We start from the raw sequence: 115,343 nt of genomic DNA on the forward strand, positions 1-115,343 counted from the left end.
TACCGCTAATTTGGGTCAGGGCTTCAACCAGACCTTTACGGCCAGAGATGGAGTACCCGCTTACAGTTTTAGTCTGGCCAGCGGTAGTTTACCAAGTGGGCTGAGCCTGACCCAGGATGGGGTATTGAGCGGCACGCCAACAGAGTCGGGCAGTTTCGCCATTACGGTTCGGGCGACGGATGCTAACGGTTGTTCAGGAGTGAGCGCTACCTATACGCTGTTGATCAACGATCCAATCCCGACTCTAGCAGGGTTTGGGGCCAGCCCAAACCCTGTCTGCGTGGGTAACCCCGTCAGCTTCACCGCTAGTGTGGGTAACGTAACGGGTAGCTACAACTACACCCTCGCCAATGGGCAGGGAATCTCCCTGACCGGCAGCGCCAGCGGGGCTGTCTTCAGCCTGCAGGTAAGGGCTGCGGGCACGGGCAGTCAGAGCTTCACCCTGACGGTGGAGCAGAGCGGTCAACGGGCTGTGGCTCAAACCAGCCTCAACCTGAGCACCGCACAAGCGTTAAGCCTGAGCAACAGTGGGCCGGTGTCGTTCACCAACGCCAGCGTAACGCTGACGGCCAGCCCTGGCTTTACCAGCTACGTCTTCAGCCCTGGGGCCAGTCAGCCCGGTGGTCCTGCCAGCAACAAGGCTCAAGTGAGTGGGGTGGGTGTTTACTCAGTGACGGCTACTACCAGCGAAGGCTGTTCAGCCACGGCCAGCACGACGGTGACGGGAGGCAACAACCCAACCGTATGCCGGGGAGGCACCGCGGTGATCAGTGTAGCGGTGAGTGGCAACCCAGTTAGGTATGAGTGGTACAAGAACAGTCTGACTACGCCCAAGATCATGGAGACCCCGCAGTTGTTTAGAGGTACGGCTACGTCGAGTCTGACTATTATCAACGCCCAGACTAACACCCAGGGTGACTTCTACCTCAAGACGACGGATGGGGCAGGGACCGTTACTATCTACGGTCCGTACCGGCTAACGGTGGACGCCAGTTGCCGGGCCCGGGAAGCGGCACCATCCGAGTTGACTCTACAGGTGGATCTGGCCCCCAACCCTCTCCAGCAGGAGCGCTTGCGGGCGGTGATACGGGGAGCCGAAGGTAGTTCGTTGCAGGTGGAGTTGGTTGACCTGCGAGGGCGTTTGGTCCGCCAGCAACGGTGGTCAGCGGCTGCTGCTGAACAGGTGATTGATTGGGATCTACAGGGTGAGGTTGGTGGCGTGTATGTGCTGGGAGTGATCAGCCGATCGAGTGTAGATGGGGGTGTCGAGCACCGGAGCGTGAAGGTGATCAAGCCCTAAGACGGTAAGGTCTTCTGAGGGCTCTTTGTTGTACAGACTAGCCCATAAGTAAAAACGTCCGGCTTTTCAGTCGGGCGTTTTTGTTAATGTACTCTCTAAGTAGTCCAAGGCAGGCACCACTTTGTCGAGGTTGTAGAAGCGGATAAATTCTCTGCTGTTTTTATCCGGTCGGCGCTTCATTCATCATCATACCAACGATGGCGTCTTTATACATCCGTTCGGATGAACTTGTACCTACCAATCAACGCCATGCCTACAAGTAATAAACAATAGCTCTTCAAAAGGGTCGCTTACCTTTGAAACCCGCTTCGTGCATCTGTGGAGGTGACGTATCGAGGGGATTACCGGGGCATCTGTCGGGTGATGCAGTGAATGCCGCCCCCGCCGACGTTGATCGCTCTAACGTCTACCCCAATCACCTGCTTGCCGGGAAAGGCCTGATGAAGCCGATGAATCGCTTCGTGATCGTTTGCCATCATATCGGCCGACAAACCAGCGTATTGAGCAACCAGCACCACATCGTTGATGACCAGAAAATTCAGGTAACTGGCAGCTAGGACACCCTTAAAGCCATCGGGACTAATGTTGGACTTCCCCACCGAGGTAAAGTCGAGCGTCGCCATAAGGTTGAACATCTCATCCTGATCGTTCAGGTCGACGTAAAGCGGTTTGACCTCCGGGAAGTCGATGATCTGGAAGGGGTGCCCATCCTGATCAGTTGACTGGGAAAGGACCTCCCGCACGTTCAGCAGCAACTCCCGGCTTTTGGCCACAATCGGATTGGTGGCTGCTTCCTGCTCGCTGGGCGTTTCGGCCAGTAACACCGTATTGGCGTTGATAAACCGCACAAATTCATCGGTATGGCCATTGGTCGTCAGGAGTGTGTAAACGGGTTGAGGGCTGCTGCCAAACGGAACGTTAAAAGGTGCATGGATAACGGGGTGTGCATCGTTTCCCAGAGTGCCTTTCACCCAGATCACCTTTGGGGTATTGAAGAGCCGGGAAAATTCGGTCTCTACCTGCGATTTGCTCCAGGTTGGATTGCGCTGAAAGACCACATCCTCCGATACGATGACGGTACCTTTGCCGTTAAATTCCAGGGCCCCGCCTTCCAAAATGAGTGGAGAGCTGATGTGTGGTACGTTTACCAGCGCAGAAATCTGGCGGTCAACGGTTTCGTCGGTGGCTTGATAGCCAGCAAACTCGGGTAAGGTGATAAATGGTCCCCAGCCCCAGGAGTTGAACTGAAAATCGACCGACTTACGGGTGTTACCGTCTTTGATGAAAATTGGACCCGTATCGCGGAGCCAGATATCAACGTAGTCAATGACGTGAAACGCCAATTTACTGTCGATCAGTGTTTGAGAGACTCCTCTGCTGAGCAGAAACGCTTTGACCACTTCCTGCATGGAGGCATCGGTTACGCACAAATCGACCCGAACCGTGGGCAGCAGGCTCTTCAAAAGTTCGGCATAGGCTTCGGGGGCCGACCAGTCGTGTTTGTTGCTGTAGGAGGGCCAGGCCATCCAGACCGATTCCTGTTCTTCCCATTCGGCCGGTACCCGAACCTGGCTTTCGGGGTTGGTAGGCCGATGGTCGTCCAGAACAGAACAAGACGTGAAAGCGGAGCCGACTAGCAACGATAAGCCGACCAGCCAGGGGCGAAAGGAATTGGTAAACATGAGTGGTAATTGAGGTTTTGATCTGTAAAGGACGATCGAACTTGTCAACCGGTGGGTTACCAGCGGCACTGGATCCTGTAACCTGATATAAACCAGGTTTATGATCCAGTGCTACTACGTTGTAGTCCGGTAGCGGGCGACCAGTAACTACTAATATGAATTAGTAGTTAACGAATGGAATAAAGCGCCGTAGTAAGCTGGCAGAGTTGATTTTAGCAACAGATTACAGTCTCACCTGGTTAATGATCAGACTGTTTCCGTTACCTGACTGCTCGACCAGTGCGTTGTTATAATTGCCGGCCTGGTTCACCGCTGCACTGTTACCGAATCCAGTTTGTAGAATATCGGCCTGGTTAAATTCGCCCCTTGCCTGCACAACGCTGGCCGTGTTATTGAGCCCCCGTTGATCCGTCTTTGCGTAGCCGTTATTACCGTTCTGAACAATTGTCGATGAGCTACCATCAGCGGCCGGGCTTTGCTCTACAGCGGCTACATTTACGTTGCCGTTCTGTTTGATGGCCGCGGTAGCGTTTGTAGCGTAGTATTGACCAATAGACGCTTTATTCTGATTACCACCTTGTTCGATGGTTGCTTTCATCTGGTAACCACTTTGTGAAATTGATGCTTCGTTGTTGTTGCCGTTTTGACCAATCGTTGCCCGGCTATTCTCACTATATTCCAGCGTTACCTGCGCCGTATTGTTGTTTCCGTTTTGCGTAATCACGGATTCGTTTCGTTTGTCGCCCGACAGGTGCTGAATCGTAGCCAGATTGTTATCGCCACCCTGCTTTATAGCGTCCTTATTGTACGATCCAATCTGCCGAATAACCGCTTCGTTGTCGTCACCGGTTTGGGTGATTACGGCCTCGTTGTACTTATCCGCAGCTTGAAGCACATACGCCTGGTTACCGTATGCCGGTTTATTGTCAAACCCCTGGGTAATGGATAAGGAGTTATTCGCCGAAATCTGCTGCGTGTTCGCCTTGTTGTTATTGCCTTTCTGGTCAATGATTCCCTTGTTGTCGGGTCCGGTCTGTTTGGATTCTACGGTGTTTTGGGCAAACGAAAGAGTTGTGTTTAAAAAGCCGAGTGTAAGCAGAATTGAGAACTGAATTTTCATGGTTCGATTAGTGAAAAGTTGTTGATAATGGATGGAGAAGTTCGTCGACTCATCCGCTACGTAACCAGGCATCGTTAGCCCGGCTACGTAGTATTCGTAGTGAAAGGAAAAAAGAGGAACGTAACGGCACCTGCGTACCGATAGCAGGGACCCGCGTATTGGAGAGACAGCAATGCCTGCGGGGGCAACCTTATTCAGTCAGCTTTTTTCGAACGCACTGACCTTCCGTAAAGGTGATTGTCCAGTCGTCCCAAATGCCAACTTCTTTGTTGTTGTAAATCTGCCTCACCACAATGTCACGGGCGCCAGTCTGCACAGGAACGGTGAAAACGGAGGCCGATGCGGCCGTTCCGCAATCAGGAATGGTTGGGCTGGTGGCCGTAATGGCACCCACCAGTTTTTTGTCGATGTAGACATCCAGCCGGTCGAACTTGGAAGCAATCTGGGTATAGACCGTAAAGCGGGCCTGGGGCGTTGGCTCAGCTTCTTTTTTACAGCTTGTTCCAACCAGGATTAGCGCGAAGAAAAGGAGTACTGTCCGGTAAATAGAAAGACGGTTCATTGTCGTAGGTGTTGTTTTTGGAAAAGAGGAATTGATTAAAGCGTTATTTTGATGGGGGCTGAAATTAGATGCTGACACTGGCTGGCCGCGACTGTAACCTGTTGAGGGGCGTAATACATAATCCGGCGCGTACCCTGCATCACTTCACCTTTGAGCGTATACGTACCCGCTTCGGCTTCCACACGCAGCACCGATGCCGACGTTTTGGCGTCGCAGTCCGGCGCCGTTTTGTTACCAAACCCGACGAATCCCCGGGTCAGCGTTCCCACTTTTTTGTCGTCCAGGTAAACGTCCAGTTTGGTGCCCTCATCCACGGAGAGAAACTGTGGGTTGGCCGTAATAAGCAGCGTACCGCTACTCGGAACGGGCTCGACAGCGGCTGTTTCTTTTTGGCAGGCTGCGTGGAGAAAACCGATGCTGGCAACCAAACTCAGCGCCATAAATTTTCGGACGGCGAAGGGTTGTTTCATAAAAAGGGTGTTCATTAGTAAGCTGTTTTTAGAAAGTATGATTGTTGATTTGTCGATGAGCTTAGTTGCCTGATCGACGGGTCAAAAGTAGCGGGCTGGGGAGGGGGCGGTAAAATTTTGGTCGTTCAGATGGGGCAAAATCTAACGGAAACGGGGTGTTTTCTGACTCGAAACGTTTCGGGCAGGTGATCTAGAAGACTATCGGCGAAAGGGTTGGTTATGAGTCTGTTATTCTTTACAGGGTAAGCTTTGGACAGCGCAATTGCACGTTGCTGCTCATCTGAAAAACCCTACAGATAGGAATTCTCTACGCTTTACCGACCGTTTACTACGGCTCGGTTAAAAAAAATTGGCGCTTCCATCTGGTTGCCCAACTTTTGTTGGTAAATCGATTTAGTAGTCTCTTACCTATGAAACTTACCCCCGAACAAATTCAAGTGGTTAAATCCACTTGGGGGATTTTCCGGAACATGAACCCCGCCTTGATTGGGGATGTGTTTTACAGTAAATTGTTTATGGATTATCCCAGCTTACGCCGTTCGTACCCGAAAGACATGACCAGCCAGTACGTGCAGTTGCTGAACATGTTATCGATCATTGTGAGTCGGCTCGAACGGCCGCAAACGCTGAAACAGGCACTGATCGATATGGGTGACAACCGCACCTGGGCTACCGCCGATCATTACCAGAAGATTGGGAAAACGCTGCTCTGGACCCTACAGCAAGGGCTCGGCACCGATTGGAGTCCGGCGGTAGAAGACGCCTGGACGCAGTGTATCAATACGGTTATTGCCTACATGTTTTATGAAGAAAACGCTGCCGACCCTAATCTGGCTGTCAATAACCCTGTGGCTGATGGTCGCCCTGTCCGCCCAGGCTCAGGAAACTGAATTCAATGTTGTTCGATACGACGAAAGCCGGGGGCTGAGCAGCCGGTACGTGCGCTGCATGTTGCAGGATCGGCAGGGATTTATGTGGTTTGGCACACCAGACGGTTTAAACCGCTTCGATGGGCATACGTTTGTTACGTTCCGCAAAAATCCGCTGGACAGTAATTCGGTGGCGGGAAACTACATAAACCGGCTGGCCGAGGATCAGGAAGGGAATATCTGGATTGGGCTGTATACCGGGGGCGTCAGTTGTTACAACCCGCGTCGGGGCCGTTTTACGCATTATCCGTTACGGAACGTAGCAGGTCATAACTTCCAGGGAATCGAAGTGACGGCGCTGTATGCCGATCAGCAGAATCAGATATGGCTGGGCATAAAGGGTGAAGGTATGGTGCATTTGGACCCTAAAACCGGCCAGACCCGCCATTACAACATTGTCACTCTCACCGGCGATGGGGCAACGCAGGCGTTTCAGAAGTTATACAATATCCTGTACCGGATTTATGAAACGCCAACCGGACTGTTTTACCTGATTACGCACGATGGCCTGTATACGTTCGACCGACGAAGTTGTCGAATGCAGGCCCTGCACAATCCGGCGGCCCGCTTGCGTCCGAATATGCACGACGATGTGTTTGGCCCCTATGCCGTGGATGGGGACCTGCTCTGGCTAGGGTCGTGGGCGGGTGGTTTATCGTCTTATAACACCAAAACCGGCGAATGGAAAAACTTCAAATTTGACAAGCGAATTTTGCCGACAACCAATATTATTACCGGAATCGGCTTGCGTGGAAAGGATACACTATGGCTAACGTCGCCGAATCGGGGGTTTGGCTATTTTCACAAGCCTACGGCTACGTTCACGTTCATTGCCGACAAAACAAAGTTTCCTTTCCCGGCCTATTACGAGCTGCTGATTGATAAAGCCGGTACGTTCTGGATGAATGCCGAAGAAGGACTCTTATCGGCCTGGCAACGGGTTAAGCCGTTCGCCTATGTACCCGTGCCGGTTAAGTATTCGGATCACTTTATTGGTCATATCGTTAATAACGTTTTTGAGAACGACCAATACCGGCTGATTGGTACGTGGTGGGCCGATGGATTGCAGGTCTACAACAAACGGACGGGTAAACAGAAGAACCTACCCGTGGATATATCCCTGGGTGAACAACTGCAGCTCATCATGGACATTCAGGCCGACAGCCAGGGGAATATCTGGATTGTATCCCGGGATTATCTGTATCGGTTCGATCCCGTAACCGAAACGCTGGTGAGGATCAAACAACCACCTATCTGGTCGGCGCAGCAACCGACCAATTCGTTCCGACGCATACAGGAAGACCGTCAGCATACGTACTGGCTGGCGACAAACCATAACGGTGTATTTCGGTATGACCCGAAGCGGGAGCAGTACACCCACTACGCACCCACAACGAACCGGCCACTGGGTACGCGCTACATTCGGGGTATTGACATCGACAGGCAGGGGCGCATTTGGGTAGGGGGGAGGGAAGGGTATCTGGCTTTTTTTGACTCGGCGCAGGGTCGGTTCAGGGCCGTGCCACTGGCCTATAACGGAACTAATCCCACGCGGGTAACGTCTTTGCTGGTTGATAGAAAAGGGTTTCTGTACGTGGGCACAGACATCGGGCTGCTGGTCTACGACGCCCGCCAGGCAAACCCCACAGCGCTTCGGTTGTACACGGCGCAGGATGGGTTGAAAGGAGATATTGTTCACCACATGAGCCTGGATGAGTTTGGCAAAATCTGGTGCATTACGGAAACGACGCTTTGTGCACTGAATCCCCAAAACCATCGTATCGATAGCTACGGGCTTCAGGATGGGATTACGTATTCAAATATTGGCAATACGCTTAGCCCATTGCCCGGTGGTTACATGGCGCTGGCTACGAACGCTGGCTATTACCGGTTCAGACCCGCCAGCCTGCGACCGCTCAAGCAAGAGAAAATACCAGTCATTACGTCGTTTCGGGTCTACGACCGTGATTATTATTACCAGAAAGAGTTAAATCGTAACGGGTTTATTCGGCTGGAGCCCGACGAAAATAGCTGCTCGTTCGAGTTTACTATTCTCGACTACAAAGACCCGGATGCGTATCAATACGTTTACAAACTCGATGGCATGGATACCGACTGGGTGCGGGCCGAACGCCGTCGGTACGCCAGTTATACCAACCTGCCGGGCGGGAACTACGTGTTTCGGGTGAAAGCCCTGAACCGGACCGGCGACATGAACGTACCGGAACTGGCCATACCAATCTACGTCGAAACCATTTTCTATGCGACCTGGTGGTTTCGGATTGGACTGGTATTGTTGTTCGTTGGTTCAGTGTATGCCTATTATCGAAATCAGATCCGGAACAACTCCCGAATTTACCAACTGCAAACCAAGGCCAACGCATTAGAAAAAGAAAAAGCATTGGTGATGTACGAAAGTTTAAAACAGCAGCTGAATCCGCATTTTCTGTTCAACAGCCTGACCTCGTTAAGCAGCCTGATTCGTATTGATCAGAAACTGGCTATTCAGTTTCTGGACAGCCTGAGCAAGATGTATCGCTATATTCTTAAAAATCGTGATACGGAATTGGTACCGCTGGAGGATGAACTGCGCTACGTGCAAATGTATATCAACCTGCAAAAGACTCGCTTTGAGGAAGGATTGCAAATCCATATCAGCGTCGACGAAGACATGTACAGCCACAGAATTGTGCCCGTTACCTTGCAGAACCTGCTCGAGAACGCGATCAAACACAACGTTATCACGACGGATACGCCGTTACGTATTTCAATCTATACGGAAGGCGAATGCCTGATTGTTCTGAACAATCTGCAAAAGAAGAAGTTCGTACAGACTAGTAACCGCCAGGGGCTAGCTAATCTGACGTCTTTTTACCAGTATTTATCGGATAAGTCCGTCGATATCCAGGAAAGTGCCGATTCATTTACCGTAAAAATTCCTCTTTTATGAAAGCTGTCATTATTGAAGACGAAACCCTGGTAGCGCGCGAACTTCAGGTCAAAATTGCCAACGTGGCCGATGATGTAGACGTCATTACAATATTACCTAGCCTGAAAACGGCCCGGCATTGGTTTATGCAGAACGCCCAGCCAGACGTCTTATTTATGGATGTGCAGTTGGGCGACGGGATGAGTTTTGAGCTGTTCGACGATTATGCGTTAACGTGCCCGGTTATTTTCACTACCGCCTACGACGAATATGCCATTCGCGCTTTTAAGGTCAACGGAATTGATTACTTATTAAAACCTATTGATGAGGATAGCCTGAAACAGGCCATTGGTAAATGCCGAACACTCCTGAACCAACCCGCGGCTGTCTCGTTCGATGTGTCGGCGCTGCTACGTTCGCTAACGACTGGACAGCTCGTAAATCCGAGCTATAAAGAAACATTTGTTGTTAGTGCCCGTCATCAGTGGATACCCATCAAAACCAAGGACGTAGCGTATTTTTCAAAAGACAGTGTATTATTTCTGAATACGTTCAGTGGAGAACGGCACATTGTGGATTTTACTACGTTAGAAGAAATTGAGGACGTATTGAACCCCAATCAATTCTACCGGGCGAACCGCCAGCATATTGTGAATATCGAAGCCATTAATCGGGTTCGACTGCACGAAAACCAGAAACTAACCTTACTGCTCAAAGCGCCCCTAAAACTGGAAATTGACATTAGCCGGGAAAAGGCCCCGATTTTCAAAAAATGGTTTGATCGATAAGTCCTTCTGCTGTTCGGTTCTCAACACCTATGTTGTGCAGCATTAAAACAAACAGACTATACCACCTTTAGCTGGCATTAACTCGGCAAAATAGCCCATACTAGAATTTGAATCAAATATCTTTCTCCCATTCGTTACGTATCTCCTCAGGTTGACGATGTGAAGCAGTAGCTAATTCGGGTGAAATCCTACCTTGGAATTGCTCAGATAATTTTGGCTCAAGTAACTGAGATGGTGCTGATTCCTGAGGAATCAACTGGATTGCATCTAATTTTTCAAGGTCACGCAACACGGCACGGCCTTCTCACCTAGCACTTCTACAATAGACGTTTGCATAACCGTCAACTTTGGACAGTGTAAGCATAAGTCAATACATTAACAAAAACGCCCGGCTTTTCAGTCGGGCGTTTTTGTTAATGTGTTCTCCAATTAATCAAGTGCAGGAACGACCTTATCGAGGTTGTAGAAGATGATGTCTTCTTTGCCGGTTTCGTCTTCGTTCATCATCATACCAACGATGGCGTCTTTCTGAATCCGTCCCGAAAGTATCTCTTTCGAGAGGGCGTTGAGGATGCGCCGTTGCATGACACGTTTCAGCGGACGAGCGCCAAACGTTGGGTCGAAACCTTCGCGGGCGATGAAGTCGAGAACCTCGTTGTCGGCTTCGAGTGTAATGCCTTGCTCGGCCAACCGCGCCTGGATCTGCTTGAACTGGATGTCCATAATCTTGCGGACTTCGCGCTTGGTCAGCGGCTGGAACATCACTAACTCGTCGATCCGGTTCAGGAACTCAGGACGTACCGTTTGCTTCAGCAACTCGAACACTTCTTCTTTCGTATCGTCAACCACCTGCTCGGCGTTGCGACCGTTGATCTCGGCGAAGCGCTCACGAATGATGTGCGAGCCGATGTTCGAGGTCATGATGATAATCGTGTTCTTGAAGTTCGCCACACGACCCTTGTTATCGGTTAGTCGACCATCGTCCAGTACCTGCAATAGGATATTAAATACGTCGGGGTGCGCTTTTTCAATCTCGTCGAGGAGGATAACGCTATACGGCTTCCGGCGAACGGCTTCGGTCAGCTGCCCACCTTCATCGTAACCCACGTATCCCGGAGGGGCACCAATCAGTCGGCTCACAGCATGGCGCTCCTGATACTCCGACATATCGATACGTACCAGGGCGTTCTCGTCGTTAAACAGGAACTCCGCCAGGGCCTTTGCCAACTCAGTCTTACCAACACCGGTCGTACCGAGGAAGATAAAGGAGCCGATCGGCCGTTTGGGGTCCTGCATGCCCGCGCGGCTCCGACGTACCGCATCGGATACGACCTGGATGGCCTCTTCCTGACCGGCCACACGCTTGCCTAACTCGTCTTCGAGGTGCAGCAGTTTCTCGCGTTCGCTCTGTAACATCCGGCTTATCGGAATGCCCGTCCACTTTGCCACTACTTCCGCAATGTCGTCGGCTGTGACTTCCTCCTGCAAAAGGTTATCGGCGCTGCCATCTTTCTGGGTCAGATCATCTAATCGTTTCTGCGATTCAGGGATGCGGCCGTACCGAATCTCAGCTACTTTGCCGTAATCACCCGCGCGTTCGGCGTTGTCAGCCTCGATACGTAGTTGATCCAGTTGTTCTTTCAACGTCCTGATTTCGTTTACCGATTGTTTCTCGATTTCCCAACGAGCTTTTAATTCGCCACGCTGTTCGTTAAGATCGGCAAGCTGCTTGTTCAACACGGATTCTTTATCCTTATCGTTTTCGCGACGAATGGCTTCGCGTTCAATCTCCAGCTGCATGATACGTCGGTTCAACTCGTCCAACTCTTCGGGAACAGAATCGATTTCCAGTCGCATTTTGGCAGCCGCTTCGTCCATCAAGTCAATGGCCTTGTCGGGCAGGAAACGGTCGGAGATGTACCGGTTCGACAACTCAACCGCAGCGATTACCGCGTCGTCTTTAATGCGAACCCCGTGGTGCAGTTCATACCGCTCTTTGATACCACGCAGGATCGAGATCGCATCTGTTACGTCGGGTTCACCGACCATTACGGCCTGGAACCGGCGTTCGAGCGCCTTATCCTTTTCGATGTATTTCTGATACTCCTTCAACGTAGTAGCACCGATGGCGTGCAGTTCGCCACGGGCCAGGGCTGGTTTCAGGAGGTTGGCTGCGTCCATGGCACCCTCGCCACCGCCCGCACCGGCACCGATCAGCGTATGTATCTCGTCAATGAAGAGAATGATTTCGCCTTCTGAATCAGTTACTTCTTTGATAACTGCTTTCAGGCGCTCCTCAAACTCACCTTTATATTTCGCACCCGCGACGAGCAGACCCAGGTCGAGTGACACAATCGTCTTCGATTTCAGGTTCTCAGGAACGTCGCCCTGCACAATTCGTTGCGCCAGGCCTTCCACGATGGCGGTCTTACCAACGCCGGGCTCACCCAGCAGAATTGGGTTGTTCTTCGTACGGCGGCTCAGGATCTGAAGCACCCGCCGAATTTCTTCATCACGGCCGATGACAGGGTCAATCTTGCCTGTTTGGGCTCGCTCGTTCAGATTGATGCTATACCGCTCCAGCGAACGGTATTTCGCTTCCGCGTTTTGATCTTTCACAGGATTATTTTTACCTCTAAGTTCTTTTATCGCTTCCTTCAACGTCTTCTCGGTAAACCCAACGTCGCGCAATAGGTTTGCAACGGAGTCTTTACCACTAACCAGTCCCAGCAGCATCAGTTCAACGCTCACAAATTCGTCGCCAAACTCTTTCAGTTGACTCGTTGCCCGCTGGAAAGCTGAATTCAGATCACTACCTAAATAAATACCTTGCTGGTGATCCGTCGCACCGGTTCCTCCCGAGATCGTTACTTTCGGATAGCCGTTTATGATTGCATCAAGCGCTAGAGTTAGGCGACTGGAGTCAATGCCTGCTTTCCTGGCCAGGAACCCGACGGTATTCGGATCTTCGTCAAGAATCGCCTTCAGCACATGTCCCGTCTCGACGGTTTGCTGGTTATTTCCCTGCGCCATCTGAGCCGCCTGCTGAATGACCTCCTGCGCCTTAATGGTATAATTGTTAAAGTTCATGGCTTGGTTGGAATAGTGTTCCTGTTCGTTGCTTACATATACAGGTTAACAAATCCCGGACCACGTGGTTTTTTAGGACAATTTGGCGGATTTTGTGATAATTTTAACTCAAATTGTGTCAAAATGGCGATAAGTATGCGTGAGCCTTATCTGGACATACAAGGATATTTTTCTTCAGACACAATAAAGGTTATCAAAGAATGCAGGCAGCTAGCTGATCGCTTACAGAGCGATTGTTTATCACTCTATTTTTTTCTATGGTTGTACCCAAAGTATTCACCTGTAGAAACAAAAGAATTTGCATTCCCTTATAGCCAAAAGAAACAAGTGATAAGGATGCTAAAGGGAAAAGAAGGGCAAGCTACCCCACAAATACTTCAGCTAACGAGTGATTTTGAAGTGGCCATAATGGAAAGTGACCTTCAACAAAGGTTATTAAAGAGCAAAGAAATTAAACCCGAGCATATATTTCTCTCTGCCTTATCAAGTAGACATGAGGAGAAACAGACCTATATTTATTTCTTGTCGCGTTTTCCTATAAACAAATATAAACTACTGTTTCTGAGAGCCTCTGTTTTAAGTATCAGTCACAAGCTCAAGTTGTTAAAAATTATAGGAGTTATATAATAAGCCCCGTAGGGGCAGTATGTTAATAGAGAAGATGTAGTGTTATAATTCAAGCGCCGTAGGTGCGGCCTGTTAGTTATCGTGAAATTAACAGGCCGCACCTACGGCGCTTTAGATTGTGGATGTTGTTTGTTATCTATTGACAGGGCGCACCTACGGCGCTTGAATTATAACACTACATCTTCTCTATTAACATACTGCCCTTACAGGGCTATTAGCACTGTTGGATTGCTTAGCGGTATCTTGCCTGCTTAAACACCGTAACAATGCCAAACACGTATACCCAACTTTACGCCCAGATCGTCTTTGCCGTGAAAGGCCGCCAGAATTTAATTCGTAAAGAGTACCGTGACGAATTACATCAGTATCTAACCGGAATTGTTCAAAACAAAGGTGTCAAGCTTATGGCTGTATTCGCTATGCCCGACCATGTTCACTTATTTGTGAGTTTCGGCCCGACAGTAGCTATTGCCGACTTAGTGCGTGATGTAAAAGCCAGTTCATCAAGCTTTATCAAAGAGAAAGGCTGGTGCAAGCGTTTCGCCTGGCAGGAAGGTTACGGCGCATTCACCTACGGTCAATCTCAGGTAAAAGCGGTTGTAGACTATGTGCTTACTCAGGAAGAACACCACCGTAAACGCCCCTTTCGTGAAGAATACTTAGCGTTTTTGCAAAAATTTGATGTTCCCTACGAACCAAAGTACCTATTCGAATTCTACGATGAGCCAAGTGAAGGTGTAGTTAACGACTAGTGCAAGCCGGATATATTAATAGTTTACGTCGGCGAATATACCTATTCAGCCCTGTAAGGGCGACATGTTAATAGAATCACAAGCATCCACAATTCGAAAGCGCCGTAGGTTCGGCATGTTGATTTTCTATATAATTAAGATGTCGCACCTACGGCGCTCTGGTTGTCATATAACGTTTTTGCTATTAACATACCGCCCCTAACGGGGCTTAAAGACCATTAAAGCATCTTACTCAACACAAATAAAACGGGCCAGGTGAATCACCTGGCCCGTTTTATTTGCTTTACCTGGCAAACTACTTCGTCGAAAATTTATAGACCGTAGTTGTCTGATATGTTTCGCCCGGCTTCAACGTCGTCGTTGGGAATTTGGGTTGGTTAGGTGAATCAGGGTAGTGCTCGGTTTCCAGACATAGACCTGTCCGCTTTTTGTAAACCACATTCCCTTTGCCGGTTAACGTACCATCCAGGAAGTTTCCGGTATAGAACTGAACGGCGGGCTCGGTCGTCAGCACTTCCATCATGCGGCCGCTGGTTGGCTCATACACGGTGGCCCCTTGCTTTAGTTTGTTGCTGTTGTCGGTGAATACCCAGCAGTGGTCGTAGCCTAAACCGTATTTGATTTGCGTATCGGTCGAATCGTTGATACGTGCCCCGACGACGGCCGATTTTGTAAAGTCGAACGGTGTTCCGGCTACCGGCTTCAATTCACCCGTTGGAATCAGCGTTTCGTTGACGGGGACAAAGCGGTCGGCGTTAATCGTTAGTTCGTGGCCTAAGATATCGCTTTTGCCCGCTGTCAGGTTGAAATAAGAGTGGTTAGTCAAGTTTACCACAGTTGGTTTATCTGTCGTCGCTTTGTAATCGATTTTCAGGGCGTTGTCTTTTTGAAGCGTGTAGGTCACTTCAACGGATAAATTACCGGGATAACCTTCTTCGCCATCCTTAGCCGTGTAAGCGAGTTTCAGCGCGGGTTCGTTGCCTTCTACGGGCGTGGCTGTCCACAAAACTTTGTCAAAGCCCTTGAGGCCACCGTGCAGGTGATTACCCATGTTGTTGGTAGCCAGCGTATACTCTTTACCGTCGAGGGTAAATTTGCCTTTTGCGATCCGGTTGCCATAGCGGCCAACCAGAGCACCAAAGAAAGGACTGCCTTTCTCGTAAGTAGCCAGCGAATCGAAACCTAACGTAACGTCTTCAAACGTACCGTTCTTGTCGGGAGCAGTGAGTGATACAAGAATGCCTCCATAGTTCGTGATTTTAGCTTCCATGCCAGCTTCATTACGGAGAGTATAGATGTCCGCTTCCTGACCGTCGGCAAGTTGACCGAACGAAGTTTTTTCTATTCCGGCTTTCTGATCACTTTCTTTGTTCGAGTTGCAGGAAGAGAGCATAGTTAGGGCAAGTAAGGATGAGAAAAGAGTTAATCGCTTGAAATAATGCATGCAAGTATCGGAGGTTTAGGGTAAAAGGTAAGGGTGAGTATCCAAAAAATTAGCAATGGTACCTGAGTTTACAGAAAAAAAGCGCCTGCCGACAAATTAGCAACCTTGACCGTAATAGGCGTTTTTACCATGTTTCCGCTCGTAGTGCTTCATCCGGAGCGTATCTTTGATTCGAGGGGTATCAGGATTGATCTGTAACGTGAGATAGGCCATACGCGCTACTTCTTCCAGCACGGCCGCGTTGTAGACTGACTTCTCGGCGCTTTTTCCCCATGTAAACGGCCCGTGATTTTGCAGCAGTACCATCTCCACTTCCTTATGCGAAAGGCCTTTCTCGCGGAAGATGTCAAAAATCTGGTTGCCTGTTTCGTGTTCGTAATCACCCTCAATCATGGCATCGGTCAGAACGGGAGCGCAGGGAATATCCTGGTGGGTATGGTCAGCGTGGGTGGTACCGAAAATGGGAATATCCATACCCGCCTGCGCCCAGGCTACTGCATACGTACTGTGCGTATGGGTGATGCCGCCGATGTCGTCCCAGGTCTTGTACAATAAGGCATGAGTCTTGGTGTCCGACGAAGGGCGCATGTTGCCATCGACTACCTTGGCATCGTAGTCCATAATGACAATGTCTTCTGGCTTAAGAAGCTCGTAGGGAACCCCGCTCGGCTTGATGGCAAACACAGCTTTGTCGCGGTCAACGGCGCTGACGTTTCCGAAGGTAAACAGCACCAGACCCAGCTTCGGGAGCTGCATATTAGCCTCGTAGCATTCGTCGCGTAATGAGGTATACATAGGTGAATGAGTGAAAGAGCGAAAGAGATAAAGGGCGAAAGAGCTACTAAGTAAAATGCTGACGCAAAATCACGCTTTCACTCGTTATCTCTTTCGCTCATTTACATTTCCAGTACCACCACCGATACGGGGGGCAGGGTTACGGTTAGGGTGTTTCCGTTAAGTTTAGCCCCGTTGAACGCGACAGGCTTTACTTTGGTCGGGTTGTCAAACGTATTGTGGTCCTGCACCTTAGCCGAGGTAAGGATACGTCCGCTCACGGCTGATGCGTTGAGGCCTTTCAGGTTCAGCGTAATCTCCTGCGGTTTCCCGGCGTCGATGTTGACCAGCGAGATGTGCGTTTTGCCCGCTTTGTCGCGTGAAGCCGACACCGATACGGCCGGGAGCTTGTAATTTCCCACTTTATAATCTTCCGTCTTCACGTCGACAGGCAGCATCGTCGCGTCCTGGTGTACGTTGTACATTTCCAGCACGTGGTACGTTGGCGTTAGCAGCAGCTTATTACCCTGGGTCAGAATCACGGCCTGAAGTACGTTGACGGCCTGGGCCAGATTCGCCATGCGTACTCGCTCGGCGTATTTATGGAAGATGTTCAGCGTAGCACCGGCCAGAATAGCATCGCGCATGGTGTTCTGCTGGTACAGGAAGCCGGGGTTCGTTTTTGGTTCGACTTCGTACCACGCGCCCCATTCATCGACCACCAGGGCGATCTTTTTCTGCGGATCGTACTTATCCATGATTTCCGAATGCTTCTGCACCAGCATGTCCATTTTCAGGGCTTCGTTCATGGTGTGCGCGTAGTCAGTTTCGGTGAACTCGGTGGCAGATCCTTTCTCGTTCGGGCCCCAGCCGAAGGCAGAATAATGGTGCAGCGCTACGCCTTCGACCATCTTACCCGGAATGTTTTTCATCAGCGTTTCGGTCCAGTTGAAATCATCGGAACTGGCCCCCGACGCGATCCGGAAGATGCCTTCCTTACCTACCTTAGCTTCCATGAACGTAGCGTACTGCCGGTAGATGTTAGCGTAGTAATCGGCCGTCATGTTGCCCCCGCAGCCCCAGGCTTCGTTACCAACGCCCCAGTAGCGCACGTTCCAGGGAGTCTTGCGTCCGTTTTGCTGCCGAAGCGTTGACATGGGGCTATTGCTGGGGAAGTTGACGTACTGTACCCAATCGCTCAGGTCCTGTACCGTTCCACTGCCGACATTTCCGGCCAGGTAAGGTTCCGTGCCGAGCAGTTCGCACATATTTAGAAAATCGTGCGTGCCGAAGCTGTTATCTTCGGTAACGCCACCCCACCAGGTATTCACGATTTTCGGCCGCTTGGCTTTGGGACCAATCCCGTCTTTCCAGTGGTACGTATCGGCGAAGCACCCGCCCGGCCAGCGCAGGTTCGGAATCTTCATCTTTTTCAGGGCCTCCACTACGTCCAGCCGAACGCCGTTTTTGTTCGGAATCTTGGTATTGTTTTCACCAACGTAGAATCCATCGTAGATACACCGGCCGAGGTGTTCGGCAAAGTGACCGTATATGTGCCGGTTGATAATCGTCTTGCCCTCGTCGGCGTTGATCGTCACCCGGTTTTGTGCCAGAACGCCCAGGCTCAGCGGGGTTAGGAGAAGGGTTAGGATGTGTTTTTTCATAATTATGAAAGAGTGAAATCGGACCACCGAAGTGGAACGAAAGAGCGAATTGCTGAATCGCTCTTTCGTTCATTATCTGTAGGCTGCTTCGCTCCAGCGCAATTCGTTTTTGAGCTGCCGGAGCGTCGTGTTTTTGTCAATTACTACCAGTTCCACGCCGAAGATATCGGCGAAGTCGTCGATGTGTTCCGTCGTCAGATTCTGGCTGAATACCGTATGATGGGCGCCACCGGCCAGAATCCAGGCCGCGCAACCGGTAGCCATATCGGGCATCGGTTTCCATAAGGCACGAGCTACCGGCAGTTTAGGCAGTGCTTCCGTTACGTCAACGGCTTCAACTTCGTTGACCAGCAAGCGGAACCGATTGCCCATATCAATCAGCGATACGTTAATAGCCGGACCTGCCGGAGCGTTAAAGACCAGCCGTACCGGATCGGCCTTTCCACCTATACCCAGCGGGTGGATTTCGCAGGAAGGTTTATCGGCAGCAATCGAAGGGCAAATTTCAAGCATGTGTGAACCCAGTACGAGTGGATTTGCCGGATCGAAATGATACGTATAATCTTCCATGAATGAGTTACCGCCTTTCAGGCCAGCGGCCATCACCTTCATCGTGCGAACCATAGCCGCCGTTTTCCAGTCGCCTTCGCCACCAAAGCCGTAGCCCTCGGCCATCAACCGCTGCGACGCTATACCCGGCAGTTGCGCCATACCATGCAGGTCCTCGAACGTATCAGTATAAGCGCCAAAACCGCCGTCCTGTAGAAAAGCCCGTAGACCAAGTTCAATCTTAGCGGCTTCACGTAGCGAGTTGTGTTGATTACCTCCTTTTTGCAGCGAAGCCATCAGCGTGTACGTATCGGCATATTCGGTCACGAGTCGATCTACGTCGGCGTCGGCAACTTGATTGATAACCGCTACGAGGTCGCCGATGCCGTATGTGTTGACCGACATACCAAAGGTGATTTCGGCGGCTACTTTATCGCCTTCCGTTACAGCTACCTGGCGCATGTTGTCGCCAAAGCGGGCCACTTTCAGCGTTTTTAGCTCATGAGCGGCTACCGCCACCCGCGACCACGAACCAATCTGTTCCAGCACATCGGCCTGCTGCCAGTGGCCAACGACCACTTTACGGTTCAGGCCTGGCCTGGACTGGTGCATCCGCGACATGATGAAGCCAAACTCACGGTCGCCATGCGCCGACTGGTTCAGGTTCATGAAATCCATGTCGATTTCGCCCCAGGGAATATCCCGGTTGAACTGCGTATGCAGGTGCAGCAAGGGCTTTTTCAGGATGCTCAGCCCCCGGATCCACATCTTGGCGGGTGAGAAGGTGTGCATCCAGGTTACGATACCCACGCAGGTCGGCGTTACGTTGGCATCCTGGCAGAGATTATAAATTTCGTCTGGCGTTTTTACGACGGGTTTAAACACCACCCGCACCGGAATTTGAGAAGCGTTGTTCAGAAACTCGGCGATGAGGGTTGAGTGTTCGGCTACCTGCCGGAGTGTTTCCTCGCCATAGAGGTGCTGGCTGCCGGTGACAAACCAGATTTCAACTTGTTTAAGATCGAGCATTTCGCTGGTAAAAGACTGACGTGCAGTGGTTGTATTTAAAGAGAAATCGAGTCGTGATGCTGAGGTGTAAATGCAGACACCTCAGCATCACGGCAAAGAATTATAGTGTCGAAGCCGCACTTGCGGCCAGGACCGGCTTTTGCGTGCTTTGCTCAATGAATTCGCCCAGCTTCTGGTACTTCTGATACAGCTTTTGGTAGACCGCTGATACGTCGGGGCGGGGTTCGTAGCTGGCGTCAAAGCCTGATCCCATCGCTTCCTGAGCGGCCGCCATCGTTGGGTGCACACCCGCTGCTACAGCTGCACACATGGCCGCGCCAAGCGCACAGGCCTGATCGGAACTGGCAATGTTGATGGGCATATTGAGTACGTCGGCCAGCGTTTGCATCACGAAGGGCGATTTCTTCGCCACACCACCAATGGCAATTACCTGACGAATAGGAACGCCTTCGTTCAGAAACCGGTCGACGATGGCTTTCGAGCCATAAGCTGTAGCCTCCACCAACGCTTTAAAAATTCGAGCGGTATCGCTCCCCAGGTTTAGTCCTGAGATAGCTCCTTTGAGCGTGTGATTGGCATCGGGCGTGCGACGGCCGTTGAACCAGTCGAGCGCTACGGGATCGTTTTCGGTAATCGGCAATTCAGCCGCTCTGTTCGACAGATGCGGAATCAGGTTCCTGGAAAGCTCATCAGCGGCTTCATCGCCCAGCAGGTCGCGAACGGGGGCGACAATCACGCGCTGGAACCAGGCATATACATCGCCAAATGCCGACTGACCCGCTTCCATACCCAGCATACCCGGAATAATGGAGCCGTCCACTTGTCCACAGATACCCCGGATTAGCAGGTGACCGATTTCTTCGTTGGGGGCCACGAGCATATCGCAGGTTGAGGTGCCCATCACCCGAACAAAGGTGTAAGGCGTCACTTCAGCGCCAATGGCTCCCATGTGTGCATCAAACGCGCCAACGCCGATGGTTACGTTGGTCGATAAGCCAAGCTTTTCAGCCCATTCCGGCGAAAGCGTGCCCATCGACTCATCAGACGTAGACGTATCACGGAATAGCTGGTCACGAAGGCCAGCCAGCAGCGGGTCGAGCGTAATGAGGAACGTTTCAGAAGGGAGACCTTCAAATTCTTCGTGCCACATGGCTTTGTGACCAGCCGCGCACCGTGAACGCTTGAGCGTAAGCGGGTTTGTGTTGCCCGTGAGAATAGCCGAAATCCAGTCGCAGTGCTCTATCCAGGAGAACGCGTTTTCGCGAACGGCTGAGTCTACACGTAGCGTGTGGAGAATTTTAGCCCAGAACCATTCCGACGAATAGATACCGCCGACGTACTTGGTATAGTCTACGTCCCAACGGTGCGCCAGGGTGTTGATCTCTTCCGCTTCGGCGTTGGCGGTATGGTCTTTCCACAGAATGAACATGCCGTTCGGATTTTCGGCAAACTCGGGCAGTAAGGCCAGGGGAGTTCCCGTTTCGTCAACAGCGACGGGCGTCGATCCAGTTGTGTCGACAGAAATGCCAACGACCTGCTGGCGAATGTCATCGGATGCATTCGCTAGCGCCCCTTTGATTGATTGTTCTAAACCTTCGAGGTAATCAAGCGGGTGCTGGCGAAACTGCGAACTAGTTGGATCGCAGTAAAGTCCTTGTTTCCAGCGTAGGTACTCATGGACATGGGTGCCAAGCGTTTCACCCGTCTGGGCGTTTACCAGCAGGGCTCTGACAGAATCAGTGCCGTAATCAACGCCAATAACGTATTGACTTTTCATAGTAATGAGCTCTCCGAATGGTTAAGGAAAGAGATGCCTCCTGAAGCTACGTAGCTTTAATTGTTCTTATAAGGTTGAAAAGCAAGCCGTCTACCATAACTCCGCCCAAGACTAGCCCTTGCTGTTCTTAACGCAGCGCAAATAGGCTTCGGGTACAAGGAATCTTGATAAGTGTCTTTCTGACACAATATTACTTAGTTTGGTATTTATTCGATAAATAATAGCTATAAATTTTTAGCAGCTGAATTGAGACGCATCGCAACGGAGTCGTAGACTTGTTCACGATTCGGGGAACGATGCAAAGGCGAATCAGGTCGACAAAACAGATATATAATCTAACGTAACATAAAAAATCCGGCCTCTTCATCTGTTGAAGAGGCCGGATTTTACAGCATGAGTGGACGTGCTGTTAATCGATTTCGACCATCCGCTCGCGAGCGATTTCTGCCTGATGTGGATCCTCCGTTTCGATAGGAGAGGCCATGACTTCAGCTTCGGTATCGACAACAGAACGTTCATAATCGCGGAATTTACCTTTGGGGAGCCAGTAGGCCAGTAGACCCGCGTAGGTTGCGGCCAGGCCGGCGGCTGTCCAGCCAACCAGCGGCATCCGGTTCCATTGGCGAGTGGCGATACCGCCGAACCCCGCAACGAACGGCAGCATATACCACGGATCGTTTAACCGACGGGCGACCAGATAACCAACTCCGGCGGTTGCCTTAAGAATGGCGACGGATAAAAGGGTATCCCGTTGCTCATCGCGCTTCCACCAGCCTAATGTCAGCAACGCATCGGGTGTGCCAACGACCGTAGCGGCTGTTAACCAACCGGCGTACAAACTTACCGGAATCCGCAGGTATTTTTCGGGCGCAGGAACATCCGTCTTGCCAATCTCCAGGCTTTGGTGCAAACCAATGGCAACCGGCAAATTGAGTTTCGTTGTAATGTCGGAAATAACCACACTTTGCGGATCATTCTGCGAGAAAAACCGGCCGAAGATGGCGTTTAGTGTCCAACTGGCCCACCACCAGGGCAGAGCGCGCTGATAACGCGGATTATCTTTTTGCGAGGACAAGGTCTGGTGCACTACCAGTGCGCCTAATCCTGAATACACTGTTGACCATACCGCGCCGAACGCCCATCCTGCTGGAATGATCATATTCTTGTCGAACACTTTTTGGTATTCAACCGGTACATCGTATTCGGGCTCCGACTCGGCGTGTTTCTGCTGCTGCCCCTGCCGACGCGATTGTCGGCTCGACAGGCTTGTGTAGATAATACTGCCAACGGCGAATGCTGCGGTAGCAATACGCCAGAATGATGAGTTTTTCATGCCTAACTAGTGAATTATCCCACAGATCGGCTACCGCAAGCAACCGATCTGCGGGGTAAAGACGATTGAAACTGGATTAAGCTAACGCTTCTTCTACCTTCGATTTCGCGTCATGATACGTACCATTCAGCGAATCGGTCACGGCGGCTATCGCGTTTTTGGCAGAGCGACCCGCTGACTTCGCTTTGTAGCGATACCGAGCCCGGTCGTAGGCATTGGTGTTGTTGTAGGCAATAATCAGGGCAGCTACGCCAGCCGCTATGCCAGCCGCCACGCCGATACCCCAGGCCAGGTTCGACGACTGTTCCACCTCACTTTTGCGCGTATTTTTATGCCGCATCATGGCACCCGTCATTTCTGGCGGAGCTACGTAGCCCATCACTTCGTACATCTTGTTTTTGATGCCGCCTGGTATCACTTTGGATTCGCCTTTCATCAGGGCTTTATAGCCGTCCCGAGCCACCATTACTGGGTCCTGCAACTCATCCGTCACCACAGTATCCGCTGCGCCGGCTTTGTTGAAGAAATCGGTGTCGGTTGCGTTGGGCATCAGCGCGGTCATTGTTACGTTCGTGCCTTTTAGTTCGTTGTTCATCGACAGCGTGAACGAATACACATACGCCTTAGTCGCAGCATACACAGCTTGTAGCGGGAACGGCACAACGGCCACCAGCGAAGACAGGTTCAATACACGGCCTTCATTACGTTGCACCATGTCTTTCAGGAACAGCTTCGTTAAGTGGGTCAGCGAGATAACGTTAAGGTGAATAAGTTCACTCTCTTTCTCCCAGTCGGTCTCCGTGGCGAACTTACCATACGTACTGAGACCCGCGTCGTTGACCAGGTAATTGACCGTAATGCCCTGGCGTTTTACTTCGTCGTAAACCTCCTGCGCTGAGTTTTCCTGCGAGAGGTCTTTGCCGATTACCGTGATTTGCTGTGTACCATAATTGCCTTTAAATACATCCGCTAACCGATTCAGGGTATCGTCGCTGCGGGCAACCAATACCAGATTGTAGCCATCTTGGGCAAAAAGTTTAGCGAGTTCCTGGCCGATACCACTTGAGGCACCGGTAATCAGGGCGGTTTTTCCGGTTTCTGTGTTCATAACAATTGAGTTTTTTGAATTCAATACCGTTTAGTCAACTCGCATAATCGGAAGTTGTTTTCAATAAACGTAGTTGCTTGGGCTGTTACTTAACTAACTCATGTTGCTCATTTTGAGACAAAACGACGTTTTACTAGTTGAATAACCACTAGCTAAAACGTTATGAAAACACTCGCAATAAGTCTGTCTATATATATGGCAGTAGCATTTGGCTGCTCGCCTTACCGGATTGTTCAGAACCAGTCTGACAATACCGCTACCTGGTCTGCCTACCGCACATTTGCCTTTGTGGATACGAACCGGATCAGTTCAACACCCCGCGATACGTATCAGGCGGCTATGGAACAGGTAAAGCAGGCGGTGGCGGCTGAAATGACCAAACGTGGCTATCAGCAGACGAAGGACAATCCCGATTTACTGGTGAATCTGGGGGCAGTCGTCAAACAAAAAACCCAGACCCGTCCGACGACGATCTATGAGGCTCCGCTGTATACCGGCCAACGGCGATATTCGTGGCGCAGCCAGGAAGTGCCCGTGGGTACGTATCAGGAAGGGACGCTGAGCTTACACGTTGTCGATGCGCAACGTAACGCACTGGTGTGGGATGCGGCCGTTTCGAGCGTGCTGAATAAGAAAGGGGTTACCCCGCAGCAGATTGGCGATGCCGTTGGAAAGGTGTTCGAAAAATTCCCGGCTACACAGGCTTAGCTGGGGATTCCTTAACGCAAATAGCCCCACTTCTAACGGGGCTATTTGCGTTAAAGGAGTTATTTGATTAGCGCCAGCAATTTTGTACGCCCTATACCAACGTTTCTTCAACTTTTGCTTTGCCATTGTGATAGGCGCCCGCTACAGCGTCGACCACTGAACTTAAGGCACTCTTCGCGGAGTGAGTGGCTTTACCAGCTTTGTAGCGATAGCGAAGCTTATCGTACGTACTGATTGGGCTACTGATTCCACGATTGCGGTACTGTGCTGCAATAACAATACCCGCGATGGTAAGGGCGGCAATGCCAATGCCCAGGGCCAGCGCTGACGGCTTCTCCTGCTCAGCTTCGGTTCGATCTTTCATCTGCGCCCGAGCCGCCTGACTTACCATAGAGTCCGGTAACACGCGGAAGGCAGCCGCCTGCATTTTAGTCGACAAACCCGCGACGACCTTGTCTTTTCCTTTCATCAAGGCATCGTATCCAGCCTTCGCTACGTCGGCCGCAGGCATCGAACGAGCCTGTTCCTGAGCTACCGTATTGCTGGCACCGGCTTTGTTGAAGAAATCGGTGTCGGTTGCGGGCGGCATCAGCACCGTGATGTTAACATTGGTGTCTTTGACCTCGTTACGTAGTGCTTCCGAGAAGGAATAGATAAACGACTTGGTGGCACCGTAGACCGCCATGAGTGGGTTCGGCATGATTGACGCAATCGAGCCCAGCATCAGGATCTTACCTTCGTTTCGTTGCACCATGTCCTTCAAAAAGAGCTTGGTCAAATGAACCAGGGCTGTCAGGTTCACCTGAATTACGTTCAACTCTTTTTGCAGGTCGGTTTCCGTGGCAAACAAACCATACTCGCCAAAACCGGCGTTATTGACCAGAACGTTGACCGTAATATTCTGGCGGGTTACCTCGTCGTATATCTCCTGAGGAGCTTGTGGATTCGATAAGTCTTTTTCGACGACCGTGATGGAAGAGGTGCCAAACTGTTGCTTAAACTGCTCGGCAATACCTTGTAACTTGTCCTCGCTGCGGGCCACCAGGACCAGATTATAGCCATCTTTTGCAAACAGCGTCGCCAACTCGCGACCAATTCCGCTCGATGCCCCGGTAATCAGGGCAGTTTTGCCTGCTTCTGTTGTCATACTAGTTGAGTGAATTAATTAGGTTGTTCCTCTACTCAACTTGTAGACCTGAAAGTTGTTTCAGGCGGCTTATTTTGCTACCACCTTCACATCAATTTTTCGAAGCGTCGGTTTCAGAATGCCTGATGTATCTCGTTTGCTGACTCCGGTTCCCCGGCCAATAGCATCGACCCGCAAATAATCAATGCCCGATGACACCAGCTGCTGCTTGATTTGATTGACGCGTTTGAACGATAAGCTTTTATTAGTCAGGCCGCCCTGCGCGTCGTTAGCATACCCGATGAGCTGTACCTGGAGTTGCGGATACGTTTTCAACAACGTCGCCAACTCGCCAACCGCCGTCATGGAGCCGGGGGACATGGATAGTGAGCCCGGCTGGAACGTAACACCCGTCAGCGGGAAGACTCTGCCTTTCGGTAGGGCTGCGTTGCCTACGTAAGGGGCGATCAACTGCGTTAGTCCGCCCGTTACCGCGGTTGTCGCCGACAGTCCTGGAGTCGCAACGGGCGCGGTTGCTGCAACAACGGACGTTGACTTCGGGGCTGTTTTTGATGCCGAGTCCTTAGGCACCGCCAGCGATCTGGTCACCGTATCGGCTTGCGCGGTGTCGGCCGTAACCGGAGATACATCGCTTACCTCTTCGCTGCCATCGGCGTACTTCTGGGTGTTCTGATAAATGTAATATCCGCCGACCGCTACTGCTAACGCCAGTAAGGCTCCAACGCCCCATTTGGCGAGTGAGCTGTTGTTGTCGTCGGCATCATCGTTCAAATCATACTGAACCGGCGGGCGGGTTGGAGCGGTAGCCGACCGGGCACTGCCGGTTGCTGCGACGGACTCAACGACCGTACGTCGGGCCGGAGCCGCCATGCCCGCTACGATCTGCTGCAAGCCAACTTTTTCGACCAACCGAGGCATCAGTTCATCCGGCACAACGGTCACGAAGGCTTCCCGTTCGGAGAACAGCGACGACGCAAGGCCATCGGCATCAATCTTTTGTTCTCTGGCCCGTTTCCCTAATACGTGTAAAACAACGGTTGTAATTAAGCCCAGCAGCGAAATAGCTGACGAATTCCGGATGCCTGCGTAGCCCGAGATCATACTGCCGATTGAGCTTTTCATGGCAGGCAGCAAATGGCTGATCACTTCGTTACCCTGAGTAATGAGCGTATTCGTGTGGGCCGGGTCCCGAAGAATGGCCGATAAATTGTCCAGCAAGGCTCCGTCGTAACGGCCCTTCTGAATGTGATTGTATAATTGATTTACCCCAATTTCAGTGGTTGTGCGTTTCATTAAACCGCCAACAATCGTATACACAAGGCCATTGACGGCTTTATTGGTTTTTTCGGCGGGCTCATCGATATAAGCGGCTATGCGCGTTAGGGCATCCGAGTTAAGTACTTCGTTTAACGTGGCAAACAAATTCATAGAGAGTAGGCTCAATCAGGCAGAAAGTAGGTGCTATTTCTCACATCACAACCGATCAGCGTTCCGGCAAAAGCGGCACTAAGACACCTGGCGATAAAATTAGGTAAGGTTTAGCAAAGGTTGCATAACGCCACAAGATAAAATTATGGAATTTTATCGCTTAGGTAAACGCTCAATCACTTCCTGATATTCAGTTTCAACGGCACGCAGCCGCTCCTGACAGAAGGTGATCAGGGTTGTTGCCAGCCGAATTTTGTCGGGAAGCTCATCGAGCGAAACCTCCTCATTTTCAATTTCGTAAACTAACGTACTTAGCTGATCGTAGGCTTCCTGATAAGTCATTCTCTTTAGGTTGTAGAGTTGTCCAGTTATAGAGTTATAAAGTTGTAGCTGGCCCAACAGTAAAACTTACTATTAAAGCAACTCCACAACTGTAGAACCTTACAACTGTGTAACTCTCGTGTTAATGGTGCCGTCGTGCATCTGTACCTGCAACTCCTGACCAGCCTCAATGTCGGTGGTTTGGGTCAGAATCCGCCCGTTACGCAGCAGGAGCGCATATCCCCGACGTAATACATTAGCGGGGTCGAGGTGACGTAACGTCACGGCTTTTTCGGTTAAATCGGTGTGGCGCTCACGGAAGTAGTTGTACGTCACAAATCGTAAGCGCTCGGTCTCTGAATCCAACTCCTCACGAGCCGTTTGCAGGGCTTCGCGGGCGGCAAAGGTCAGGCGGTCACGCAATTGAAAAAATCCTTCTTCAAACGACCGGTTATGTTCAATCAGAAAAGCGGCTGCCTTCGTGGGTGTTTTTACGCTTTCGTGGCAGAGTAGGTCCGTAATGCTTACGTTCCGTTCGTGACCAATACCCGCCAGAATAGGGATGCCAAACCCAGCTACGGTTTGCCCCATCAGATACGTATCAAACGAGCCGAAATCGAGTTGCGAACCGCCCCCCCGTACAATCACAACGGCATCGTAGGGTTTGGTACTCGCTTGAATACGCGCTAACTGGCTGCAAATGGCCTGATCGGCTCCCTGCCCCTGAATCTGCGTAAAAAACTCGTCAATGACGTAGTCATAGCCAAACGAATTGGTCGTCAGTTCATGCCGGAAGTCCCGCCAACCGTCGGAATTCGGCGCGGTTATGAGCGCAATGCGCTGTAAAATAGCGGGGCGGGGCAGGAGTTGATTCGCGGTAATATATTGACCGGCTTCCTGCCAGATCAGATCGGGATGGTCGTTGAGCAGCGCATCCAGCACGGCTTGGCGTTCGCGTTCGATATTGCCGAGCGTATAGGAGGAGTCGATCCGAAGAATCTCCAGCCGCAGCCCATATACGGGACTGAAACCGACGGCTACTTTCAGCAGCAACTGAATATTGCGGGCGAATGCTGTACCTGTGGCCTTCTCGAACTCGCGGATGATGTGATAGTTCCGTCGCCAGATACAGGCCTCCAGCTTCGCCAATGTTTCATTACGTCCCGTTGGCCCATCTCCGCGCTCAACCAGCGTCAGAAAACAGTATCCTCGATCGGGGTAGTTTTTTATATCACTCGTTTCGGCAACGACCCAAACCGCTTTGTGCCCAAACGCTTCATCAACAACGGCTTCGAGCGTAAACGCTAAATCAGACAGGCGGATGGGAGACATTTGTAAAGAGTGAATGGGTGAAAGTGCGAACGAGTGAAAAAGCGAAAAAAGTTATCAGTATCAAGTATTCGCACTTTCACTCGTTCGTTCTTTCACTCTTTGATTAAAGTCCTTCAAACTGCCGGAGGAACCGGACATCGTTTTCGGTGTATAGACGAAGGTCGTTTACTACGTATTTAAGTTGCGTGATGCGCTCAACGCCCATCCCGAAGGCAAACCCAGTGTATTCTTCAGGGTCGATTCCGCAGTTGGCGATAACCTGCGGGTCAACCATGCCCGAGCCGGCGATTTCGACCCAGCCCGAATGTTTACAGATGTTGCAACCTTTGCCACCGCATATCTGACACGAAATATCAATCTCGGCGCTTGGCTCCGTGAACGGGAAATAGGAGGGGCGGAAACGAATCTGCGTTCCGGGCTCAAACATCTCTTTTACGAAGTGGTACAGCGTATCTTTCAGGTCTTTAAAACCCACATTCCGATCAATGTAAATACCCTCGACCTGGTGAAACATACAGTGGGCGCGGGCCGAAATCGTTTCGTTACGATATACCCGACCCGGCATAATCGACCGGATTGGCCGGAAGCGCGTCGGCGCACCGTCCGCACCAGGCTTTTGCTGCTCCATAAGCCGGATTTGCACGTTTGAGGTGTGCGTCCGTAACAACACATCGTCCGGATAGCCATCGCTTTTCTTTTCCACGAAAAACGTATCCTGCATGTCACGCGCGGGGTGATTGTCGGGGAAGTTCAGCGCGCCGAAATTGTACCAGTCCGATTCAATCTCAGGTCCGTCGGCGACGTTAAAACCAATACGTTCGAAAATCTGGATAATCCGTTGGCGGACTAGGGTCAGGGGGTGTTGCGTACCCGTCAGGTTAGGAATAGCGGGTAGCGTCAGATCAACAGGCGGAGTGTTGCTGACCGACGTCTGTTGCTCCTCAATCTGCTGGATAAGTGATTCGAACCGCTCCTGAACCAGATTTTTCAGGCCGTTCAACTCCTGGCCTACTGCCCGCCGGTCGGCCTGAGGCACGCTTTTCAGCCCCTCAAATAATTCAGTAATAACGCCTTTGCGGCTGATGAAGCGTAAGCGAAATTGCTCTAGCTGCTCCGGTGACTTGACGTCATACTGTTCAACTTCCTGATATATAGTTTTAACCTTCTCCAGCATACATTCCGGCTTTTTTAATGCCCTTGTTTACAAAGGTACGTAAAAGCCGGGATTGCATAGGACCGCTAGCGGGGAATCCCGTATGTTGGGGTCTTTATTACACACTATGAGGGGAAGCGTCGACATGCAGTCCAAAAGTGACGAGTACATACAAGTTGAGTAAGCGGCAAATGTGCTTTGACGGTTAGAGAGTTAAGTATTTTCTGCAAACAATATGACTGAACAGGAGTATGTAGGTCTGATTCTTGCGAATAGGTTTGGGCAGTGGGTGTCAACAAACAACGGATTCTGTCAGTAACTAACGGACCTAAGTTTCTGAATGTCAGCCTCGAACTACTAGTATTTAATCATCACTCAAAACGACTATGAAAGCATTTGCTAACGACTCAATTTTTGATCCTATGTCTATGCCGTTCCACAAAAGTGTGGAAAAAATTGCCGACTCTTCCTGTTTGCAAAAGCTCCTCATCCCGTTTTACGACCGTAAGCGTACTGTATCCGTTGATGAAATCGTACGCTTGGAAGGATCAGGTAATTACACGAACTTCTTTTTGAAAGACGGTACGAAGATGCTCGTGTCACGCACGCTGAAGGAATACGAAACGCTGCTTGATGGACAGGCGTTTGTTCGTGTTCACAAGTCATGCATTGTTAACCTCGGCTTTGTGCGTAAATTCTTTGTGAAGAAAGAAGGAGAGCTGGAATTGATTGACGGACAGCAGGTGAAAATTTCACGTCGTCGGGCGCAAATGTTTATGGAGCGCATTCGAGAGTTCCAACCGGTTGCTTTGAGCTAGTAAAGCCTTAGGAGTAATCCGCAAATAGGCTCTGAAGGTACGTATTCTACCCCAGTACGTAGTTTTACGTAATAAACTGGGTACATTCACTCAAAAGATCTACTTCAAATTGAATCAATAGCCTGATTAACAGTAGGTTAACTTTAAAAGTTAGCGGCTGTTAATCAGGCTTTCTTTTTTAAGGCGGCCCGAGTAGAATAGTTTTGTTTTGTCATAAGAGACGCACACTAAACCAATTCTATCTCGAAAATGGAAGCTAATCTTTTCGTACCGGCTCAGCCAACGCCCATCGCTCCTCAGTTTCCCGCTTCGTATCAACGAGGTTCGCAACGGATCGCGCTCCCTTATCTGAACCGAACCATCTTTATATCTGTAGATGATGTGTTGTTTTTACAGGGCGAAGGAAATTATACATTTTTGTATACCCGTGACCGTAAGCGGTATCTGGTATCGAAAACACTCAAAGAATTTGAAAAATCGCTGGACGGATCGATGTTCCTGCGTATCCATAAATCGTACATCGTCAACTTAGGCTACGTTCAGTACAGCGTATTCAACAAAGAACGGCAGGTTCGCCTAGCCGATGGTCGTGAGGTCGCCATATCACGCCGTCGGATGAAAGACATTTCGCAACAGCTAGCGCTATATTGGCAGCGGTTAGTAAACTAGCGTACACGTGATAGGTAAAACTACGGGTAGGGCAAATCCCTGGTAGCTACGTTAGCGTAAATACGATTTTAAGTTGGTTTTGCTTTTAGTCGGTTGGCTTGGTGCCCGATGCGGATGGCTGCGGCTATAGCCAATCTTTTTAGACGCATATTTAGTGGGTTAATTGAACGGACAACCGTTGCCGCAAACTCCTTCAGGGGCGGATGGCAACGGTTTGTTTTATTCTAGCTACTCCTCAACCTTGGATACAAAAAAGCAGCCCACGTTTTCGTAGGCTGCTTTCGCGTGTCTAGTTTGGTTCTGCTAGAACAGACGGTAGGCCAGCGTAACCTGCCAGGATTTGAAGCGTTGGTTGAACTGTCCGTTTGGATCGTTGATCTGGGCTACGTCGGAGAGGTTGCCCTCATAGCGGACATCGAGCCCGAACGAACCTAAATCAAGTCCGCCCCCGACCTGATACCCGTAATACGCCTGCGACCAGGCGTCGTTCAGCGTACCGCTGGTATACTGGCGTATGGCTTCTCCTAGTTTCTGATTATCACCAACCCGGAGCGATATGACCGGACCGGCCACCACCCGCAGTGGGCCTCCCTTAAGGCCAAGCAAAATCGGGATGTCAAAACTGGTTGTCTTCACCGTAACCGTTTCGCTTTGTCCGTTACGTATCACCTCAAATGAGCCGGCTCGGGTTGAGTATAACACTTCGGGTTGCAGAAACAGGTTTTTGCCAAAACGGGTGTAGATGCCGAAGGACGTACCGGTTCGACTGTCAAAGCTGTCGCTGATGCTGTTGCGGAATGTCTGTCCATCAACATTTACGTTCGGCGAGCCGTTGGGGTTGGCACTGGTGGTAATAAAGGGGCCCAAGCTAAGCCGGGACAGGTTGACCCCTCCCTTGATACCAATTTGAAAGCCGCCCTGGGCGAATGTGAATGCGGGTAATAACGTAAGTAGCGTGAAAAGCAGGTTTTTTTTCATGGTTGCATGTACTGTGTGATTGGTTAAACGCTTAGTCGTCAGATCCGGTATTGGAGGTCAACTTATTTCGAGGAAACGGCGTTATTTATACGGAGCGATTACCTTCAAAAAATAGCTCGCAGCAATAGGTTTAATCTGTCCCTTCTGGCTTAATTTACCCTTTGAGTGCTTAAACCCTGCCGGGTTTAATGACCGGACTGCATTTACCAGAAAACAACGAATTCCCCAACCAGACACTAGTCAATGGCCAAGTTAAAAACTACCTTTTTTTGTCAGAATTGCGGCCAGCAAACGGCCAAATGGATGGGTCGTTGCCCAACCTGTGGAGAGTGGAATACAATTGTTGAAGAGGTTGTTCAGAAAGACGAACCCGAAAAAGGCGGTTGGCGCAGCCCCTCATCCGGACCGGGTAGTCTAAAGGTTGCGGCCAAGCCTAAGGCCCTTCACGCCATCAATTATGAAGAACAGCCGCGTATCCATACGACCGATGGCGAGTTGAACCGGGTACTGGGCGGAGGGATTGTCGCCGGTTCGCTGGTGCTGATTGGTGGAGAGCCCGGCATCGGTAAATCGACACTCTTGTTGCAGATCGCGCTGAGTTTGGCGGGGATGCGGGTGCTGTACGTATCGGGCGAGGAGAGTGAGCAGCAGATAAAAATGCGCGCAGAACGACTCGACGCACCCACCAGCGATTGCCACATCATGACCGAAACGTCAACACAGAACATCTTTCGGGTGGTGGAGCATTTCGAGCCGGAAATTCTGATCATCGACTCGGTGCAGACCATGCAATCGTCGCTGGTCGAGTCGGGAGCGGGGAGCGTATCGCAGGTGCGGGAGTGTACCGCCGAATTTATGAAATACGCCAAAGAGAGCGGTGTTCCGGTGTTTATGATCGGCCACATCACCAAAGAAGGTTCTTTAGCCGGTCCTAAAGTACTCGAACACATGGTGGATACCGTGCTGACGTTTGAAGGTGACCGCCATACTACGTATCGGATTCTGCGCACCACCAAGAACCGGTTCGGCAGCACTGACGAACTGGGTATTTACGAAATGCTCGGAACGGGTTTGCGTCAGGTAACCAATCCGTCCGAAATCCTGATCTCTCAACGCGACGAAGCCTTAAGTGGCGTAACGATCGGCTCGATGCTGGAAGGTAACCGCCCGTTAATGATTGAAGCGCAGGCGCTGGTTAGCGTGGCCACCTACGGCACGCCACAACGTAGCAGCACGGGTTTTGACGCCAAACGGCTGAACATGCTGCTGGCTGTTCTCGAAAAGCGGGGCGGTTTCCGGCTGGGGCAGCAGGACGTATTCCTGAACATTGCCGGTGGCCTACGTGTCGAAGACCCGGCCATCGACCTGGCGGTTTGCGCGGCTGTGGTATCGAGTTACGAAGATATTGCCATTCCGCCGTCGGTTGCATTCGCGGCCGAAGTTGGCTTGGGTGGCGAAGTACGGGCCGTGAGCCGGATTGAGTCTCGCATTGCCGAAGCCGAAAAGCTAGGGTTTAAGCAAATGTTTATCTCCAAATACAATATGAAAGGGCTGGACACCAAAGGCTTCAAAATCAATATCAAACCTGTATCGCGGCTAGATGAAGTGTTTCAGGGCGTATTGATGTAAGTTGTCTCAATGCCAACGTTTGGGCTACTCCCATTCACTACTCTTCAGGACGCCGGGAGCATATACCAGCCCATAGGTTGCTCGCTGCTGCGGAGTGCACCGCCTAGTTTCAGAATCGTGAACAGATGGTGCGCTTCGTGAAGCAGGAAAAATTCAGTCCAGCCTTCAATTGTCATCGGCCCATAAACCGGATGCAAGCCAACACGGGTGATCAGTTCTTCGGGCAAAACGCTGAGGAAGGCGTTTAACGTAGCCCGTTCACCCCGCATTCGCTCGATCAACTCATCAAACGAGAGCCGCGCCCAATCGGCAAAACCGGGGTCATCGTCGGCTACATAGCGCGAGAAAGCAGGCGTTTCGCCCGTGGTGATGTGCTGCATTCGATCCAGAAAAATCTCCTGATACCGGCCCAGATGGGCTATGTGTTCAAGGATTGACCATTTGTCGGGTTGGGGGCGTTGGCGTATCTGCTCATCGGTAAGTCCGTATAATAAGTGATCAAGCGCATCGGGCTGGCTGGAAAGCCGGACTAACAAAGATGGTTTCATGGTAGAGTATTGTGAATTACTGAGTAAAAGCCCAAAACGGCCAATTTGTTACGAACCATTCTGCGTAACTCTAGTTGACATATTGGTTATTCAACAAGTATCTAAACTTTACTTACGTTATGAGTTACATTAAAGCTGGCGTGGATGCCCAGGGCAACGACGTTAATTTATTCTACCAAGACTGGGGATCGGGTAGCGGAGACGCCCGCTCAACCGTTGTGCTGATTCACGGCTGGCCACTAAGCCACGAAATGTGGGACTATCAGATGACTGAATTGCCGAATCATGGTATACGCGTGATTGCCTACGACCGGCGGGGTTTTGGTAAATCGTCGAAACCCTGGGACGGCTATGAATATGATACGTTAGCGGATGATCTGAAAGCGGTGCTCGACGAGCTTGATCTGCAAAACGTTACGTTAGTTGGCTTCTCGATGGGTGGGGGCGAAGTTGCCCGGTATATGAGCCGTCATGGCGGAGCGCGGGTAGCACGTGTTGCGCTCGTGAGTGCCGTCACGCCCTATCTGTTGAAGACCGACGACAACCCGGATGGCGTTGACCAGAGCGTGTTCGACGAGATTCTGACCAACCTTAAGAAAGACCGCGCCGATTTCCTGCAGACGTTCGGCAAGCAGTTTTACGGGGTAAGCCTGGTCAGTCATCCGGTGAGCCAAGCGCATCTGGAAGGTGATTTCATGCGGGCATACCTCGCATCGCCCCGTGCCACGATCGAGTGTGCCAAAGCATTTGCCATGACCGATTTTCGCCAGGATCTGACGCAAATCAACGTACCAACGCTGATTATTCACGGGGATGACGATAAAACGGTTCCGCTTGAAGCATCGGGCGAACGAACCGCAGATGCCCTGCCGAATGCGCACTATATTGTGTACAGCGGGGCACCCCACGGGCTGTTTTACACCGAACGGGATCGGTTGAATCAGGACCTGCTGGCGTTTGTGCAGGAAGGTGTAACCACCTATCAATCAACGACCACATCCACTGGATACTAATCCAGTGTCAGTCATAAAACAGCCCACCTTCTGCGCAGAAGGTGGGCTGTTTTTGTTATAACTCTCGATACGTTCTAACGTAAGTCGAGGGCGTTTGCCCCGTAATTTCCTTGAATTGCCGATTGAAATTTGATAGCGTGCGAAAGCCACTCTCAAAGCTGATCTGCGTGATGTTCTGCTTGCCATCAATGAGCAGTTTACAGGCGTGCCCGATGCGGACCTCCGACACAAACTCCGAAAATGTTTTGTTGGCACGGGCTTTGAAGTACCGGCAGAACGCGGGGGGCGTCATACCCGCCAGATCGGCAACCGTATCCAGACTAAGGTCGCCGGGAAAGTGACTCAGTACGTAGTCATGTACTTGCTGCATGCGATCCGTTTCGGCGGGTTTAACTGTATTAATGTACCCTGGGCTGGTTAAGAACCGGTAATCGGTAGCATGCGAAAGCTCATCCAGCAGGTTGAGCAAACAAAGCACGCGCCCGAATCCAACCGGCAACCGGCCTAATTCCTGCAGGTATTCTTCGGCCCGGCCACGCGTTGGCCCCGTCCATTCCAACCCTTTTCGGGCATGGTTAAGTAACTGCCGGAGCGGTACCATTTCGTGCTTATCGAAAAAGCTGCCGCCCAAAAAATCTTCGGAAAAATAAACAACGATTCCCCGGGTCGTTAACCCCGACGGTTTATTGAAATATGATTTATCACTTCGCCACAAATGAGGTAAATTGGGACCTAAAAACACTAAGTCACCCGGTCCGAAGGGCTTGATCGAATCGCCGATGAACCGCGTGCCGGTTCCTTCTTCCACCAGAAACAGCTGGTAGTGGGGATGGAAGTGCCAGTTAGGGTCGAAATGCGGCTCTTTTAGCCCGCGTACGGTAAATGAAGCACCAACAGGTTCAAGATCTTTACGTAGCGCCTGCTTCATCTGGAATTCTTTATTTTAACACATAAAGCCAACTTAGTGCTCTAAGTAAGATAATATAAAGTCAATACTAGCCAAAAAAGGCTGAGAATACCAACATTTTGTTGAATACTTTTGTGTAATTATTTTCTGAACCGATATGAATAAGCTGGGAATGAACCTGTTCGTCTGGACAACGACAATGGATGAAGACCTGTCCAGAACGTTTTTATTTTTGAAGGAGCAGGGGTTTGACTTTGTTGAAATGCCCATCAATGAGTCGGGTGAGAATCCCGATTTTTTGGTGAAGTGGCAGCGCGTCGGTCAGCAACTCAGCGAGCTGGGGTTAGGCGTTCAGACCTGTACGATTTGCGGACCGGAATACTGCCTGATTAACCCCGATGAAACAATTCGTCAGGCGGGTATTACGTATCTCAAGCGTGTTGTCGACTGTACGGCCGCTGCGGGAGGAACCATTCTGATGGGACCTCTGTACGCCGGGTTTAAAACCTTTACGGGTCAGCCTGCCACTGAAGAGGAGTGGGGGCGGTCGGTGGCCGCTATGCGCGAAGTCGCCGAGCATGCGCAGGAACGTAACGTTACCCTGGCAATCGAATATTTAAACCGATTTGAAACGTACCTGCTGACCTGTACCGACGATCTAGTACGTTACGTAGAAGCGGTCGATCACCCCAACTGCCGGGCGGCTTTCGATACGTTCCATGCCAACATCGAAGAAAAATCAATGGCCAGTGCCTTGCGAAAACTAGCTCCCTATCTGGTCCATATCCAGATTTCGGAAAACGACCGCTCTACGCCAGGGCAGGGGCAGATAAACTTCGATCGGGTCTTTGACGCCTTGCAGGAAATTGGGTATGAAGGGCCTATTGCCATCGAAGCGTTCGGCATGAATCCGCCCGAGATTGCACAGGCCGCGCACATCTTCCGCCCCATGTTCGACTCCGCTGAGCAATTAGCCGCCGACGGGTTAACCTTTTTAAAGAGCGAATTAGCGAATCGGACCGTCGCCGAAGCGGAGCGAACGAGTGCAGCAGCAGTCGATGTTTAAACCCTTATTTGATCGCCTAACTTCATTCTTCGCCTTATCATTATTACTCTCACTTGCCCTTTATGAAACTGAATATTGCAATTGTCGGCCTGGGTTTTGGGGCCGAATTCATTCCCATCTACCAGCGGCATCCGCACACCAACATGTACGCGATTTGCCAACGTAACGTCGAAAAGCTAAACCAGATTGGCGATGCTTTTGGTATTGAGAAACGGTACAGCAACTACGACGAGCTCCTGGCCGATCCGGCGGTCGATGCCGTTCACATCAATTCTCCCATTCCAAACCACGCTGAGCAAAGCCTGAAAGCGTTACGTGCCGGTAAGCACGTCGCCTGCACGGTGCCGATGGCCACGACGGTCGAGGAGTGTATGGAGATCGTGAAAGCGTGCAAGGAGTCGGGTAAGAAATACATGATGATGGAGACGGTGGTGTATAGCCGCGAGTTTCTGTTCGTTAAAGAAATGTACGAAAAAGGCGAACTGGGTAAGGTGCAGTTCCTGAAAGCCAGCCACCAGCAGGACATGGACGGCTGGCCGGATTACTGGCCTGGTTTGCCCCCGATGCACTACGCAACGCACTGCGTTGGGCCCGTGGCCGGTTTGCTGAAGCTCGAAGCCGATTATGTCTCCTGCTTTGGGTCCGGAACAATCCGCGAAGAGTTAGCGAAGATCCATAACTCGCCCTTCGCGGTTGAGTCGGCGCACATTAAGTTCAAAGACAGTGACTTGTCGGCTTATGTGTATCGGTCGTTGTTCGACGTAGCGCGGCAATATCGGGAGAGCTTCGAGGTGTATGGTGACAAGAAGTCGTTTGAGTGGCAGTTGATCGAAGAAGAGCAGCCTGTTATTCACACGGCGAAGAAACCCGAGCCGGAAATTCCGGAAAAAGTAACTGTGCCCGACTACGCGCGTCTGCTTCCCGAACCCATCCAGCGATTTACGACCAAAGGCGTTTATGATGCCGACGAGCAACAACATTTGTCGTTTACGCAGGGAGGAGGGCATGGGGGTTCGCACCCGCACATGGTGCATGAGTTCGTTACGGCCATTGTCGAAGATCGCGAACCGTTTCCCAATGCAGCCCAGTCGGCCAACTGGACGAGCGTGGGGATTCTGGCGCATGAATCGGCTCTGCAAGGTGGTCAGATCATGAAGCTGCCCAATTTTTCGGAAGCGTAACCAAGAAAAATAGGCGGGTAATGCAGTAAGGTTCAGGTTATGAAAGATATACGAACATCGGTTAGTCTGGGCCTTACGCTGTTATGCGTAACATTTGCCGCATACGGTCAGTCGATTTTACCTGCGTCTTATTTTAACCAGTTTCAGCATTGTATTAATACCAAGAATATAGATTCTGCTTTTTACAATGCGCAAATGCTTGCTTCTCAGCGGGCCGATATGATTAATTTTCTGATGCATGACAGTTTTGCCCAAAGTTTCATGCCTGGTGCTTCATCGCGCGTTGATACGGTTTTCTACGAGCAGTTGTTGACCAAACTAACCGCGGGTAATCTGCCCTTACAACGATCAGTTTATTCGCTTCAAAGGTGGGTCGAAGCAAGGAAGGCCTTGGGCGATTCGGCGAAAATTCGTCGGCTCGTCTCTGGTTTTTTAGTAGCTCAGGCCAGGTCGGAAGAAGAACAGGGAAATCGAATCGATCGGTATGCTTTATTGATTTATCAGTTGATTAAGTCGAAATCGATGTACGCGGCCTTAGCCGACACGCTGTTTGAACACACTCGGCAACGCCTGGAGCATGCGGTTAATGGCCAGTATTATCAATTTTCTGATGACCGGGAACGGCGTCTTGCGCGAGCTTACTTTCGGTACCTGATGGCTAGTGCCAACTTCATGAAAGCCCAGGAAGCGTTGGCGGCCAATGATACGGCACTTGCCGAGCGCTTATTGAAAGCCGCTTCGGAGTTTAGTCCGGACGAAAACGATCGGCTAGCCAAACCCGCCTACTTCTACGAATCATTCTTTCTGTTTGGGAGTCCGGATAAAGAAGAGTTTCACAAGCCTTATGTCGATTTTCTGCTGAACAAAGGAAATACAGTGGCGGCTGTTCAAGTCTTGACCGAACTGACGTTAGCTGATCCAGGATATATCAATCTGCTTAAGACGTATTACGCTAAAGCACCAGTATCCGATCAGCCGTTCCATGTGTATTGGACGAAGATGCTCAATGCAAAACTGAAAGCGGCTGAACCATTCAAACTCGTTGACCTGGACGGCAAAACGTTTGATTACGGACAGCACAAGGGCAAATGGGTGCTGATTGACTTCTGGGGAACCTGGTGTAAACCCTGCGTTGAGGAGTTTCCCCGCTTTCAAAAATTCTATAATGAACTCGTCAAAGCGAATCGCCAAGATCTTGTCGTGTTGACTGCTGCCTGTCACGATACGGAAACACGAGTACGGGAATTTATGCAAAAGCAGGCATATACCTTCCCGGTCGCGATGGTCAATGAGGCTTTTATCAAGCAGTTTCGCGTGAGCGAGTACCCGACCAAAGTGCTCATCACACCCCAAGGAAATCGAATGAAGATTGCCTTTGGAGCCAATTGGGCCGAACGGATTCAGATTTACACCGAAAATTAGAAGTTGCAAATACATTATTTAGTAACGAATGCTTTAACAATCAAGAGACATGCGATACGGTTATCTCTTTTTCATAAGTGGGTTATTGTTGCTCACGCAATGCGCCCGCCAATCGGCTACCCAGACGAACACTCGTCAGGAGGCCTCCCGGCCCCGGCGGGTCGAAATTCTGTTTTTAGGGGATCATGGGCATCACAAACCCATCGAGCGGGTACCTCAGTTGATGGCGGCCTTAGGTAACAAGGGCATTAATATTACGTACACCGATAAGCTGGAGGATATCAACCCTGAAAACTTGGCGCAGTACGATGGGCTGCTTATTTACGCCAACTGGGATAGTATTCCTAAACCGCAGGAAAAGGCCCTGTTGGATTATGTTGCCTCTGGTAAAGGAGTAATTCCGGTGCATTGTGCCTCGTATTGCTTCCGGAACTCATCCGAATACGTCGACAAGGTTGTTGGTGGGCAGTTCTGGCGGCACAAGATGGATACCATCCAGACTCGCTTTACGCAACCCGACAACGCGATCGTAGCCGGTTTGCCGTCGTTTAAGGCGTATGACGAAACGTATCTGCATAGCCATTTGCAGGCCGATAACAACGTATTGGCCGTTCGGGATATTAAAGCCGATCAGGCAACCGATAAGCCAGGGGTAAAGGAAGAGCCCTATACCTGGACACGCCAGTATGGCAAAGGACGGGTGTTCTATACTGCGTATGGCCACGACGAACGGACCTGGAGTCAGCCCGGTTTTCAGCAATTATTGGAGCGCGGCATTTTGTGGGCTGTGGGCGACGACGTCAAGAAACTGCACGATGCGCTAAATCCGCAGCCATTTGCGTACAATGAGGCTAAACTGCCTAACTACGAAAAACGGCCTGGACCACAACTGCAGCAGAAACCACTCTCGGCCGAAGAGTCGATGAAGCACATTCAGGTTCCGCCCGGTTTTACCCTCAATTTGTTTGCGCAGGAGCCGAACGTCATGCACCCGATTGCCATGTCGTGGGATGAGCGCGGCCGGTTATTTGTCCTGATCACGAAAGATTACCCGAACGAACGGAAACCCGAAGGCGGCTCTGACTACATCGTTATTTGCGAGGATACCGATAAAGACGGTAAGGCCGATAAGTTTACCAACTTCGCCGAAGGGCTCAGTATTCCAACCGGTATGGCCTTCGGCAACGGGGGCTTGTATGTATCGCAGGCTCCGCACATGCTGTTCCTGCAGGATACCAACGGCGATGATAAGGCGGATGTGAAGAAGATTGTCTTCACTGGATTCGGTACCTTCGATACCCACGCGGGGCCGAGTAACCTCCATTACGGATTCGACAATTGGATTTGGGGAAGTGTGGGGTACTCTGGTTTTAAAGGAAAGATTGGAGCCGATAGCGTGAAGTTTGGGCAGGGACTGTTCCGGTTTAAGCCGGATGGCTCAAAACTCGAATACGTAACGTCTACGTCGAACAACACCTGGGGCATGGCCTTTAACGAAACGGGCGATGTGTTCGGCAGCACCGCCAACAATTCGCACGGCTGGTACATGGCGATTCCGCATCGCTACTTTAGCGGAGGCCCGCACATTCGGGAAAACGGCAGTCGCAGCACCGATACTCACAAAGACATGAAGCCCATTACGCCCCGCGTTCGGCAGGTGGATGTATTCGGAGGATTTACGGCCGCAGCAGGTCATAACTTTTATACGGCCCGCGCTTTCCCCAAAAAATACTGGAACAAGATCGCGTTTGTCTCCGAGCCAACCGGGCATATTGTGCACCAGAACGTTATGCAAAAACAGGGCACTGACTACGAAGATGTCGATGGCTTTAACCTGATGGCTGGGGCAGACGAGTGGTTCGCGCCGGTGTTTGCCGAAGTTGGGCCGGACGGCGCGGTTTGGGTTGTCGACTGGTATAGCTTCATCATCCAGCATAACCCAACGCCATCTGGGGCAACCAACGGATCGGGCAATGCCTACGAAACTCCGTTACGTGATTTTACGCACGGTCGTATCTACCGAGTTGGTTACAAAAACGCACCAGCCTATACACCCATAACGCTGAGCAAAGACCGCCCGGCTGAGTTGGTCGCTGCCTTGAAAAATACCAATATGTTCTGGCGGACAACGGCCCAGCGCTTGTTGGTCGATCGGGCAAACAAAGACGTAGTACCACAACTGGTTGCCCTGGTTAATGACCAGTCCGTCGATGAGATCGGCATTAACCCAGGCGCTATTCATGCCTTATGGACGCTGAGCGGGTTAGGCGCGTTAGAAAATCCCGACGTAGCGAAAGCGCTGACGAGTGCCCTGAAGCACCCATGCCCAGGGGTTCGCAAAACGGCTGTTCAGCTCTTGCCACGAAATGCCCAGACTCCCGCTTTGGTGTTGCAGCAAGACCTTTTGCACGACAAGGAGCCTATCGTTGTTTTAAACAGCCTGTTAACGCTGTCGGAGATTCCGCTGACTCCCCAGGTTCAGAGTACAATCTTGGCCCGTTTGAACGAAGCTGACAAGCAGAACGACCGGTGGTTGCCCGAAGCCTTTGCCGTTGCCTTAAACAGCAATAAGGGGCAACTTTTGAAAAGCTATCTAAAACAGTTAGCCGTTACGCCCGCTTCGCCCTCGACAATGCCATCAACGAGCGAACCGATGAAGCACCAGCACGGAACCAGTACGAGTCGGCAGAGTGGACCAAATGCGCCCGAACAGTCTCGTCGGCAACCGCTCGACACAAACGCGCCTGACCTGATGATCGCTGCTATCCGTACGACGCCTGAGTCGCCGGGCCTGCGGGAACGTACCCAGATTTTTGTGGATGTAACCAATCAGGGGGGCGTAGCCATACCAGCTGGTACGCCAATTCCGCTCTCGATTCACGTTGAGGGGCCAGCGAATGTGACGGACAAGGCAAAGATTGATTACGTCAGTGTAGCCCATAATACTGGTATCAAACCCGGTGAGACGGTAACAATCAGCAAAGGGAATAACGGTCCCTGGAGTACTGACTTCATCACTCAGTTCGAGCGGGCTGGCCAGTATACGATCACGGTTATGATGGACCGGGAGAATAAGATCGCTGAGAGTAACGAGCAAAATAACAACGCTACCCACAAGTTCATGTACCAGGCTCCGCAAAGCATGAGCGCCTACGTGCTCGAACGGGCTATCCGGAGTTATGCCTCGGCGGCCCCGGCTGATTCGGTGGTGGCCCTGCTTCGTCAATCGCAGAAACTCGATGTTGCCCAACGTGCCGCCATTGTTAAAGGCGTTGTAGAAGGCTGGAATCTGAAAGAAAAAGCGACTATCCGCGACGAAGACAAAACGTTTCTGGCCAGTTTGACGAACACCGTTTCGGCCGATAACCGTGAGCGCCTGACCCGCCTGTACGAAGCCTGGGGTATTGCTAAAGCCGAACCTGTTGATCCGAACGTAGAGGTTATACGCATGAAGACGGTACGCGAAGAAATGCGCTTTGACAAGAAGACGTTCAACGTAACGGCTGGCAAACAGATCGAGATCGTGCTGGAGAACCCCGACGCCATGCAGCATAACCTGGTTATTGGTAAACCCAAAAGCATGGAAATCATTGGAGCCGCGGCTGACAAAATGATCACCGCCAAAGATGGGGCTGATAAGAATTATGTCCCCAGCATTTCGCAGGTAATTGCTGCTACGCCCCTTGTGAATCCGGATCAGACGTATCGCCTGAAGTTCACAGCACCGGCTCAACCCGGCGATTATCCGTTTGTTTGTACGTTCCCCGGCCACTGGCGCATGATGAACGGCGTTATGAAAGTGACGCCGGTACAGCAGGCAAACGTAAGCAAGTAAAGTAGCGTCTGCTGTTAACAGCGTTTCATAAAACAGGCCCATGAGCAAGTTCGCTCATGGGCCTGTTTTATGAAATATACTTAATATTTACTTGTAAGGAAAACTAGTAAACTTTAATTTCGACAATTTAAACTGTTTGCTGAATTGGTAGAGCCTCTATACGCGACGATAAAACGGCCGTTGAGGGAATAGAAATCAGAAATTCACTGCCTTGTCCCAGCTCGCTTTTAACGCTGATTTGCCAGTCGTGGGCGTGAATAATACGTTGCACATAACTTAACCCTAGTCCAAATCCTTTCACGCAGGGTTGGTTGTTGTCGTGAACGCGAAAGAACGGTTTAAAGACCTGATTGATGAATTGCGGAGCTATGCCAACGCCCCGGTCGCACACAGCGATCAGCAACCCATTGTCGGTTGGCTCACTGTATAATGTAATGTCCGGCTCGTCTGTACTATACTTTACGGCATTGTCAAGCAGATTGTGCAGTACGTTGGTTAAGTGCAGTCTGTCCGCCAGCAGCGACGTATCAGAACCGAGCAGACACAGGCGCAGATAATCGCCATGCCGTTCAGCAATAGAGTGTAGCAGTTGATGTAATTGAATTGGTTCCCGGTTCAGAATCAGCGTATTGCGATCGGCGCGGGCCAGCGTCAACATGGTTTCGACCTGGTGTTGGAGCCGTTCGGTTTCTTCCCGAATAATGCGAATGTACTTGTCGGTGCGCTCAGGCTGATTCCGGGCAATGGGCGAATCCAGAATATCGGCCGCCATGCGAATCGCGGTGATTGGGGTTTGGAATTCGTGCACCAGTGAGTGAAGCACTTCGGTTTGTACGTCGGATCGTTGTCGACGACGTAATAGCCGCCACAAGGCATACCCCAAAATTACCTGCGAGGCTACGGCCATGATAAACAGGGCCAGCCAACGTAACGAAGGCGAAAAAAGCGGTACCGTTTCGGGTAGCGAAGACCAGTTAACGTAGATTAACCCACCCGTTAGAGCTAAGAGAAATAGCGCTACCGCGAGAAAAGGAAAGGTAGAGCGTTGAGTCATAGAATACGGTTTTCTAACAAACAGCAAATAGTATACCTGGTATGTTTACTATCTACTGCCTTAGTCGACTAGATATTAATGTAAATGTCAGAAAAAAATATTTACAAATGCAAGCAATATCCACAAAAAAGCCCACCAGGGGGCGGGCTATTCTACGACAAATTAAGCGAAATCTTACTAAGAGTTGTCAGCTTGAGAGTCAGAGCTTGCTGGAGCCGGGGCGGCTGGAGTAGCCGAACGGGGGGCTGCGGGCTTCCGGCCTGATGTAGTCCTGCCCGTCGTCGCCTTAACCGGTGTTGGGGTAGGGGGCGGAACAACCAACGTTTTGGCAGTGGGCGTGCTAATCGACGACTCCGTTACGTTCGGACTGGCGGTAGGTTTAGCCTTTTTTTCGGCTTTAGCTGCGCTCTTCTTGGCTTTAGCGGCTTGTTTCTTTGCTTTCTTCTCCGTGTTCTTGTTGGTAGGTTTAGCCGCCTTCTTTTCGTGTTTGTCCATCAATTTGGTGAGCTTCTTGGCCAGCTTTTCGGCCGACTTCTCGATGGACTTCTTTATTTTCTTGGAAGCGGTACCAACCTCGCCTAATCGGGCTTCGATCGAGCTGACAATGTCAAAGGTCAGTGATTTCTGCTTTGTTTTTTTTGCGCTTTTTGCCATTGGTTCAACTGGAAAAATTTACAAATGAATACGCTTTTTTTATGACGATCAAAAATTCCATGTTAAGTTTTCAGTGCGTCTTTTGAAGATAATCCCAGCAGACAATCCCAGCCGTGACCGCAATATTGAGTGAGTGTTTTGTGCCAAATTGAGGAATTTCAAGCACTAAATCGGCGCTGCTGACTACTTCATCGGCTACGCCCGTGACTTCATTACCCAACACAAAAGCGTATTGTTTGTTCGGGTCGGGCTTAAAATCGGCCAGTGATACGCTCCCTTCGGCCTGCTCAACAGCGGCCACAACCCAGCCTTCGGCGCGTAGCTGCTCGGTAAGAAGGACCACGTCGCTGGCGTACTCCCAATCAACGGATTCAGTGGCACCTAAGGCGGTTTTGGTAATGTCGCGGTGGGGAGGTGTTCCGGTAATACCGCATAAGTACAGCTTCTGCGCCCGGAATGCATCGGCCGTACGAAATACTGAACCTACGTTGTTCAGGCTACGTATGTTGTCCAAAACCAGACAGAATGAGAATTTAGGCGCATCCCTGAATGCGTCGACCGATAGCCGGTTCAGCTCGTCCAGGGCCAGTTTCCGAATTGCCATGTTACTCTGTTTAAACTGATAGAGAGCGCAAAACTAATCGGGTTTGTCATAGAACTACACCTGCGTCGTTATTGGAATGCCTGATTCCTGTTACTTTGCGCTGGAACCGACCCGGCCGAACACCGATACGTAGCGCGGCCGGATGAGGACATAATAAGCGCAATAAATTAGTCTACAGGCAGTCCGCAGTAATAGCTGACACCAACAAGTAGCCAACAGCATATATGGACATTTGGCAGACGATTCGCCAGGCAATTACTCCGCAGTCCCGGCTGCATTCGAGTCCGGGAGCCGATGCGTGTTTCTGGCGGGTTGATATGCATTCGCATCTGGTGCCTGGCATCGATGATGGCGTGGGTAGCCCCGAGGAGGCTATCGAGTGCCTGAAGCAATTAGCTGCCTGGGGTATACAAAAGGTCATTTCCACTCCGCACGTCAGTTACGACTGGTACCCTAACGATTCTGCTACGTTGCGGGCGGGTCAGGTTCAACTGCAAACGCTGGCTGACGAGCATCATCTTGATCTTAAAATCGAAGTGGCCGCTGAGTACTTACTCGATGAGCTGTTGCACGAGCGTATCCAGCAGAATGATGTCCTGACATTTGGCACGGCTCGGTACGTATTATTCGAATTAGGCTGGGCCGCGGCCCCTATGCACCTGCTCCATTCGGTAGCCCAGCTAAAGGCAAAGGGATACACACCCGTATTGGCCCATCCGGAGCGCTACCCGTATTACTGGGAGGACCTGTCGGCGCTTTCAAACCTGCGCGAGCAGGGGTGTTTGTTTCAGTTGAACTGGGGATCGCTGACCGGACTATATAGCGGCCGGGTGCAGACGCAGGCCCGTTCGCTACTGACGCATGGCTGGGTCGACTTTATTAGCAGTGATCTGCACCGCCCCCGCGATCTGAAAGCGTTGTCGGCCTTGTTTACCATGCCTGAATACGAACAGCTCCGCAACCTGCCCCTCCGGAATGAATCGTTGTGTGAGCCGCTCACCCCAGCCTAACCCCTTTAATAACAGCAGGCCAACGTTTAATCTGCATACGTTAGGCAGTAGACCGTGGTCTGAATTGAGTTTACCCTTAAATGTTACGTACCATGCCTTCCCTAATTCGTTGTTTGCTCGCGGTGTTCTGTTTCATGAAACTGGCCGCTCCAGCTTTGGCTCAATCGGCTCCAGCGCCCAAAGCCTATACATATCTGATCTACCACAAGCTGTCCCCCGGCTTAACCATTCAGGACGCGCTGCCGGTGGAAAAAGAGTGGCGGGCCGTCAATCAGGCGGCCGTTGACGAAGGCAATATGATTGGCTGGTATATGCTGGCCAAGCAGATGAGTTCTAACACGAACCCTTCCGAATACGACTACGTAACGGTGATCGTTACGCCTAGTATGGGCATCAAAGGGGCCTCGCCCGCGGGTATGTCGAAGATTTACGGCGATAGCGTAAAAACCAGAATGGCTGATCTACAGAAACGCGACCGGGCAACGGCCCCGGTTGTGAAGATGGAAATTTGGGAAACCGTCGACGCCGTATTCAGTCCTGGTTTTACGCCCGCCAAAACGCCACTGGTCGCTATCGACTTTATGCGGCTGCGCGATCCTGCTGCCGACTGGACTAGCCTGGTGGCACCCATGAAGCGGCAGGCCGGTGAGCGGGTACAGAACAACACGATTGCTGGCTGGGATCTGTCTCAATTAGTCGTGCCGAATGGCAGCGAAAAGGGCTATAGCCTGATTGCGGCCCAGAGTATGGCGACGATGGAAGCCCTGGCGAACCGGGGTGCAGCGGCAGCAAATCCTGAACAGACTAAGCTTCGCACCCAGCAGAGCCGCACTTTTGAGGTGGTACGGCAGGAAGTGTTCCGGATTATGGAGTTCACCGCGAAACCATCTGCGGCTCAGGCCACGAAGTAGTTACTAGAACGCCTTAGTCTGATTGTAGTCTGTTCGCAGTGCGGCCGAACAGACCGGATTGAGGTATGATTTAGGTGTTAAGTTTTTAACCGCTTTTGGGCTTAAACCAGATTTCGACCTAGTTTTATGGCCGAACGGGTATTTATTAATCATTCCCTACGTATCATGAAAACGATTCTGCTTGCTACGGATCTTTCCGCTTCGTCAACACGGTCACTCGATTGGGCGCGTTTACTCGCCAGGCAGTACGGCGCTTCGCTGGCGCTGGTGCACATTCACTTACTTCCAACTCCCCCGATCAATGGTGCTCCGCTGGGCGTAGTCGATACGGCATCTACCGTAGAGTTGGCTGCTGATCTGGAGACAATCAGTCGGGAGGGCTTGGATACCTTAGTGGGTCAACTTCGTTCAGAAGGCTTTTCGGTAGAGTCCGACTGGCGAGTGGGACCCATTGGCGATGAGATTGTAGCCGCGGCCGCGCAGTTCAATGCCGACCTGATCATAACCGGACGTAGCGCCATGAACTCCTTTTTCGATCGGTTGATGGGTACTTCTGCAACGAGTGTAGTTTCGGGCGCTTCGTGCCCCGTACTGGTTGTTCCGACCAGCGCGGATAGCGTACCTGTGCAGCTGAAAACGATTGCCTTTGCCAGTCAGCTCGAAGCGAATGATACCGATTCGTTCCGGTCAGCGCTGGAACTGGCGCAGGAGTTTGGCGCGTCACTACACCTGTTAACCGTAGATGCCGACAATCAGCCGAACTTGTACAACGACCGCGACGCGCTGGCTGAGCTGAATACAGTGGCAAACGGCGCTCCCTATTTCAGCCATAAAATCAAGGCCGGTACCGTAACAGATGGCTTGAATGAATACCTCGATCAGCACCCCGCCGATCTGCTGGTTATGACCAGTCGCGAACGGGGCTTTTTAGATGGTTTACTCAATCCAAGCCAGACCGGAAAAATGATCACAAAATCAACCGTACCGGTGTTGGTTTATCACGTTTAAGTCCAAAATAGGCCGCCTTTAGAAAAGAGAGCGTGATCGGAAACTTGCCTTAGCCGGAGCCCGTTAACTACCATTTTTCGGCTGAATTTGCTAAATTTGTTTGAACTAATGAACGCAATTTAGTGAAGACAGCCACCGCAGCAAAACCTCAGAAAAAGACTAACGAAACGCCCCTTAATCGTCAATACAACCAGATTAAAGCCAAGTATCCGGGTGCGTTGCTGCTTTTTCGCGTTGGTGATTTCTACGAAACATTTGGCGAAGATGCCGTGAAGGCCAGCAAGATTCTGGGCATCACGTTAACCAAGCGGAATAACGGTGGGTCCAACGAAGAACTGGCTGGGTTTCCGCATCATTCGCTGGATACGCATCTGCCTAAACTAGTCCGGGCAGGCGAGCGCGTAGCCATCTGCGATCAGCTCGAAGACCCGGCGCTTGCCAAAGGCATTGTTCGGCGGGGCGTTACTGAACTGGTAACGCCGGGGGTGTCGTTCAACGATAATGTACTCGATACCCGACGTAACAACTACCTGGCCGCCGTGCATTTTGGTAAGAGTGGGGGCAGTCAGCCGGACGATCAGTTTGGCGTATCATTTCTGGATATATCGACCGGTGAGTTTTTAGCTTCGCAGGGCAATGCCGCCTATGTCGATAAGCTCCTGCAAAGCTTCAATCCGTCGGAGGTCCTGTATTGCAAGCGCAACCGGCAGGAATTTGGTCTGTTATTCGGCGACAAGTTTCATACCTATACCCTGGAAGACTGGGCCTTTACGTATGATTTTGGCTACAACTTCCTGAAACAGCACTTTCAGACGACGTCGCTGAAGGGGTTTGGTATCGAAGGCCTGCCCGATGGCATTATTGCCGCCGGGGTGATTCTGCACTACCTGAACGAAACCGAGCATAAGGACCTTCAGCACATCACGCGCGTAACGCGGCTCGAAGAAGACCGTTACGTATGGCTCGACCGGTTTACGATTCGCAATCTTGAATTAACGGCTGCTCAGCAGGAGGGGGGCGTTCCGCTTATTCAGATTCTCGACCAGACCGTTACGCCGATGGGTGCCCGGTTGCTGCGCAAATGGCTGAGTCTGCCGCTCAAGGAAAAGGCGCTGATCGACGAGCGACTGAACCTGGTTGAATTGCTCGTGGAGGACATCGACATCGCTGATACGTTGGTGAACCACTTGCGGCAGATTGGTGATCTGGAGCGGCTGGTATCCAAAGTAGCTGTCCGGCGCATTAACCCGCGCGAGTTGCTGCAACTGAAGCGATCGTTGCAGCACGTACTGCCGATCAAGGAATTGCTGATCACGGCACTCGCCCAAAATCAGTCCTCGTCGCTGAAGAAATACGCCGACCAGCTTAATCCGGTGGCATTTCTGCTCGACCGCATTGAAGCCGAATTACGCGAAGATCCACCGACGCTGTCGAACCAGGGCGGTATGATCAAACCCGGTATCAATCCTGAACTGGACGAGTTGACGGCCATTGCGTATACGGGTAAAGATTATCTGCTTCAGCTTCAGGAACGGGAAGTGCAGCGGACGGGCATCGGGTCGCTCAAAGTGGCGTATAACAAGGTGTTTGGTTACTATCTGGAGGTGACCAACGCGCATAAAGACCGCGTTCCGGATGACTGGATTCGGAAGCAGACCCTCGTAAATGCCGAGCGGTACATTACACCCGAACTTAAAGAATACGAAGAGAAAATCCTGAACGCCGAAGAGCAGATCTTTCAGATCGAAGCCCGGATGTTCAACGAGATGATCATGGCGGCTGGCGAATACGTAGGTGCTATCCAGCAGAACGCTCGTGTGTTATCGGTGCTCGACGTATTAGCGTCGTTCGCGCGGGTGGCCGTCAAGAACAAGTACGTTCGGCCGCAAATTACCGAAACCAAAGTGCTGGACATCAAAGATGGCCGTCACCCGGTAATTGAACAGCAGTTGCCCCCCGGTGAACCGTACATTCCGAACGACATCTACCTGGACGACGAAACGCAGCAGATCATCATCATCACCGGTCCGAACATGGCTGGTAAATCGGCTCTGCTGCGACAAACGGCTCTAATCGTGCTCATGGCACAGTCGGGTAGCTTTGTGCCTGCATCGGCGGCTGAGATCGGCCTTGTCGACAAGATTTTCACGCGTGTGGGCGCGTCTGATAACCTCTCGCGGGGTGAAAGTACGTTCATGGTCGAAATGACGGAAACGGCCAGTATCCTGAATAACCTGAGCGAACGTAGTCTGGTCCTGATGGACGAAATCGGTCGGGGCACAAGTACGTACGATGGCGTGTCGATTGCCTGGTCAATTACCGAGTACCTGCATAACAAAACCGATTGCCGTCCCAAAACGCTGTTTGCTACGCACTACCACGAGTTAAACGACCTGGCTGCCGACAACCCGCGGATCAAGAATTACAACGTCTCAGTGAAAGAGATGGGAAATAAGGTGATCTTTCTGCGGAAGCTGAAAGAAGGCGGCTCGGAGCACAGTTTCGGCATTCACGTAGCGCAAATGGCCGGTATGCCCGCCCAGATTGTGAGCCGGGCGAATGAAATCCTGAAACAGTTAGAATCATCGCACGGTCGGGAGGCTAACCGGGAAAAGATTCGCGAGGCAACGCCAGCCCAGCCTGAACTGGCCCTGAAGATTTTTGAAGCGGGTGACCCTAAGGCGGAAATTATTAAAGAAAAGCTGCGCGGTATCGACGTTAACCGTTTAACACCAATCGAAGCCTTATTAAAATTGAACGAGCTACTAAAGCTGGCTGAATAAAATTACAACTAACTACTAATGGAATTAACAGTGTTAACTGCCCCTCTGACGGCGCAGGAAATTGAATGGCGGGTGCAAAGCCAGACCAAAGACGGTCAGAAAATTATCGTTGTGCCGTATATCACAAACCGGTGCGTGATGCAGCGCTTCGATGAACAGTTCGGCTGGGCAGGTTGGCAAAACGAAATCAAAGAAATTGAAGGCGGCTTCCTGTGCACAATTACGGCGGTACTGGAGGGTGGCGAAGTTGTTCGAAAAACCGACGGAGCCAGCCGGACGGGTATCGAGCCTGTGAAAGGTGGTATCAGCGACGCAATGAAGCGGTGCGCTGTACAATTCGGTTTGGGCCGGTCGCTTTACGATTTTCCCAAAGTGTTCATCGAAACAACCGACAAGTATATTCCGAACTGGGCCACCCCGCTGCTGGATAAGATGATTGATAAAATTAATGGTGGGGGGACCGTGCGTGATGTTGTCGTGTTGAAACCCGAACACGCAAAAGCTCATTAACTTCACGTTATTCAGGCTCTTACGAACGCGCCACGGATTATAGTCCGTGGCGCGTTTCTGTTTACCAATAGAACGTATGTACCGTTTGCGAGCCGACCAGTCAAGTCAATTGACACGCGATTGTGAAACAGCCAGCGGTTGTAATCATAATGGATTTACTATTATCTTTGTATCTAAGATATTTAGCAAATAAGATATATGGTAGATGATGACGTAATCCGGCGCGTCCGAAAGCTGAATCAGTTGTATGCATACACCTCTATTCAGATGCACGAAGCCGTTGCCCGGAAAGCGGGTCTTTCGGGGACTGATCATAAATACCTGGGCTTTTTGATTGAAAAGGGGCAAATGACTGCGGGCGAACTAGCGACGCTGACCGGATTGACAACCGGGGCAGTTACAGGGCTCATTGACAGGTTTGAAAAGAAAAACCTGGTGAACAGACGATTTGCCGCAGACGACAGGCGCAAGGTTATCATTGAACCCAACACCGCAGTCATACTGGCGCTCCTGGTACCGCTTTATAAAGCGTACCGAGCCGAGTCAGAGAAGCTCATCGCTTCCTTTTCAGACGAGGAGATCAACGTCATAGAGACGTATCTCTCGAGATCCATTGAGATTATGAACGAAACGGCGAATGGACTCAACATCAAATAATCATCTCAACGAACAGATGGGCGCTTACGTGTTTAGTATTCAGCACGTTGATAAAACAAAGCTGGCACTGGTTGGGGGGAAAGGGGCAAACCTGGGAGAAATTTCCCGGATCGAAGGAATTCAAGTACCCGATGGCTTTTGTGTGTCTACCGAAGCCTTTGCCAGAATCGTTGCAGAAACACCCTTGATCAGCGATCTGATAGATCGACTATCGTTGCTTGCGGTAAAAGACCGGGCTAAAATCGGTGAACTAAGCAAGGCGCTTCGCACGGCCATCGAGGACGTAACGTTCCCTCGGGATATAGCCGAAGAGATTGCGGGTTATCTCGCCACGTTTGGTGAAAACAAGGCGTATGCGGTGCGGTCCAGCGCAACCGCCGAGGATTCACCCACAGCCTCCTTTGCGGGCCAGTACGATACGTATCTACATGTTATCGGCCTTGATTCTATTCTAATCCATATCCGCAAGTGCTGGGCGTCGCTCTTTACCGAACGAGCCATTATGTATCGTCTTCAAACGGCCGCATCGGCGGATCGATTTGACCATCGCAACGTCCGGCTGGCTGTGGTGGTTCAACAAATGGTTTTCGCGCGGGTAGCTGGCATCTTGTTTACGGCTGACCCCGTTACGTCGAACAGGAAGATAGTATCCATTGATGCCAGTTTCGGGCTGGGTGAAGCGCTGGTTTCGGGCCTGGTGAATGCCGATACGTATAAAGTGCGTGAGGGAAAAATCATTGACAAGCAGATCGCTGCCAAGAAGCTGGCCATTTATGCCGCAGAAGAGGGCGGTACCAGCCAGCAGGAGATTGCGCCTGAGCAGCAGAACCAGCAAGCGCTGACCGATGAGCAGATTTTACGACTGGAGCGTATCGGCCGAACAATCGAAACCCATTTCGGCTACCCGCAGGACATTGAATGGTGCCTGGCCGACGACACCGTTTACGTTGTTCAGAGCCGACCGATCACTACGTTATATCCAATTCCTGAAGCGGACGGCGGAGAAAATGCCGGAGACAGCCCGCACGTGTATGTATCGGTTGGGCATCAGCAGATGATGACCGACGCCATGAAACCACTGGGCTTGTCGTTGTGGCAGTTGACAGCCGCCCGGCCCATGTATAAAGCGGGCGGGCGATTGTTTGTCGATGTTACCGATGACCTGGCTTCTCCCGCCCGAAGAGGAGTAATTATCAACGTCTTAGGGAAATCTGATCCACTCACAAGAGATGCCCTGACCACAGTTCTGGGGCGGGATGAGTTCATCAACGTAGTCTCGGATACTCAGCAGGAGCAAAACTCCGGTAAACCCGCTCAGGGTCCAACGTTTGCGGATTATCAGACGCTGAAGGACTATGATCCTTCTATTGTCGCCGATTTGATCCGACGTAGTGAACTAGCGATAAAGGAGTTAAAGCAGGCTATACAGCTAAAATCGGGTGTAGCGCTGATCGATTTTATGCTGGACGATATGCAGCAGTCGAGGAGAAGTCTTGCTCATCCAGAAAGCTTTGGAGTACTGATGACGGCTATGAACGCGGCTTCGTGGATCAACGAAAATATAGAGATGTGGTTGGGGGAAAAGAACGTAGCAGACCTGCTTTCTCAGTCGGTGCCTAACAACGTTACGTCGGAAATGGGTCTGGCGCTGCTGGATGTCGCCGATGTGATTCGCCCTTATCCTGAGGTAGTTGCATATTTACAGCAGGTTGCCCTTTCGCCAGTAACGAATGCGCATTTTTGGAGCGGGCTGGTCCAATGTAAAGGCGGACAGGAAGCCCGAAACGCGCTCGAGGATTTCCTCAATAAATACGGAATGCGCTGTGCGGGAGAAATCGACATGACAAGAACCCGGTGGCGTGAGAAGCCAACAATACTTGTTCCCACGATACTGACCCATATCAAACACTTTGAACCTGGCGAAAGCAAGCGCAAATTTGAGCAGGGACGTCAGCAGGCGTTGAAAAAAGAACAGGAACTGTTAGGTCGGCTGAAGGACTTACCGGATGGCGAACAAAAAGTCGAAGCGGCAAGCCGAATGATCAGCCTGGTCCGGAATCTGGCTGGGTACCGAGAATACCCCAAATACGAGATCGTTAGTCGCTACTTCGTGTACAAGCAGGCTTTGCTCAACGAAGCCGAACGGCTCGTTCAGGCGGCCGTGATTCAGGATAGAGAAGATCTATACTATCTCACCTTCCAGGAGTTACGCGACGTGGTACGTACTCATACACTAGACCACAAGCTTATTGCCCGCCGGAAAGAGGAGTACAAGAGTTATGAAAAGCTAACGCCCCCTCGTGTTATTACGTCGAATGGTGAAATCATAACGGGGGCCTACAACCGGGAAAATCTACCGACGGATGCTATGGCGGGTATTGCTGTTTCTTCCGGCGTTGTGGAGGGACGGGCGCGGGTCATCGTAAACATGGAAGAGGCCGATCTGGAAGAGGGAGATATATTAGTCACCTCCTTCACTGACCCGAGTTGGACGCCCTTGTTTGTGTCCATAAAAGGCCTGGTCACGGAAGTAGGCGGACGGATGACCCACGGAGCCGTGATTGCCCGCGAATACGGTCTACCGGCCGTTGTTGGTGTAGAGAACGCGACCAAACTCATAAAAGACAGGCAACGAATTCGCGTCCATGGCACCGAAGGGTTCGTCGAAATCTTGTAAACCGCAAACGGTGAGGTTGATTGCCGGAGTTTTATATATAAAAAAAGAGGCCTCACTAATGAAGCCTCTTTTTTTATGCTTTACGAGCCAATTACTTAGGCATGGCAAAAATGCTCGGGTCTACTTTGCTGTTCAGCGTAAGCTTGGTCACTTTCGCCGTCATCGTGCCGGGCATACCCGCGCCACTGATTTCAAGCGTGTGTGGTAAGTTTACGCCGTCTACCTGTTTGTAGTCGTTATACGTTGCCGTACCTTCAACCGACTGTCCCTGGACATTCATGACAGTTTTTGATGCAACTAACTGATACGTAGCAGCATCGAGGTAATAGTTATACACGCCCTCAGGTTTGGCAACTTTAATGTTGTACACATCCTTACCATCCCGCTTTTCTTTACCGACTAGTTCGTACGGCACTTTGTTCATCTGAACGTACGCTAACTGCAAACCCGTTGGCTCGGTATTGTTTTTCTGGAGCTTCACCTGGTCGGCGGGGAGCTCCTGTGGGGTGTTGCCACCCTGCATTGGGTTAATTGCCCAACCTTTATCGCCATCAACGACGCTGGTAATCTGCTGGCCCATAACCGAAATTTCACTACGTGACGATTTACCGACAACGAGCGTTGTTTTCGCCTGCATATCCATGCCCATTACAGACATCTTTTGCTCATATTCAGCCGTTTTAATGGCCGCGATTTTATCAGCTCCGCCTAATGCCGTGATGTGTTTGTCGAGGACTTCGCTGGCGGTCTGCGCGAACGTAAACGCCGGAATTGCCACGAGGGCAACAAGGGTAATGAGTTGTTTTTTCATGAAGAGATTAATCAGAAACTAGATCAAAGATAACGAATTAGGCTGATCTTATCGTCTGAGTTTATCCCGAAACCTGACCGCTTATGGAAAAGAATTGGTCTTAATTGGCTGCTTTCTCCAGCGTATGCGTATAGTAGCTGTAACTATGGGCCTTCACGAACCGTTACGGTGGTGTACATTGCAAACCCATGCGGAAACTATCCACTTTTCTCAAACTGGCTGCCAACGCGTTCGCTAACTTAAAAGCGAATGATCCAATCCGCATGGCGGCTGCCACCGCATTCTTTGCCTTTTTTGCCTTGCCTGCTATCGTTATTATTCTGAGCCGGTTGTATGGTGAACTCTTAACCGGCGATAAGCAGCGGGTGAGCGGACAACTGTTTGGGAAGCTGGCCGAACTCTTCGGACACTCCAGCGCCCGGCAACTCCAGGATATTTCGCAGCATCTTCAGCAGCCCCGCTCTTCCGACGGACTCGAAGTGTTAAGTGCATTCGTGTTGCTGCTGGCTTCGACTACGTTATTCGCGATTATCAAAAACTCACTCAACCAACTCTGGAATGTTCGCCCAGTCGCTCACCGCGGTTTGCGGTATATTTTCCTCGATAAACTGGTAGCCTTAGGTATCATTATCTTCTCCGGCTTTCTGTTTACCGTTTCGCTGGCGCTGCACCGGGCGCTGTGGGTGCTGGCCAATTCCGACCTGGCCGCTGGATTTCAGTATGTATGGTTAGAGCAGCTAGGCCAGCATAGCTTCTCGGTGCTGGTACTGACCATCTGGTTCGGTATTGTGTTTAAATACCTGCCCGATCTGCGAATTCGGTGGCGGGCCGTTTGGGTGGGGGCGCTGGTGACGGCTTTACTGGTAGAAGTAGGCGAACAGGTGCTGGATCGGTTGCTGATCAATAGCCCGGTGCGAACGTTATATGGCTCGGCAGGCTCTGTCATCCTTGTGCTGCTGTTCGTTTTCTATTGCTCGCTGATTTTCTATTACGGTGCCAGCTTCACCCGGCAATACGCGCAGTGGAACCACCTCAGGGCGGAGCCAAACGCGCAGTCGGTGGCCTATCAGATCAAAGAAGTAGAACCGGATAAGCCTTCATAAACGAGTGAACGTAACGTTTAGGAAGGCTTATCCGGTGAACCTATAGACCGCCAATGGGCAGGTTTTAAGGAAAATCCTAACCGACGGATCAACGCCCCGAAACGACCAGATTCTGGGGCGGCTGCCAGGCACCATCCTTCCAGGTGAATTCAAACGATTCTTCGCCAATCGCCCACATCACCCATTTACCCGCATTGGGCGAATCGCTTACGTTCAGGCGATACTGCTTGGCAATAACTTTCATTGATTCGACTTTCTGGTTATCCGTACCCTGTGGCGGTAAACTTTGGTAGGCCTTATCAAATAATTCCTGCGTTACTATGTATTCGGTTTGTGCGTCCTGTCGAGCCATTATCTAAACTTTATTAGCTTCTAACTCCCGAAACCATAAAGCTGTTATGTGAGAAAGGAGTGAATCGGTAAAATTTCGGAGTGTTACTTCCCGACCGCTACCGTTGCTATAGGCTCACTGGTTTTTAAACGCGCTACGCGAATACCCGACAGTCGTTTGTTCCACAGTACGTAGTCGCTTAGTGGATAGGCGGTTATGACAACTTCGCCCTGGTCCGACGACGCGTGGAGTAAATGAATCCGACCGTTGGGTTGTCGTACGGCAATGCCGACATGCTTCATGTCCAGACCGGGCCGGGCGGCTGTCAGCATAATGATGTCACCCTCGCGAAGCTGAGCCTCCGCCTGCCGGATATTTTTCTTGGGAATAAAGGCGAACGGCTGCTGGCTTAAAGCAGCCTCGGTGAGGGCTACCTGTTTAAAAATGGCCGGATCGCGCAGATGCGGATATCGGTACGTAGCGGTTGTCATGTACGATACCGGTTTGGCCACGGAGATGTTGCCGGGCAGGTCGCGGGTAACGTCTGTCAGCAGTCCCTTGCGCTCATTGTCGTAGAGCCATTCCGAAAAGTAGTGCAGGCGACTGGCATAGCCATCAATACGGCCATCCCGGTAGCGGAGCTGCGTTAAGTACTTACGAAAAGGCTGTTCGAACTGAACCGGACTAGCTGAACGCGGACGGAATGGCAACGTAGCCGGCTTGTCGGTTCCGTCGTGATACGCAAGCGTCAGGGCCAGAACGGTTTCCAGAAACGTCGTGCAGTCGAACTCCCGAACGTTGACCACCAACTGTTCCGTCGGGTTTACATCAAGCGTATGGGGTACATAGGGTTTACCCAAAAACTGTTTTCCGATGCTGACGGCTGTTTCGGCTGGTTTTTTACCACCCTGTAAGGTTATGGATTGTAAATTGTCGGGAGCCGTTGGCTGGGCCAGCGCAAGCGACGACGCGAACAGCAGAAAAAGAAGTGCAGTAGATGGTTTTCCCATACGCCTGACAGAAGTAAAAAAGCGCCCCAATAAGTGGTAATGCGTTTGAATCGCTAAGAAACCGCAAAGTAACGAAACAATGATCATTTAATTTCCAGCACCTGAACGCTCCACGGCGGTAACACCAGCGAAACGCCAGCCGAACCGGTTGCTTCAAGTTGCAGCGAAGTCAGAAAAATATCAGTGAACTGATACGTTCGGCTGGCCTCGATCCCCATCGTTGCGAACGCATGATCCGGAATGCGAACGGTTGTTTCGTACGTTGTCTGGCTGGAAAAATTAGCGACGATCAGCAGCTTCTGGCGGTCGGTGTAGCGCAGGTAACTATAGATCTGATTAGCGTCGTAGCCTTCGCTTTGGCCGTTGTCGTTAGCGTACTGAAGGTCATAAAAATAGCCGTTCTGAATGGCGTCTGAGCCGTTGACGAGGTGATTCAGCCGCTGATAGAACGCCCGTAACTCCCGCTGCTCATTCAGTAAGCCTCCTCCGTCATAGTGTCCCTGATTGATCCAGCCCTGCCAGTCAGGCAGTCCCCAATAATCGAAAATCGTCGTCCGGCCATCATCCCCGCTAAACCCTTCTGCGCCCTCGGCCCGCACGCCAACCTCCTGACCGAAATATAGCAGCACGGGACCGGTATGCATAGTGGCAGCTACCGTCATACCGGGTACGGCCGCCCACGGATTGTTGGCGAAAAAACGGGACGCGATCCGTTGCTCGTCGTGCGTTTCGAGAAAACGAAGCATGTGCTGCGGAAAATCGCCCGATTCCTGCTGCCATACGCGGGTCAGATCGTAGCACGAACCCTGCCCTTCCATCAGTCGGCGAACGGCATCGTACAGACCTACTTTGTCGTACAGGTAATCGAAACCACCCTGGAAGATAAACGACCGGTATAAACCGGGTTCGTAGATTTCAGCGATGAAAATCAGCCGTGGATAACGTTGCTTCACCTGGCTGATGGCCCACTGCCAGAACTCGACGGGCACTAGCTGAGCCATGTCGCAGCGAAAGCCGTCTACCCCTTTCTCCGCCCAGAACAGTAAAATGTCCAGCATCTGCTGCCAGGTGGCGGGCACAGGGCTGAAGTGACGGCTGCCTCCGTCGAAGAGGTTAATACCGTAGTTTAATTTGATGGTTTCGTACCAGTCATTCGCATCGGGTGCGGCCGTAATGGAGCCGCTGCCGGTAACCTTAGCCGGATATTCCTGGTGCGTGGCCTCACCCGCAGCGCCTGTGTTCGGCGCGACGAATGTCTCTCCGGGTAGATAATAAAAATTGTTGTCGGGCGAGAAGTTTACGGTCGTATCATCCTGTTCACCCAGATCGGCGACGTCCGCCGGTTTCGCATCGGATTTGTATTGCCGGGCCACGTGATTGGGCACGAAGTCGATAATCACTTTCAGGCCATGCGCGTGCGTACGTTGCACGAGCGCTTCGAACTCGGCCATGCGGTCCGCAACGTTAACGGCCAGGTCTGGTGCTACGTCGTAGTAATCTTTAACGGCATAGGGCGAACCGGCCCGGCCTTTTACAATGGCTGGATCGTCGGATGGAATGCCGAAGGGCGTGTAATCGGTTTGGGTAGCATGTTCGAGGATGCCCGTGTACCAAATGTGTGATGCACCAAACTGCCTGATCGCCCGCAGCGCAGCGTCGTTAATATTGTTGAATTTACCGACTCCGTTCTCCGCCAGACTGCCGGCTGGCCGGTTGGTTATGGATTGGTTACTGAATAAACGCGTGAAAATTTGATAAATAATCAATTTGTCCATGATAGGGACAACGGAAGTGGTATTCATACTGTTCAGGGTGAGTGTTACGGTGGCTTGCAAAGCTAACCACAAAGCTATGGCCTTTTTCGGCGAAAAACTTGGGTTATTTTTGCATTATTGTGCCGCTACGGTCAGCAGATGGCCGTATGTCCTGTCGTCAATTAAGCCTTGTATGAAAAGAATTTACATTGGTTTCCTCGCCTGTATACTATTGACTGGTCTGGGGGCCTTCGCCCAAAACGCCCAGATTACGCGCGTTAATCCAACGAACTGGTGGGTAGGTATGAAAAATCCGAATCTGCAATTGTTGGTATACGGTCCCAACGCTGGAGCGCTGACGTACTCGGTTACGTATCCCGGCGTAAAACTGGTGAAAACTCATACGGTCGAGAATCCGAACTATGCCTTTCTCGATCTGACCATTGCAGGCAGCGCCAAACCGGGCACCATTCAACTGGTGGGCAAGCGAGGGGGGCAGACGCTCTCCCAGCCGTTTGTGCTCAAAGCGCGCGATCGGTCGCCGAAAGGTCAGGGCGTTACCGCTGCCGACTTCATCTACCTGGCCATGCCCGATCGGTTTGCAAATGGTGATTCGGGCAATGATAAATTCGCCGATATGGCCGACCCAAATGCCGATCGAGAGAATCCATTTTACCGACATGGGGGTGACTTAGCCGGTGCGGGCTCACGAATAAACTACCTCAAAGATCTGGGCGTTACGGCCATCTGGTTTACGCCCGTACTGGAGAACGACCAGCCCTTAACGAACGAAGGGGGCGCAATGCGGTCGGCTTATCACGGCTACGGATTCACCGATCATTACGTTGTCGATCGGCGGATGGGCGGTAACGATGCGTATAAAGCGTTCGTTAAGAAAGCGCACGAAGCCGGTATGAAAGTGGTGCAGGATGCGGTCTATAACCACGTAGGTATCAACCATTGGTTTCTGAAAGATTTGCCCATGAAGAGCTGGCTGCATCAGTGGCCTGCGTATACCAATACGTCGTATAAATACCAGCCCATTACGGACCCGCACGGTGCCGAGAGCGACCGACGGGTTACGCTCGATGGCTGGTTTGTTCCCCACCTGCCCGACTTAAACCAGAACAATCCGTTTCTGGCAAATTTCCTGATTCAGCACGCCATCTGGTCGGTTGAAGAGTTCGGGGTGGATGCCTGGCGCGTCGATACGTATATGTACAACGACCAGCCGTTTATGAACCGCTGCAACAAAGCGCTGATGGATGAGTATCCCAGGATTCATATTTTTGGAGAGTCGTGGGTGAACAACGTAGTCGATCAGGCGTATTACACCCGCAACAAGATCGATTTTCCGTTTAAATCCAACCAACCCGGTGGCCTTGACTTTGTGGTGTATTCGGCCATGCTCGATGCGCTGAAACAGAAGTTTAGCTGGGACGATGGGGTGAACCGGTTCTACCAGGCGCTGGCTCAGGACGCGGTGTATGTCGACCCCAATAAACTGGTTACGTTCCTGGATAACCACGATACGGATCGGTACCTGTCTGTGATTGGGGAAGATTTCGATAAGTATAAGATGGGGTTGACCTGGCTACTGACAACCCGTGGTATTCCCTCGATGTATTACGGCACTGAGATCCTGATGAAGAACTTCAAAGACCCGTCGGATGCGGAGGTACGCCGGGATTTTCCCGGAGGTTTTCCCGGCGATAAGCAAAACAAGTTCGAAGCTGCTGGACGTACTGATCGCGAAAATGAAGCGTTTCTGTTCATTCGCCGACTCGCTACGTATCGGCGGGATAATCCGGTGATGCATACCGGAAAGCTCATGCAGTTTCTGCCCCAGGATGGTACGTATGTGTATTTTCGGTACGATGCCAGCAAGACGGTGATGGTGGCCACAAACACGAACGATAAAGAGATTTCACTGGACACAAACCGCTTCGCTGAACGCATGAACGGCTTCACATCGGCCCGTAACGTACTGACGGATCAAACGCTGAACGACCTGAAGCTAATCAAACTCCCCGCCAAAACGGCGCTCGTGCTGGAGTTGAGTAAGTAAGATTTACCTATATACAGTGCTTCCTGATGCATCTCTTGATGGCACCAGGAAGCATTCTTGTTTGATAAATAGCCTAGAATCGATCCACGCATGAATTAAGCATGTTTCCGGATTCCTGAACTTGCAGTTGTATCCTGAACTATTACGTCGATTCGTTACGCATTTCGGCGGATAAGCCGCCAACGCTACGTAATTTTGCTAGAATACAACTTGAATCAGTATGCCCATTAAGGCTTTTCTTTTTGATCTCGACGGTGTCATTGTCGACACTGCTATATATCATTATCAGGCCTGGCGTCGGCTGGCAAATGAACTCGGCTTCGATATTTCGGAGGAGTTTAATGAGCGACTGAAAGGCGTCAGCCGCACCGATTCACTAGACATCATCCTGGAGCATGGCGGCCTGACGTTCCCCGATGAGAAAAAAGCGGAACTGGCTGCGGAGAAGAATCAATGGTATCTCGAACTGGTTAGCCGCATGACCTCGGACGACATTCTGCCAGGCGTGGCTAACTTTTTCTCGCAGGTACGTAAAGCCGGTCTGCAAACCGCGCTCGGTTCGGTCAGTAAGAACGCGCCGTTGATTCTCGAACGCATTGGCATGACACAGACGTTCGATGCCGTTATCGACGGAACCAAAATCAGCAAGGGTAAGCCCGACCCGGAAGTATTCATCAAAGGGGCTCAGGAGCTTGAGGTTCGTCCGGTTGAATGTGTCGTGTTTGAGGATGCAGTGGCAGGAGTTGAAGCCGGTAAACGGGCCGGTATGTTTGTCGTCGGCTTAGGCTCTCCGGAACTACTGATACAAGCCGATCTGGTAGCCCCTTCGCTGGAACAACTAACCGTAGAGCAAGTGCTGGCGAGCGCTAACCAAGCATGATTGTCTTCCTGATAGCCGTCTGTTTACGATCGGGTTTTGGCCAGCTTGCCCAACAGCCACAGGGGCTGATGACGACCCCAGGGAGACATTTCCACCCATGGTGGCGTTGGGCTGTCGAGCTTTGATTTAGGAACGTGCTTCCTGTTGCCAGGGCCGCTGACTATAAAGGTGGCTACTACTCCTGTACTTGTTTCACAAATTCTATCGACACATTAGCGAGTTTAGCAGCCTGCTCAAAACTTAACCCCATTTCTAAGGCACTCTTCACGGTTTCAATTCTCACAGCGGTTTCTGCTTCCTGAATTTTCCGCTTCTCTGCTTTTACCGCTTCGGCGTTGGCCGCTGTCACACGAGCAAAATACGCTCGCTCTTCAGGTGTCATCTTCCGCGTGTCCAGTTCATCAATGGCTCGCTTGAGCCATTCCTCATTCCAGAAAGCAGGATACTCAGTAGACTCAGTTGTGTGTAGCGTCTTCATCGTATAAACCAGTTTTTCTAAGTCCGTCTCTATCTGGGCTACTTGCTTGTTGAACTTAGCCAATTCTACTGTAATAAACGTCATCTGGGTATCAATGATTTCACCAGCTTCGCTCCGTAGATTGGCAATCGTATGAAAATGAGCGGTTGGTAAAATGCTCTTAGCCAAAATGGCAATGGCATAGATCTTGGGCAGATTGGCTAATCGAACTCTCCCCGCTCAACCACTGTGTTAAACTTACGGAGAGCATAAAATTTCATACGCTGCACAAAATGCAAAGCTAAGCCCAACTGCATTTCGACAATGAACTGACTACCATTTTCATCGGTGCAGGCTAAATCAAAAATGCCACTCCTGCTGTCGATGGTTAGCGCTTCAAACGCATTCTTATCAAAATGCACTTCTCGGATAGGCGTGTCCGACTTGATCAGGGCCTGTAACGCTGTGCGAAGGAATAACGTATCAGCTTCGTTGCCAAAGGTAGCTTTGAAGCCGTAATCAGAAATAATAGGAATGTAAATTCCGGTTTCCATATCGCAAAGCTACTTGAAACCTTATGAATACTCTCATTACCATCTATCCGACACCGCTTCATTCCGAATCTGCATTGGGATTAGGCAGTTCTCCAATTATTTGGAAAGCAATTTCAGGCAAACCAACGGCTTCGACAACAAAACAAATACTTGTATTTTTTCATTTTTAAAATCAATTGCGCAGTGCGTGAATAAAAGCGGAATGTAACAACAGAAACAACCCAGGAGCTTCCTATGTCGTGTGAAATTACGTAACAGAGCTCAAACCTAACCAAACAGGTCGGTTGACTTGTCAGTTCTAACTTGGGAATGAAGATTATAAAACTTTTCTATCGGAACGCGCAGCCTGTCGCACGGAGCTAGAAATAGAAGCCTAAAACTGCCCAACCGGAACTACTGGTACAAGCCGATCTGGTAGCCCCTTCGCTGGAACAACTAACCGTAGAGCAAGTGCTGGCGAACGCTAATAGTTGGCAAGTTTAGAACGCCAGCCAGCCAGATACTTTGATGGCGAATGGGGTTACGGGGATGCCGGTCCGGCTGATGTTATCGCGATACGTAAGCCGGTGAATGGCATCGACACGTAACACCTTAAAGATGTTGTCAATACCGTAGCCGACTTCAATATACGGGGTGCGTGTCAACGAACTGAATCCTTCAACCGCCTGGCCGTTGCCATCAGTGGCCGGGATCATGGCGAGGTTAGCCGACGATACACTACCCGCCAGTACTTTCGCCGTGACGAGTTCGCGCCATTTAAGCTGGCGGAATACGGGCAGTCGATTGAACAACAATCCGCCGAAGTTATGCTCAAACTGTACAGTCGCCCAGCGGTCGCAGACAAACTCGAAGTAGTTCATCAGGTTGTAGGCGTTACCCACGTAAAATAGCGACTCGTTGCCCAGTGGGGTATATAGTAATGGATAGGGAACCGTAGCGGGTATGATGCCAGCGCCCAGCGAATAGTACGTTCGGCCCAGTACGCCCACGCGGAACGAGTGTTTCATGGTTAGAGCTACGCGCTGGTAAGCAAAATCGCCACCGAGCACATCCCGCAGCCCAACCGTGTACCGGAGCGTATAAATTGGCTTGCGAGTCGCGCCCGCACTTACCCGTACGTTATCATTCTGAAGAATGACTTCATCCGGGGCAAACCGAGTTTCCCAGATTAGCTCCGACGTGCGGTACGTGCTGCGCATGGACTGATCATTGTCGCGAAGCTGTGGCCGAAAGGCAAAGGGGAAAAGCGGCTCGAAACTGCGGTTACGCAGGGCTATGGTCTGGGTGAACCCCCGACCCATCTCCCGCCGGAAATACAGCAGATTCTCTTCCTGGAAATAGGGTCGCCGGATGGTGCCAAATCGGGAATAAGCTGCAAACAGCGAGTTGTTGCCGATATTGTCGGCCGATACCCCAACCCGCTCCAAGTCATACGTCCGGCGAGCGCCCAGAACCGTCCAGGGTTTGCGGTTTACGATATACTCGACATTGGCGCTGTACTTGAACGTTTCGTCTTTAGTGCCATACGCCAGATAACCGCTCAGCAGCCATTTTCGGCTAAAGCCGGTGTTTGTCCGCAACCCAAACCGAAACCGCGTCCCCTCTACGCTGTTGCTGGCATACGAATAGAGAAGGGGACCAATGTCAATGTTCCATTTTTCAATGGGTTTGTAGCCCAGCACACCCAGCTTGATAATTTCACCAGCAACCTTTATCAGGGGCACATTCCGAACCGAGTCGACCACGCGCATGGCTCGCCATTCATCGGGTGAGAGCGAGTCAGGACGTACGCGTTGCCAGAAAGCCGTATCAGCTTCGCGGTAGTCGTCGGCCAGTTCGATGGATGGATCGTAGAAAGTAGGGTCTTTCGGCTGGTTTTCGGTGATATTCCGGGCCGTGGCAAAAAAGCGGACCAGAGCCCCCGGAGCGCGAGGAGTTGGTTGATCCGTATCAATCGTTACCTGCGTTTGGGTCGGAAACCGTAGCCCCGACGTAATGGTCGTCCATTCCTGCTCAATGTGCAGTTCATCGACGAAGTTGATGTTCGCCCGTTTATCAACCCGGGCATCTACCTGAGCGAGGGCGAGCTGCAACGTATCGATCCAGACGGTTCCAATAAACGCCAGATCAGCGGCCCGTTTGGGCGTAAATTCGATTTCGTAACAGGTGGCGTTGCCGAGCGAGACGGTATCTTTCAGTCGAAAGGTATAGATTGTTTCCCACTGTGCGCCAACCGGTGACGGAATGTCTTTGCGCAGAATGTATAAGGAATTTCGGTAGAAATTGTATTGCTGAAACGACGCTCCCGTTAGTTGGGCAATCAGGCCGCCGTCGCTAACGCCCACCCCCGTTACGTGTGATTTAAGCACGCGCTCTTTTACTTTCTCGGGGTTGCTGCGGGCGTAGAAATTGGAGAACGTCTCCGAGATAAAGACCGGCACGGCGGGTCTACCGTTTTCGTCGGTTATAGCTGGCAGCTTACCCAATAATCGCCCGATTGGCCCCGGCCGTTTACTTTTTTTGCGCGTTTCTGTAAAGTCGTTGATATAGCCTTCAATCTTTGTATAGCTGTCGTACTGATACGCGGTCAACTGCGCAGGATCAAACTGGCCACGCCGACGTACCGTTTCGCGAATGACCCGGTAGGCGGGGTCTCCTCCTTTTGCGTATACTTTTACTTCCTGTAAGCTGGTAGCGGCTGACTTGAGCTGAGCGTCAACGGTTTGGGTGGCCTGGGGCAGCAGCGGATACGAATGCGTCTGATAGCCCAGACTCATCACCAGCAGCGAGTCGGCTAACTGTTTGATACGTAATGAATAGCGGCCATTTTCGTCGGAGGTCGTGCCCGTCGTTTGCCCTTTTACGGCAATGCTGGCAAACGGAATACCGTCGCCTGTAGCCGCATCTGTTACGCGCCCCGAAACCGTATACACAGTTGCTTGGGCTACGCATACGAAAGACCACAGAATCAATAAAAAGCTCAGCGCAACCGTGTTAGGTACTAGTTGCTTCATGCAATCGTCAGGTAGAGTATTCGATGTAAGTTAACCCCTTTATAGTCAACAAAGTTTACTAGTGCATAGGCAATACTGGTAAAGTCCAGTATTTTGGTAAAAAGTCTATATAGATAAACAGCAGATGGTTTTGCTGATGAATGGAATGGCAATTCGGATGCAGTATCTAGTTAAGTACGTTGTACAACAGAAATTCGTTGCAGCTATATCGTCGTCGCGTATGAGGTGGGTAATCGTTTGTCAGGGGCTTGAATGGAATAAGTAGCCGTAAACCTAACTGGAAATTATCTGCATTTTACGCCTGTACAACTGAGGATTGTTGGCCGGAATAAGAAACATTAGGTAGACACAAAAAAGAATCCCCCCTGCAACACAGGAGGGATTACCCATAACCTATTCTAATCTACTATACAACGATCTCACAAAATGTACCACTAATTATCGCCTGGTCAGCTTTGCTTATCTTGGACGACCACCGCGTCCACCGCCCCGGTTACCACCGCCTGCGGGGGCTGATTGCTGGGGCTGGTTTCCGGCATCGCCACCGCCGTTATCGCCTTCTTTAATGTCGTCGTTGTTGATGGAACGACGACGTTGCTGAGGCTGATCGAAGCTCATCTTACCAATCTTATAGCTGAATGTCAACCGAATACCAGCGTTGTAGAAGCTTGTCAGCGAGTTCTGCGTCAGGATCGGCGAGGCCAGTTCCGAACGCATCGTGAAGGGATGGTTGAAGAAGTTCTCTGCTGCCAGGCCAATGCTACCGCGTTTTTCGTTGATGTCTTTACGAACGCCCACGTTATAGAAGTACATTGAACTCTGGTAACCCTGCAATTGCACTTGTTTGCCGCGCATACCGCCGAAGGCCTGAACCCCCCATCCATTTTTAAGGGTCAGGTTGGTCATTAACCGACCGGCGATTACCCAACCTGAATTTGATGCCGAATAAATAGGATTCGCATTGTTGTTGGTCAGGCTGACGTGGTAGAGGTCGATACCGCCACCCAGCTGCCATTTCGAGAACAACGTACCGTTACCGAACAGGTTGATGCCGTACGCATCCTGATGACCAACGTTTTGGTAGCTGGTGCGGATAACCTGCTGGTACACCGGGTTAACCGGATCGCCGAAGGACTGGCGGGCCGTATCGCGAACCGCGGTGATCTCGTTGTTGGTGCGCCGGGCAAACAGCGAAGCATTCAGATACAGCCCTTTGATGTTGGCACTGGTGCTGAACTCCACATTGTCGGTCAGTTCGGGCGACAGATATGGGTTACCAACGGTGATGTTGGTTGGGTTGGATGAGTTCACGTTCGGGTTCAGGAACTGAATACCCGGCCGCTGAATCCGACGGTTGTACGCCAGTTTGATGATCTTACCGCCACCCAGGCTCTTCGAAATGTTGATGCTGGGTACCAGGTTTCCGTAATCAGGAATCGAAGCCGCTGGTGCCGTCGACTCGTTGCTGAACCGGGCATTCACGAACGTGTATTCGTAGCGAGCACCTGCTTTGATGGTGTACTTACTCTTTGTCGTTAAGGTATAGGACAGGTAAGAGGCCGCAATATTCTGATCGTAGTACAGCGTATTGGCGGGTCGTGAATTGTCAACCACGTAAGGCGCATCCGAGCCATTAGCGATCAGGTATTCGTAATCGCTGTTTACCTGCCGGAAAATGCCTTTACCCCCAAATTCTATCAGTTGATTTTTGCCCATTGGGGTCTGGTAATCAATCTGTAAGGTCGATTCCTGGTTATAGCTGATGTTGTCGTTTCGCTGGCGGGACGTAATGGTCTGAAAATCGGTTCCGCCTAGGATGTCCGCTACGAAATTGTTTGTGCGGTTGTTGCGGCTATACAAGGCCAGCACGCTGAACTCCTGCTGGGGCTTGTACGTCTTGGTGTATGTAACGTTCGCATCTACCGTGCCTGACCGATCTTTCGTGCGAACGTCCCGATTGTTAATTAGCGGGAAGAAGCCGTTTGGCTGAAACGTCTGGGTCAGCAGGTTAAATTGATTGTTGTTGCCATTTCGGGCTCCGTAGCGAAGGCTGGCTGTCAGCGAGGTGCTTTTGTTGATGTCATAATCCCAGCCGAGTTGGTAGTTACCGAATAAACGCTGGCTTGAGGTGTTAGCCGATTGCAGGGTCCGCACATCACCGGCAGCTGAACGCGTGGTCTGGTCGTTGGAGAACGAGCCTTTTACGTTGTACTCAGCCCGACCGAAGCCACTGAGCGAAAAGCCCATCTTGCCAGTCCGGTAGTTTCCGTTCAGGCCCAGGTTACTGCCCCGGTTACCAGCGCCCCCGTTTATGTCGAGGGTGGCTCCTTGCAAGGTCGTTTTCTTGGTTACGATGTTGATGATACCCGCTGAACCTTCGGCGTCGTATTTGGCCGAGGGCGAGGTAATCACTTCCACCGTTTTGATCATGTCGGCCGGAATCTGCTTCAGGGCATCGGCCACGCTGCTGGCCACAATGGTCGAGGGTTTGTTGTTGATCAATACCCGAACGTTGCTGCTGCCCCGCAAACTGACGTTACCGTCGAGGTCAACCGACAGCATCGGTACTTTCCGGAGAATGTCGCCAGCATCCCCGCCCTTAGCCGTAATGTCTTTATCGGCATTATACACGAGCCGATCTACCTTTTCTTCGACCATAGCCGCCTGACCCACTACGTTCACTTCTTTCAGGGTGCGAACGTCGGGAATCAGTTTAACCATGCCTAGGTTCAGGTCAGTGCCTTTGTCGACTGTGATGAGGGCACTGCGCTTGTCTTTGTAGCCGATAAATGAATACTGAAGCCGGTACCGACCCGGTGCCAGTTTGTTCAAGGCGAATTTACCTTTATCGTCGGTTGTGGTCCCGTCGATGGGTTTGTTGGTTTGTGGATTTAGTACGGCGATCGTGGCAAACTCGACGGGCTTATTGGTCGTCGAGTCCATCAGCACGCCGACTATGCGGCCATTCCCACGGGGGAGCGGTTCAGATTCTGACACCCGTTGGCCGGGCGTAACGCCGGTAGGGGCTGCACCTGTAGCGGGCGCATTACCTACCGCTGCCGGATCAGGGGTGATGTAAACGGGAGTGATGGTATCGGCTTTGGCGGGAGTGGCTGTGCCGAACGGATCGGGAACAGCACTGGCCGGCTGCGGACTAACCGCCGGTGTCTGGGTACTGCTGGCAGGAGCCGTGGGTGTAACCGGAACCTGCGCAAACACAGTCGTTGAGCTTATAATAGATATAGAAAGTAACAGCGTCTTCATAGCAATCGGTTGTATCCCTGAAATGACACCCAAAACTGGCATGTCAGTAAGACGTTAAAAAATGAATTTGGTTGAATGCCAATTTTAGGGTGCTGAAGCCAGTGAATTGGCGGGGGAAACAATTCCCTGTTTTGAGCGAGCCCGTTTATTACGTATGGTCGCCAACGCCGTTTGGCAGGTACTGAACGCTGACAATCCGAGCGCTGCGAACTAGCAAATCGCCAGCTTGGCTACCCGAAACCAACCCGGCCGTTGAGCGAACTGATACGTTACCACCTAGCCTGCAGTCCTCCAATAAATTCACTGGTAATCAATACGTCATCCATTAGCATGTCCTCGCTGAACCGAAAAATATATCCGTTCGGCGAGTGACAATACCAATACTAAATCCTGACAGAATAGTTGGCTAATTCGGTAGGATTTATCAATTTAAAAGAGAGGGAGTATTTATTGAACAGCCTTGAATACGTTCAGGAACGATTTGGGGACGGGGGCGCTGAACTGCATAGGCTCGCCCGTGATCGGATGCTCGAACGCAAGAACTTCGGCGTGGAGCCCCAACCGGCCAATCGGGTCGGAAGTGGCCCCGTACTTGGCATCGCCGACAACCGGATGCCCGATATCCTGCATGTGGACCCGAATTTGGTTTTTGCGACCTGTTTCCAGTTCCAGGTTCAGCAGGGCGAAGTGGTCGTTTGCCTTTAATACGTTGTAATTTGTAATCGAAAACTGACCTAGTTCGGGGTTTTGGCTGGAATAGACAATCAGAGCTTTGCTTTCGCGGAGGTAGGAACTGACGGTACCCTGTGGCGGTTGGGGAACGCCTTCTACCAGCGCAACATACGTTCGCTGTTTGGTCGTGGCATTCCACGATTCCTGCATCAGCCGCTGGACTTTTTCGCTTTTGGCGAACATCATTACCCCCGACGTTTCGCGGTCGAGCCGGTGAATGATGAAGATTTTATGTTTGGGATTTTCTTTTTTGACGTAATCGCTCAGGATGCCGTAGGCCGTGCGATCCCGCTCTTTGTCGGTGGCCATTGAGAGCAATCCTGGCTGCTTATTAATCACAATCAGATGGGCATCCTCGTAGAGGATAGTGAGCCCCCGATACTGCGTCGTTTGCGGGGCCCGGTTACCGGCTACCGTTACGACCTGCCCCGGCTGTACCGGATGGTTAAATTGCGTGTATACCTTACCGTCAATCAGAATCTGCTTATTGCTCAGCAGCGACTTAATGTTGTTCCGGTTCTTATGCGGCAGTTTATCAATCAGAAACACCATCAATTGTGCGGGTTCTGATACGGTTAGCTGGATGTCTTTATGTTGGCCGCGCTGCCGCCGTTCTGGACTATTCATTGGTATTGTTACTTGTTACGCTGCACACTGGCAACTGATTGGGCGACAAAGGTACGAAGGATTTAACTCCGGCTTCGTTCCCGTTCCATGAATTGCGCTGCGGCTCAGTAGGAGAGGTCTTTCTCTGCAATCGAGATAGCAAAAACGGGTGAACAATCAAATTCCGAACAGCTTCATTGGATTATATTGATACGTTAACGAACGGTACGTTGGCAGCGGCCATCTTTTCTTATTTTTCACCAAAAAACGCCTTACATGAGTTTTCAGGAGAACTATACGGCCCTACTGCCGGATGGGGGTGAAATTTTGCCTGGGCTATCGATTGATACGGTCATCTTTGGATTTCACGAAGGTCAGTTGAAAATCCTGTTGCTTGAGCTTCGCAACTCTGGCATATTTGCGTTGCCGGGCGGTTTCATTTACGAGTCAGAAGATCTGGACGAAGCCGCTTCCCGTGTGCTGGCCGTACGTACCGGGCTGCGGCATATTTACCTTGAGCAGTTCTATACGTTTGGTGACCGCAACCGGCGGGACGCTGAAACGCAGCGGGCGATTTTGGACAAGGTCGGTATTACGTTAGCAGATGACCATTGGCTCCTGCGCCGGTTCGTGTCCATCGGGTATTACGCCCTGATTGATTTCACGAAGGCCAGCCCAACGCCGGATGCGCTGTCGGCTAGTTGCGCGTGGTATGATCTGACGAGTTTGCCTGCGCTGTTGTTCGATCACGGGCATATTGTGCAGAAGGCGCTGGAAACCCTGCGGGCTAACCTGGATGATAAACTGATTGGGTTTAATCTGCTGCCCGAAACCTTTACGATGGCGGATCTTCAGCAATTGTACGAAACGGTGTTAGGGAAACCGTTGCAGCGGACTAATTTTCAACGTAAGATGCTGAGTCTCGGAATTTTAGAACGGCTTGAAAAAAAGATGACCGGAGGAGCCCACAAAGCGCCCTATCTGTACCGGTTTACTTCCCCAGCCACTCCTTAAACTCCGTCATTCGGTCGCCACTCACAAAAACCTCCTGCTTCGGCCGGGGCATTAAATCCAGCTTTAGTTTACCCGCCGAGAACGTGTGGATGGTTTGAATGGCGGGCAGCGACACCAGAAACTGACGGCTGATCCGAAAAAACTGTCGTGGGTTCAGCAGTTGCGTGAGCTTGTCGAGGCTGTAGTCGACGGGTAGATTCAGACCGTCTTTGGTAACCAGAAACACGATCTTTTCTTCCAGAAAAAAATACGCGATCTCACTGGTTTCGACGCTACGTATCTTCGTGCCGACCGTGATCATGAAGCGGTCTTTGTAATCGGTCGACTTTGGCTGACCAAGCAGGCCTAACAAGGTTTCAAGGTCCGGGGTAATGGAGGTAGACTGACCAAACTGCTGTTTGAACGACTTGAATTTTTCGATGGCTGCCACCAGCTCGTCGTAATTGATGGGCTTGAGCAGGTAATCGATACTGTTTACTTTAAAGGCCTGAATCATGTATTCATCGTAGGCGGTCGTAAACACCACGGGCGTAGTGAGTTTGGCTTGCTCGAAGATGCGGAACCCCAGATCGTCTTCCAGGTGGATATCCATGAACACTAAATCAATAGCCGGATGGGGATTACCGAACCAATCGACCGCGTCGGCTACGGACGGAATTCGGGCCAGTACGTTAACGGATGGATCATATTTGTGAAGCAGTCCTTCGAGCCGTTTGGCGGTCAGGTTTTCGTCTTCAATAATAACAACGTTCATAAGCTAACTAAAAAGTAAGAAGGCCTCCGCCGGAAACCAGGCTTACACCTGCTCATTTACCGGACGGAGCGGCATCAGGTCGCTGGGCCGTTCAACTAATAAAGGAATCTCCACCACGAAGCTTCCATCTACCTCACCAATCCAGACCGGGCGGTCGGTTAACAAGGTGTAGCGATTGATAATATTCTGTAAACCCAGCCCGGTTGATGTTTCGGATTGAGGCCTATGCTGAAGGTTATTCTGCACAACCAGACAATCGCCTTCCAACTGAATATGCACCTGTAGAGGTTCCCGGGCCGACATTCGGTTGTGTTTGACCGCATTTTCAACCAGCAACTGAAGGGTCAGGGGCGCAATGCTGTAGCGAGTCTGGTCGGCTTCCGGTACGTTAATGATGACGTCAAATTTGTTCTCGAACCGGATATTCAGCAAAAAGCGGTAGGCCTGGATGAATTCAAGCTCTGTTTTGAGCAGGACGCGCTCATTGTCTTTTTGCTCCAGAATGTAGCGGTAAGCGCGGGACAACTGGTCGATAAACCGTTCCGACAAGTCGGCGTCGGCATGAACCAGCGACGACAGAATACTCAGGCTATTGAACAAAAAGTGCGGATTTACCTGACTTTTTAAAGCGGCAAACTGAGCCTGTACATTTTCTTTTTCCAGGCGTTCGGCTCGCACCTGTACGTCTTCCAGCCGTCGGTACGCGCGTCGGTTGGCCGCCAGATAGAAGGCCGACAGCATAGCCAGCACCGTCAGACCATTATTGACCCGACCGCGCTGGTCGCGATTTTCCTTACGCAATAACATCATTTCCGGCGTGTGCGGTATGGCCGTCTGCCGACGGGGCTGATACCGGTACGCCGGAATTTTGCTTTCCAGATATTCATCCAGCGAATGCCAGAGTGCCGAGAATCCGAAATTGAAAACAACAGCCATCAGACTGGCGATCAAGATGGTAGCTAATTGGGCGGGTATCTTGAACTCAATAAATAACCCCTCGCCAAACCAGGACGACAACCGGCGCTGAATCCACTCGGTAACGCTGAGCCAGGCAAAGAAGAAAAAAATAGACAACACAATTTCCATCACGAAAAATGGAATGCGCGTTACCCGGAACGCCCAGCTGGGGTTGCTGATATTTACGTACATCCGGATGGGCCAATACACAACGAACACGCTGAATGCGAGTTGCCATTTTTGTTGAGTCGTTAGGCGGTGCGTCATGGAGGAGTTGGTTCTTACACAAATCTAACATCACAGCCCAATTCACGAAAAACAAACCGGCTGAATGACTTATTTTACTACCTGAATGCCTATATGCATTCCCGCAAAGCCGTCTGTTTAATCCTTATATGTCCTGACCATGCGCTGTCTGTTACTTATCCTCTCAATGTTACTGGCCGGTTGCGGTACTTCATCCAAGAAAAATGAACAGCCCGACACGGGTACGCTTGATCCGCCGTTTCGGTTTCCGTATCAGCTCACTAAACCGGCCGAGACCTATACAATGCCGAACACACTCCGGGAAATATCGGGCCTGACGTATTACAAAAATGATAAACTTCTGTGCGTTCAGGACGAAGAAGCCGTGGTGTATGTGTTCGACATTAACAAGAAAAAAGTCGTCAAAGACTTTGGGTTTGGTGGCTACGGCGATTTCGAAGGCATCGAATACGTAGGCGATCAGGTTTACGTCCTGGAAAGCAACGGGAATCTGTTTCGCTTTGAACCGGAATCAACCCAGATCGGTCGCACGAAAACGGACCTGCCCAAAAAAACCGAAGTAGAGGGGTTGGGCTATGACCCGAAGACAAAGCGTCTGCTGATTGCCGTTAAACAGGGTGGGGGCGCATCGAGCGACAAAGCGGTTTATTCCTATGATTTGCTGAACCGGGCCGTGTTCAAAGATATGCAGCTGAGCGAGGAGCAGTTGCAGGCCGCCGGTATCGACGCCAAGACGTATAAACCATCGGGCATTGCCGTGCACCCCATCACGGGCGAGTGGTACATAGTGAGTGCAGCCGGGAAACGCTTGCTGATCACCAGCCGACGCGCTAAAATTATCTATACCGTGGCTCTCGATCCTACGCTGTTTCGCCAGCCAGAAGGTATATGCTTTGCACCAAACGGTGATCTGTACATTGCCAGCGAAGGCGATGGCAAAAAAGGATATATCCTGAAATTTGGGTATAAACAGTAGTCAATTGCCGAGTGGGCCTGACTTCGGCCTGGATATAGATGAGCGGGATGCTACGTAGCATCCCGCCCGGACTGGCACTAGCTAACCAGGAAGTTCATGGCCTGCTTAAGTGTGCGTTCGTTGCCCGTTTCGGGGTCAGTGTACGAGCGTTCGCCTACGTCAATGGTCACCTGCTTGCCAATCAATTGCTTGGTATCCAACGTATCGCCTTCCTTAACGTCAATACCGGCTTGTTCAAACAGGCTGACAATATTCGACATGCCCGCCCGCGACTGGTAGAACCGGTGCGATACGTAACCATCTTCGTTTTCGAAGCGAACTGCAAAGAAGGGAACGCCTTTATTTTCACTCGTGCCTTCGTCAATTTTAGCGATGGTGACTGTGTGCTGGCCATCAGCTAAGAGCGGCTTCGCCTGATCTTTTTCAACAGCAATTTTCATAACGTAGTTGTGTATTTTATTTATATTATAAACTGCTGTCAATTATAATTGTTTTGTAAAATAAAGGACTTGCTCTCTCTGAAAATTGCACTTTATACGGCCGGTAGCATTGAATAAAATTAGGCAGGTTTAACAACGGTACCTAGCCGGGGTTAGCCGCTTCATCTAATTTATAGCTATAGTAAATGAGTACGACGGCATCTTCAATAACCAGATCAAACATGGGCGGGTCCGTGAGTTCTTCTACTCTGACATCCTGAGCGTGAACAGGCAACTCGGCAAGGGCTTTCAATACGTACGTTTTAGCCACCTGGTGAAGTAAAGCCAAACGCGATAGCATAGACACTGTAGGCTGTTGTTGTAGTTTGAGCTGGAAGTCGCTCATGGGTACTGCCAGGTGCCCCCGCTTTCGATTTGAGTCCTCAGGTTGCATAGTATCTCAACCCGTTTCCAAAAAAGAAGTTTTATGTCATGGCTTGTTGGAGTAATTCATGCCGATGCCCGTTGAAAGATAGACCGCGACGTAACGTTTGTAGTGAACCGAATAGCATGCGATAGAGGTGTTTCATTTAACGCTCAGCCGCTCCGTCGATTTGCTGCTTAGCCAGACTGGTGGGAAAAGGAGGCTTGAATGCTTTTATTTGTAAGGTGTTACTACGCTCTTGTGACAGGAGATTGGAAAATGACACGCCCACGTTTATGACTACCCGCCGTTCGATCTTAAAAACTGCCCTCCTTGCTCCGTTTGTCTCCTCGGGTACCCATGCGCCCGTTCCGTTGAAACCTCCCCGCCTAAAGCCAGGGGATACCGTCGGCCTGATCTGCCCGGCTGCCCCGGCTTATAGCCGCGAGACGGTGCAGGTAACCATTGAGTCGTTGCAGGCGTTGGGGCTAAAGACAAAACTGTCTCCTCATTTTTATGATCGTTACGGCTACTTAGCGGGTCGCGATGCGGACCGGGCGGCTGACGTTAATGCTATGTTCGGCGACCCGTCGGTGAATATGATCATGGCGATGCACGGCGGCTGGGGATGCGCCCGAATATTGCCCTTGCTCAACTATGAATTGATTCGCCGGAATCCCAAGATCTTGATCGGCTACAGTGATATAACGGCTTTACTGCTGGGTATTTACGCGAAAACTGGTCTGACAACCTTGCACGGGCCGGTGGGCTCGGCCACCTGGAATCTGTATACTGTCGACTGGTTTCGCCGGATACTCATGGATGGCGAAGCGGTGTCGTTTGCGAATCCGGCCAAAAAAGAAGACACGCTTGCCCAAACCAAAGACCGGATCACGACGATACGGCCAGGAACGGCGCAGGGGCAATTGGTAGGCGGTAATCTAACCGTTTTGTGCCACCTGATCGGCTCACCTTACCTGCCGGATTGGAAAGGTAAAATCTTGTTCGTGGAAGATACGCACGAAGATGTGTACAGCGTGGACCGCATGATCACGCATCTGAAACTGGCCGGGGTGCTGAACCAGGTGGCCGGTATCGTGATCGGTAAATGCACCAGTTGCGAACCCGGCAGTGGCGGGTATGGTTCGCTGACCCTGGAAGACGTGCTGATGGAACATATTAGTCCGCTAAACGTACCGGCCTTTGCGGGCTCCATGATTGGCCACATCACCGATAAATTTACCGTTCCGTTGGGCATCAGCGCGGAGATCGACGCCGACCGGGGAACAATTCGGTTGCTGGAACGGGCGGTTGTATAAGCGTTGACTAATAGACGAGGGCAGTCCGGCGACTGACTTCCCATTGCCAGATGGGACCATCGTCGGTAGCCTCGAACGCGTCGACGAATTTCATGCCGCATCGTTTCAGTACGCGAACCGATGGATTCTCCTGCGCCAGGGTGTGAGCCTGAACGGTATCAACCTCCGGATGCTCAAACGCGCGGTTAATCAGGCCCTCGGCGGCTTCAGTCGCCAAACCCTGGTTGCGGTGCGATTCGTAGATTTCGTAACCGATCTCTACCATACCATGCTCATCGGGCTTGCCTTTGTAGCCACCAATGCCCACCAACGCCCGTTCCTGACGATGAATAAATAGATAGAGCCACCAGGAGCCTTCGGTAGAATCGTGCACCACCTTGTCATGCGTGTACCGAAACGACTCCATTCCGAACTCACTCAATACGTCGGGTACCTTGATTTTAAGGTGTCTGCTGAGGGCGGCTGGGCCGGCGAACAAGGCTTCGTAAGTGGGTAAGTCGAGAGGTAAAAGCGTTAGCCGGGGTGTGGTGATCGGAGACATGAACCAGTACTGAGCGTAGAATGAAGCTGCGAATATATTCCCAAAACGAAAATGCCGGATAGAACCCGGCATTTTCGTTTATTTTTCGGCACTCACTGTGGTACTCTCCGGCTGGTACTTGTACCAATATTCAATCAGGTCGGCAACGAGGCCGGTCCAGCCAGTTTGATGATTCGCTCCGAGTCCCGCGCCAACGTCGCCGTGGAAGTATTCATAGAACAGATACAGGCCCTGGAAGTGCGGGTCGTTCTGTAGTTTAGCATCATAGCCGTAGGCGGCAATACGTCCCTCTGCATCGCGCCGGAAGATGTTAATGAGCCGATCGGCTACCTGAATGGTCGCTTCTTTAATGCTCATCACCTGCCCCGAATGCGTTGGGTACTCGATCTCAAAATCGTCGCCGTAGTACTGATAGAACTTCAGCAGCGAATCAATTAAGAGGAAATTTACCGGGAACCAGATCGGTCCGCGCCAGTTTGAATTACCCCCGAACATGCTCATTTCCGACTCCGCCGGTACGTAGCGTACCTGGAAGATCTCGCTATTGAGCTCAAACTGATACGGTGTCTTTTCGTGGTATTTCGACAGCGCCCGAATCCCGTAGTCGGATAAAAACTCGGTTTCGTCGAACATGCGTTTCAGGATCATCTTCATCCGGTGACCGCGCAGCAAACTCAGCAGGTGCGTTTCGCCCTTTCCGGGTTCGTGCCAGCGCGAAACCAGCGACGCCAGGTCGGGCCGGTTGGTCAACACCCATTCAACCCGCCGTTTGAAGTCCGGTAATTTAGAAAGCAACTCCTCGTCCAGAATTTCAACGGCGAAAAGCGGGATAAGGCCCACCATGGAGCGGATTTTCAGCAGCCGCGCGTTGTTGTCGGGCGTATGCAGCACATCGTAGTAGAATTGGTCTACTTCGTCCCAGAGGCTGATGCCTTGCTTACCCAGGTTGTTCATGGCGGCAGCAATGTGCAGGAAGTGCTCGAAAAACTTGCTGGCCATGTCCTGATACGACGGACGGGTCAACGAAATCTCGCAGGCGATCCGTAACATATTGAGCGTGTACATGGCCATCCAGCCCGTACCGTCGGCCTGCTCGATCCGGCCACCCATGGGTAGCGGCTGGCTGCGGTCAAATACCCCGATGTTATCGAGACCGAGAAAGCCACCCCCGAAAATGTTATTGCCTTCTACATCTTTCCGGTTTACCCACCACGTAAAGTTGAGCAGGAGTTTATGAAATACCCGCTCCAGAAACGCTACGTCGCCAACGCCGTTTAAGTCCCGGTCGATCTCGTACACTTTCCAGGTCGCCCAAGCGTGAACGGGTGGGTTTACGTCCCCGAAATTCCATTCATAGGCCGGAATCTGGCCGTTCGGGTGCATGTAATACTCCCGCAGAATGACCGCCAGCTGCCGTTTGGCAAAGTGTGGATCGAGCCGCGCGAGCGTTAACGTATGGAAAGCCAGGTCCCAGGCCGCAAACCACGGATACTCCCACTTGTCGGGCATGGAGAGGATGTTCGCCGTGTACATGTGCCGCCAGTTTTCGTTCCGGGCGTACACCCGGCCCTGAAACGGCACCGGCATTTTGGGGTCACCTTTCAGCCACTCATTGACATTGTAATAATAAAACTGCTTGTTCCAGAGCATACCGGCATACGCCTGCCGCTGAATGGCCAGTAACTCCGGATCGGTAACGTTTTTCTGTAAATTACCGAAAAACGCATCGGCCTCCTCCACGCGCTGATCCCAGATGGCATCGAAATCCGCGAACGGCTGCGACATAGTGGTATGGTCGCTGAAGCGAAGCCGAACGCTGACACTCCCTCCGGCGGGCACCTGCCGAACGTACTGCGCAGCCGCTTTCGTACCGATCTGATTCGGATTGATAAACTGCTTCTTCCCGCCCGACGTAATGTAGTTGTTGATGCCGTCTTTCGGATATTTCGATACGTTGGGCCGACCGTAGAGCCGCTCGGTGTTGGTATCGTTGTCGCAGAACAGCAGAGCGTCGGCGTCTTCGCAGTAGAGCTTGAATTTGCCAAGCTGCTTATGGTTCACTTCGACCTGGTTGTTGGCAATGCCGTTCAGCATAGGCCGGGCATTGTACTGTTCGTAGCCCCATGACCACGTATTCCGGAACCAGATGGTCGGCAGTATGGTGAGCGGAGCCTCCTGCGCCGAGCGGTTATGCGCCGTTATCTTCACCAGCCAGTCGTTCTGATCGGCTTTGGCGTATTCAATAAAAATATCGAAGTACTCGTCCTGCGCAAAAATGCCGGTGTCGAGTAACTCAAACTCGGGGTCCTGCCGCCCCCGGCGCATCGTTTCGATCACGAGCCGGTTGTACGGAAACTCCTGCTGTGGGTACTTGTACAGCATCTTCATGAAGGAGTGCGTCGGCGTACTATCCAGGTAATAATAGAGTTCCTTTACGTCCTCCCCGTGGTTTCCTTCCGGTCCGGATAGGCCGAACAGGCGCTCTTTCAAGATGTTGTCTTTGTGATTCCAGAACGCGAGCGCAAAGCAGATATGGCCTTTGTTATCCGAAATGCCCCCAATGCCTTCCTCGCCCCAGCGGTAAGCACGCGATCGGGCCATGTCGTGGGTTACGTAGTTCCAGGCATCACCATACGGGCTGTAATCTTCCCGAACGGTTCCCCAGGCACGGTCCGATAAATACGGTCCCCACTTCTTCCAGCCCTTGTTATCGGCTCGTTCGTAAATACGTTCGCGTTCGGTTATGGCAGTCATAAGCATAAAGTCTATGTACGGTGGGTGTCAACTTTCGGAGTAAAGTTGACGTCAAATATAGTATGCACGCTGAGTAATTTAGTACTTCTCTGTTGATATAGGTGTACAGGCATTGGTAACTACGGTCTTGTTAACCAGGCCAATATAAAGTTGTTTAGGCCGTTCCATCCAGCCAATAGTCAGGCTGGTTTGCTGTACTTCCGATACGTATTAGAACATGGTCACTAGAGTAAGGTTTAAAGTCGTCGGATCTGTAAAATGAGTTACGTTATTTCTTCAGCGCAGCCAGCACCCGCTTAATCAGCTCATTTGGATTGCCGTTATGCCACCGCCAGACAATGACAATGTCATGTTCGGGATCGACCCAGATCGTGTTCTGACCCGCCCCAAGCGCGGCAAAACTGCTGGTTGGCGCGTCGGGCCAGGGCTTTTTGCCCGTTGTACGGTCGGGGGTATTGAGCCACCACAAATAGCCGTACGGCGGACCAACCGGTCCCGGCGTTGTGGCCTGCTTCACCCAGTCGGACGACACAATCTGGCGGTCGTTCCAGCGCCCCTGTCGCAGAAACAGATAGCCAAAACGGGCTTCGTCGCGGGCATTGATCCACAAGCCACCCCCCCAGCGCGTGCCGCCACTCACCGACGGCAGTTGTCTCCCGTCGACATCGGCAACGGCGTTGGGGTACGGAATGTACTGCCAGGTGTCTGATGCGCCAATCGGATTCATAATTTCATCGCGTACTACGTCGGGAATGGGTTTTTTCCACAGCCGGAGCAACGATAATGCCATCCGGTTAATCCTGACGTCGTTATATTCGTAATAGGTACCGGGTTGTTGCAGGGAGCGGGGTTTCCGTTCGCCTTTGCCAAACGCTTCCTTACCCACGAAATCGCTGTTCTTCCCCCACAGGCTGCCTTCCCATTCACTCGTTTGACGCGCATGATGCTCCCAGGTAACGCGTTGGTTCTGGGAAGACTCATACCCGCCGTCGTGAATCAGCTTCGCAACCGGGTCGTGAATGTCGCTGATCATACCTCGCTCGATCGTAATGCCGAGTACGGTTGACAGGACGCTTTTGGCGACGCTGTACGTTGGGTCAGGCCGTTGGGTATCGCCCCACTCGGCCACGATATAGCCGTGATGTAACACAATGCCGTTGGTGGCCGCGCGGCTGGTTGGCATGGGGCCTAACAGCTTCCCGAATATCTCTTCCTGAGTCGAAAAATCGGGAGCCATCTGCGTAGTTTCCTGCGTTTTGGCGAAGGCCACAGCCTGATTGAGCAGAGCCGCATCCATACCGGCTTTCTCGGGTGCGATACGTGCCCAGTTATCCCCTTTAGGCGGAAAATAAGCTGCTGACTTCGAGGCTGGCCGGTGGCAGGCGACTAAACTGACCAGCGCCAGCAGGACGAAAGACGAAAACGCGGAGGTTAATCGCTTTATAATTGTGCCGATACGCATTGCCGGTTACCGTTCGAGTTTAAAGCCTTCGACCAGACGGACGCGTTCGGGGCGATTCGCTACGTCCCAGCCCGTGAGGTACATCCAGCGGGTCATGTTCGTCAGCTTACCAATATCAATCCGGGATGGCTCGTCTTTGGGCGTATGGTAATCGGGGTGCAGCAGCGACGTAAAGCAGATGGCCGGTACGTTCAGGCGGGCGTAGGGCAGGTGGTCGCTCCGGAAATACCAGCCTTCCGGATGGTCGGGGCGGTCCCAGAGGGTATCGAGTTTGAACTTGGTCACGCTTTGGTTAGCGGCCATTGCACTGTTTACCAGATCGCGTGAGTTCATGTGCGGAGGCTGCGAACCGAGCAAGGCCGCACTGTCGGGCGCGTTACGTCCCATCATCTCGCCGTTCAGCACGGCGACAATTGATTCCAGCGGAACGGTAGGGTGGGCTGCATAATAGCGTGAACCCAGCAACCCGCGTTCTTCGGCTCCGTGGAAAACAATCAGCGCCGATCGTTTCGCGGGTTTCTGCATAAACGCCCGACCAATGGCCAGAGCCGCTGCGCAGCCCGTGGCGTTGTCGTCGGCCCCGTTCCAGATCGAGTCGCCCGCTACTGCCCGGCGAACTCCATCGTGGTCCTGGTGGGTGCTGAACAGGACGTATTCATTTTTCAGCTTAGGGTCGGTGCCGGGCGCTTTCGCTACGATGTTCACCGAGGGATAGCTAAAACTTTCGACGTTGACGATGTTCGTAAACTGCTGACCGGGCTGCTTAACCCATTCCAGCGCACTGGCCGGTAGCCAGACCGTTGGAGCCTGCGAAAAAACGCGGGTGTTGGGGCCGCCGGGGAGGTCGTACCGACCCCGCTCAAGGCCTGTTGTCCAGCGGTCAAAATAGAATTGCGCTTCTTTGTCCGACACCCACACTACGGCTAAGGCGCCCGCTTTGATCAGGTCAGCGGCCCGGCGCGTCATGGTGCCGAACAGAAACCGCCGGTAGCTTAATTCTGCGGGGGCTGTTCCCGAAAATTCAATAGCGGCTGCTTTGCCTTTTACGTCGACCTTGGCCAGTTCTTCGGGGGTGCCTTTGCCGACAAATACCAACGGGGCGTCGACCGAGGCAATAGCCGGAGCCAGAATAAACGCGTCCTGGCCGTGCGTGAGCTGATGGTTACCGATACTAAGCCGACTAGTTTCAGTAATGCGAGTACGCTGAATATGAAAAAACTGGAAATACGTACCGTCGTCACCAGCGGGTTGGAGGCCCATGGCCCGGAGTTGTTCCGCAATCCAGACTGATGCTTTTAACTCGTCGAGCGAACCGGCTTCGCGGCCCCGGAAATGGTCGCCCCCAATGGCGAACAGATCGCGTTTGATTTCACTTTCTTTGATGGAAGCCAGCGCACTTGCTGCGGTGTTAGCACGGCTTTTAGTTTGGGCGAAGGCAGGCTCGTAGGCAGCAAGTAAGGCGAGGCTAAAAACGCCAAAGACCAGAAAAAGCTTTCTGGTCAAATAAGGAGAAGTCAGATCAAACATTCGGTCGTATTAGTTAGGCCATGACTGAGTAGTAACAAATCTAACCCCGATAGGTCAATGGAGCACGATTGAGAGCATGATTTTTAATGAAAAATGACGGATAATTGATTGATACGTTCGTTCGTCTGGTATTTAAAATACTCTTTATCAATTAAGCCCTATTTATTCGCCTAGCCAGCGCCGGAAGGCCATGGCCTTCTCCCGGCTAATGATGACCTCCTCGTCAGCCGCCGGGTTTACGTCTACTTTTAGTTTGCTCGTGAAATATAAATGTACCTTCTGTACGGCTCTGTGGCTGATAATGAACTGCCGATTGGCCCGATAAAACTGCCGTGGGTCAAGCGAGCGTTCGAGTTCTTCAAGAGAATAGTCGATGGCGTATTGTTTATCCGCCTGAGTTTTCAGATAAGTGAGTTTGTTGGCCGAGAAAAAATAAGCCACCTCGCTGATGTCGATCGGTAACAGCCGCTGCCCCATATGCACCAGAAAGCGGTCCCGAAATAGACCTTCGGGTCGTTGGTACTGGTTGATCTGCCGTACTATCTCTTCAATGGGTACGGTAGTAGGTAATCCCATACCGGCCTGGCTACCTCCGTATGTCTGACGAAGTTGCCTGAATTTGTCTAAAGCTTTACGTAGCGCTGCTTCTTCAATGGGTTTGAGTAAGTAGTCGACGCTATTCACCTCAAAGGCACGGCGAGCGTATTCGTCATAAGCGGTGGTGAAGATGATTGGACTCGTTACCTCAACCTGGTTAAAGATTTCGAAGCTTTGTCCATCGGCCAATTCAATATCAAGCAGGATGAGGTCTGGCCGGGGTTCCCGGCGCAGATAGGCTACGGCCGCTTCGATGCTTTCCAGTACATCGAGTACGACAATATCCTGGCCTGCCCGCCCGATCATGGCCTTAAGCTGGCGAGCCGCTACGGATTCATCTTCTATAATAAGTACGTTCATGCGGGTGAGGTTCTGAGTAAGGGAACAGCGACCTGAAATATGGTTTCAGTTTGGTGAATCACGATGTCTGGCTGGTTAAGCAGCCGGTACTTCGCTGCAATATTCGTCAGCCCCAGCCGATTCGAGATCACGGCGGACTGCTTGGGTTGCCGGTTGTTAACGACTATAATATTCTGGGCGGCATCGGTGGTAATCCGGATAGTCAGGGGGCAACTCGCCGACAGACGGTTGTGCTTAACTGCGTTTTCAATTAACATCTGCAGCGTTAACGGGGGTAATTCGTACGTGAGCATCTCCGGGGCGACGTCGACGATGAGCACCAGCCCTTTTTCAAAGCGTGTTTTGAGCAAGTCTACGTACGCCCGAACAAAGTCGAGCTCCTTAGCCAACGGGATGACTAAGTGCTCGCTGCTTTGCAGGAGGTAGCGATACACCTGTGAGAGATTGATGATAAAGGTTACAGCCTGCTCCTTCTCACCTTCCATCACCAATCCCTGCAACGTATTCAGGCTGTTGAACAAAAAATGCGGTTTAACCTGCTCCTTCAACGATTCCAGCTGGGTTTGCAGCGTGATTTTTTTTAGCTCCTGGGCTTCGTAATACGTTACTCGCCACTGGCGGTAGAGATATAATCCTTCGTAGATGGCGGCAATCGGTATAATGCAGAAGACACCCACGGCTATGTTGTACACGTAACGTAAAGGCGTGTAGTGATACCCCCAAAATAAGGTTAAGTCGTAAAGAGTCGAGGTTATGAGTCGAAACAAACCGGTAATGAACAGGAACCAGAGCGCCTGGAAAATAACCCGCTGGCGCGTCTGGCTTAGCGTCGGGTACCGCCGACGCGAGCGATATATGCCGTAACGGCTGATGGTCCACAGCAGTGATACTTCTACCAGGCTGACGAGGTAGTCGAGCCAGAAAGGCTGGCTATGCTCACGGTTGATCTGGTCGTAGAAAATCCAGTCGCCCAGTAAGGCAATCAGCGGAATACCCACAAGCCGGAACCAACGGTCGTTTAGCTGAATCATCGGGTAGTCTTTAACAGGTTGTCATTACGGTAATATAAACTCTTTGGTTATCAGTGATTTTTACTGAAGAAGTTCAATGGCTTTCTCGAGCGCGCGGTCATGGCCTGCTTTTAAATCTTCGGGTTGATTTTTTACTACCACTTTAGGCACAATACCGATGCCTTCGAGATTGCGGCCGGTAGCATCACGCACGTCGGCAATAGGTACGCGGATGCTCCAACCGTTGGGTAAATCGCGGGTAATCGCGTCAGAAAAGGCTCCGCCCGTTACGTCGCCGACCTGTATGACCTGCTTATTCTGAAGCATCGCCAGCATAAAGGTTTCGGCCGAACTATACGAGCTGAGATTCGTAAGGACAACTATTGGCTTGGTATACTGAAAATTGCCAGCGGGTTCGGTGTAGAACCGTAGCTCAGGACCGAAGTCACTGTGTTTGGGCCCATTGCGCAGCCGGACTGTAAATGACAGGTGACGTTCGTTTGCAAAACGATTGGCGATGTACTGAGCTACGCGGTCTTCGCCACCGCCGTTGTCGCGCAGGTCGATAATTAGCCCTTTTGTGTCCCGCATGTAGGTCAGCACTGAATCCATTGTCTGGCTGTAAGTGACACTGTTACGTTCAAATCCTTTCAGGAGAATATAGCCTACGTTAGACGCCAGTTTACCGCTTACAAACTCCTGGGCAAACGTTCGATTTTCGGTCAGGTAGCGTTTCACCACAGCACCATCGTAATCAGCCACTTGGGTGCGCCCCAATATGCCACCGTTGTACCAGGGCAACTTCGTGTCGGCCGTTGGACGAAGGTATACATGATTGTCGTCGAGGTGGTTAAGCAGACTCGTCATGATCCAATACAGTTCAGCATCGGTAGTCTGCTCATTTACCTGGGCACGGTAAGTCTGGTACAAAGCATTCCAGTCAATCTTTTTGGGTTCAAAAGCACCGTACAGTCGATCGTATTCACCCCATATCTGATCGAAGTTTGCGACAGGAGTATTTGGAACTTCAGGGCCGATCAGCCGCTTCGTGCAGGACGATAGCAGCGTAGTCAGGCAAAGCAAAATGAGTAAGCTTAACTTTTTCATAATGATCAATGTGGTTGAATAGGTGGTTAAAAATGTACTTCGCCTTCAAGAGAAACCGAGCTGCTAAGGGCCCGAACGGGACGTGGATCAGGATAGGACAGGTAACGGGCGCGATACGTTGCCCCTACGCTGAACCGGGGGCTGATTTGATACGCATACCCCAACTGCACATTAACATTACCTAGCTTACCCACCGTGCTGGCGCGGGTTCCCTGTTTTAGATACGCGACGACATTATTGTCGCTCGTCGATTTGGGGTAGCTAGCCCAGATCGCACGGGTAATCAGGCCAACAACAGCCATGTCTATTCGCAGAGTCAGACTATGGTTAGTGGCAAAGTTATAATCCGTCAGCACAACGGGCGAGAGGGTTGCGGTATTAACGATCCAGGGAAAATTGGCGACTTCATCGGCGTACCAGGCAGACTCCTGAAATGAACCACCTACCCAGGTAGTCAACCGGCCGGGCTCAGCCGAACCAACCCGGCGTAGGTAATCGGCCTGCAGCTGGAAATGATACAGCTCTGACGAAATCTGATAGGAATAGGTTTTGTCTTCGCCAATCGGGGTGGTGTAGGTTCGGGCACCGAAGCGTTCAGGATTCATCGTTCCGGCTCCGCCGGATAAGCGCAGGTCAAAACGAGAACGATCCGTCTGGTGGCGGTACGAAAAGCCCAGCAAAGGTTGGATGGTTCCTGCGTATCGAAGCGGAGAGGCTTGCTGATCGAGTGTGTGGAGCCGGAACGTACCAATTGACAGGCCAATGCTGTTGCGATACTGCGCACTAGCCGGGCCACTGAGCAGGGCGACGATCGCTAGATTAATACATGTTTTGAAGAGGAGGTTCATGAGTGTGCTGTTGGTTGATTAATGCCACAAAGTTGCCACACAAGCAGACGCTGAAGCGATAGGAAGCCGACGAACTGGAAAACAGGCGTGTCCAATCCGGAAACAGCTACCCTCAATTAAATAAATCGCAGTTGACGTCGTGCATTAGCGCCTTTTGGGGCGCTTCACTATCTTAGGGCTGTAAACCTGAACTCATGAAAGTCGTTGTTACGCTGGTTATCCTCCTTGTAAGCAATTCGTTAGCCAACCTGTTAGCTGCCCAATCCCAAAAAACAATAACCGATCCGATAGCTCGCTACGATGCCTATGTACAGCAGGCGGTGAACGATTGGAAAGTGCCTGGCCTAACGGTTACCATTGTAAAAGACGGAAACGTTTTGTTAAAAAAAGGCTATGGCGTTCGGGAATTGGGTAAGCCTGAAGCCGTTGATACGCAGACACTTTTCGCCCTGGCTTCGACCACAAAAGCGATGACAGCCGCTTGCCTGGGTATGCTGGTGGATGAAGGTAAGCTAAGCTGGGACGACCTGGTCCTGAACTACCTGCCCGACTTTCAACTCTACGACCCGGCCGTTACGCGCGAGTTGCGGGTGCGCGATCTGCTCATTCACAATACCGGCGTTGGCAACGCGGATTTCCTATGGGCGAGTATGCAGATTTCGTCGGATGAGATTCTGCGTCGTATGCGGATGATCCGGCCTACGTACTCGTTTCGATCGAGCTTCATCTACCAGAATATTATGTACCTGGCCGCGGGAAAAATCATTGAAAAGGTGAGCGGTATGCCCTGGGATAAATTTGTGCGAGTCCGTATTTTCGAGCCGCTGGGAATGCGCCGGACGCAGGCCTTATTCCGGGACGTAACGGATGGCAATCGCGCCAAACCGCATATCGACATCAACGACACAATCCGCGTGGTAAAAAGCCTGACCGAAGAGGGGCTGGTCGACGCCGTTGGCCCGGCCGGATCGGTCTGGTCGTGCCCCGACGATCTGACCGCCTGGATGCAGTGTATGCTGGACAGCGGCCGATACAATGGCAAACGATTACTGAAGCCAGCGACCTGGGCCGAACTGTTCAAACCCCAGACGGTCGTCACCGATGCTCAGTTCTATCCAACCCAGCAACTGACCAAACCGACCTGGAAAACCTACGGACTCGGCTGGTTTCAGCACGACTACCGCGGCCACCGGGTTAATTTTCATACGGGAAGCCTGACGGGCATGATCGCCATTCACGGCCAGTTGCCGGATCAGAAGCTGGCAGTTTACGTACAAAGCAACCTGGATCATGCTGAACTCCGCCATGCGCTGATGTACCGCGCTTTCGACGAGTTTGCCTTAGGCGTTAATCACGACTGGAGCGCTGAGTTTCGGCAACTGTACGGGGGGCTCAAGCAGCAGGCAAAACTGGCCGACCGCAAAGCGGATAGTACCCGCGTTGAGAATACCAGACCTGCCTTACCGTTAACGGCCTATGTCGGCACCTACACCGACCCGCTTTACGGCAAAGCGGACGTAACGCTAAAGGGCGGTAAGCTTCAGTTGTCGTTCAATAAAGTGATCAGCGGGCGGCTCGACCACTGGCATTTCGATACGTTCCGGCTGGTGTATGACCAATTCTGGAACGGCACCGATCAGCTGAGTTTTACCCTGAACGCGCAGGGGCGGGTTGGTACGTTGCTATGGGCCGGGGCCGAGCTAACGAAAGTTCCAGACATCCTGCCTACCGGCGTAGCCGAGCGGTAATCCAATATGTCGAACGCAGGGTCAATTTCCGAAACAGAACTCGCGCAGCTCAGGCAGGTCGTCTTTGCCGGATATCAGTTATCGGCGGAGACATGGCATGATTTTGCCCAATGCTGGCATCCCGTTACGTATAAGCGCAAAACGCTGTTGACGGCCGCTGGCGAGATCGAGCACTACGTGTATTTTGTCATTGACGGCATCCAGCGGGCGTATTCGCTGAACGAGGGCCAGCGCGAAATCACGCTTATTTTCTCGTATAGGGGTTCTTTCTCCGGCATCATCGATTCGTTTCAGTTACAGCGCCCCTCGCACTATTACCTCGAAACGCTTTCGACTAGTCGGCTGCTTCGGCTGGCGCATCCGGATTTCGTGCGGTTGCTGGCTACCCACCATGAACTGGAAACCTGGGCGCGGCTAACCACGAGTCAGGCTTTGTCGGGCTTGATGACGCGCCATATCGAACAGATGACGTACAGCGCCGAAGAGAAATTCCGGATTTTGCTCACGCGTAGTCCGCATCTGCTGCAACTTATTCCGCATAAATACATCGCATCGTATATCGGATTAGACCCCACGACCTTCAGTAAGCTGCTGGCTTCGGTGAAGTTGTGATAAGCAGGCTTCCAAAATCTTGGTGCAGACCAAGATTCGCTGGGGTGGCTAGCTGTACGTTTGTCGTGTAATCAGCCAACCGCATTGCTATGCCTTCTTTTCACACCCAAACCTTGCTAACCGAGCTGGAAGCCGAAATCAATCAACTGATCGTTCGCGCCAGTCAGCGCTTCGGTAATCTGCCCGATGCGCAACTGACTCAGCAGCCCAGTCATGACCGCTGGAGCATCGCCCAGTGCCTCGAACACCTGAATAGCTATGGCCAGTACTATATTCCACTGCTTACTCAGGTCATTGCTTTGGGCGAACAGCAGGACAAGGCGGCTTCGCCCGAATTTCGCAGCAGTTGGTTAGGCAATTATTTTGCCGAAATGATGCGCCCCAAAGCGGATGGCCGCATCGCGATGCCCATGAAAGCGTTTAAGAACCACACTCCGGCGGCTCAGCTAAACGTACCACTGGTTCTGGCGGAGTTTTTTGATCAGCAGCAGCAACTGCTCAGTTTACTTCAGCGGGCCAGAGCTGTCGATATGAGTCGGCTGAAGGTGCCTATTTCCATTGCCCGCTGGATTAAACTGAGCGTGGGCGATACGTTCCGGTTTCTGATCGCGCACGAACAACGGCACGTAACACAGGCCGAGCGAGTGGCCGATGGCTTGCCCAAAACACGTATCTTGGGCACTAAAACGCCTGTATGATCCGACGCTATATCGTTCTTGCTTTCCTGATTAGTCAGGCTATTCACGTACCTGTTCTGGCGCAGCGCAGACAAACGAGCAAAGCACCTGATCAGCAGGTCTTCTTGGATAAAGTTCGTCAGTACCGGCAGGCGAACGCAACGGCTTTGCTAACGGAATATCGTCAGTTTCTGTCAATTCCGAACGTATCCGCCGATTCGGCGAACATCCGTAAGAACGCGGCCTTTATTATGCAGATGATGCAGCAACGCGGCATTCAGCCCCTTTTGCTGAACGGTACGTCGCCCGAGGCAACACCGGCGGTGTTTGGGGAGGTAGTCGTACCGGGGGCCACGAAAACAATTATTTTTTACGCGCATTATGACGGACAGCCGGTAAACCCCAAACAGTGGGCCGCAGGGCTGGACCCGTTTGTACCCGTATTGATCACCGCGCCCATGGAACAGGGCGGAACAATCGTTACGACGTATAAACCAGGGGACGCGCTTAACCCGTCGTGGCGGCTGACTGGCCGGGGAAGCGCCGACGACAAAGCTGGTGTGATGACCATCTTGAATGCCTATGATGCCTTACTTAAAACGAACAACAGGCCAACCGTCAATCTAAAGTTTTTCTTTGAAGGCGAAGAAGAAGTAGGGTCAACACATCTGGGCGAAATCCTGCAGAAGCACCAGGCTAAGCTAGCTGGCGATGTCTGGGTGATTGCCGACGGCCCACGGCATGTATCCGGAAAAAAACTGGTGCAGTTCGGCGTTCGGGGCGACGTGAATCTGCACCTGACCGTTTTTGGACCCAAACGCCCGCTGCACAGCGGTAACTACGGCAACTGGGCTCCCAACCCGGCTCAGCGTTTGGTAAGCCTGCTGGCCAGCATGAAAGATAATGAGGGTAACATACTGATCAACGGATTTTACGACGACGTAACGCCCCTGACCGAGCGCGAGAAAGAGGCAATGGCGGCTGTCCCGAACATGGAAGTTGCCCTTAAAAAAGAACTGGGTATCGCCAAACCCGACGGGGGCGGAGCGTCGTTCATGGAACTGATGATGAAGCCAACCCTGAACATCAACGGAATCCAAAGTGCAAATGTGGGTGCTCTGGCCGGTAATATCATCCCTGCCAAAGCGGAGGCCGTACTGGACCTGCGAATGGTGCGCGGTACCGACGTAGCCCGGCAGATCCAACGCGTAACCGAACACATTCGTCGGCAGGGCTACTACGTACTCGACCGCGACCCAACCGATGCCGAGCGTGAACAACACCCAAAGCTCATAAAAATAAAGGCCGGTGTGGGCTACAATGCCCAGCGTACGCCGATGGATTTGCCAATCGCTCAGTCGATTGTAGCCGCCGTGCAGGCTACGTCAGCCGAACCAATTGTTTTGCTGCCAACTTCAGGCGGTAGTCTGCCGCTGTACTTATTCGAGCAAGTCCTGAAAGCCAATGTCGTGTCGGTACCCGTGGTAAACTACGACAACAATCAGCACGCCGAGAATGAGAACGTAACGCTCCAGTACCTATGGGAAGGAATTGATATGATGGCGTCAATTATGAGGCTCAACTGAGCCAACGGCCCTACTTGTTAATGGTTTATCAATGGGCGCTGATCTTATAAGCCTTTTGAATATGCTTATTGTATAAAACTCTATAGATTTTAAAGGAATATCTAAACAGTTGGCTAAATCAGCTCGTTACAAAGAGCGATATATCAACAATTCGTATACTAACTCAAAACACGTTATGAAAACCAATTCAATTGCTCTTGGCCTGTTAATGGCTTTATCAGTGACGGGCATTTCGGTCGCTCAGCAGAACAGCACGATGTCGGGTTCCAACTCTACCAACATGATGGTTGGCAAAGAGTCGAAGTCAGCATTTGATCGCATGAATCAGAAAGGCGCAGCAGCCGTAAGCGCGATCAAGCCAAGCAGTGCAAAACTGTCGAGTGCCGATCAGGACCTGATGATGCAGGTAGCTAAAGGTGGAATGATGCAGCTGGAAGTGAGTAAAATAGCCGTGCAAAACGCCAGCAGTGACGAAGTAAAGCAACTGGCGCAGGCCGAAGTGGAAGAGCAAACCGGTCTGTCGGCGAAGCTACAGGAAATTGCCAGCGCGAAAGGTATTACGCTGCCTAGCTCACCCGATGCAGAAACGCAGGCAATGGTGACGAAAATGCAGGGTATGTCGGGCGCCGATTTTGATAAAATGTACGTACAGGAAAGCGGTGTTCGTGGCCACGAAAAGCTGGACGCCGTAATGAGTCAGGTGAAATCGAACGCGTCGGATAAAAATCTAAAGGACGTAGCGCAGGCCGCTCACCCGCTCGTGAAAACGCACTTGAAAGTGTCGAAAGAAGTTATGAACAAAATGGGCGGTAGCAACATGGGGTCTCGCTAAGCGTTTCCCGGCTGTTTAACTGACAAGAAAATGCCCTTCCGATGAAGCCTCATCGGAAGGGCATTTTGCTTATAAGGGTGATTTAAGTATAGTTATTAATGGAGCTGAAACATTGCTGCCGCGCGGCAGCAACACGCCAGCTTAATAACTTTCGTTCTGCACCAGGTAACCGGGCAGGTTTGAAGCGCCGTCGATGGCGTTCTGCGGAATCGGGAAAACGCGCTTGCGCTTGTCCGTGTTGGTTTTCTCGGTCCAGGTGCCTTCGTACTTGCCGAACCGAATCATATCTGTCCGACGTACCATTTCCCAATACAGCTCAAAACCACGTTCCCGATACAGCAAATCCAGGTTCATGGCGGTTAAGGCCGGAGGAGGAGTAGAGAAGGCCCGTGCGGCCCGGATGGCGTTGACATCACCCAAAGCGCTGGCAACATCATTGCTTTTGCGCAGCTTGGCTTCGGCCCGCATCAGGTACACGTCGGCCAGTCGGATAATCGAAAAATCAGCGTCGCCCAAGTTTCGGCCGCTGGTCGATTTTTTGCTGAACTCATACTTCTCGACCCGGTAGCCGGTGCTGTAATCGCTGCCCGCTACGGTGAAGTTAACCTGCTCAGTAAAGATCACCGGCACCGTTGGGCGATTCCGCGTTACGTTAAACAGCTTACCCACTTTGTATTTACCGTCCGGACATTTCACGAAAGCACCGTTTACCCGTAACAGACCATACTGCTGACCCCGCAGAATACCCCGGTTAATATTGAAGTCGGCTTCGGCTACGCACGAGTCGGCTGGGTTTGAGTAAATCGACAGGTTCTGCCGGTAGAAGCGTGGGTCGATTGACGGGTCTTGTGGACTGTAGGCGTTCACCCAGGTCCGGTAGTAGTCGGGCGTAATGGCCGGACCATCGGTGCCGTTCGCAGCCGGGAACGCAGGCAATGGAAACTGATCGCCCGAAATCGAGAAATACGCCAGCCTGTTGTGCCCATTCAGTTCGGCGCGCTGATCGACGGCGAAAATCAGTTCTTTGTTATCGTGGTTATTCGAGTTGAAAATCGAGAAATAATCCCGCGCCAACTGATACTGCCCAGAGTTGATAATCTTATCACAGTACTCAACCACTTTGTCCATATCAGCGGCCTGGAACGTAAACTGGTCGGCGTAGCGGTCTCGGTACACTGCTGCATTCAGGTACAGCCGGGCCAGTAATCCCCAGGCGGCTCCTTTGCTCAACCGGCCAGGGCCAACGTTCGGCTGCAGATCGGGCTCCACGGCGATTAACTCGCTGAGGATGTAATTGTACGCAGCTTCGCCCCGCAGAACGGTCGAGTTTGCCTGGGGATCTTCTTTGACAAATACCAATCCGAACAAATCGAACATCAGCATCGAGTAGTAGGCGCGCATCCCCCGGGCTTCGGCCAGATACACTTTAGCCGTTGGGTCCTTGATAGTCGGCAAAGCATTTACCGCTGATACCGAACGGGATAGACTCTGCACGAGTAAGTTCCAGGTGCTGTTCAGGTTTGGATCAGTACTGGTGTGGGTATGCTGGTGCATGGCCAGGTAAATCCCGTTGTCGCCCCAGTCGGTGCCACCCCGGTACGGTAGAATGGCCTCATCCGTCGAAATTTCCTGGAGATTGAAGTAGTTCGTATGCAGAAAAATATTGGGGAGCTGGGCGTAAACAGGCGCAATGTTGCCGTCGGCCAGTTGCTTATCCGACAGGCCCGATACCGATGCTTCGTCCAGTACGTTCTCTTCGAGTTTCGTGCAACTGTACGTACCGGCTAGACTGACCAGCGCCAGTATAGAAAGAACTATTTTTTTCATGGCTATAAAAAGTCATTGGTTGCCATTGTGTCATTCGTTGTCATTAAGTAAACGAGTACCCTATACTTACGAATGACGAGCAATGACAAGTTGATTAGAAGGTGAGATTCAGGCCAAAGATGACCGACCGGGCTTTCGGATAGCTGAGGTAATCGATGCCGAACGACGAAATACCGTTGACCGTGCGATCGTTGTTTACCTCCGGATCGTACCCGTCGTAGTTGGTGATGACGAATAGATTCTGACCAGTTACCGACAGTCGTATGGCGTTGATCCAGCGACTCATACCAATCGCTTTCGGGCTCAGGTTGTAACCCAGCGCCAGGTTGTTAAGCCGGAAAAAACCACCATCTTTCAGGAAACGCGTCGACACCGGAGCCGAGTTATTAATCGACTCGTTGGCGTAGCGAATGGCTTCATCGGTTGAGTTTAGCCCCTTCGATAGCCGCAGCTTGTAGAAGTTCGAGTTCGCCGTGTTGTCGTATACTTTGTTGCCCGATACGCCGTTGAAGTTGATAGCCAGATCAAAGCCTTTGTAGGCAATGTTGCTGTTGATGTTGAACTGCCTGGTCGGCAGGGCGCTGCCCGCGGCAATGCGGTCTTTGTCCGTTATCAGGCCATCGCCATCCGTATCTCGGTACGTACTAATCCCTTTCTCATCAAAGCCCGTAAACTCTTTCAGGAAGAACGTACCGATTGGCTGCCCGTTAATATAACCGTTAACCGTTGCCGAGGTCAGTCCGGAGCCCTGCGCCGATCCCGACGTAATGACTGAATACGGCGAGTTGTTCACTACGTTCTGGATGAACGTTACGTTACCACCGATGTCGAACCGGAAACCGTTCAGGCTGGCGTAGCGGTAGTTCAGATCAATTTCAAGGCCTTTGTTCGTAATGCTCATGTTCGGTACGTTCGTCCAGTACGTACTGGCCGGTTGAACGGGATCGGCTGGGATCACTTCAAGCAGGATCTTATTAGAAACTTTATTGAAATAATCGACTGAGCCGGATAGGGCTCCTTTAAACAAGGCGAAATCCAGTCCTACGTCGGTTTGCGAGGATACTTCCCATTGAATGTCGGGGTTGGCCAACCGGGTATAGGAAATACCCGCGGGGAACGTAGCGGAACCGTCGAGGGGGTAGCTTGTCGTGCCGGATACCTGCGCAGTGTATAATGCCTGCGTGATTTTAGCCGGAATCTCCTGGTTGCCGGTCTGGCCCCAGCCCGCGCGTAGTTTCAGGTCGGTAAACGGCCCCGATTTCAGGAACGCTTCGTCCGACAGACGCCAGCCCGCCGAGATCGACGGAAATACGCCATATTTGTTGTTAGACCCAAACTTCGAGGAACCGTCGGCCCGCACCGTAGCTGTCAACAGGTATTTATCGTTGAACTGGTAGTTCACGCGGCCAAAAAACGACTGAAGTTCATTCTGAATGGCGTAACCACCAGGCCGGTTGTTGGCCAGCGTTAAGTCCTGACCCAGACCGGGGTTATAGATTGGCTCAACCGGCGTTATGGGGAACTTGTTAATGCTCCACCGTCTTTCCTGAACCGAAAACTTCTGGTACGAATGACCCAGCAAAGCCGTTAGGTTGTGGTTGGTCTTCGCCAGCGTATAGGTAAAGTAGTTTTCGACCAGGATGTTACGATTCGTGGTGTAGATGCTTTCAAGTCGTCCATCCTGCTGCGGCACGGCGTTGGCCAGCGACTGCAAGTCACGTACTGAACTGGAGTTGTCGACGCCCAGGTTGAGCTTGTACACCAGATTGGGCACAATTTTGAACGAAGGCGAGATGTTACCCACTACCCGATTAATGGTCGTTACGTCTTTTTCCAGTTTCAACGTAATCAGCGGATTAACCCCGCCCTGGTATTGAAACGGAGCACCTTTATCGTCGTAGGCCGGATAGGTTGGGTTGGCCGAAATCGCTGCCCCTACGATCGTGACGGCCCCACCACCGATACTGCCGCTTGGCCGCTCATTAGTCGTTGAGGAAGCCGTCAGGTTAACGTCCAGCGTGAGCCGATCTTCCAGAAACCGTTGCGACGCATTAAAACGGCCCGTGTAGCGTTTGAGCGAACTGTTTTTAAGAATGCCCTGCTGATCCTGAATGCCAAACGATCCGTAATAGGTTAACCGCTCGGCTCCACCACTGAACGATAGGTTGTGGTTCTGCGTGTAGGCCGTGCGGCTGATTTCTTTTTGCCAGTCAGTCGATGCGCCTTTATCGTCCAGCACACCACCCACCGCCGTTACCTGCTGCCGATATTCGTCGGCCGAGAAGATCTTCAGCGGCCGGGCCATCGTCGAAATCCCCAGATTAGACGACAGGTTGAACGAAGCGCTTCCTGCTTTGCCTTTTTTCGTCGTGATCAGCACGACGCCATTTGCGCCCCTGGCCCCGTAGATGGCTGTGGCTGAAGCATCTTTCAAGACGTCGACGGCTTCGATATCCTGCGGATTCAGGAATGTCAGCGGATTGGTAGCACCGCCGGTACTGGAATTGTCGAGCGGAATGCCATCCAGTACGAACAAGGGCGTACTACCCGTCCGGACGCCACCCGGTCCCCGAATACTGATCGTTTGGGAGCTGCCGGGCTCACCACTGGCCGACGTTACGTTGACCCCGGCAACCTTACCCTGAATCAACTGCTCGGGCGAATTGATAATGCCCCGGTTAAAATCGGTGCTTTTAATGGACTTCACCGCACCGGTCATATCGCGTTTGGTGGTGCTACCATAGCCGATCACTACCACCTGATTCAGTTCCGATGCTGACGATTTCAGGGCAACGTTGATGGTCGTCTGGTTGCCCACGGCAACCTCCTGCGACACGAAACCGATGAATCCGAAGACCAGTGTCGCATTTGCGTTGGGTACTGCGATCCGGTAGTTGCCGTTTGCGTCGGTGGTCGTTCCCCGCTGCGTACCTTTAATCACTACGCTGCAACCGGCTAAGGCTTCGTTCGTAGTGCCGTCCGTCACCCGTCCGCTAATAGTTATGTCGGCGGCTGGTTTTAGAAGAGGGGCAACCGTCGGTTTAATATGGTTGGATAGTGGGTGTTTTGCCTGGGTTACCAGTGCGGTAAGCAGCAGCCAGCCACACAGTAAAACCCTCCAGCTGTAGATGGGAGGTGATGATGAATGATAGAAATTAGTCATAGTTCTAGATGGAATTAAGGGTGGTAAATTTCACGGTAATAAGTACCTCCTGGCTCTCGAAACGGGATATTTAAACATAAATTAATACGTAGTGGAAAGTCACTACGTATTTTTCAGGGGCAAAAGATAAAGAAGTTAGGAATATAACTATACAGAATGGAGCGGTTAATTATGATATTGACTATAAATGGGTTAGGATGAGAGGCTGATCGATTAAGTATAGCGGATTGGTATGAATCGGTGAAATTAATGAATTATTCGTCTACCAACTGCGCGATCTAATTCCAGAGCGGACACGATTTCCAGCGTGGACCGGGCTGGCAGATAAGAGAGTTCGCGGCTGACTGTGTTAAGAAATCGTTCTCAACACATGCAGCTAGTTAACAGCCGCTTAACCGAATAAAACATGAACGGGTTGATACGTATCTAGAAGGGTAACCGATAAGATGGTTTACGAATTAACTGACCTACTGTAGACGCTGAGAGACAGATAGATGAGCAGGGTGTTTTGCGCTAATTTTTTGTTTAAGAATTACGTTACGATAACCCGTTTGTACGGTTATCTTTATTCATACATTAACGTAACGTTTCAGCATACAACAGCACAATTGTGAAAGATACCGTTCATCTATTCATTTTTGACGGCTACGCAGATTGGGAACCTGCTTACGCTATTGTCGGCCTGGCAAAGTTCAGCCCCTATCGAGTGAAAACCTTTGGGATTGATAAACAGCCTGTTTACTCAATGGGCGGCCTTTATGTACAGCCTGATCTGACTATTCAGGAGGTAGATATAAACAGGAGTGCTTTGTTAATTCTGCCGGGAGGGTACAATGTATGGGAACAAGGGGGGAATCAGGAAGTAGTACCCCTAGTCGAACAATTCATCCAACAGCGAACGCCGGTAGCTGCCATCTGTGCGGCTACAACCATGATGGCCCGTCAAGGCTTCCTGAAAGGAATCAAGCACACTAGCAATGCAAAAGAGTACCTAAGTGGAGTAGTGCCAAACTATTTAGGAGCTGACTTATACCAGGAGGCACTAAGCGTTACGGATCAGCATATTATTACGGCCAATGGGACCGCAGCTCCTGAATTTGCGGACAAAATTTTTGATGAGTTACGATTGACGGGTGAGCCCAGGCTGGAAGAGTGGTTTCAGTATTTTCGGTTGCGCTTGCACAATGGCTTTGCTTAAATTGTTGCTGTAGCTCAAATCGTGGTTGTTAACTGCCAAACGTATCATATTTGTGCCATTTCCACTCCCTAGGCATGGGATATAAATTGATATCAACGTCTCAATTGACATCTGCAGCAGCTACTATTTGTTGGCAAACCTACTCACATTCAGGCCGTTCGTAAGTTATCTACTAAAAATTTCGTGGATTAGCAATAGGATGAGCTTATGAAAATTTGAGACGTGTCGACTTAATGGATCAAACGACTTGATCCTAGTTCGCTGTTGATCGTCAACGTATTAGCAGTACACTTCCTTTGAGTACGGGCCGATCGGCGGTGGTACGTAGCGTATAGGCGTATAGTCCGGCGGGTAACAAAGTTCCGCCCTGGGTGCCATCGAAAGGCTTGTCGTAGCCTTTCTGGGACAAGTAAACAACTTCACCCCACCGATTGAAGACCGTTACAACGGCATCGGGGAAGGCTTCTATGCCAGGAAGCTCCCACACATCGTTCAGTCCATCATTATTTGGAGAAAAGGCGTCGGGTGCCCATACGCGTTCGTATACGGTGATGTGAATAGTATCGGTGGCCTGACAGCCAGATGAATTGCTAACCGAGAGCGTATACGTAATATCACCCCCGATCGACTCTACCGACGGACTGGCGGCTGTAGGGTCGGACAGATACGTAGTAGGTGTCCACGAAAAGGTGTTAGGCTCGCCGGTGAGGCCTGGCGTCAGCGCAAACGTATTGCCCGTATAGGTGGTGAGGTCTTCCAGCGCGATGGTCGGGATCGGAGCAATAACGGCCGTACGCGTTGCCACTACGCCGGGGCATTCGGGAGCGGGTTTGGCGGTATAAGTGAGTTGATGGACGCCAACACCCGCCTGTTTCGGGCTGAACTCGCTGCCGGTAACGCCCGCCCCTGAGAATTCGCCCCCGGTTGGGGTTGCCTGGAGCAGATACACCGGATTGTCGGGTCCACAAACGGGCGGAATCGAGTCGAAGCGAACCGTGATGGGCGGAATCTGAACCACCGAAAAAGGCGTCGATACGCCGGTGCATCCGTATAAATCCGTAGCCGTTACGACGTAGTCCCCGGCCGCTGTTACGTTGTTGAGCGCACTCGCAACAGCGATTGACTGCCCGTCTTTCTGCCAGCTATATTGCGTACCGCCACCGGCTGTTAGGGGCAGCGTACCCTGCGGGCAAAGTCGGTTCTGGCCAGTAGCCGACTGAATCGTCGCCAATACGGGCGCTGATCGTTCGATGAACAGGCTATCGGTTTGAAACACGCAGCCCAGGGTTTTATCGGTCAACGTTGCCCAATAGCGGCCTGCCTGCGTTATGTTGAGTGAATCGGCACTCTGGCCACCCATCAATTGGTCGTTGCGCTGCCATTGGTAACTGACGTTTGTGCTGCCTTTCACGGCCAGCCGAACCGAGCCCGTCGTAGCGCATAAATGCCCCGCTGACGTTAGTCGAGCGGCACTGCCCACAACGTTCACGGAAAAAATTTTAGAATTGCCCGTCTTGCTACAGGTGGTCTTGAAGGAAACAACCAGCGAGTAGTCGCCCGACTCACGAACGGCCAGGGTTGGATTGGTAGCACCCGGTAGGTTAATGCTATTACGACGCCATTGATAACTCCAGTTCGGGTTCGGTATGGCTTCCAGGATCACCGAATCGCCCTGGCAGAGGGTAGTGGCCCGTAACGTGGTGGGCCGGCCTTTGATCTGGACCGTTGGATCAGGCGTTGTGCTGGGTGGACATTCAATGACCAGTAACTGAAAGTCGCGCCGAACCTCGCCAATTTTTACGCCGTTGCGGTACTCTTCTACGTTCACCGCGAAAATATAAAGACCCAGTTGCGTGGCTGTCACCGTCAATTGCCCGGTCTGCGCATCGACCGCCAGGGTTGGATTGCCGGGAATGGCGATAGTCGCATTAAAACCAGCGAGCCATCTAATGTCGGGGTAGGGGGCGGGAGATACGGCGTTTATATCCCGGCTATTGCCTTTTTGGTCGAGCGGGGTTACCAAGGAGTACCGTAATTCGTCGCCGTCGGGATCGGTTGCCCCGAAGGGATACGAGAAGGGCTCGCCGAGGCAAACGTATTCGCCATTGATTGGACCAAAGCGAGGGGATGAGTTTTCAAATAATCGCCCGTTCTGGAGGAGCGCCGGGAATTCAAGATAAAACGTAAAACCCGTCTGGCTGGGACTACTGACATTGTTGATACCCCCGTTGCGATTGCGGGTCTGGTAGGAGATGTAGTACCCCTGCGGATCGTCGTAGGCCGTCGGGTCGAGCTGAATATCGGCCTCGAACGTAGCGACAATAAATTTGAGGTTCCGTTGTTCGGCGCAGTACTCATTCGCGTAGATGATGGGTTGGCGCTGGCCGGTCTCCTGGAGTAGATAACTGCGCATCAACGTATTGTCGCGTTTGCGAAAAATACCAAATTGACCGCCCCGCTGGTTATCGGCTCGCGGTCCACTCTCCATATAATTAGTGACAATAATCCGGTAATGACCTGGTCTGTCGCCAACGGCCCGCATTTCAATTTGCCCGCCTACGTGGTGGGTTGCTTGCGCACGGACAGAAATTGCCAACATTCCAATCAGGAATAGCCTGGTAAAAACGCGCATAGGCTAATACGATTACTGCTGTTAGAAGTTTCTACAAATCAATTTTATCGTTGCGTGGCTTGGTATAAAATCGTGTGCTGGGTGGGTAATCTAAACAGGACTTAAGCGCTGCTAATTCGCTTTGCTTAGCTAATACGGGTAAAGAGCTTTCTTCGTTGCGTCGCTTTTAAAGATACTACCATATTACTTAACTATGGTAAGTAAGCCGCTTAAATTTAGGCAGTTGCGCCGAGGGTTTGAACTGGAGTTCCAAAAATGAGGTATCAGTACGTTGTTAAGCGACAATACCGCAATCTGTGACTTCGTGCCAACGCTGATACAATTCTTACCAGCTTCCAGTGGGGGGCTCGGCGGAGGTGTCGTGAACGCCTGCAAAAACAGGGCAATGTGTTCAAATCAATTTGAGTAATATCGTTTAACAGATTGGCAGCCCACAACTCTCCTGATCATGTACCGGAGAGTTGTGGGCTGCGCGTTTTTGGTTATGAGGAGGGTATTGGTAATGCTTACAGGTGAAACGAGGTAAGGACTTTAACCATACGGCCACCACCCGCTTTCCGCTGGATCGAGGAGCCTAAAGCTGTTAGTGGGTTGCTGTTGGCTACACCTTGCCGCCCTACGGGGTTGCTGCCGGTGATCTGACCGATAGCCGTACCCAGCAAGGCTTCTCGGGTGTCGCCGAGGGGTAACAAATCGATAGGCTCTTCCACTTCAATGGTTGGGGTAAAACCCGTCGCGTAGTCCGACTGGCCGGCGCTATTGTACGATCTGAACACAATGGGCTGCATACCCCAGTTGATTTTGCCGGTCTCATCCGTGATCGTGATCGACCCTACGTTCTTGCCGTACGTGGTGGTGCCAATGGTTACTACGTTCATGTATGGGCGCAAACCGTTGATGATCAACTCGCTGGCTGAGGCAGTATGATCGGTGGTCAGCACGAACACCCGCGACAGGTTCGCACCGATATTCTGCGATTTGTCGACGAAGTTCTGGATGAAAAAGTTATTGCCGTATTCCTGGCGCAGGGCGGGGGTAATCGTCGCGTTCCATTCCTCGCGGAAATAGAGTTTACTGGAACTAATACCTTTACCGATCAGGCTGGCCAGGTTCGCCGATGACGACGTATAGCCGCCGGGATTGTAGCGCAGATCGAGGACCAGTTCATTGACGCCCTTGGCTTTAAAATCGCTGAAGATGGCATCCAGCCGCGCGTCATATTCGTTGGCCTGGCTGCCGTTCGCGCCCGGTACAAACTGATTATACACCAGGTAACCAATTGTTTTGCCGCCAATGGTATACATCGAGTCGAGGAACACCGGATTTTCCTGGAAGACCGTTGCTGTTACGCTGCGGGTCTGGTCGGTGTCAACGATGGATTGACCTCTGGGAGTGGCCAGCCCGAACGTAAAGTTGGTAAGGCCCGAATACAGGAGATTCTCTACGTTCGTACGGGTGAGCGCCTGACCATTCACCTTCGAGATGATGTCGCCCCGTTTAATACCGGCTTTCTGGGCGGGCGAACCCGGCAATACGTAAAGGACCTGCGCGATGACGTCGTCGGAGCCCGACGAGCGGAGGTACAAATCATATTCCATACCCGTGGTAGTCGTTTGGCCACTTAAACTGGCTTCCAGCTCCTGACCACTTTCTTCAATCCACGAAAACCGGTCGCCGTTCGGATTGGTCGTCGCGTCATACTTATTCAGGATAGACTCGAAGAAGTCGCCTGGCTTCAGCGTTTTGTCAGGATTGGCTGGAATCTTATCGTTCCAATAATAGAGGTCCTTCATATTGGACAGAATCCAGTCGTTCACCGTCTGGTTTTCGTTGGTTTCCGTTGCCGAATTTGGCTGGGGGGCCACTACGTCGGCATCTTTCTTACAGGCTGATAGCGATACGATGAACCCTGCCAGCAGCAATCCTGTCAACGAGTTCTTCCCCAGTCGTCGCTGACGAGAGAAGCCCCGAAGAGCATCGTTCATAACGTGTTTTTCCATGTTAATCTAGATGATAAGGCGGTTTGTTGATCCGCCTATACTTGTTACGTATTTATGAGGCTGAATGTTGCAGATTGGCCTCTATATTATCTTGATTTAATAGGCATTTAATGGGCTTGTCGGCGACACTTTTCCTGAGTTGATCCCATCGACAAAAAGAGGACGTAAAAGCAGAAAAATACCTGATTTGACTGGGGCAAAAAAAAGGTTACGTCCGGGTACTTGTAATCCCCTATAATAAGAGAAGAACGGTCTGTTCGCAACCACTTCGGTACAGGAGACAACCTTTGAAAGAGATTGTCTGATTTTGGCGTTCGTTCCAGGGCATAAGCGATTTTACGGACAGGGCTGTTGGTCTGGATAAAATCAACCAAATAGAAGTATTCTTAGAAATAGCAAAAAGAATTCTATAGCCGTTTTATAGGTTTCGTAGGCCATTGAATAAGTAACCAAGCTCTATAATTAGCTGATAAGGCGTATATGACTCAGAATGGCCGTTTACTGTCTAACCGGTTTATACACAAGTTACCAGAACAAATAACATTTAAAATAATGCATTGTAGATTCAGGTATTATATCGTACCAAGAGCATACGACCAGTCCAACTACATCCTATGATTATTCCGATGAGTACTATTAATCTGCCGGGGCACCGTTACCCAGTTCCTATCGACTCGGTCGTGTGGCTGGAGGGGGACGCGAACTATACGCGGGTGCACTATCAGGATGGCTCTTTTTCGCTGGTTTCGCAGCCCTTGCAGTGGTTCGAAACCCAGTTGAATTTCATTCGGGTGCATAAGTCGGCCATTATAAATCCTTTATACATCCGTGAGTTCCGGCAGAAAAAGAGCCGGGCGGGTTGGGTGCAGTTGCAGAATGGCCTGATCTTACCCGTATCCCGCAGTCGACTGGAACAAACCGCTACTCAGTTAAACCTGACCAATAATTCCTATCGTTTGAGTGCCGATCTGTAAAATGAGTCCTACGTCTGTTAATTATCTGGCTATAGCTGCTTCTGAAATCTACGGGGTATTGATCCAGGTTCTCTAAGGTTACACATAGTATCGATCAATTCTTTCTTTATTATATACTAATTCTACAGACATAAGCTAGAATTGTAAGAAAATGATTTGTTCGTGTGCCGGTTGTCCGTACGTTTAACGGCCTTCACAAGCCGCACGAACCCTAACCGGCTGAATAGCTCGTTTGCATTTGCGCAGCAAAACGAGAGTTTGTCTGAGCGCAGCTCTTGCCCATTCATTCGATCAAGGGCCTGCATAACGCCCTGCATAATCACTCAACTATGAACGCACCTGTTATCCTCTTTGCTTTCAAACGTCCGAACGAACTGAAAGCTACCCTCGACGCCTTACGGGCAAATCACCTGGCACCCGAAAGCGACCTGTACGTTTTTGTCGACGCCCCCAAACGTCCCGAAGATGCCCCCAAGGTCGCGGAGGTACACAAGTTACTCGACGACTTCAGCGGGTTTAGAACCATTCACCGGACGTATGCCAAATCGAACATTGGGTGCGCCGACTCCATTATCCGGGGGATATCGTCTGTATTGGAGCAGCATCCGGCGGCCATTATTGTAGAGGACGATTTGATTACCGCGCCGAATTTTCTGGATTACATGAACCAGTGTCTGCGGACGTATGCGTCGAATCAGAAGGTATACTCCATTGCGGGGTACACGTTTCCGTTTGAGCGCCCGGCCGGTTACACGTACGACGCTTATTTCGTACCCCGGCATAGTCCGTGGGGCTGGGCGACCTGGGCCGACCGCTGGCAGGCCATCGACTGGACGATTTCCGACTACGAACGGTTCCGGGCGGATAGTCGGCGGCAGAAAGCTTTCATGCAGGGCGGCTCCGATCTGTACGGGATGCTGCGGAAGCAGATGGAAGGAAAAATTGACGCCTGGGATATTCGATTCTGTTACAACCGCTTTAACGCCAATGCTCTGACAATTTATCCCGCCGTATCGAAAGTGCAGAACATTGGCTTCGGTGCCGAAGCCACGCACACCAACATTTTCAACCGCTACCGAACCCAACTCGATAGCGGACTGACGCGCGAATTTCAGTTGCCCAGCATCGTAGAAACCACCGACTATTACCACCAGCAAACGTTACGGCGCTATAGCGTTCCTACCCGAATCTACAATAAGTTGAAAACGTATGCTGGTCTACGTTAATCATTAACTCCCGATTGCAGGCTAATTCGGGCAGTCGGGAGGAACATCAGCTTACCTCGGACCTCGGTTCAGGGCTATCCACGTACAAACTAGTTTTCAAACCTGAATTGATTCGCATAGCTATGAACGATTCCATCTTGCTTAGAACAGGCGCGTTATTGTTTTTTTTAGTCTTTACTACGTACTGTAAGTCGACCGATGATCCGGTACCGGAGATGATTGTGCAGCGGGAAGATGCAATGAGCATCTCCCAGGCCCGGCAGTTCGCTACGTCGTCTATTCCGACGAGTATCCGCATTACCGACCCCGGTCTGGAAGGGGTGTTCCGGCTCGATACCAGCGACCGCCAGACGGCCGACAACATGGGAACTGTTCTGGTAACTGGCAACGGGAAACGCTACAAACGAGAGTATACCGGTCCGGCCCTACTGACCTGGTTCGGGGCAACGCCCACAAGCCCGGATATTGGTCCCCGGCTGCAGGCTGCGGTAGATGCTGTCAACAGCATTCTGATTCCTGCTGGAACCTACACGCAACTGACGCCCGTTCGGCTGCGGAGTGGATTAACCATTAAAGGGGAAGCGAATACGGTGATTACCCTCGGCGATTCGCACGTATCGCTTCAGTCGTTATCGAGCGCCAGCGACACCACTTCGCTGCGTAACGTCATCATCGACGGACTGAGCTGGAACGTAACAACAGCCAAAAACAGCCAGTACGGCGTCATTTCGATTGACGGGCCAACGGTCGCAAACCTGACCGTTCAAAATTGCAAAAGTGCCGACCAGACCGCTGCCAGTACAAACTGGTTCACGCTGAATATTGCCGCTGGTAAATCGGCCAGCAGTGTGGTGATTAAAGGCAATGTGGTTCAGGCTAAACGCACTGGCTGCGAGATTCTTAATCACGACAACGGCGATAAATATACCGCGACCAGCATCCTGGTTGAAGATAACACCTTCTCGGATTGTGGCCGCTCGGGTATTTCCTTGTCCGGCACCATGGACGGCTTAACAGTTAATCGCAATACGCTGAAAAATTGCGCTGAGTACGGCGTAGAAATCGCGGATGCAGCCCGGAACGTAAAGATGACTAACAATACATTTGAAGGCAAATTCGACAAGTTTATTGCCGGAACCGACGGCGACAAACGGAGTCCGGTGGTTGGCGGGATGCTGATTTCGGGCAATACAACGGTTGGGCGCGTAACGGGCGGGGTTCAATTGTTCAACGGCGGCCAGATTATGTTCACAAAAAACAACCTCAGCATGACGGGAATGCTGGAGATCGCACACGCCACGCAGGGAGGCACGTTCTCGGAAAACACAATTGACGGCCTTACCAACAAGGCCATCATCTGCGATAATTCCCCAAACAATACGTTCTCGAACAACACGATCTCGAACAAAGAGAGTTTGGAAAATCAGGCTACGTTTATGGCCTATGGTAGCCAGGCGACGAACAACGTACTTACCAGCAATCGAATTATCAAAGGGCGGGGAGGGAAGTACTACGAGGCCGTGTTGGGTGGCAGTATTCCGGCCAGCCAGAATGTTGATGAAGCCGGAAACCCGCTTCCCTGATTCACGGACGTAAGCAGCAAGGACTTACAGTTTATAGAAACACGGTACGTAGCGCCGGTAGATGATGATTTTCCTGTCATTATCTACCGGCGCTACGTGTATGTAGGGGGATGGTGTTCCGGTTTTCAATACTGGACCGGTCAGGCAGCTAAGTTATTGCTCTATGCGTGGTGGATAATTGCGTTACGATACTGCTGGTGTACATACCAGGAAGGCTGTATACTTAAGTCATTTCTACGTATTCTACTAGCCTAGCCTGGTTACCCTTGTACTTGACTGCAAGTGTGATTACTACGTCATTTTATGGGATAATGCACTGATAGAGCTATTCATGTAGACTACCTTTCAATAAACAATTTATAAATTTAGTCCTATGGTTTATGGGAAATAGCTAAGATTTTTGGCGAAAAATGCGTTATTATTAGTCCTGTATACTACGATTTATTCATTGATTAATTGGACATAACTGAGCTTACTACTTTAAGTTGATTTGTACAAAGCCCGCTAAAAATTGAACTATTTGCATTACCTATTTAACACATAGAGTAATTGTATGAGTTGGTATTTGTTGGGATTGGTAAAATTTATATCCGTAAAATACCAAAGATTAGTTGTCTATTGTTGATGTTGATTAAATAATAAGTTTACATATATTTAATTATGTAAACTTAAAAGTAAAATAAGTTAAGAGCGATTTCTGGGCCTGCTAAAACCCCAATTGTACAAGGGGAGGCTAAATACATACCTTTCATAGTTGATTTTCTGGTAGGAGTGGCTTGTAAGCACATACCTCGTCCGGCAGAAACACCCGTCCGTAACGACTTCATAAATCACCATCTGACGTTAAGACGCCGTTTGGCTAAAAGAGTAACCAACCGTCAGTCTGTTGTCACGTTCAACCGAAAATTGATAATCTATCTGGCTCCATGATAAAACGTGGACCTCGATGCTGGCAGCAAGAAGCAAGAATACAGTACGCAAAATGATAACTAACAAAACAAGTGAACGCCTGAAGTTCGGGTTAATGCTGGGGGCAATCGTGGTTTGGGCTGCGTCGCTGGAAAGCTGTACGTCGGCAAAGCGGCTGGCGTATTTCCAGGGGGGAGCAGTCGGCGATGATACCCTGGCAATACCCGAACCCTTTATTCCTACTATTAAAAAAGGTGACGTTTTATCGGTTCAGGTCAGCAGTTTAAATCCCGAAGCGTCGGTGTTTTTCAACCCGGTTTCGATGACGGATAACAGTACAGTTGCCAACCAGAACAATCCGCTTGCCCGAACCTCGGGGTATCTGGTCGCCAATGACGGAACCATTAAAGTACCGCTGATTGGTCAGGTGAACGTGCTGGACATGACCACCGCACAAGCCGGTGATTTTATCAGCAGTAAACTCAAAACCTACCTGAAAGAACCCACCGTTACGGTACGTAATCTGAACTTCAGAATTTCCGTACTAGGCGAAGTCTCACGTCCGGCTCTGTTCACGATTCCCAATGAGCGGATAACTATTCCGGAAGCGCTGGGACTAGCGGGGGATCTGACCGTGTACGGCCGTCGCGACAACGTCCTGGTGATTCGGGAAGAAGGGGGCAAGCGCATCTTTAGCCGCATTGACCTCACGCGCCGGGACGCCTTTCGGTCGCCTTATTACGCACTTCATCCTAACGATATAATTTATGTGGAACCTGGTAAAGCACGGGCTACGAGTGTCGATCGAGCGTATCAGTTTGCGCCGATTGTTACCGGAATTCTCTCGCTGGTTGCCATCATCGTAACTCGTCGATAAACATCTCAACTCTCAACGTTATCCTTAATTGATATGGCTGCAAAATCTGCCTCATCTTACGTTCCCTATCAGGTTATCGAGCCGGGTACGCCTACCGTAAAGGCACATGTCGTGCCTTATCTGCAAAAGTGGCCGTGGTACGTGCTTTGTCTGGTGCTGTCGCTGGCGGGCGCTTATGTGTATCTGCTGTACAAACAGCCCATCTACCGGATTCAGGCCAGCCTGATGCTCCAGGATGAGAAGAAGGGTACTGGGCAAACCAACCCGCTGAAGGAACTGGAAGTTTATACGCCCAAGAAAATGGTTGAGAACGAACTTGAAGTGCTTCGTTCGTCGACGCTGATGAAGCGGGTGGTTCGGAACCTTCACCTGGAAACGCGCTATTTCCAGCAGACCGAATACGGCAAGCGGGAAATCTACACGGAATCGCCGGTTATTCTGCTTATTGAAGAAGCCAACCGGGAGCTGTACAAAAAGCCGCTCGAACTCACGTTTGTGAACAGCCAGACCGTGCGGATCAACGGCACCGCGTATCCGCTCAACAAAAGCATCCACACGCCCTACGGCAAGTTACGGGTCCTGACACGCAAAGAAGTTGATGCAAAATCGGAGCCGCTGTTTGTGCAGGCGATGCCCGAGTCGGCAGCGGTGGGTACGTACCTGGGCAATCTGAAAGCCGAGCCCACCAGCAAAACCTCGACCGTCGTACACCTGACCCTTGATGATGCCGTACCCGAAAAAGGCGAAGCTATCCTGAACAGCCTGATCAACGAGTACAACCAGGCCGCTATTCTGGACAAGAATAAAGTAGCTGCCAATACGCTGCGGTTCATTGAAGACCGGCTGCGCATGGTGTCTGGTGAATTAGCTTCAGTTGAGCGAAACGTAGAAAGTTATAAGTCGAGCCAGGGTATTACGAACCTGGGCGAACAGGCGCAGGCTTTCCTGCAAACGACGCAGCAGAACGACGCCCAGCTCAACCAGGTGACGATTCAACTGGCCGTTCTGGACGATTTGCAGCGGTTCATTACCGACCAGTCCGATAAGCGTGGCAGCACACCAGCTACCGTCGGACTTAATGATCCGGGCTTATTGAGCCAGATCGACAAACTGTCGCAACTGGAACTGCAGCGCGACCAACTAGCGCAGACAACCTCGGAAGAAAACCCGCTGCTTCAATCGCTGGACAAGCAAATCCGGGCGACGAAGAGCAACATCGGACTGAATATCAAGACGATGAAGTCGATGCTCACCAGTTCGCAGAAACACTATACGGCGCAGAACGAGAAGCTGGAAGGCATTATCCGGACCATTCCGCGGCAGGAGCGGTCGCTGATGGATATTACCCGTCAGCAATCGATCAAAAACAACCTGTATACGTATCTGCTTCAGAAGCGCGAAGAAATGGCGGTAACCTTCGCAGCGGCCATCTCGGATAGTCGCACGATTGATGCGGCTCAGAGCAGCATCGCTCCCGTAAAACCGGTGGGCGTGGTGATTTATGCCTTGTTCGCCTTGGTAGGTCTACTGATTCCGACCGGTGTTATAGCGGGCAAAGGGGCGTTGAATACGCGGGTTATGCGTCGCCATGATGTAGAAGAAGTAACGCAGGTGCCTATTCTGGGGGAGGTGATGAACAAACGGAAGCGAGATGTCCTGGTGGTGGCTCCGCAGAGTCGTTCGGTCATTGCCGAGCAAATCCGTACCATCCGCACCAACCTGCATACGGGGCTGATCGATGGTGAGCAGAGTCAGGTAGTGCTGTTTACGTCGAGTATCAGCGGAGAAGGCAAGTCATTCCTGGCGCAGAATCTGGGCGCCAGTCTGGCGCTGTTACGTCAGCCGACGGTCATTCTGGAAATGGATCTGCGCATGCCGAAGCTGCACCAGGCTTTTAACGTCGACAATTCGGTTGGGCTGAGCGATTACCTGAACGATGAAGCTACGTTAAGCGACATACTTAAGCCGATTCCGGGGCAGCCCAACTATTTTCTGATTCCAAGCGGACCCTTGCCCGAAAACCCATCCGAACTGCTAAGTGGGTCCAACGTGAAAAATCTGATTCGGACCTTACGCCAGCAATTCCGGTACATCATCATCGATGCCCCGCCGGTTGGGATTGTAACCGATGCGCAGGTCGTTGCTCCGCTGGCCGACTCGACCTTATTTGTGGTTCGGCATGGCGTTACACCCAAAAACTGCCTCAAGATGCTGGATACCCTGCACCGGGAACAGCGCTTCCAGAATCTGAACATCATTCTGAACGCCGTGGGAGGAAGTGATGCGTATCACTTCAATACTAGCTACAAAAACAGCTACTCGTACAAATAACCGCTCACGTAATGAGGCTGGGTCGTGTCGTCGTCAGCAATGCCGTACGGCTCCCCACCCATAACTGGTAATCCAATGCAAGTATCTACTAACAATGAAACGGTTCAGTTTTACCTGAGCCATGAGACCCAGGCGCGTCCGTTTGCGGCTAAGCGTGGCGTCTTGGATTGGCGGAAGCGAGCGTTCGATCTGGCGGTGTCTGGTTTAGTGACGGTCACTGTTTTGGTATGGCTTATCCCAATACTGGGTCTACTGATCGTAGCAAGCTCGCCAGGTCCAATCCTGTTTGTTCAGCTTCGTACAGGCCGCAACGGCCGGCCGTTCCGGTGCCTGAAGTTTCGCACGATGACGTACGACCGCAACGCCGAGTTTCGGCAAGCAGTCAAAAACGATCTGCGCGTGACGCGCATCGGCCGGTTTCTCCGAAAAACGAATCTCGACGAAATGCCTCAGTTTCTGAACGTCCTGACGGGGCACATGAGCGTTGTGGGCCCGCGTCCGCATCCGCTTCCGCTCGATGCGCAGCACTGGCACACCTTGCCTGGCTACAAAGAGCGGTACATGGTCAAGCCGGGCATTACGGGACTGGCGCAGGCGCGCGGAGCCAGGGGCGAAACGGGCGAAGTCTACAAGATGGTGCAGCGTGTTCGCTATGATCACCTGTACATCCGTCGGCAGTCGACGCGGCTCGATGCCACCATCTGCTGGTGGACGGTCAAGGCCGCGCTAAATGGCAACAAAAACGCCTGGTAATCTTCTCAACGACTCATAAACTCAACGCCATGACTAAAGTATTGCAAGTCGAACTATTCGATCAGGGGCTGGATGCCGCCGTTCAGGATATCATCAGGCAGTGTGCATTGCCCGTTGCGCAGCAAAGCAAATGCATCAGCGCTACCGATGCCCACGGGCTGGTGACAGCTACCCGGAATCCGGAATTTAAGCAGTTACTGGATTCTTTTTACTGGGTGTTGCCGGATGGTATGCCCAGCGTCTGGCTCGGTCGCCTGAAGGGCGCTAAAGCCATGACCCGCTGCTACGGTCCCGATCTGTTCAAGCAGGTATTTCAGGCCAGCGCCCAAACCGGTATCAAGCATTTTTTATGCGGAGGGAATGAAGGCGTCGCTGATCAGTTGAAAATCGCCGTAGGTCAAAAATTTGGTAACTACCAGGTTGTCGGTACGTACTGCCCGCCGTTTCGGGAGCTGTCGGACGAAGAGGTGAAGACCCTCGCCGATCAAATCAACCGCTCTGGTGCCGACATCGTTTGGCTGGGGCTCGGCTCTCCGAAGCAGGAACGGTTTGCCCGTCGGCTGGCGAAATGGACAAAGACGCACTTCATCATTACGGTAGGGGCCGCCTTCGATTTCCATACTGACCGCGTGGCGCAGGCTCCGGCCTGGATGCAGAACCTGTCGCTGGAGTGGTGCTTCCGACTGATGGTGGAGCCCCGGCGACTGTACAAACGGTACCTGAAGGTCGTGCCGCTGTTCATTCTGTTCAATCTGAAAGAAGCGCTGTTGCCCGTTCGGCACTCGGCGCAGGCCCGGGCTTAAACCCACAGTGGGCTACAGACCGACATGATACCAGCTGGGAGACAATCTTAACACGACGAATTTACATGGTCAGCAAAAATACTCTTTCGGGCCCATCGCCGATTTTATCCCGGTCGGTGATGAAGCGGTTCGCCATCAACGTTGCCTCCCTATTCAGCGTCCACGTAGCCAATATGCTCTTGCCGCTGCTTACGGTGCCCTACGTGGTGCGGATCATTGGACCCGAACGATTGGGGCTGCTTAACTTTTCGCAGGCCTATATTGCGTATTTCACCTTACTGATCAACTACGGATTCGATACCGCAGCGGTACGTATCATTGCGGCCAATCGGGACGACAAACAACTGGTGAACAACGTATTCAGCGAAGTTGTCGCGGGTAAAGCGTTACTGTGGGTGGTGTCGACGCTGCTGTTCAGTGGACTGTCGTTTGCTATTCCGGAGTTTCGGGCCAACCTGTGGCTGCATATCTGTACATACATCAGTTGCATTGGCGTCGTGCTGTTTCCGGTTTGGCTGTACCAGGCGATGGAGGATCTGGGGCGGGTGGCGGTTTTCAACACGGTCGTTAAAGTCCTCTTTACGCTGACGGTGTTCGTCGTCATCCGCCAGCCTGAAGATTACGTCTACCAAAATCTGTCGCTCAGTATAGCGCAGGTGTTGGTGAGCGTCGTCGCGTTCGTTGTGGCTATCCGGCGCTTTTCGCTGACGTTTAGCTGGCCGAGCGCTGGGCAACTGATCAC

The 115,343-nt window shown here is 51.5% G+C and carries 90 protein-coding genes (2 of these 90 cut by a window edge); 42 read left to right on the plus strand and 48 right to left on the minus strand.

Features of this window, described 5'->3' with window-relative positions:
• Nucleotides 1-1,300, plus strand: the 3' end of a protein-coding gene (locus tag ACYVIY_RS04120) for a putative Ig domain-containing protein (RefSeq protein ID WP_460975005.1). It extends 9,083 nt beyond the left edge of the window; the window shows 1,300 of its 10,383 coding nt (coding positions 9,084-10,383); the start codon falls outside the window, past its left edge; it ends in the stop codon at nucleotides 1,298-1,300.
• 341 nt (nucleotides 1,301-1,641) lie between these two features.
• Here the strand turns inward: ACYVIY_RS04120 and ACYVIY_RS04125 are convergent, their stop codons facing one another.
• The 4 genes from ACYVIY_RS04125 to ACYVIY_RS04140 form a co-directional block, all read right to left on the minus strand.
• Nucleotides 1,642-2,982: an agmatine deiminase family protein gene (locus ACYVIY_RS04125; RefSeq protein WP_460975006.1), complete on the minus strand. Its 1,341-nt coding sequence runs from the start codon at nucleotides 2,980-2,982 to the stop codon at nucleotides 1,642-1,644.
• 223 nt (nucleotides 2,983-3,205) lie between these two features.
• Nucleotides 3,206-4,102, minus strand: a complete 897-nt coding sequence (locus ACYVIY_RS04130) for a hypothetical protein (RefSeq protein ID WP_460975007.1) — start codon at nucleotides 4,100-4,102, stop codon at nucleotides 3,206-3,208.
• 190 nt (nucleotides 4,103-4,292) lie between these two features.
• Nucleotides 4,293-4,664, minus strand: coding sequence for a hypothetical protein (locus tag ACYVIY_RS04135; RefSeq protein ID WP_460975008.1), 372 nt, complete (start codon nucleotides 4,662-4,664; stop codon nucleotides 4,293-4,295).
• 35 nt (nucleotides 4,665-4,699) lie between these two features.
• On the minus strand, nucleotides 4,700-5,149 hold the full coding sequence (locus ACYVIY_RS04140) for a hypothetical protein (protein WP_460975009.1): 450 nt from the start codon (nucleotides 5,147-5,149) through the stop codon (nucleotides 4,700-4,702).
• A 395-nt stretch (nucleotides 5,150-5,544) separates the two neighbouring features.
• On the opposite strand from ACYVIY_RS04140, the gene ACYVIY_RS04145 reads away from it, so the two are divergent.
• Genes ACYVIY_RS04145 through ACYVIY_RS04155 form a run of 3 tightly spaced genes read left to right on the plus strand, consistent with a single transcriptional unit; the run spans nucleotide 5,545 to nucleotide 9,780 of the window.
• Entirely contained in the window at nucleotides 5,545-6,024 is a 480-nt protein-coding gene (locus ACYVIY_RS04145) for a globin domain-containing protein (RefSeq protein WP_460975010.1), read from the plus strand.
• On the plus strand, nucleotides 5,990-9,013 hold the full coding sequence (locus ACYVIY_RS04150) for a two-component regulator propeller domain-containing protein (protein WP_460975011.1): 3,024 nt from the start codon (nucleotides 5,990-5,992) through the stop codon (nucleotides 9,011-9,013). Before ACYVIY_RS04145 ends, ACYVIY_RS04150 begins: the two co-directional genes overlap by 35 nt.
• Nucleotides 9,010-9,780: a LytR/AlgR family response regulator transcription factor gene (locus ACYVIY_RS04155; protein WP_460975013.1), complete on the plus strand. Its 771-nt coding sequence runs from the start codon at nucleotides 9,010-9,012 to the stop codon at nucleotides 9,778-9,780. Before ACYVIY_RS04150 ends, ACYVIY_RS04155 begins: the two co-directional genes overlap by 4 nt.
• A gap of 429 nt (nucleotides 9,781-10,209) precedes the next feature.
• Here the strand turns inward: ACYVIY_RS04155 and clpB are convergent, their stop codons facing one another.
• A complete protein-coding gene (clpB, locus tag ACYVIY_RS04160) occupies nucleotides 10,210-12,870 on the minus strand; it encodes an ATP-dependent chaperone ClpB (protein WP_460975014.1) in 2,661 nt (886 codons plus the stop codon).
• 135 nt (nucleotides 12,871-13,005) lie between these two features.
• On the opposite strand from clpB, the gene ACYVIY_RS04165 reads away from it, so the two are divergent.
• Both ACYVIY_RS04165 and tnpA read left to right on the plus strand, forming a co-directional pair.
• A complete protein-coding gene (locus tag ACYVIY_RS04165) occupies nucleotides 13,006-13,497 on the plus strand; it encodes a hypothetical protein (RefSeq protein ID WP_460975016.1) in 492 nt (163 codons plus the stop codon).
• A gap of 266 nt (nucleotides 13,498-13,763) precedes the next feature.
• Nucleotides 13,764-14,249 carry an IS200/IS605 family transposase gene (gene tnpA / locus ACYVIY_RS04170; protein WP_460975017.1) on the plus strand — a complete coding sequence of 162 codons (486 nt, stop codon included), beginning with the start codon at nucleotides 13,764-13,766 and terminating at the stop codon, nucleotides 14,247-14,249.
• Between the two features lie 295 nt (nucleotides 14,250-14,544).
• On the opposite strand, the gene ACYVIY_RS04175 is transcribed toward tnpA, so the two are convergent.
• From ACYVIY_RS04175 to ACYVIY_RS04205, 7 genes are all read right to left on the minus strand, one after another.
• Complete coding sequence (locus ACYVIY_RS04175) at nucleotides 14,545-15,642, minus strand: aldose epimerase family protein (protein ID WP_460975018.1); 1,098 nt, start codon at nucleotides 15,640-15,642, stop codon at nucleotides 14,545-14,547.
• Nucleotides 15,643-15,789: 147 nt separating this feature from the next.
• Nucleotides 15,790-16,488 carry an L-ribulose-5-phosphate 4-epimerase gene (locus ACYVIY_RS04180; RefSeq protein WP_460975019.1) on the minus strand — a complete coding sequence of 233 codons (699 nt, stop codon included), beginning with the start codon at nucleotides 16,486-16,488 and terminating at the stop codon, nucleotides 15,790-15,792.
• Nucleotides 16,489-16,589: 101 nt separating this feature from the next.
• Complete coding sequence (locus ACYVIY_RS04185) at nucleotides 16,590-18,131, minus strand: alpha-N-arabinofuranosidase (RefSeq protein WP_460975020.1); 1,542 nt, start codon at nucleotides 18,129-18,131, stop codon at nucleotides 16,590-16,592.
• Nucleotides 18,132-18,203: 72 nt separating this feature from the next.
• Entirely contained in the window at nucleotides 18,204-19,709 is a 1,506-nt protein-coding gene (gene araA / locus ACYVIY_RS04190; protein WP_460975021.1) for an L-arabinose isomerase, read from the minus strand.
• A 100-nt stretch (nucleotides 19,710-19,809) separates the two neighbouring features.
• On the minus strand, nucleotides 19,810-21,486 hold the full coding sequence (locus ACYVIY_RS04195) for a ribulokinase (protein ID WP_460975022.1): 1,677 nt from the start codon (nucleotides 21,484-21,486) through the stop codon (nucleotides 19,810-19,812).
• A gap of 409 nt (nucleotides 21,487-21,895) precedes the next feature.
• Nucleotides 21,896-22,819, minus strand: a complete 924-nt coding sequence (locus ACYVIY_RS04200; RefSeq protein ID WP_460975023.1) for a tryptophan-rich sensory protein — start codon at nucleotides 22,817-22,819, stop codon at nucleotides 21,896-21,898.
• Between the two features lie 76 nt (nucleotides 22,820-22,895).
• Complete coding sequence (locus ACYVIY_RS04205) at nucleotides 22,896-23,927, minus strand: SDR family NAD(P)-dependent oxidoreductase (RefSeq protein WP_460975024.1); 1,032 nt, start codon at nucleotides 23,925-23,927, stop codon at nucleotides 22,896-22,898.
• Nucleotides 23,928-24,089: 162 nt separating this feature from the next.
• On the opposite strand from ACYVIY_RS04205, the gene ACYVIY_RS04210 reads away from it, so the two are divergent.
• A complete protein-coding gene (locus tag ACYVIY_RS04210; protein WP_460975025.1) occupies nucleotides 24,090-24,635 on the plus strand; it encodes a DUF4136 domain-containing protein in 546 nt (181 codons plus the stop codon).
• 91 nt (nucleotides 24,636-24,726) lie between these two features.
• Here ACYVIY_RS04210 and ACYVIY_RS04215 read toward each other — a convergent pair whose 3' ends face one another.
• The 5 genes from ACYVIY_RS04215 to pheS form a co-directional block, all read right to left on the minus strand.
• Nucleotides 24,727-25,782 carry an SDR family NAD(P)-dependent oxidoreductase gene (locus ACYVIY_RS04215; protein WP_460975026.1) on the minus strand — a complete coding sequence of 352 codons (1,056 nt, stop codon included), beginning with the start codon at nucleotides 25,780-25,782 and terminating at the stop codon, nucleotides 24,727-24,729.
• A gap of 69 nt (nucleotides 25,783-25,851) precedes the next feature.
• Nucleotides 25,852-27,210 (minus strand): DUF937 domain-containing protein, encoded by a 1,359-nt coding sequence (locus tag ACYVIY_RS04220; RefSeq protein ID WP_460975027.1) that lies wholly within the window; start codon nucleotides 27,208-27,210, stop codon nucleotides 25,852-25,854.
• A 153-nt stretch (nucleotides 27,211-27,363) separates the two neighbouring features.
• Nucleotides 27,364-27,552 (minus strand): exodeoxyribonuclease VII small subunit, encoded by a 189-nt coding sequence (gene xseB, locus ACYVIY_RS04225; protein ID WP_460975028.1) that lies wholly within the window; start codon nucleotides 27,550-27,552, stop codon nucleotides 27,364-27,366.
• A 99-nt stretch (nucleotides 27,553-27,651) separates the two neighbouring features.
• Entirely contained in the window at nucleotides 27,652-28,863 is a 1,212-nt protein-coding gene (locus ACYVIY_RS04230; protein WP_460975029.1) for an exodeoxyribonuclease VII large subunit, read from the minus strand.
• Between the two features lie 103 nt (nucleotides 28,864-28,966).
• Nucleotides 28,967-30,037, minus strand: coding sequence for a phenylalanine--tRNA ligase subunit alpha (gene pheS / locus ACYVIY_RS04235; protein ID WP_460975030.1), 1,071 nt, complete (start codon nucleotides 30,035-30,037; stop codon nucleotides 28,967-28,969).
• A 365-nt stretch (nucleotides 30,038-30,402) separates the two neighbouring features.
• On the opposite strand from pheS, the gene ACYVIY_RS04240 reads away from it, so the two are divergent.
• Both ACYVIY_RS04240 and ACYVIY_RS04245 read left to right on the plus strand, forming a co-directional pair.
• Nucleotides 30,403-30,834 carry a LytR/AlgR family response regulator transcription factor gene (locus tag ACYVIY_RS04240; RefSeq protein ID WP_460975031.1) on the plus strand — a complete coding sequence of 144 codons (432 nt, stop codon included), beginning with the start codon at nucleotides 30,403-30,405 and terminating at the stop codon, nucleotides 30,832-30,834.
• A 249-nt stretch (nucleotides 30,835-31,083) separates the two neighbouring features.
• Nucleotides 31,084-31,503 carry a LytR/AlgR family response regulator transcription factor gene (locus ACYVIY_RS04245; protein ID WP_460975032.1) on the plus strand — a complete coding sequence of 140 codons (420 nt, stop codon included), beginning with the start codon at nucleotides 31,084-31,086 and terminating at the stop codon, nucleotides 31,501-31,503.
• Between the two features lie 303 nt (nucleotides 31,504-31,806).
• On the opposite strand, the gene ACYVIY_RS04250 is transcribed toward ACYVIY_RS04245, so the two are convergent.
• The gene (locus ACYVIY_RS04250; RefSeq protein ID WP_460975033.1) at nucleotides 31,807-32,481 is read right to left on the minus strand and encodes a porin family protein; all 675 of its coding nucleotides are present in this window, start codon (nucleotides 32,479-32,481) and stop codon (nucleotides 31,807-31,809) included.
• Nucleotides 32,482-32,724: 243 nt separating this feature from the next.
• Here ACYVIY_RS04250 and radA point away from each other — a divergent pair, with 243 nt between their 5' ends.
• Nucleotides 32,725-34,110: a DNA repair protein RadA gene (gene radA, locus ACYVIY_RS04255; RefSeq protein WP_460975034.1), complete on the plus strand. Its 1,386-nt coding sequence runs from the start codon at nucleotides 32,725-32,727 to the stop codon at nucleotides 34,108-34,110.
• Between the two features lie 44 nt (nucleotides 34,111-34,154).
• On the opposite strand, the gene ACYVIY_RS04260 is transcribed toward radA, so the two are convergent.
• Nucleotides 34,155-34,658 (minus strand): DinB family protein, encoded by a 504-nt coding sequence (locus ACYVIY_RS04260; protein ID WP_460975035.1) that lies wholly within the window; start codon nucleotides 34,656-34,658, stop codon nucleotides 34,155-34,157.
• A gap of 119 nt (nucleotides 34,659-34,777) precedes the next feature.
• Between ACYVIY_RS04260 and ACYVIY_RS04265 the strand changes: the two genes are divergently transcribed.
• On the plus strand, nucleotides 34,778-35,671 hold the full coding sequence (locus ACYVIY_RS04265) for an alpha/beta fold hydrolase (RefSeq protein WP_460975036.1): 894 nt from the start codon (nucleotides 34,778-34,780) through the stop codon (nucleotides 35,669-35,671).
• 55 nt (nucleotides 35,672-35,726) lie between these two features.
• Here ACYVIY_RS04265 and ACYVIY_RS04270 read toward each other — a convergent pair whose 3' ends face one another.
• The gene (locus ACYVIY_RS04270) at nucleotides 35,727-36,599 is read right to left on the minus strand and encodes an AraC family transcriptional regulator (protein ID WP_460975037.1); all 873 of its coding nucleotides are present in this window, start codon (nucleotides 36,597-36,599) and stop codon (nucleotides 35,727-35,729) included.
• Between the two features lie 136 nt (nucleotides 36,600-36,735).
• Between ACYVIY_RS04270 and ACYVIY_RS04275 the strand changes: the two genes are divergently transcribed.
• The 4 genes from ACYVIY_RS04275 (at nucleotide 36,736) to ACYVIY_RS04290 (ending at nucleotide 44,082) form a co-directional block, all read left to right on the plus strand.
• The gene (locus ACYVIY_RS04275; protein WP_460975038.1) at nucleotides 36,736-37,644 is read left to right on the plus strand and encodes a sugar phosphate isomerase/epimerase family protein; all 909 of its coding nucleotides are present in this window, start codon (nucleotides 36,736-36,738) and stop codon (nucleotides 37,642-37,644) included.
• Nucleotides 37,645-37,706: 62 nt separating this feature from the next.
• The gene (locus tag ACYVIY_RS04280; RefSeq protein ID WP_460975039.1) at nucleotides 37,707-38,825 is read left to right on the plus strand and encodes a Gfo/Idh/MocA family protein; all 1,119 of its coding nucleotides are present in this window, start codon (nucleotides 37,707-37,709) and stop codon (nucleotides 38,823-38,825) included.
• A 195-nt stretch (nucleotides 38,826-39,020) separates the two neighbouring features.
• On the plus strand, nucleotides 39,021-40,247 hold the full coding sequence (locus ACYVIY_RS04285) for a TlpA family protein disulfide reductase (protein WP_460975040.1): 1,227 nt from the start codon (nucleotides 39,021-39,023) through the stop codon (nucleotides 40,245-40,247).
• A 49-nt stretch (nucleotides 40,248-40,296) separates the two neighbouring features.
• Nucleotides 40,297-44,082 (plus strand): PVC-type heme-binding CxxCH protein, encoded by a 3,786-nt coding sequence (locus tag ACYVIY_RS04290; protein WP_460975041.1) that lies wholly within the window; start codon nucleotides 40,297-40,299, stop codon nucleotides 44,080-44,082.
• Nucleotides 44,083-44,209: 127 nt separating this feature from the next.
• Here ACYVIY_RS04290 and ACYVIY_RS04295 read toward each other — a convergent pair whose 3' ends face one another.
• From ACYVIY_RS04295 to ACYVIY_RS04305, 3 genes are all read right to left on the minus strand, one after another.
• Nucleotides 44,210-45,136, minus strand: a complete 927-nt coding sequence (locus ACYVIY_RS04295) for a sensor histidine kinase (RefSeq protein ID WP_460975042.1) — start codon at nucleotides 45,134-45,136, stop codon at nucleotides 44,210-44,212.
• 177 nt (nucleotides 45,137-45,313) lie between these two features.
• The gene (locus ACYVIY_RS04300; RefSeq protein ID WP_460975043.1) at nucleotides 45,314-45,790 is read right to left on the minus strand and encodes a hypothetical protein; all 477 of its coding nucleotides are present in this window, start codon (nucleotides 45,788-45,790) and stop codon (nucleotides 45,314-45,316) included.
• Between the two features lie 70 nt (nucleotides 45,791-45,860).
• Nucleotides 45,861-46,394 carry an RNA methyltransferase gene (locus ACYVIY_RS04305; RefSeq protein WP_460975044.1) on the minus strand — a complete coding sequence of 178 codons (534 nt, stop codon included), beginning with the start codon at nucleotides 46,392-46,394 and terminating at the stop codon, nucleotides 45,861-45,863.
• A gap of 224 nt (nucleotides 46,395-46,618) precedes the next feature.
• Here ACYVIY_RS04305 and ACYVIY_RS04310 point away from each other — a divergent pair, with 224 nt between their 5' ends.
• From ACYVIY_RS04310 to ppsA, 7 genes are all read left to right on the plus strand, one after another.
• Nucleotides 46,619-47,404 carry a tyrosine-protein phosphatase gene (locus tag ACYVIY_RS04310; protein ID WP_460975045.1) on the plus strand — a complete coding sequence of 262 codons (786 nt, stop codon included), beginning with the start codon at nucleotides 46,619-46,621 and terminating at the stop codon, nucleotides 47,402-47,404.
• Nucleotides 47,405-47,496: 92 nt separating this feature from the next.
• The gene (locus tag ACYVIY_RS04315; RefSeq protein WP_460975046.1) at nucleotides 47,497-48,315 is read left to right on the plus strand and encodes a hypothetical protein; all 819 of its coding nucleotides are present in this window, start codon (nucleotides 47,497-47,499) and stop codon (nucleotides 48,313-48,315) included.
• Nucleotides 48,316-48,480: 165 nt separating this feature from the next.
• Entirely contained in the window at nucleotides 48,481-49,323 is an 843-nt protein-coding gene (locus ACYVIY_RS04320) for a universal stress protein (RefSeq protein ID WP_460975048.1), read from the plus strand.
• Nucleotides 49,324-49,445: 122 nt separating this feature from the next.
• Nucleotides 49,446-52,106, plus strand: a complete 2,661-nt coding sequence (mutS, locus tag ACYVIY_RS04325; protein ID WP_460975049.1) for a DNA mismatch repair protein MutS — start codon at nucleotides 49,446-49,448, stop codon at nucleotides 52,104-52,106.
• A gap of 18 nt (nucleotides 52,107-52,124) precedes the next feature.
• Nucleotides 52,125-52,616, plus strand: a complete 492-nt coding sequence (locus ACYVIY_RS04330) for a Rad52/Rad22 family DNA repair protein (RefSeq protein ID WP_460975050.1) — start codon at nucleotides 52,125-52,127, stop codon at nucleotides 52,614-52,616.
• Between the two features lie 198 nt (nucleotides 52,617-52,814).
• On the plus strand, nucleotides 52,815-53,273 hold the full coding sequence (locus ACYVIY_RS04335; RefSeq protein ID WP_460975051.1) for a MarR family winged helix-turn-helix transcriptional regulator: 459 nt from the start codon (nucleotides 52,815-52,817) through the stop codon (nucleotides 53,271-53,273).
• Nucleotides 53,254-55,950, plus strand: coding sequence for a phosphoenolpyruvate synthase (ppsA, locus tag ACYVIY_RS04340; RefSeq protein ID WP_460975052.1), 2,697 nt, complete (start codon nucleotides 53,254-53,256; stop codon nucleotides 55,948-55,950). The genes ACYVIY_RS04335 and ppsA overlap by 20 nt, the downstream gene beginning before the upstream one ends.
• A 91-nt stretch (nucleotides 55,951-56,041) precedes the next feature.
• Here ppsA and ACYVIY_RS04345 read toward each other — a convergent pair whose 3' ends face one another.
• Nucleotides 56,042-56,761 carry a DUF4292 domain-containing protein gene (locus tag ACYVIY_RS04345; RefSeq protein WP_460975053.1) on the minus strand — a complete coding sequence of 240 codons (720 nt, stop codon included), beginning with the start codon at nucleotides 56,759-56,761 and terminating at the stop codon, nucleotides 56,042-56,044.
• 188 nt (nucleotides 56,762-56,949) lie between these two features.
• Here ACYVIY_RS04345 and ACYVIY_RS04350 point away from each other — a divergent pair, with 188 nt between their 5' ends.
• Nucleotides 56,950-57,864, plus strand: coding sequence for a YihY/virulence factor BrkB family protein (locus ACYVIY_RS04350; protein WP_460975054.1), 915 nt, complete (start codon nucleotides 56,950-56,952; stop codon nucleotides 57,862-57,864).
• 88 nt (nucleotides 57,865-57,952) lie between these two features.
• Here ACYVIY_RS04350 and ACYVIY_RS04355 read toward each other — a convergent pair whose 3' ends face one another.
• From ACYVIY_RS04355 to ACYVIY_RS04365, 3 genes are all read right to left on the minus strand, one after another.
• Nucleotides 57,953-58,216, minus strand: a complete 264-nt coding sequence (locus ACYVIY_RS04355) for a hypothetical protein (protein ID WP_460975056.1) — start codon at nucleotides 58,214-58,216, stop codon at nucleotides 57,953-57,955.
• An 83-nt stretch (nucleotides 58,217-58,299) separates the two neighbouring features.
• Nucleotides 58,300-59,205 carry an N-acetylmuramoyl-L-alanine amidase-like domain-containing protein gene (locus ACYVIY_RS04360; RefSeq protein ID WP_460975057.1) on the minus strand — a complete coding sequence of 302 codons (906 nt, stop codon included), beginning with the start codon at nucleotides 59,203-59,205 and terminating at the stop codon, nucleotides 58,300-58,302.
• Nucleotides 59,206-59,288: 83 nt separating this feature from the next.
• Nucleotides 59,289-61,007: an alpha-amylase family protein gene (locus tag ACYVIY_RS04365; protein ID WP_460975059.1), complete on the minus strand. Its 1,719-nt coding sequence runs from the start codon at nucleotides 61,005-61,007 to the stop codon at nucleotides 59,289-59,291.
• 145 nt (nucleotides 61,008-61,152) lie between these two features.
• On the opposite strand from ACYVIY_RS04365, the gene ACYVIY_RS04370 reads away from it, so the two are divergent.
• Entirely contained in the window at nucleotides 61,153-63,027 is a 1,875-nt protein-coding gene (locus tag ACYVIY_RS04370; RefSeq protein WP_460975060.1) for a glycoside hydrolase family 13 protein, read from the plus strand.
• A 220-nt stretch (nucleotides 63,028-63,247) separates the two neighbouring features.
• A complete protein-coding gene (gene pgmB, locus ACYVIY_RS04375; protein WP_460975061.1) occupies nucleotides 63,248-63,907 on the plus strand; it encodes a beta-phosphoglucomutase in 660 nt (219 codons plus the stop codon).
• A 175-nt stretch (nucleotides 63,908-64,082) separates the two neighbouring features.
• Here pgmB and ACYVIY_RS04380 read toward each other — a convergent pair whose 3' ends face one another.
• From ACYVIY_RS04380 to ACYVIY_RS04400, 5 genes are all read right to left on the minus strand, one after another.
• Nucleotides 64,083-64,553: a PD-(D/E)XK nuclease family transposase gene (locus tag ACYVIY_RS04380; RefSeq protein ID WP_460975062.1), complete on the minus strand. Its 471-nt coding sequence runs from the start codon at nucleotides 64,551-64,553 to the stop codon at nucleotides 64,083-64,085.
• Between the two features lie 32 nt (nucleotides 64,554-64,585).
• A complete protein-coding gene (locus ACYVIY_RS04385; protein WP_460975063.1) occupies nucleotides 64,586-64,918 on the minus strand; it encodes a PD-(D/E)XK nuclease family transposase in 333 nt (110 codons plus the stop codon).
• 479 nt (nucleotides 64,919-65,397) lie between these two features.
• Entirely contained in the window at nucleotides 65,398-67,932 is a 2,535-nt protein-coding gene (locus ACYVIY_RS04390) for a DUF5686 and carboxypeptidase-like regulatory domain-containing protein (RefSeq protein WP_460975064.1), read from the minus strand.
• A 459-nt stretch (nucleotides 67,933-68,391) separates the two neighbouring features.
• Nucleotides 68,392-71,196: a TonB-dependent receptor gene (locus tag ACYVIY_RS04395; protein WP_460975065.1), complete on the minus strand. Its 2,805-nt coding sequence runs from the start codon at nucleotides 71,194-71,196 to the stop codon at nucleotides 68,392-68,394.
• Nucleotides 71,197-71,643: 447 nt separating this feature from the next.
• Entirely contained in the window at nucleotides 71,644-72,555 is a 912-nt protein-coding gene (locus ACYVIY_RS04400) for an RluA family pseudouridine synthase (RefSeq protein ID WP_460975066.1), read from the minus strand.
• A 255-nt stretch (nucleotides 72,556-72,810) separates the two neighbouring features.
• On the opposite strand from ACYVIY_RS04400, the gene ACYVIY_RS04405 reads away from it, so the two are divergent.
• Nucleotides 72,811-73,548 (plus strand): NUDIX hydrolase, encoded by a 738-nt coding sequence (locus ACYVIY_RS04405; protein ID WP_460975067.1) that lies wholly within the window; start codon nucleotides 72,811-72,813, stop codon nucleotides 73,546-73,548.
• Here ACYVIY_RS04405 and ACYVIY_RS04410 read toward each other — a convergent pair.
• Both ACYVIY_RS04410 and ACYVIY_RS04415 read right to left on the minus strand, forming a co-directional pair.
• On the minus strand, nucleotides 73,526-74,302 hold the full coding sequence (locus ACYVIY_RS04410; RefSeq protein WP_460975068.1) for a LytR/AlgR family response regulator transcription factor: 777 nt from the start codon (nucleotides 74,300-74,302) through the stop codon (nucleotides 73,526-73,528). The two genes, ACYVIY_RS04405 and ACYVIY_RS04410, sit on opposite strands and share 23 nt — an antisense overlap.
• Before the next feature lie 42 nt (nucleotides 74,303-74,344).
• The gene (locus ACYVIY_RS04415; RefSeq protein WP_460975069.1) at nucleotides 74,345-75,526 is read right to left on the minus strand and encodes a sensor histidine kinase; all 1,182 of its coding nucleotides are present in this window, start codon (nucleotides 75,524-75,526) and stop codon (nucleotides 74,345-74,347) included.
• A 139-nt stretch (nucleotides 75,527-75,665) separates the two neighbouring features.
• Between ACYVIY_RS04415 and ACYVIY_RS04420 the strand changes: the two genes are divergently transcribed.
• On the plus strand, nucleotides 75,666-76,502 hold the full coding sequence (locus tag ACYVIY_RS04420; RefSeq protein ID WP_460975070.1) for an SdiA-regulated domain-containing protein: 837 nt from the start codon (nucleotides 75,666-75,668) through the stop codon (nucleotides 76,500-76,502).
• 77 nt (nucleotides 76,503-76,579) lie between these two features.
• Here ACYVIY_RS04420 and ACYVIY_RS04425 read toward each other — a convergent pair whose 3' ends face one another.
• Together ACYVIY_RS04425 and ACYVIY_RS04430 are read right to left on the minus strand one after the other, a co-directional pair.
• Nucleotides 76,580-76,942 (minus strand): hypothetical protein, encoded by a 363-nt coding sequence (locus tag ACYVIY_RS04425; protein ID WP_460975071.1) that lies wholly within the window; start codon nucleotides 76,940-76,942, stop codon nucleotides 76,580-76,582.
• 142 nt (nucleotides 76,943-77,084) lie between these two features.
• Nucleotides 77,085-77,375, minus strand: coding sequence for a hypothetical protein (locus ACYVIY_RS04430; protein WP_460975072.1), 291 nt, complete (start codon nucleotides 77,373-77,375; stop codon nucleotides 77,085-77,087).
• A 266-nt stretch (nucleotides 77,376-77,641) separates the two neighbouring features.
• On the opposite strand from ACYVIY_RS04430, the gene ACYVIY_RS04435 reads away from it, so the two are divergent.
• Complete coding sequence (locus tag ACYVIY_RS04435) at nucleotides 77,642-78,664, plus strand: S66 peptidase family protein (RefSeq protein ID WP_460975073.1); 1,023 nt, start codon at nucleotides 77,642-77,644, stop codon at nucleotides 78,662-78,664.
• 7 nt (nucleotides 78,665-78,671) lie between these two features.
• Here ACYVIY_RS04435 and ACYVIY_RS04440 read toward each other — a convergent pair whose 3' ends face one another.
• From ACYVIY_RS04440 to ACYVIY_RS04475, 8 genes are all read right to left on the minus strand, one after another.
• The gene (locus ACYVIY_RS04440) at nucleotides 78,672-79,205 is read right to left on the minus strand and encodes a GNAT family N-acetyltransferase (RefSeq protein WP_460975074.1); all 534 of its coding nucleotides are present in this window, start codon (nucleotides 79,203-79,205) and stop codon (nucleotides 78,672-78,674) included.
• A 78-nt stretch (nucleotides 79,206-79,283) separates the two neighbouring features.
• Nucleotides 79,284-81,959 carry an MGH1-like glycoside hydrolase domain-containing protein gene (locus ACYVIY_RS04445; protein WP_460975075.1) on the minus strand — a complete coding sequence of 892 codons (2,676 nt, stop codon included), beginning with the start codon at nucleotides 81,957-81,959 and terminating at the stop codon, nucleotides 79,284-79,286.
• Between the two features lie 268 nt (nucleotides 81,960-82,227).
• Complete coding sequence (locus ACYVIY_RS04450; protein ID WP_460975076.1) at nucleotides 82,228-83,421, minus strand: serine hydrolase domain-containing protein; 1,194 nt, start codon at nucleotides 83,419-83,421, stop codon at nucleotides 82,228-82,230.
• Between the two features lie 6 nt (nucleotides 83,422-83,427).
• Complete coding sequence (locus tag ACYVIY_RS04455; RefSeq protein ID WP_460975077.1) at nucleotides 83,428-84,948, minus strand: M28 family peptidase; 1,521 nt, start codon at nucleotides 84,946-84,948, stop codon at nucleotides 83,428-83,430.
• 162 nt (nucleotides 84,949-85,110) lie between these two features.
• Nucleotides 85,111-85,905 carry a LytR/AlgR family response regulator transcription factor gene (locus ACYVIY_RS04460; RefSeq protein WP_460975078.1) on the minus strand — a complete coding sequence of 265 codons (795 nt, stop codon included), beginning with the start codon at nucleotides 85,903-85,905 and terminating at the stop codon, nucleotides 85,111-85,113.
• The gene (locus tag ACYVIY_RS04465; RefSeq protein ID WP_460975079.1) at nucleotides 85,902-86,936 is read right to left on the minus strand and encodes a sensor histidine kinase; all 1,035 of its coding nucleotides are present in this window, start codon (nucleotides 86,934-86,936) and stop codon (nucleotides 85,902-85,904) included. Before ACYVIY_RS04465 ends, ACYVIY_RS04460 begins: the two co-directional genes overlap by 4 nt.
• A 60-nt stretch (nucleotides 86,937-86,996) precedes the next feature.
• The gene (locus tag ACYVIY_RS04470) at nucleotides 86,997-88,022 is read right to left on the minus strand and encodes a S41 family peptidase (protein ID WP_460975080.1); all 1,026 of its coding nucleotides are present in this window, start codon (nucleotides 88,020-88,022) and stop codon (nucleotides 86,997-86,999) included.
• A 26-nt stretch (nucleotides 88,023-88,048) separates the two neighbouring features.
• Nucleotides 88,049-88,870, minus strand: coding sequence for a hypothetical protein (locus tag ACYVIY_RS04475; RefSeq protein ID WP_460975081.1), 822 nt, complete (start codon nucleotides 88,868-88,870; stop codon nucleotides 88,049-88,051).
• A 194-nt stretch (nucleotides 88,871-89,064) separates the two neighbouring features.
• On the opposite strand from ACYVIY_RS04475, the gene ACYVIY_RS04480 reads away from it, so the two are divergent.
• The 5 genes from ACYVIY_RS04480 to ACYVIY_RS04500 all read left to right on the plus strand — a co-directional run bounded on the left by ACYVIY_RS04480 (nucleotide 89,065) and on the right by ACYVIY_RS04500 (nucleotide 94,325).
• Nucleotides 89,065-90,618, plus strand: a complete 1,554-nt coding sequence (locus tag ACYVIY_RS04480; RefSeq protein ID WP_460975082.1) for a serine hydrolase — start codon at nucleotides 89,065-89,067, stop codon at nucleotides 90,616-90,618.
• 6 nt (nucleotides 90,619-90,624) lie between these two features.
• Nucleotides 90,625-91,230 carry a Crp/Fnr family transcriptional regulator gene (locus ACYVIY_RS04485; protein WP_460975083.1) on the plus strand — a complete coding sequence of 202 codons (606 nt, stop codon included), beginning with the start codon at nucleotides 90,625-90,627 and terminating at the stop codon, nucleotides 91,228-91,230.
• Between the two features lie 89 nt (nucleotides 91,231-91,319).
• Entirely contained in the window at nucleotides 91,320-91,928 is a 609-nt protein-coding gene (locus ACYVIY_RS04490; RefSeq protein ID WP_460975084.1) for a DinB family protein, read from the plus strand.
• On the plus strand, nucleotides 91,925-93,493 hold the full coding sequence (locus tag ACYVIY_RS04495) for a M20/M25/M40 family metallo-hydrolase (RefSeq protein WP_460975085.1): 1,569 nt from the start codon (nucleotides 91,925-91,927) through the stop codon (nucleotides 93,491-93,493). The genes ACYVIY_RS04490 and ACYVIY_RS04495 overlap by 4 nt, the downstream gene beginning before the upstream one ends.
• Before the next feature lie 175 nt (nucleotides 93,494-93,668).
• The gene (locus tag ACYVIY_RS04500; RefSeq protein ID WP_460975086.1) at nucleotides 93,669-94,325 is read left to right on the plus strand and encodes a DUF4142 domain-containing protein; all 657 of its coding nucleotides are present in this window, start codon (nucleotides 93,669-93,671) and stop codon (nucleotides 94,323-94,325) included.
• A gap of 141 nt (nucleotides 94,326-94,466) precedes the next feature.
• Here the strand turns inward: ACYVIY_RS04500 and ACYVIY_RS04505 are convergent, their stop codons facing one another.
• Nucleotides 94,467-96,152 (minus strand): RagB/SusD family nutrient uptake outer membrane protein, encoded by a 1,686-nt coding sequence (locus ACYVIY_RS04505; protein WP_460975087.1) that lies wholly within the window; start codon nucleotides 96,150-96,152, stop codon nucleotides 94,467-94,469.
• 94 nt (nucleotides 96,153-96,246) lie between these two features.
• Nucleotides 96,247-99,315 (minus strand): SusC/RagA family TonB-linked outer membrane protein, encoded by a 3,069-nt coding sequence (locus tag ACYVIY_RS04510; RefSeq protein WP_460975088.1) that lies wholly within the window; start codon nucleotides 99,313-99,315, stop codon nucleotides 96,247-96,249.
• Between the two features lie 610 nt (nucleotides 99,316-99,925).
• On the opposite strand from ACYVIY_RS04510, the gene ACYVIY_RS04515 reads away from it, so the two are divergent.
• Nucleotides 99,926-100,513 carry a type 1 glutamine amidotransferase family protein gene (locus tag ACYVIY_RS04515; protein ID WP_460975089.1) on the plus strand — a complete coding sequence of 196 codons (588 nt, stop codon included), beginning with the start codon at nucleotides 99,926-99,928 and terminating at the stop codon, nucleotides 100,511-100,513.
• A 271-nt stretch (nucleotides 100,514-100,784) separates the two neighbouring features.
• Here ACYVIY_RS04515 and ACYVIY_RS04520 read toward each other — a convergent pair whose 3' ends face one another.
• Together ACYVIY_RS04520 and ACYVIY_RS04525 are read right to left on the minus strand one after the other, a co-directional pair.
• Nucleotides 100,785-103,145 (minus strand): gliding motility-associated C-terminal domain-containing protein, encoded by a 2,361-nt coding sequence (locus ACYVIY_RS04520; RefSeq protein WP_460975090.1) that lies wholly within the window; start codon nucleotides 103,143-103,145, stop codon nucleotides 100,785-100,787.
• 506 nt (nucleotides 103,146-103,651) lie between these two features.
• Complete coding sequence (locus tag ACYVIY_RS04525) at nucleotides 103,652-105,145, minus strand: S41 family peptidase (protein ID WP_460975091.1); 1,494 nt, start codon at nucleotides 105,143-105,145, stop codon at nucleotides 103,652-103,654.
• 626 nt (nucleotides 105,146-105,771) lie between these two features.
• On the opposite strand from ACYVIY_RS04525, the gene ACYVIY_RS04530 reads away from it, so the two are divergent.
• From ACYVIY_RS04530 to ACYVIY_RS04565, 8 genes are all read left to right on the plus strand, one after another.
• Nucleotides 105,772-106,119: a LytTR family DNA-binding domain-containing protein gene (locus ACYVIY_RS04530; protein ID WP_460975092.1), complete on the plus strand. Its 348-nt coding sequence runs from the start codon at nucleotides 105,772-105,774 to the stop codon at nucleotides 106,117-106,119.
• A gap of 329 nt (nucleotides 106,120-106,448) precedes the next feature.
• The gene (locus ACYVIY_RS04535; RefSeq protein WP_460975093.1) at nucleotides 106,449-107,345 is read left to right on the plus strand and encodes a glycosyltransferase; all 897 of its coding nucleotides are present in this window, start codon (nucleotides 106,449-106,451) and stop codon (nucleotides 107,343-107,345) included.
• A 122-nt stretch (nucleotides 107,346-107,467) separates the two neighbouring features.
• Nucleotides 107,468-108,928, plus strand: coding sequence for a right-handed parallel beta-helix repeat-containing protein (locus tag ACYVIY_RS04540; RefSeq protein WP_460975094.1), 1,461 nt, complete (start codon nucleotides 107,468-107,470; stop codon nucleotides 108,926-108,928).
• 982 nt (nucleotides 108,929-109,910) lie between these two features.
• Nucleotides 109,911-110,714, plus strand: a complete 804-nt coding sequence (locus tag ACYVIY_RS04545; protein WP_460975095.1) for a polysaccharide biosynthesis/export family protein — start codon at nucleotides 109,911-109,913, stop codon at nucleotides 110,712-110,714.
• Between the two features lie 33 nt (nucleotides 110,715-110,747).
• The gene (locus ACYVIY_RS04550; RefSeq protein WP_460975096.1) at nucleotides 110,748-113,045 is read left to right on the plus strand and encodes a GumC family protein; all 2,298 of its coding nucleotides are present in this window, start codon (nucleotides 110,748-110,750) and stop codon (nucleotides 113,043-113,045) included.
• A gap of 75 nt (nucleotides 113,046-113,120) precedes the next feature.
• Complete coding sequence (locus tag ACYVIY_RS04555) at nucleotides 113,121-113,798, plus strand: sugar transferase (RefSeq protein WP_460975097.1); 678 nt, start codon at nucleotides 113,121-113,123, stop codon at nucleotides 113,796-113,798.
• A 29-nt stretch (nucleotides 113,799-113,827) separates the two neighbouring features.
• On the plus strand, nucleotides 113,828-114,601 hold the full coding sequence (locus ACYVIY_RS04560; RefSeq protein ID WP_460975098.1) for a WecB/TagA/CpsF family glycosyltransferase: 774 nt from the start codon (nucleotides 113,828-113,830) through the stop codon (nucleotides 114,599-114,601).
• A gap of 65 nt (nucleotides 114,602-114,666) precedes the next feature.
• Nucleotides 114,667-115,343: the beginning of a flippase gene (locus ACYVIY_RS04565; RefSeq protein ID WP_460975099.1), read on the plus strand. It continues 682 nt past the right edge of the window; 677 of the gene's 1,359 nt are visible here — the first part of the coding sequence; it begins with the start codon at nucleotides 114,667-114,669; the stop codon falls past the right edge of the window.

Source organism: Spirosoma knui (assembly GCF_054780635.1).

Coding starts and splice junctions, on each gene's coding strand:
- ACYVIY_RS04315 (WP_460975046.1), top strand. CDS start 47,497: ATGCCTTCCCTAATTCGTTGTTTGCTCGCGGTGTTCTGTTTCATGAAA.
- ACYVIY_RS04250 (WP_460975033.1), bottom strand. CDS start 32,481: ATGAAAAAAAACCTGCTTTTCACGCTACTTACGTTATTACCCGCATTC.
- ACYVIY_RS04535 (WP_460975093.1), top strand. CDS start 106,449: ATGAACGCACCTGTTATCCTCTTTGCTTTCAAACGTCCGAACGAACTG.
- clpB (WP_460975014.1), bottom strand. CDS start 12,870: ATGAACTTTAACAATTATACCATTAAGGCGCAGGAGGTCATTCAGCAG.
- ACYVIY_RS04305 (WP_460975044.1), bottom strand. CDS start 46,394: ATGGCAATTCGGAAACTGGCCCTGGACGAGCTGAACCGGCTATCGGTC.
- ACYVIY_RS04460 (WP_460975078.1), bottom strand. CDS start 85,905: ATGAACGTACTTATTATAGAAGATGAATCCGTAGCGGCTCGCCAGCTT.
- ACYVIY_RS04555 (WP_460975097.1), top strand. CDS start 113,121: ATGCAAGTATCTACTAACAATGAAACGGTTCAGTTTTACCTGAGCCAT.
- ACYVIY_RS04465 (WP_460975079.1), bottom strand. CDS start 86,936: ATGATTCAGCTAAACGACCGTTGGTTCCGGCTTGTGGGTATTCCGCTG.
- ACYVIY_RS04245 (WP_460975032.1), top strand. CDS start 31,084: ATGGAAGCTAATCTTTTCGTACCGGCTCAGCCAACGCCCATCGCTCCT.
- ACYVIY_RS04265 (WP_460975036.1), top strand. CDS start 34,778: ATGAGTTACATTAAAGCTGGCGTGGATGCCCAGGGCAACGACGTTAAT.
- ACYVIY_RS04435 (WP_460975073.1), top strand. CDS start 77,642: ATGACTACCCGCCGTTCGATCTTAAAAACTGCCCTCCTTGCTCCGTTT.
- ppsA (WP_460975052.1), top strand. CDS start 53,254: ATGGACTCAACATCAAATAATCATCTCAACGAACAGATGGGCGCTTAC.
- ACYVIY_RS04560 (WP_460975098.1), top strand. CDS start 113,828: ATGACTAAAGTATTGCAAGTCGAACTATTCGATCAGGGGCTGGATGCC.
- ACYVIY_RS04345 (WP_460975053.1), bottom strand. CDS start 56,761: ATGAAAAAACAACTCATTACCCTTGTTGCCCTCGTGGCAATTCCGGCG.
- ACYVIY_RS04220 (WP_460975027.1), bottom strand. CDS start 27,210: ATGAATTTGTTTGCCACGTTAAACGAAGTACTTAACTCGGATGCCCTA.
- ACYVIY_RS04475 (WP_460975081.1), bottom strand. CDS start 88,870: ATGAACCTCCTCTTCAAAACATGTATTAATCTAGCGATCGTCGCCCTG.
- ACYVIY_RS04400 (WP_460975066.1), bottom strand. CDS start 72,555: ATGAATAGTCCAGAACGGCGGCAGCGCGGCCAACATAAAGACATCCAG.
- ACYVIY_RS04425 (WP_460975071.1), bottom strand. CDS start 76,942: ATGAAAATTGCTGTTGAAAAAGATCAGGCGAAGCCGCTCTTAGCTGAT.
- radA (WP_460975034.1), top strand. CDS start 32,725: ATGGCCAAGTTAAAAACTACCTTTTTTTGTCAGAATTGCGGCCAGCAA.
- ACYVIY_RS04410 (WP_460975068.1), bottom strand. CDS start 74,302: ATGAACGTTGTTATTATTGAAGACGAAAACCTGACCGCCAAACGGCTC.
- ACYVIY_RS04335 (WP_460975051.1), top strand. CDS start 52,815: ATGGTAGATGATGACGTAATCCGGCGCGTCCGAAAGCTGAATCAGTTG.
- ACYVIY_RS04540 (WP_460975094.1), top strand. CDS start 107,468: ATGAACGATTCCATCTTGCTTAGAACAGGCGCGTTATTGTTTTTTTTA.
- xseB (WP_460975028.1), bottom strand. CDS start 27,552: ATGACTTATCAGGAAGCCTACGATCAGCTAAGTACGTTAGTTTACGAA.
- ACYVIY_RS04285 (WP_460975040.1), top strand. CDS start 39,021: ATGCTTGCTTCTCAGCGGGCCGATATGATTAATTTTCTGATGCATGAC.
- ACYVIY_RS04530 (WP_460975092.1), top strand. CDS start 105,772: ATGAGTACTATTAATCTGCCGGGGCACCGTTACCCAGTTCCTATCGAC.
- pgmB (WP_460975061.1), top strand. CDS start 63,248: ATGCCCATTAAGGCTTTTCTTTTTGATCTCGACGGTGTCATTGTCGAC.
- ACYVIY_RS04470 (WP_460975080.1), bottom strand. CDS start 88,022: ATGAAAAAGTTAAGCTTACTCATTTTGCTTTGCCTGACTACGCTGCTA.
- ACYVIY_RS04510 (WP_460975088.1), bottom strand. CDS start 99,315: ATGACTAATTTCTATCATTCATCATCACCTCCCATCTACAGCTGGAGG.
- ACYVIY_RS04150 (WP_460975011.1), top strand. CDS start 5,990: ATGGTCGCCCTGTCCGCCCAGGCTCAGGAAACTGAATTCAATGTTGTT.
- ACYVIY_RS04430 (WP_460975072.1), bottom strand. CDS start 77,375: ATGCAACCTGAGGACTCAAATCGAAAGCGGGGGCACCTGGCAGTACCC.
- ACYVIY_RS04215 (WP_460975026.1), bottom strand. CDS start 25,782: ATGACAACAGAAGCAGGCAAAACTGCCCTGATTACCGGGGCATCGAGC.
- ACYVIY_RS04295 (WP_460975042.1), bottom strand. CDS start 45,136: ATGACTCAACGCTCTACCTTTCCTTTTCTCGCGGTAGCGCTATTTCTC.
- ACYVIY_RS04505 (WP_460975087.1), bottom strand. CDS start 96,152: ATGAAAAAAATAGTTCTTTCTATACTGGCGCTGGTCAGTCTAGCCGGT.
- ACYVIY_RS04390 (WP_460975064.1), bottom strand. CDS start 67,932: ATGAAGCAACTAGTACCTAACACGGTTGCGCTGAGCTTTTTATTGATT.
- ACYVIY_RS04260 (WP_460975035.1), bottom strand. CDS start 34,658: ATGAAACCATCTTTGTTAGTCCGGCTTTCCAGCCAGCCCGATGCGCTT.
- ACYVIY_RS04405 (WP_460975067.1), top strand. CDS start 72,811: ATGAGTTTTCAGGAGAACTATACGGCCCTACTGCCGGATGGGGGTGAA.
- ACYVIY_RS04140 (WP_460975009.1), bottom strand. CDS start 5,149: ATGAACACCCTTTTTATGAAACAACCCTTCGCCGTCCGAAAATTTATG.
- ACYVIY_RS04355 (WP_460975056.1), bottom strand. CDS start 58,216: ATGGCTCGACAGGACGCACAAACCGAATACATAGTAACGCAGGAATTA.
- ACYVIY_RS04450 (WP_460975076.1), bottom strand. CDS start 83,421: ATGCGTATCGGCACAATTATAAAGCGATTAACCTCCGCGTTTTCGTCT.
- tnpA (WP_460975017.1), top strand. CDS start 13,764: ATGCCAAACACGTATACCCAACTTTACGCCCAGATCGTCTTTGCCGTG.
- ACYVIY_RS04550 (WP_460975096.1), top strand. CDS start 110,748: ATGGCTGCAAAATCTGCCTCATCTTACGTTCCCTATCAGGTTATCGAG.
- ACYVIY_RS04240 (WP_460975031.1), top strand. CDS start 30,403: ATGAAAGCATTTGCTAACGACTCAATTTTTGATCCTATGTCTATGCCG.
- ACYVIY_RS04270 (WP_460975037.1), bottom strand. CDS start 36,599: ATGAAGCAGGCGCTACGTAAAGATCTTGAACCTGTTGGTGCTTCATTT.
- ACYVIY_RS04130 (WP_460975007.1), bottom strand. CDS start 4,102: ATGAAAATTCAGTTCTCAATTCTGCTTACACTCGGCTTTTTAAACACA.
- ACYVIY_RS04440 (WP_460975074.1), bottom strand. CDS start 79,205: ATGTCTCCGATCACCACACCCCGGCTAACGCTTTTACCTCTCGACTTA.
- ACYVIY_RS04310 (WP_460975045.1), top strand. CDS start 46,619: ATGGACATTTGGCAGACGATTCGCCAGGCAATTACTCCGCAGTCCCGG.
- ACYVIY_RS04485 (WP_460975083.1), top strand. CDS start 90,625: ATGTCGAACGCAGGGTCAATTTCCGAAACAGAACTCGCGCAGCTCAGG.
- ACYVIY_RS04350 (WP_460975054.1), top strand. CDS start 56,950: ATGCGGAAACTATCCACTTTTCTCAAACTGGCTGCCAACGCGTTCGCT.
- ACYVIY_RS04180 (WP_460975019.1), bottom strand. CDS start 16,488: ATGTATACCTCATTACGCGACGAATGCTACGAGGCTAATATGCAGCTC.
- ACYVIY_RS04155 (WP_460975013.1), top strand. CDS start 9,010: ATGAAAGCTGTCATTATTGAAGACGAAACCCTGGTAGCGCGCGAACTT.
- ACYVIY_RS04205 (WP_460975024.1), bottom strand. CDS start 23,927: ATGAACACAGAAACCGGAAAAACCGCCCTGATTACCGGTGCCTCAAGT.
- ACYVIY_RS04445 (WP_460975075.1), bottom strand. CDS start 81,959: ATGACTGCCATAACCGAACGCGAACGTATTTACGAACGAGCCGATAAC.
- ACYVIY_RS04500 (WP_460975086.1), top strand. CDS start 93,669: ATGAAAACCAATTCAATTGCTCTTGGCCTGTTAATGGCTTTATCAGTG.
- ACYVIY_RS04200 (WP_460975023.1), bottom strand. CDS start 22,819: ATGAAAAACTCATCATTCTGGCGTATTGCTACCGCAGCATTCGCCGTT.
- ACYVIY_RS04490 (WP_460975084.1), top strand. CDS start 91,320: ATGCCTTCTTTTCACACCCAAACCTTGCTAACCGAGCTGGAAGCCGAA.
- ACYVIY_RS04415 (WP_460975069.1), bottom strand. CDS start 75,526: ATGACGCACCGCCTAACGACTCAACAAAAATGGCAACTCGCATTCAGC.
- ACYVIY_RS04210 (WP_460975025.1), top strand. CDS start 24,090: ATGAAAACACTCGCAATAAGTCTGTCTATATATATGGCAGTAGCATTT.
- ACYVIY_RS04395 (WP_460975065.1), bottom strand. CDS start 71,196: ATGAAGACGCTGTTACTTTCTATATCTATTATAAGCTCAACGACTGTG.
- ACYVIY_RS04495 (WP_460975085.1), top strand. CDS start 91,925: ATGATCCGACGCTATATCGTTCTTGCTTTCCTGATTAGTCAGGCTATT.
- ACYVIY_RS04135 (WP_460975008.1), bottom strand. CDS start 4,664: ATGAACCGTCTTTCTATTTACCGGACAGTACTCCTTTTCTTCGCGCTA.
- araA (WP_460975021.1), bottom strand. CDS start 19,709: ATGCTCGATCTTAAACAAGTTGAAATCTGGTTTGTCACCGGCAGCCAG.
- ACYVIY_RS04230 (WP_460975029.1), bottom strand. CDS start 28,863: ATGTCTCCCATCCGCCTGTCTGATTTAGCGTTTACGCTCGAAGCCGTT.
- ACYVIY_RS04370 (WP_460975060.1), top strand. CDS start 61,153: ATGAAAAGAATTTACATTGGTTTCCTCGCCTGTATACTATTGACTGGT.
- ACYVIY_RS04195 (WP_460975022.1), bottom strand. CDS start 21,486: ATGAAAAGTCAATACGTTATTGGCGTTGATTACGGCACTGATTCTGTC.
- ACYVIY_RS04365 (WP_460975059.1), bottom strand. CDS start 61,007: ATGAATACCACTTCCGTTGTCCCTATCATGGACAAATTGATTATTTAT.
- ACYVIY_RS04145 (WP_460975010.1), top strand. CDS start 5,545: ATGAAACTTACCCCCGAACAAATTCAAGTGGTTAAATCCACTTGGGGG.
- ACYVIY_RS04455 (WP_460975077.1), bottom strand. CDS start 84,948: ATGTTTGATCTGACTTCTCCTTATTTGACCAGAAAGCTTTTTCTGGTC.
- ACYVIY_RS04545 (WP_460975095.1), top strand. CDS start 109,911: ATGATAACTAACAAAACAAGTGAACGCCTGAAGTTCGGGTTAATGCTG.
- ACYVIY_RS04280 (WP_460975039.1), top strand. CDS start 37,707: ATGAAACTGAATATTGCAATTGTCGGCCTGGGTTTTGGGGCCGAATTC.
- ACYVIY_RS04525 (WP_460975091.1), bottom strand. CDS start 105,145: ATGGAAAAACACGTTATGAACGATGCTCTTCGGGGCTTCTCTCGTCAG.
- ACYVIY_RS04420 (WP_460975070.1), top strand. CDS start 75,666: ATGCGCTGTCTGTTACTTATCCTCTCAATGTTACTGGCCGGTTGCGGT.
- ACYVIY_RS04290 (WP_460975041.1), top strand. CDS start 40,297: ATGCGATACGGTTATCTCTTTTTCATAAGTGGGTTATTGTTGCTCACG.
- ACYVIY_RS04360 (WP_460975057.1), bottom strand. CDS start 59,205: ATGGGAAAACCATCTACTGCACTTCTTTTTCTGCTGTTCGCGTCGTCG.
- ACYVIY_RS04330 (WP_460975050.1), top strand. CDS start 52,125: ATGGAATTAACAGTGTTAACTGCCCCTCTGACGGCGCAGGAAATTGAA.
- ACYVIY_RS04480 (WP_460975082.1), top strand. CDS start 89,065: ATGAAAGTCGTTGTTACGCTGGTTATCCTCCTTGTAAGCAATTCGTTA.
- ACYVIY_RS04165 (WP_460975016.1), top strand. CDS start 13,006: ATGCGTGAGCCTTATCTGGACATACAAGGATATTTTTCTTCAGACACA.
- ACYVIY_RS04175 (WP_460975018.1), bottom strand. CDS start 15,642: ATGCTCTCTTCCTGCAACTCGAACAAAGAAAGTGATCAGAAAGCCGGA.
- ACYVIY_RS04320 (WP_460975048.1), top strand. CDS start 48,481: ATGAAAACGATTCTGCTTGCTACGGATCTTTCCGCTTCGTCAACACGG.
- ACYVIY_RS04275 (WP_460975038.1), top strand. CDS start 36,736: ATGAATAAGCTGGGAATGAACCTGTTCGTCTGGACAACGACAATGGAT.
- ACYVIY_RS04185 (WP_460975020.1), bottom strand. CDS start 18,131: ATGAAAAAACACATCCTAACCCTTCTCCTAACCCCGCTGAGCCTGGGC.
- pheS (WP_460975030.1), bottom strand. CDS start 30,037: ATGCTGGAGAAGGTTAAAACTATATATCAGGAAGTTGAACAGTATGAC.
- ACYVIY_RS04125 (WP_460975006.1), bottom strand. CDS start 2,982: ATGTTTACCAATTCCTTTCGCCCCTGGCTGGTCGGCTTATCGTTGCTA.
- ACYVIY_RS04300 (WP_460975043.1), bottom strand. CDS start 45,790: ATGGCAAAAAGCGCAAAAAAAACAAAGCAGAAATCACTGACCTTTGAC.
- ACYVIY_RS04520 (WP_460975090.1), bottom strand. CDS start 103,145: ATGCGCGTTTTTACCAGGCTATTCCTGATTGGAATGTTGGCAATTTCT.
- ACYVIY_RS04385 (WP_460975063.1), bottom strand. CDS start 64,918: ATGGAAACCGGAATTTACATTCCTATTATTTCTGATTACGGCTTCAAA.